Here is a 114,441-nt window from a genome sequence, read left to right as displayed (position 1 = left end):
GCCGGCGCCGGACACCCCGGCGGTCCGGGGAGGTCACGGCGTGGCGTGGCGGAGGATGTCGAGGACTTCGTCGGTGATCGCGGCCTCGTTCCGTTCCAGATCCGGGCCGGTGAGCCGGTCGGCGTGCTCGGGGAGGCCGGTGAGCACGGGGGTGTGGAGGTGGCCGCCGGGCAGCCGCGGGGCGAGTTCCAGCCGCAGTCGGTTGGAGCGGTAGGCCACCTCGTTGGACAGGTACCCGCCGCCCCCGCCCTCGACGGCCCGGGAGCCCGGGGTGGGACCGTCCTCGCGGTCGACCGGCGCGTCGCCCCCGGCGGGGATCTCGGTGACCACGGTGTTCAGCTGGACGGGGTACGGCTGCTGCACGGCGGTCATGGCCGCGGCGGGCAGGGTGGTGGCGATGAACTCGGCACCGGGCCCCATGCCCGGGGCGGTCACCGGGTGCTCCCGGGTGCCGCCGGAGAGCGTGCCGGTGTTGTCCGGGTACGGGTCGGCGGAGCGGGCGCGGCCGGCCCAGGCCTCCACGGTGAACAGCCCGGGGTAGCCCTGGCTGATGGTGGTGATCTGGTCGGCGGACCGCGGGCCGGGCGAGAGGCGCGGACCGAAGGCGCGCTCGACGATGCCGTGGTCGAAGTCGGCGTAGCGGACGGGGAGCAGTACGGCCCGGATCTCGGCCCGGGTGCCGTCCGCCAGGGTGATCCGCAGACCGTTCAGCCGCAGGGCGGCGGCGCCGGAGGGGTTGGCGCGGCGGAGCTCGCCGTCGAGGCCGAAGGGGTCGAAGCCGCTGACGAACACCCGGCGCAGGCCCGGCGTCCCGCTGAACTCGTTGTCCAGCAGCCCGCGGGAGGCGTCCTCGAACCGCGAGCGGAGGTCAGTGGTGTCGACGGGGAAGGCGGGCTGCCACTGGGCGAGCCGGACGGTCATGGCCAGCCGCGTCCAGTAGAGCGGGCGGTCGTCCCGGGCGGGCAGGTCGCCGCCGCGCCGCCGGTCCTGGGCGCGGTCCACCGCCGCCCGCCAGAGCGCCCGGCCCCAGGCGTCCACGAGTTCCCGGGCCTCGGCGGCGTTCCGCGCGGAGCACAGGGCGGCGGGGAACCTCCCGACGAAGTCACCGAGCCCGGCCCGCTCGGTGAAGGCGGCCGCCCTCGGATCCGCCAGCCGTGCCTGTTCGGCGTCGACCGGGGGCGCGGTGGCGGCGCGACAGGCGGGCTGGGTCTGGGCCGCCGCGCTGGTCGGGACCAGGGGGAGGGCGAGGGCGCCGACGAGGCTCGCGGCCAGGAGATAGCGGGTGCATGTCATGAAGTGTGACATTACATCGATCTGCTGACGCTCCGCCAGATCGCCCCGGGGCGGCCTGCCCCGCCGCTGCCGGCGGCGCCGGGCCCCGGCGTGGACGGTTGACACCGTCGTGCCCCGGTCCCTAGCGTGAGGCGCTCCGTCATTACCGGCCGGTAGGGAACGCTCATGGACGCCGAACGCCCGTACGACCTGGTCCTGTTCGGTGCCACCGGCTTCACCGGCGCACTGACGGCCGAGTACCTGGCCCGGAACGCGCCGGCCGGCTGCCGCTGGGCGCTGGCCGGGCGCCACCGGAGCAAGCTGGAGGCGCTGCGCGCGCACCTCGCCACCCTGGAGCCGGGCTGCGCCGACCTCCCGCTGCTCATCGCGGACTCCACCGACCCCGGCTCGCTGCGGGAGGTGGCGGCCGCGGCCCGGGTGGTGGTCTCCACCGTCGGCCCCTACCTCAGCCACGGGGAGCCGCTGGTGGCCGCCTGCGCGGACGCCGGCACCGACTACGTCGACCTCACCGGCGAACCCGAGTTCGTCGACCGGATGTACCTGCTGCACCACCGCCGAGCCGTCGAGACCGGTGCCCGGCTGGTGCACTCCTGCGGCTTCGACTCGGTGCCGCACGACCTGGGAGTGCTCTTCACCCTGGAGCGGATGCGCGAACTCGGCGCCCTGCCCGACGGCGCCGCGGTCTCGGTACGGGGCTTCGTCCGGGCCGGCGGGACGTTCTCCGGCGGCACCTTCGCCTCCGCGCTGACCGTGATGTCCCGCCCCCGCGCGGCCGCCCGGGCCGCGCGGGAGCGCCGCGCCGCCGACCCCCATCCGGCCGGCCGCAGGATCAGCGCCAAGGCCGGCCCGGTCCGGCGGTCGGCCGAGGCCCGCGCCTGGGCGGTGCCGATGCCCACCATCGATCCGCTGGTGGTCGCCCGCTCGGCCGCCGCACGGCCGGACTACGGCCCGGTCTTCCGCTACGGCCACTACGCGGCGGTTCGGCGGCTTCCGGTGCTGCTGGCCGGCGGCGCCGGACTCGCCCTGCTGGCGCTCGCCGCCCAACTGCCGCCGCTGCGAAGGGCGCTGACCGGCCTGCGCAAGCCCGGCGCGGGGCCCACCGCCGAGCAGCGCGCGGCCTCCTGGTTCACCGTCCGCTTCGTCGGCGAGACCGGCCCCGGGCACCGGGTCTTCACCGAGGTGTCCGGGGGCGACCCGGGCTACACGGAGACCGCCAAGATGCTCGCCGAGTCGGCGCTCAGCCTCGCCTACGACGAACTGCCGCCCACCGCCGGCCAGGTCACCCCTGCGGTGGCGATGGGCAGCGCGCTGATCGACCGCCTGACCGCGGCCGGTCTGCGCTTCACCGTCCTGGACGCTCCGCCGGCCACCGCCCCGAGCCGGGGTTAGCGGCGGGCACCACGACGGCAGGGCCCCGACGCCCCGGCCCGCCCCGGCCCGGCCGGGGCGAGGCGTCGGTCAGGACAGGATCTCGATGAACCCGTCGGTCCCGTGCACGCGGATCCGCTGCCCGTCCCGGATCAGCCGGGTGGCCCGCTCGACGCCGACGACGGCCGGCAGGCCGTACTCCCGGGCGATGACCGCGCCGTGGGTCATCAGGCCGCCCACCTCCGTCACCAGCCCCGCGATGCCGACGAACACCGGCGACCAGCTGGGGTCCGTGAAGGCCGTGACCAGGATGTCGCCTGCTTCGAGATCGGCCTTCGCCATGTCGAGGACGACACGGGCCCTTCCCTCGACCGTCCCGGCGGACACCGGTACGCCGACCAGGGCCCCGGCCGGCACGTCGTCGCGCCGGTACGACCCGGTGAGGGCCTCACCGTCCGAGGTGAGCACCCGGGGCGGCGTGAGCGCGTGGTACGAGCGGAACGCGTCCTCGCGCCGCCGGAGGAGCCCGGCGTCCACCCGGTGCGTTCGTACGACGGTGTGGAGTTCCTGGAACGTGAGGTGGAAGGCATCCTCCCGCTCGGTCAGCACACCGGCCTCCACCAGGCGTTCGGCCTCCCGGAGCAGGGCCTGCTTGTAGACGGCGTAGCGGCTGATGATGCCGTACTTGGGGTACTCCCGGTACCCGATGAAGGTGCGGACCCGGTCGATCATCGCCTTGGTCTCGGCGGCCTTGAGGTCCCCCTCCGGCAGGGCCCGCAGGCGGGTGAGCACGTCCTGTTCCTTCTGCTCGGCCTTCCGCCGCCCCTGCTCGAAGCGCCGTGCGGCGGCGCCCGGTTCGAAGTTCCGGACGTGGTCGAGGATCACGGGCACCAGCGTGTCGGGGCGTTCGCGCCACCGCGGCCTGGTGATGTCGATCTCGCCGACGCAGCGCATGCCGTACCGGTCGAGGTAGGCCTCGATGGCGTCCCGCGCCTCGGTCCCGCCCGCGAGCTTCGCCAGGTCGTCCAGGAAGTCCTCGTCCCCGACGCCCCGCAGGAACGCCACCACCTCCGGGTGCGGGCGGATCACGTCCGCGACGTCGAGCAGCGCCAGCCCCATCTCCGACGTGACGTTGCCGGGGGCGGACAGCGTCAGGGTGTCGGCCGCGTTCTTCTCGCCCAGCCACTCCCGCAGCTTGTCGTTGAGCCACCAGGTGGCCTCCATCCCCGCCATGATCGCCTGGAGGCTCAGCGGGTCGCTGAGCACCCGCTTGTGCTCCTCGAAGGCCTCCAGCAGGAAGTCGAACAGCGCCGGTCCGGTCTTCGTCCGGATGTCGCGCTCCAGAGCGGCGACGGACGCCCGGCTGCGTTCGATCAGCCCGGTGACGATCGCCGGATCGGTCGCGATCGGGGTGGGCGCGCCACCGGCCGGCGGGCCGACGGGCGCCGCGTCCGGGACCGTCGGGACGAAGTCACCGCGGTCCAGGACGGTCTCCAGCGCGTCCCTGACCAGCGGATCGCCCCTCCCGATGAGGTCCAGGAGAGCGACCCGGCCGGTGGGCGAGGCGAGGCGCGGGGTGACGTCCACGAACAGCCTGCCGCCGGCCTCGTGCATCGCCACCATGGCCGTCAGCTGCCACATGGAGTACCCCAGCGGCTTCATGGGGTCGGTCATCATCTGACCGTGACCGACGGAGACGTAGACGTGGTTCTCCCGGTCGCCGCGCTCGGGGACGGGGAACAGCGTCGTGACCGGCCGGCTCTGCACGATCCGGAAGCCGTCGTCGACCAGGCACCACTCGATGTCCTGCGGGGTGCCGAAGTGCGCCTCGATCCGCCGCCCGAGCCGGACGAGCCGGAGGACCTGCGCATCCGTCAGCGCGGGCTGCTCGCGGCGCCGCGGCTCGACCGCCACCTCCCGCGTGCCGCCGCCCGGCAGGGCGTACAGGGCGCGCTGCTTGGTGGCGATCGTCCGGGCGACGACCTCGCCGCCGCGCACCTTGAAGACGTCCGGGTTCACCAGCCCGGAGACCAGGGCCTCGCCGAGGCCGAAACCGGCGTCCACGGTGGCGACCGTCCGGTCGCCCGTGACGGGGTCGGCCGTGAACAGGATGCCGGCCGCCTCCGGGAGGACCATCCGCTGCACGACCACGGCCATCCGGACCGTACGGTCGTCGATGCCGTTGCGCCGGCGGTAGACCACCGCCCGCTCGGTGAACAGCGAGGCCCAGCACAGGCTGACGTGCCGGAGGACCGCCGCCGGCCCCACGACGTTCAGATAGGTGTCCTGCTGGCCGGCGAAGGAGGCCGTCGGCAGGTCCTCCGCCGTCGCGCTGGAGCGGACGGCGTAGGCGGCCCGCTCGCCGAACCGGCCGAGTGCGCCGGTGATCTCCGCCGCGAGGTCGTGGGGGAGGGCGATCTCCTCGACAGCCCGGCGAATCCGCGCGCTGAGGGTGCGGACCCCTTCGCGGTCGTCCGGGTCCAGGCGCGAGAGTCGGTCGAGCAGACCGTCGATCGACGGAGCCTGCGCCATGATCCGCCGGAAGGCGTCCGTCGTCACGCAGAAGCCGTCCGGCACGTGGACGCCTTCGATCCGCGAGAGCGCGCCCAGGTGCGCACCCTTGCCGCCGACGATCGCGCTCTGGCTCTCGTCCACCTCATGAAGATCCCGCACGTACTGCTCATTCATTGCCGTACCTCCGGGGCAGCCGTCTTCCCTTGCGCTGCGGCGGCCGGTCGGATCACCGGCGCCCGCGATTTCGTCGAACTTCCTGTCGAGCACGTTCCTCATTCCCGCCGGCCGTTCCGCCGGCGCGTCGGCCGGGGCGTACCCCCACGCATTCGCACCGGGCACCGGCGACTCCACCGCTGGCCCCGCCACTGGTCCTGCCCACTGGTCCTGCCCCTGATTCGACGCCACCGTGCCCGCCGTGCGTCGACAGCGACACACGGCCGGCGCACCCCGATTTCCGCAGGTGGTGGCTTCGGCCGACGATTCTGCACCGTGCCGGGGGCCTTGCGGCAAGCCCCCCGCTGCGCTATATCTTGATAACGGCAAGGAGAGACTTCTCCTTGCCTTCGCCATTTCCGGGCCCATTCCCGTCCGATGGAATGACGAGCTTCTCGCACGTGCGGGCGCACCGCCGTCCGCCGGATCCGGACGTGGAGCGGTGGGGCGGGTGGGGTGGTTCGCCCGGCGTGGTGCGTGAGGTGGGCACGTTCCGGGTCCGCACCAGTGGTGCTGCTGCTGTTTTCGGCCGAGCCGCGTCGGACCCGGGTGGGTTGTGTAGGCGTTTTCACAGGTGGCGGCGCCGGTTCCGGTTTGCGGTGCTCCATGATCCGATGGCTTCCGGCCGAACTTCCCGAGGCCCATTGCCGCAGGTGCCGGGACTGGTGGAGGCTCCCCTTCAGACAGCGAGGGTGCGGCCTCCAGGTGTTCCTCTACGAGATTGGACTACACCATCATGGCGATTCGCAGAGTGGTCTCCTCCGTGGCCCTGGCCGGCGTCCTGGCCGGTGGCGCGCTCCTGGCGGCCCCGGCCGCCCAGGCGACCGGCTTCACCTACATCGGGATGTACCCGAGCGCTGCCGCGTGCGAGACCGCGGGCAAGGCCTACGTGTCGTCGGGCCAGGCGGTCACCTACTTCTGTGACGCGGCCCCGAACACGGCCCGCCTCTCCGTCTGGTTCTACTGACCCGCCGGCTGGATCGACCCGCGGGGCCGGTACCCGGAAGGGCGCCGGCCCCGCGGTCCGCCGAGGGGGCATGCCACCGGTAGGGCCCGGCCGTTGTCGGAACCGCGTGGAACGGGTGGCGCTCACCGCCCCGTTCAGCCCGGCAGGGCCTTCGCGACCTCCCGCGCCAGGTCCACCTGGTCCCCCGAGGGGGAGGTCGGAAGCGGCCCGGTCTGCCGCGACCATGCGTCGTCCATGGCGAACCAGTCGATCGCCGCCGGCGGCGCACCGCTCGTCAGAGCCTCGTCCAGCGACGAGAAGTAGGAGCTCCACCGCCGGGCGTAGAGGCCGGCGACCAGGCCCGCCCACTCCCGGTTCGCGTAGTCGTGCAGCCCGTGGACGTCGCTCGGGACGCGGCCGCTCCAGTTCGCCAGGACCGACCGTGCGTCGTACTCCAGCCGGTCGCGCTCCGCCGCGTCGGCGCCCCACGAGCGGGCGGCGGCGATCCACGGCCCGACCATGGACCGCGCGTCGGTCCCGGACAGGCGGTCGACCAGCGCGAGGTCGGCCTCCCACTCGCGCACCAGCGACCGGAACAGCGTCCGGTTCCGCGCGTGGTAGGCGCTCGCGATCTGCGGCAGCAGCGCTCGTGCCCGGTTGTCCAGCGCCTGCCGGGCGACGTTCACCAGGTCGAACCGGTACGCGTCGCAGGACCGCAACGCCGGTGACACCAGCAGCAGTTCGTCGAGCGCGGCGCGCACCCGTGCCGGGTCGTAGCGCATCGCCGGGGGGCTCCACGTCGCGGCGGTCGCCACGGTCAGGCTCGGGCGCGCCGCGAACAGGCTGTCCTGCGCCTCGCTCCACCGGCCGGACGGCATGCTGTACGGGCCCTGCCGAAGGGCCTCCCACGCCGCCGCCGCATGCGGGTCGGCCGCGCCGTAGCGGCGCGCCGCGTAGGCGGCGAACCACGCGGCCTGATCGATCCCGGCGGGCTCCCAGGCGAGCCGGCCGAACAGCTCGAACGCCGCAGGATCCGTCCCCACCGCCTCCGGCAGGTACGCGATGCCCTGCAGTGCGCTGCCCGGCTTGGTCCGCCGCTGCTGGAACCGCCGCACCCAGACGGCCGAGTTCGCTCCCGGCGAGGTGTGGCCGCCGAAGTTCGGGATCGTCCCGAAGGCGTACGGGGCGCCCTGCCACTGCGGCTCGCGGTCGAGCCCGTCGTAGCGGTCGGCCAGGCCGTCCAGGATCAGCATCCGGTCGCGGTCCACCCCCGACAGCACGGCGCCCGACGGGTTGCTCTCCCAGCCCAGGATCGCCCAGGTGGCCTGCGGGTGCGCCGCCAGCAGGGCCCGCTGCACGGCCCCGGCCGCGGCGCCCACGTCCACCGGCCCCGCGGTGCCGCCCTCGTGCAGCAGGTCCATCTTGTACATCGCGCTGTCGCCGAACGCCTCGCGCTGAGCGCGGTAGTAGGCGGCCGCGAGTCTCGGGAAGGCCGCGCTCGTCGGGTCGAGCCAGTCGGGACGGTCGAGCCCCACCCAGGTGCCCTGCGGTACCACCCTGGCGTCGGCGTTCCTCGCCGCGAAGCCGGGGGGAACGGTGCCGAAGAAGCCGGGCAGCACCGGTGTCATCCCCAGACCGCGGAGGTGGTCCGCGATCCGTCGGCCCAGGGCCGCCCGGGCGGTGAGCAGCCGCTCGGACTCCGGCCCGCCGACCCCGCTCAGGTTCTGCAGCAGCCACCAGCTCTGGTGCGCGGGGGCCGGGATCCACGACCGCAGCTCGGCGGCGCTGTAGCCGAAGCCCTGGAGCGCCTGGTAGTAGGGGAGTTCGGCGCCGGTCTGGACGAACACCTCGTTGAAGCCGTGGAGCGCCAGGACGTCCGCCTCGTGCTGGTACGCGGCGAAGTCCCGGTAGGCGCCCGAGTAGCCGGCGTCGGTGTCGTTGAGCGCGTAGCGGTGCGGGACGACGGCGGTGCGGCCGACCGGGGAGCCGACGCCGGGCAGGACGGCGGGCAGCGCGCCCAGCGAGTCTCCCGGCAGGCCGATGTCCACGTCGGCGACGTTCTCCAGGTACCAGCCGGCTCCGGTCAGCAGACTCGCCGGCGACGTCCCGGACACCGTGACGGCCCCTGCGGTGCCGGACACCGAGAACGAGTCCCCGCCCGCCCCCTTGGCGACCGGGACCAGCGTGAACTGGTCGTGCTGCGCCGGCAGCAGACGCGCCAGAGCGGCGGCCGCCGGACCGGGATCGAACGCCGGCCCGGCGGCCGCGCCGGCGGGAGCCCCGGCGAGCGCCCCGGACACGGCCAGCGCGAGCGCCAGCCCCGACCGCCCTGCGGTGGAAGCCATGGTCACCGGGATCTCCCATCGAGTGCGGGGCGGGTCCAGTCCTTCCTCGAATATGGGGGCCGAGGGGCCGCTGCCGGACGTTCTAGCGGCCGGTTCGGCGGCGGGGGCGCGGCGTTCACCCGTTCGACGCACCCGGGGCCGAAGTCGAGCTGCCCCGGCGCGGGCGTCACGGCAGGCGGCCCCGCCCCCTTCCGCGCGGTCAGGCGTCGGTGCCGGGGTCGGCCCGGTCGAGGGCGGACGCGAGGATGTCGTGCAGCTCCTGAGTGGTCGTCAGGTCCCGGTGCTCGGGGCGGTTGTCGCCGGTGTCGAGGTCCACGTCGTCGAGTTCGGTCTCGCCGCTGCTCCAGACGGTGATCATGACGGCCCGGCGGCCGGCTTCGAGGGTCAGCCAGGCGCTGTTCTTGAGCCGGCCGTCGTCCGGGGAGTGCCCCAGTTGGGTGGCGATCCCGCGTGCGCGGACAGCCGGCTCGTTCGCGGCGAACCAGTCGGCGAGCGCGTGGGTGAGGTCCGGCAGCCGTGGGCTGCCCCCGCCGTGGGGTGGGCGAGCTGGAAGGCGAGCCGTTCGTCGGCCCGGTCGCCGATGCGGGTGAGCACGGTGTCCAGGTCGATGAACTCCTCCCAGGCCGACCTCCCGCTCGCCGCGGCGAGCCTGGCGACGACGAGGTCTTCGAGCCCGGGGACGCGCTTGTTCTTCCAGCTCGTGTCGGCCAGGCTGACCAGGAGGTCCTCCGTCCCGGCCGCCTCGGTGGCCCAGGCGGCGTGCGTCGCGGCGAAGCGTGCCCGGTCGGCATCGACGCCCCGGGCGAGGAGGAGGTCCCGGCCGGCCTCCTCGTGCCGTGCGCCCGGACCGGACAGCTCGGCGGGGTGCAGCGTCTTGCCGATGTCGTGCGTGGCGGCGCCGAACAGGACGGCATCCGGGTCGATCCCCAGATCGAGGCCGCGGGTGGCGAGCCATTCGAGGAGTTGCCCCGCGACGTCGTGGACCACGCGGAGATGGGCGACCAGACGTGGCGGAGCGTCGACATCGTGCAGCAGTTCGGCTGCTTCGATCGGCAGCGGCCGCAGCCGGGGCCGGTCGGTGTCCTGGAGGGCGATCGACAGTACTCGGGAGGTCGTCACCGCGACAGGGTAGCCGGTGGTATCGGACGATTCAGGGGTTTGCCGTAACGCTCCTCCCGGCCTCCCGGCCTCCCGGCCTCCCGGCCTCCCGGCCTCCCGGCCTCCCGGCCTCCCGGCCTCCCGGCCTCCCGGCCTCCCGGCCCCCGGCCCCCAGTCCTCGGTCGAGGTGTCCGGAGGTCCACCATGGAGTCCCTTCGTCGTCCTGCTGTCCTGTCACGGTGCTGACGACCCTTCAACCGGCGTCCGGGAGCCCGTACCGGACCTCGGTCAGCCGCTCGGACAGCTCCCAGAGCCGGCGCCCGGTCTCGGCGTCGGCCGCGGCGGGTGCGAGTGCGACCCGAACCGGGGCGCCGCGCAGTTCGCCGGGGCCGCTCGGGCCGATGAATTCGCCGCTCGCCAGTCCCGGCCGGGTCGCCGCGTAGAGCTGGGGGAGTGCGCCGCGGTCGGGGTGCTGGCCGAGCGGCCGGGCCAGCCGGCCGAAGAGGAAGCGGTACAGGGCGGTCGGTGTGCCGGTGACGATGTCGGTGGCGCTGAAGCCGGGGTGGGCGAGCAGGCTGCGCACCGGGCTCCCGGCGGCGGTCAGCCGCAGGTGCAGTTGCCGGCCGAAGACCGCGTTGGCGAGCTTGGACTGGTTGTAGAAGGCCATCGGCGCGTAGTGCCGCTCACCGGCGAGGTCGTCGAAGCGGATCCGCCCGCGCCGGTGGTTGAGGGAGGTGACGGTGACCACCCGGGGGTCGCGGCCCTCGGCGAGCAGGTCGAGGAGCAGCCCGGTGAGGGCGAAGTGGCCGAGGTGATGGGCGGCGAACTGCAGCTCGTGGCCCTGGGCGCTCAAGGTGCGTGGCGGCGCCATGACGCCGGCGTTGTTGACGAGGACGTCCAGCCGGCCGTGGTCGGCGCGCAGGCCGGCGGCGAAGGCGCGGACCGAGGCGAGGTCGGCGAGGTCGAGCCGGCGCACCTCCAGTCGTGCCCCTGGCTGGTCGGCGCGCAGCTCCGCGACCACCCGCCGGCCCTTCTCCTCGTCGCGCACCGCCAGCACGACGTGGCCACCGCGGTGGGACAGCGCGCGGGCGGTGGCCAGGCCGAGGCCGCTGGTGGCGCCGGTGACGACGAAGAGCCTCCCGGTCTGGTCCGGGATCTGCTCGGCGGTCCACTTCTGATGTTCAGTCATGCGGCACATGCTGACGTTGCTGTCACTCGGTGTCAAGATGCGCCCGAGTGCCGCCCAGGGCATCGCGCTACCATGACCCGGTGACCTCCCGCCCCGCTCCGGACCGCCCCGCTCCGGACCGTTCTGCCCCGGACCGTCCCGAACCGACCCGGCCCGCCGGCCGCCCCGGTCTGACCATGGCCGAGCGCAAACGCCGGCTCGTCGCCGCCGAGTTGGCCGAGGCGGCGCTGCTCCTGCTGGCGGAGAAGGGCTTCGAGGCCGTCACGATCGACGAAATCGCGGTCACCGCCGGGGTGTCCAAGCGGACGTTCTTCCGGTACTTCGCCTCGAAGGAGGACGTGGTCGTCCAGGTGCTGGCCGATCTCGGCCCCGGGATGTGCGCCGAACTCGCCGCCCGTCCCGCCGCGGAACCGCCCTCCGTGGCGCTCCGTCACGCGGTCTGGACCACGCTCGCCGCCTGCGCCGACGGCCCGGACCACGCCGGCCACGGTGACCGCGCCCTGCGCGTGGTGCAGCTGATCGTGCGGACGCCCGCGCTGCTCGGCCGCTTCCTGGAACGGCAGGCGCAGTGGCGCGACGAGCTGGCGGCCGAGCTGGCCGCCCGCCTCGGGCTCGATCCCGCCACCGCGATGTACCCGCCCCTCGCGGCGGGGATGGCACTGTCCGCCTTCGACACGGTGCTCCGCCGATGGAGCGACAGCGACGGCACCGAGGACCCGGCCGCGCTGATCGACCACGCCTTCGCCGTCCTGGCCCCGGCCCTCGACGCGGTCGGGGCTTCGCGGGCGTGACGACGTCCGGACCGCGACACGGTCGCGGTGCCCGGGCGTGCCCACGGGCTTGCGTCCGGCCCGCAGCTGCGGCGGGGATCGCGGGCGTGATCAAGGGTGTCATGTTCGACTTCTCCGGGACGCTCACCCTCGACGGCGCACAGGGCCTGCGCGACCGCCCGCGGTACCCGGCCCCGCAGGTGCCGCTCACGGCCCCGACCGCGCCGGCCCGCCCGGCAGGGCCGCCGCCACGGCGAACGACGGCCAGGCCCAGGAGATGCGGCAGAAGGTGGATGCCGCTGGGAGCGCCGTCGCGCAGGCCGACTCCGATGCGAGGCAGGACAACTGACGTACCCGCACACTGCCGCGGGCGTTCCACCTGGTAGGGCGAAGGGCCTGCGCCTCACTCCGGAGGGGCAGGCCCTTCGCCCTACCCGCGGTCGCCCGTCGAACCCCGGACCGCGGACGGTCGCCCACCCGGGCCGGCGCGCGCCGGTCGACCGCTGCCCGACACGTTCTCAGCCGAAGTCGGGGATGGGGTGGTCGGGGGCGAGTGCGGCGGCGATGCGCTGGGCGATGGTGTGGGCGCTGTGGCCGCCGGGGGCGGTGGGGCCGTCGGTGGTGGAGACGGCGATGGCCAGGTGCTCGCACGGGAGGTAGTTCTGCGAGGCCGAGTAGCCGAAGAACAGCGGGTGCTGGGAGATCCATTCGTTCAGCACGAGCACGCCCATCCCGTAGTGGGTGGCCGGGGTCTGCGCGATGCAGACCGTGGCGGGGCACTTATCGGTCGGCGTGCCCAGGCCCACCGTCCCCGGGTTGAGGAACTCCCGGTAGGAGGACGGGGAGAGCAGTTCGCCCGAGCCGAGGCCGACGGCCGAGCGGGCCAGGTCGCAGATGTCGGTGGTCTCCACCGCGCCGGGTGCGGTGGTCCACGAGGGGTTCCAGAAGGTGGACTCCTCGTAGGTGCCGCGATCGGAGGTGAAGGCGTGCAGGACGGGTGTCGGGATGTCGGGCGTGAAGCTGTTGCTGGTCTCGTGCAGTCCGAGCGGGCCGGTGACCAGCTGCTGGAGCAGGACGTCCAGCCGGGTGCCGGTGATCTTCTCCAGCGCGGCGCCGAGCAGGACGAAGTTGGCGTGCGAGTAGCTCCAGTTGGTCCCCGGCTCGTACCAGAGGTCCTGGCCGGTGGAGATGCCCACCAGTTCCTCGGGGGTCCACTGGCGGAACGGGTCCGCGTAGACCGTCTCGCCGAAGCCGGGGCTGGTGACGTAGTCGACGAGGCCGGTGGTGGAGGCGCCGAGCATCCGCAGGGTCATCCGGTCGCCGTAGGCGTGCGGGAGGTCGGGCAGCCAGCGGCCGATCGGGTCGTCGAGGCGGACCTTGCCGTCGTCGACCAGCCGCAGGAGTGCGGTGCCCAGGTAGCTGATCGCGATGTTGCCGTTGCGGAAGTGCATCGCGGGCTCGGCGGGGACCCCGGTCATCGACTCGCCGAGGGCGGAGGTGAGGAGTTCGCGGCCGTCGACGGTGACCCGCAGGATCACGGACTTGAGGTCCATCTCCGTTCTGGCCTGCTCGGCGATCCGCAGCACGTCGAGCGCGGCGCCCTCGGTGGGGGCGGCGGAGCTGACGCACGGTCGGTGGTGGCCGGCGGTTCCGGCCGCACCACTGGCGGTCGTGACCGGGGCGCCGAGGGCGACGAGCGCGGTGGCTGCGGCGAGGCACAGCAGGGAGGTCCGGCGGGAGGGTCTCATCCCCGCAGTATCGGCACGGGAGCCCCGGTGCCCCGCCCTATCGGCCCCCGACCCGCGCGGGCGTCACCCGTCGGGCCCGTCGCCGGCGTCCTCCCCGCGTACGTGCGGCGCCGCCCGCCGCTACCGCTGCCTTGTCCGTGGCCAATCCGGGTTGTCCGCCGCCCAGCTGCCGGTTGCCGCCTTCCTGTAGATGGACAATCACATCGGGTCGCAGGGTGGGGCCACCACCGGTTCTTCGGACGGGGTGGTGGGTCCCGTGGCGCAGCCGTTCCTGCCGAGGAGCACGGCCGGCACACGTCGCGGCATCCTCGGGCTCCGGCGCTCGGTCGCGAACGGCGCCGCACCCGGGAACTGCTCCGGTCCACGCAGCGCGGGACGGCCGACACCGGCAGCACGAGGTCCCCGGGGCGTGAGCCCGTTCGGCAGGGGGCGCCGGTGGTCCCAGTACCGCCGGGCATCCGAGCACCGCCGGGTGTCCCCAGCACCGCCGGTCGTCCGAGTACCGCGCACGGAGAGCACGGCAAACCGCACGATCCACGAGGAAGAGGAAGCACACATGGTGAAGCACTTCGCCCTGGCCACGGCCGGTGCCGTCCTGATGATCGCCTCCGCGGCCGGCACCGCCGCGGCCCAGGCCCCCGCCGGCGAGACCGGCGCCGCTCCCGCCGTGATCCAGCCGATCGCCGTCGGCGCCGACTCCCTGGCGACGGTGTGGGACAACTGTCTGCACGGCCAGGCGTGCCTGTTCTCGGACACCAACGGCGGCGGCCAGCTCTGGGTGGTGCCCAGCGCCGGGTCCTTCAAGCTCGCCAACTTCGGGATGAACGACAGGACGAGCGCCTTCTGGAACAGGAGCGGCGGCACCCTGAGCCTGTTCGACGGCTCCGGCTACACCGGGTACCTGATCGGCTCCGGGCCCTACGGCGCACCGGTGAACGTCCCGTGGGGGGTCAACGACAAGGCGAGCTCCGTCACGCTCTACTAGAGGTCGCCGCGTACCGGCCGTCCGGGCCGCCCGGGTCCTCGGTGTCCTGACCGCGGCACGGTGGCCGGTCCCCGCGCGATGCGATCACGGGGGGACCGGCCACCGCCGGGCGGGTTCACTCGGCCACGGCCGTCCGGGCCGCGCGGCCGGTGCCGTTCTCGACGGCCGCGGCGGTCCGGCCGCGCAGGCGCGCGATGCCCACGTCCAGAGCGGCCTCCAGGTGGGTGGTCGCGCCCGTGGTGAGGAGGATCAGCACGCCGCCCTGGATGCCGGCCAGCAGGGCGGCGGCCTCGCGGTCGGGGTCCAGGTCGGGGTCGGTCTCGCCGGCGTCCCGCAGGTGGCGGATCCCCGCGGCCAGCTGTTGCTGCCACCGGTCGAGCAGGCCGCCGGCCACGGTCCGCGTGGCGTCGGTGGCCGGGCCCAGCTGGGCGAGGGCGGTGTGCAGCGGACAGTCGGTGCCCTGGGCGCGGTAGCGGGCGACGACCCTGTCGCGCCACCGCTGCCAGGCGGCCCACGAGGTGAGGGAGCCGAGCTCCGGCTGCTGGTCGTCGATCACCCGGGCCGCCTCGTGCCGGGCCACGGCGAGGAGCAGCTCGTCCTTGCCGTCGGGGAAGTAGTGGAACAGCTGGCTCTTGCTGGTCGCCGTGTGGGCCATGACGTCCTCCAGCCGCAGCGCGAACACGCCCTGGACGCGGATCTGCTCGGCGGCGCCCTCGACGATGCGCTGCCTGGTCGCGGCGCCCTTGCGGGTGAGCGGCATGTGTCCTCCCGGTACGAGCTGTCGGCTCCCATCGAAGCGGATCCAGCCCGGCGGTGTCACGGCAGGAGCAGCAGCTTGCCGGTGGTGCGGCGGGATTCGAGGTCGGCGTGGGCGCGGGCCGCGTCGGCGAGCGGGTACCGGCCGCCGACCCGCGGGGTGAGGCGGCCGGCCAGGACCAGGTCGAAGACCTCACCGGTGCGCCGGACGAGCGCCTCGCGGGTGGCGACGTGGTGGTGCACCACGGGATAGGTCAGCAGGATGCTGTTGGGCAGGTCGGTGGGCCGCAGGGTCGGGACGCCCATGAAGGGGCCGTAGTAGGCGTGCACGCCGTGCGGGCGCAGGGCCAGTTGGGAGGAGCGGAAGGTGTCGGCGCCACCGCCGTCGTAGACGACGTCGGCGCCGCGTCCGCCGGTCAGCTCCTTGACCCGGCCCTCGAAGCCGCCGCCGGAGTGGACCAGGGCGTGGTCGGCGCCGGCCTCCTTCGCGGCGGCGGCCTTCTCCTCGCGGGAGACCAGGCCGATCACGTCGCCGCCACGGGCCTTGACCATCTGGGTGAGCAACTGGCCGACGCCGCCCGCCGCGGCGTGCACCACGGCGGTGTCGCCCGGGCCGATCGGGTAGGTCTCGGTGCTGAGGTGGCTGGCGGTCAGGCCCTGCATCATCAGGGCGGCCGCCGTCTCGTCGTCGACGCCGTCGGGTACCTTGACCAGGGAGTCCGCCGGGACGGCGAGCAACTCGGCGTAGCTGCCCGGGTGGTAGAACCAAGCCACCCGGTCACCGACGGCGAGGCCCCGGACCCCGTCGCCGAGCGCGGTGACGTACCCCGTGCCCTCGACGCCGAGGACCGTCGGGGCCGCCCAGCCGGGACCGCCCTGGGTGCGGGCACCGATGTCCATGTAGTTGACCCCGGCGACCCCCAGGCGTACCAGTGCCTCGCCGGGACCGGGGGTGGGGTCGGGCAGCTCGGTCCAGTGCATGACCTCGGGGCCGCCGTGCTTCTCGATCCGGATCGCGTGCATGGTGCCGCCTCTCTGCAGGCTTCTTCGTGAGGGACCGGTCAGCACGTTAGGCGGCTCAAAATGGACCGGCAAGTCCAAAATCCTTGCTTGGAAGGCCGGTTGGCGACTCCGGAGGGCCGTGGGGCCCTCGGGCCGGACCGGGTTCGGGTTCAGGCCAGGGTGACGGTGAGGGCGGAGTCGTCGCGGCTGAGGTGGTCGATCCGGAGCTCGCCGGAGGCGCCGGTGTAGTCGCCCGTCCCGCCGGTGATCGCGAAGGTGTGGGACCACGGCTGGTAGCCCAGCGCCACCTCGGTCACCGCCGGAAGCGGCCGCTCGAAGGCACCGGCGGCGGTGAGCATCCCGTCGGTGAGGCGCAGCGCCACGGTGGCCAGGACGAGGGACCCGGTCGGCCCGACGGTGATCGGCAGGCTGTGCGCGCTCTCGGTGCCGACCGGATTGTCGTCGGTGTCGCGGAGTTCGTAGTGGACGAAGTACGGTGCGCCGGCGGTGAGGACGCCCGGGATGTCGGCCGCCGCTCGCCTGCCCTTCAGGTTCAGGGTCGAGGCCCGCCGGCTCGCCCTGGCGGTCCCGGTCGCGCCGAGGGTCGCACCCATGCCGACTGCTGCCGCGGATGCCACGCGCAGGGCGTGCCTGCGGTCGATGTTCGTCATCACGTTCCCGATGCCTGGTGGGGTGGTGGGCGGACGCACGAGCGGTGCGCCCGTGTCCCGGTGGACACGGCGGCTGCTTTCCCCGTTCCGCGCGGTGCCTACCCCGACCTGCTCCGGATCCCCTCGAACGGGCTATGGAGCGAACCGGAGGGTGCGGGGTGGGGACAACCCCCGTACCTACACGGGCGTCAGCGGGATGGGCAGCCGGTGCGGCGGCCCGGCACGATGAGTCAGGACGAACACGGGCAACGAGGACAGGAGCAACCAATGAAGGTACGTACGGGGGCCGCGGCAGTGTGGGTGGGGATGTGCGTGGTGGCGGCAGCGGGCATCCTCCCGGGGGCCGCGGTCGCGGCGGACCGCCCGGCGGCCCCGCCGGCCGGCCTCAAGGCGGCCCTGGAACAGACGGTCGCGGACGGGTTCCCGGGTGTCGTGGCGTACACCCGGAACGGCGAGCGGGAGTCCCGCGCGGCGGCCGGGCTCGCCGACACCGCGAGCGGCGAGCGGGCCCGGCCCGACCAGCGTTTCCGGATCGCCAGCAACACCAAGTCGTTCGTGTCGACGGTGCTGCTGCAACTGGAGGGCGAGGGGCGGCTCTCCCTCGACGACAGCGTGGAGCGGTGGCTGCCGGGCACGGTCCGGGGGAACGGCAACGACGGCGCGGCCGTGACCGTCCGCCAACTGCTCAACCACACCTCGGGCATCTACGACCCCACGACCGAGCCGGCGTTCTTCGCCCCCTACCTGGAACACCACGACCGGGACTACGTCTACACCCCGCGGGAGGTGGTCGCGCTGGCCGTCCGGCACGCGCCGCTCTTCGCCCCCGGCACCGACTGGGCGTACTCCAACACCAACTACCTGCTCGCCGGGCTGGTCATCGAGGCGGTCACCCATCGCAGCGCGCCCGCCGAGATCCAGCGGCGGATCATCGCGCCGCTCGGCCTCAAGGACACCTCCTTCCCGGTGACCGACCCCGACATCCACGGTCCCCATCTGCACGGCTACGACCTCGCGGGGCACGATGTCACCCGGTTCAGCCCGTCGTACGACTGGACCGCCGGCGCCATGATCTCCACCGTCGACGACCTGTCCCGGTTCCACCGTGCCCTGTTCGCCGGCAGGTTGCTGCGCCCCGCCCAGCAGCGCGAACTCCTGACCACGGTCGACTTCCCCGACAAACCGGCCTACGGACTCGGCGTGCAGCGCCGGGACGTGGAGTGCGGCACCGAGCCGGACACCAGGCAGGTCGGTACCTGGGCGACGGACGGCGGCGGCCCCGGCTACACGAGCGTGTCCCTCACCACCGTCGACGGTGAACGGCAGCTCGTCCTGGCCGTCAACCTCTACGACCTCGGTGCCGACCTCAAGGGCGCGCCGCCCGTCCCGCGGAGTACGGGACTGATGGAGGCGCAGACGGCCGCCCTGTGCGGCTGATGCCCAGACAGCTCGGAGTCGACCTCCCGTCACCCCCGGGGCCGGGCGGTCGGTTACGAGCTCCGCGCCGACGCCCGCCCCCGGCTCGACACCGCCTGCATGACCTGCGATCACCTCGGCGGCAGCGTCGGCTCCTGGCTCGGCGTCCGGGTCTACGGCCTCGCCGGCTGGCCGGCCGTCTGCGCTCTGGTGGCGCTCCTCGCCGCCCTCGCGCTGGCCCGCCACCTGGCGCCGCCGCTCCGCCGTCGCGGGTCGGACCGGGCCCCCGGAGCGGCCGCACCCATCGTGGCGCGCTCCACCGACGAACGCACCGCCCACCTGGCTGGCGGCCGGCGGCTGGCGGCCGGCGAGCGGAGCCGGTGCGGGCGCGGGTACAGGCGCAGGTGCCACAATCGCCCCATGAGTGAGCACGGCACCGACCACGGCTACCTGCTGGACAACAAGCAGGCCGAGGCGGGCGTTCGCTTCGGCGCCCTCGCCGAGCTGTTCGACCAGGTGACGTTCCGGCACGTCGACCGGATCGGCATCGGCCCCGGCATGCGGTGCTGGGAGGTCGGCGCCGGCGGACCCTCCGTCCCCCTCGGTCTGGCCGAACGCGTCGGCCCGACCGGTGCGGTGGTCGCCACCGACCTCGACGTCGGCTGGACCAGGGACATCGCCGGCGGCGCGATCGAGGTGCTGGTCCACGACGTGGCGGCCGATCCACCGCCGCCCGGCGGCTTCGACCTGGTGCACGCCCGGCTGGTCCTGGTGCACGTCGCCGACCGCGCCGAGGCCCTGCGCAGGATGGTCAGCGCGCTGCGCCCCGGTGGCCGGCTGCTCCTGGAGGACGCCGACCCCGCGTTGCAGCCGCTGCTCTGCCCGGACGAGTCCGGCCCCGAACAGCGGCTCGCCAACCGCTTGCGCACGGGGTTTCGCACCCTGATGGCGGCGCGCGGCGCGGACCTCGCCTACGGGCGGACCCTGCCCAGGGTGCTGCGCGAAGCCGGCCTGGAGGACGTGCGGGCCGACGCGTACTTCCCGATCACCTCACCGGCGTGCGCCGTACTGGAGGACGCGACGGTGCGGCAGATCCGCCACCGTCTGGTCGAGCACGGGCTCGCCACCGACGAGGAGATCGACCGGCACCTGGCGAACGTCGCCACCGGGCGGCTCGACCTCGCCACCGCTCCGATGATCTCCGCATGGGGACGCCGCCCGTAGTCCCGCCCGACGGCTGTCGGACCGGTCCAGGGCGGCGCCGGTCGCCGGACCGGGGGCTCCCGGCCGCGACGGTCCCGCTACCGGAAGAGGCGGTCGCCGGCGTTGGCCATCCGATGGGTGCCGCTGTGGCGGTTCACCCAGTCACGGATCAGGTTGACGGCGTTGGCGCACTGCCAGCTGTTGTCGTACTCGCGCACCCCGGTGAAGGCGCCGTAGCCGGCGATGATGCCGTCCACGCGGGCGTCGCCGAGGAGCTTGTCGACGTACCACGGGTCGTTGTACGTGGTCGTCCAGGACAGCGTGGCCGCGAGCCGCCCGGCGGCCCGGTCACCGGCGCCCTTCTTCAGCTCCGCGCAGGTGTTGTAGGTGGGTTCCGTGCAGTTGCCGAACCCCTTGGTGATGTCGGAGTCGCCGTAGTCCATCGCCCGGTGCCCGGCCGGGAATCCGTTGCCGGACCGGTTGAAGGCACCCTGGACCTGGTCGCGGGTCCCGGTCGAGGTGATGCCCTCCAGCGGGCCGAGCCTGCCCGCCAGGCTCTGCCAGCCCCGGCCGCCGACGTCCGGGGTGCTGCCGCCGTGGTACTCGAAGAAGCCGTAGAGCACCTGGATCCCGGCGGCCGTCAGCCGCTGCGCCTTGTCACGCAGCCCGGCGACGCTGCACGTACGGTTCGGCTGCTCCCCGCAGTAGTTCGGGTCCTTGATGTCCAGCCAGACCAGGGCGAGCCGGCGTCCCGCGTTGGCGTTGGAGAGGATACGGTCGATCATGCTGTCGAAGCTGGGGCCCAGTCGGTTCTCACCGGCCGAGGAACAGTCGTGGTAGGCACGCCATTCGTTCGGGTTCCACCACGCGCAGACGTCGATCTCGATCGCGTTGGCGCCGTGGTTGAGCGCGGCGTCCACGCCGTCCAGGGTGTCGACCCGGTGTGCGATGGCGTAGATGGCCTGGCGCTGGTCGGCGGCCGAGGCCGCGGGGGCGGCCGGAGCGGCGGTCGTGGCGGGGGCCGCGAGGGCGGGTGTGGCCAGCGCGAGCAGCGCGGCCAGGGCCGCGGCCGTGGCGCGGAGGGAGCGGCGGACGGACAGCTTCATCGGTAGGTCCTTTCTGTGCGGGATCCGGCCCAATTGTCCCGTGCACGACAATGAAGGGGGAGTGTATTCTCGGCCAACTTCGTGCACGGACTTGCTGTGCGGGTATCGACTGGCTCCGAGGGGGCGGCGGGTCCTCGATCCCCCCAAGGACGCCAGGATCGTCCAGGTGAGGACCACGGTCGTCAACACCGGGGCCACGGACCTCTCGCTCTACGGATCGGGGACGCCCATCGTGAAGGACGCCAAGGGCAATCTCGTCTTCTCGAGCCCACTCGACTGACCCGACGCACCCCGTGACGGGGGCTGCTCCCGTCACGGGCCCTCCGGCGATCCCTCGCGGGCGCCGGTCGAGCGCGAAGAGCGCGATGCGGTGCCGCTCCAGATCCACGTCGAGGATCGTCACAGTGAGGAGGTCGCTCCACCTCGACGACGTCCTCGGGCCGGGCTGCCGGCGGCCCTGCGAGCTGGTTGTCGTGTGTATCAGCCCCTCGATGCCGTCTTGGCGGTCCTCGACGTGGACGAAGGCACCGATCGGCACGATCCCGGTCGGTGGGGTGGCAAGACAGTCCGGGAACGTTGATCATCGCGGTGAAGCCACCGATGTCCACGAACGTGACGCCGAAGTCGGCTGTCCCGGTCACCGTGCTGGGTGACGACCTCCACGGTGCAGGGTCTTCAGGACGGCCCAGTCCCAGTCCCGGTCGCCGGGGGTCGGGTCGGTCCGCCACCGCGCCCGGACGACGCCGTCGCCGGTGCCCTCGCCTGCTTGCGCTACCCGCCGGTGGGCGTGCAGGTGGTGCGCGTCTCGCCCGGGCTGGGTGCGGGCATCCTCGCCTACTCGGTGGTGGCCGTCCGTGGTGTCGCCGCTCGACTGCGAGTGTGCCCGCACGCCAGGGTCGGGAACCGGTGGCCGGGCAACGCTCCGTAGTCGCTGACGCTCAGTCAGTTCTGCTGCATCGCAGCCCCGGTCACTCCCTGTTCCCACGGTCGAGGGGGCCGGCGGTGACCGCCGGCCGGGCGGTCCGGTTTCCCCGTGCGCCCCGCCGGACTGCGGCCTACCGTGGAGATGAGGGGTACGGCCATGGAACGGGGGTCTCCCGTGCAAGAGCCCGTGATCGCCACCGCCCTGCTGATCGCTCTGACCGGCTGGTGTGCGGTCCACTGCGCCCTCGCCGCCGCGGGGCGCGGCTGTCCGGACCGCCGGCTGGAGCCGATCGAGTTCGTGACGGCCCTCGCCATGGTCGCCATGGTGGCACCGGCGGCGGACCCGTTGCCGCGAGTCCTGTGGGCCGCCCTGCTCGCCGCGGTCACGGCCTGGCCGGCGCTCCTGCTGGCGGGGCGGATGGGCCGTCACCACCGCTCGGCCCCGATCGGCGCCCTGCGTCACTATCCGCACCACATCCTCAGCGCGGCGGTGATGGCCGCCTTGGTGCTGCTGATGGCACCGGCGCAGCACCACGCGGGCACCGGCCACACCGGTGGCGGCCACGGGGGCGGCCATGCCGCGGTGCCGGAGTGGGTCCTGCTGGCGCTGGTCGCCTACTTCCTGGTCCACGCGGCCCGCGGCGCGGGCACGCTCCTGCCGCGCCCGGCCGCCGGGGGCCGCCCGCGGGCGGAGCGGCCGGCAGGGCGGCCGGCAGGGCGGCCGGCCCGTGTCCACGGACCGGCCGCCCTGACCTCACCCGACCTGGTCGCCGCGCGGCGCACGGTGATGTCGATCGGCATGGCCTACATGCTGCTCGGCATGAGTTGACGGCGGGCCGTCCGGTGACCGGGTCACGCACCGTCGCGGCGCACCGCCAGGAAGCTCGCGGTCTGCCCGGCGGGGCCACCCGAGTGCGGCTCCTGGACGGGTGAGGCGGATCGAGCACCTCGTTCCAGGGTCCTGCGGGCGCCCCGTGCCGCCTACCGTTGCTCGTCCGGACAGCGGGCCCGGTTCACCTCCTCGAAGGCTTGTGGACGAAGCACCACGGGGCGGCCGCCGCCGCCCCGGGAGTCCGGGCCGCCCGGCCAGGGCACCCGGCCCACCCTAGGAGTGACATGTCGAACGGAACGTTCATACGAAGAGACGCCAGCAAGATGGCCGAGTGGGATCCGGTGCTGTACTGGTACGCCCGCGCCGTCGGAAGGATGCAGCAGCGACCCGCCACCGACCCGACGAGCTGGGTCTTCCAGGGGTGCATCCACGGCATCCCGCCCACCGTCACGCAGACGCACGAAGCCTTCAGCCAGTGTCCGCACGGAGGCTGGTTCTTCCTGCCGTGGCACCGGGGCTACCTCTGGTACTTCGAGCGGATCATCCGGGCGGCCATCAAGGAGATCGCCGCCGAGGAGCACATCACGCCCGACCCCTCCACCACCTGGGCCCTGCCGTACTGGGACTACGCGCTGGACGCGCCCTCCGCCACCCCGCCCTCGACCTTCACCTCGCGCGCGCTCCCGGCGGCGTTCCGCAGCCCGAAGATGCCGGACCGCCCGGGCGGCACCACCCTGACCGTCGACAACCCGCTCTGCCTCCGGGACGACCTGGAACCGACGACCGAGGCGGAGTTCTGGGCCGCCCCGCATCGCGCCAAGGACAAGAACACCGCCCGTCAGGTCCTCCCCTACGTGGACCTCAACCCCTTCAGGGCGATGAGCGAGACGATCTTCGCCGCCACGAAGAGCCGGACGCCGGTCCAGCCGACCTTCGGCAGCGAGGTCAGCTACACCGTCATGCCCCACTTCCAGCCCGGCTTCGGCGAGCTGGAGAACGTCCCGCACAACCAGGTCCACGGTGGCGTCGGCGGCTGGATGGGCCGGGTGGAGGGCTCCGCCCGTGATCCGATCTTCTGGCTGCACCACGCCAACCTCGACCGGCTCTGGTCGGGCTGGCTGGACAAGGGCAACCAGAACCCGGACCACACGTCCTGGCTGGACCACGCGTTCATCTTCTTCGACGGGAACGGACAGGAGGAACGGCCCACCAGCAAGGTGGTCATGGACGACGCGCGCGACTACGCGTACGAGTCGCTGACCGACGGGTCGGGCACCCGGCCGGTGATCCTGCCGCCGGTCCAGGCCCCACGGGCGGGCGAGCGGGTCCTGGCGGCCTCCGTCGCCAACCCCCGGCAGCCGCTCGACGTCCGGGCGGCGACCACGGTGTCCCTGGAACCGAACGGCGTCGAGGGGGCCATGCGCTCGCTCGCCGCCCGCGACGAGCCGCAGACCAACCTCATCCTCACCGTGCACGACGTGTACACCGAGATCCCGCCCGGGACGCCGTTCCACGTCTTCCTCAACGGCCCCGGCGGCGACCTCGACCCGGAGGGCCCCTACTTCGTCGGCTGGATCTCCTTCTTCGGCATGGCCGGCGCCGGCGGGCACGATGCCAGCTACGACGTCACCGAGCAGGTCCAACGCCTCAAGGACCAGGGGCTGATGCTGGACGGTCCGCTCACCGTCTCGATCGTGCCGTCCATCCCGCAGCCGGCGACGAACATCCCGCAGCCCAGCTTCGAGAGCGTCAGCCTCACCAGCATCTGATCGCCCCCGTCCCGGGAGCCCCGCCGAGTCCGCCTCGGCGCGGGGATCGTGCTGACGCGGAAAGCTGCGCGAGTTGCGCGAGCACGTCCCCCGCCTTCGCCCGGCACTTGTCGGCCGCCGCCCGGGCCCGGGCCACGTCGGCGGCGAACGTCTCCTCCGCGTAGGGGGGTTGGAAGGTCCCGCCTCTCGTAGGTCGTTCGTTCGCTCGTCTCTGCGCGGGGGAATCCCGCCCGCGATCTCCGCACTCCGTCTCGGCGGTGGTCAGCGGGATGCGGTGGGTCCCTCGTGCCGGGTGCCGGACAGCGCTGCGTGCACGGCGGCCGCCGCGTGGAGTCGCGCGGTGGGGAAGACCGGGACGGGGCTGTCCTCGGAACCGATGAGGAGCTCGATCTCGGTACAGCCGAGAATGATCCCTTCCGCACCGTCGGCGACCAGGTCCGTGATGACCTTCCGGTAGGCGGCGCGTGACTCCTCCCGCACGACGCCCAGGCAGAGCTCCTGGTAGATGACGTGGTGGACGATCGCGCGCCCGTCGGCGTCCGGGACGCGCACATCGAGTCCGCCGGTTTCGAGCCGGCCCCGGTAGAAGTCCTGCTCCATGGTGAACGCGGTGCCCAGGAGACCGACCCGGCGCAGGCCCGCCGCCCGCACGGCCGTCGCGGTGGCGTCGGCCAGGTGCAGCAGCGGGATGGAGACCGCCGACTCGACCCGGTCCGCGACTTTGTGCATGGTGTTGGTGCAGATCAGCACCATGTCCGCGCCGGCCGCCTCAAGCGCCCGGGCGGCCGCGGCCAGGATCTCGCCGGCCTCCGTCCAACGGCCCTGCACCTGCAACCGCTCGATCTCCGCGAAGTCCACCGAGTAGATCACGCACCGCGCCGAGTGGAGTCCGCCGAGGCGCTCCCGCGTGAACTCGTTCAACAACCGGTAGTACTCCGCCGTCGACTCCCAGCTCATCCCACCGATCAGGCCGATCGTCCGCATCGCCATACCCTCACCTCGACTCGGAGCGGCATCGCGGCCGCCGCGCGGTGCCTAGTCATAAGGAATACAGCATGACAGACGCAGATGTATAAGCTTCCCTTGGCTGTCGTGAAGCCCCCGACGCAAAGGAGGCGGAGGGTATCGTGACGCCTGCCGCTGGAGGGCAGAGTGGGCCGAGCCGGTCTGCCGGCTCTCCGGGGGCGGGACCGGCGGGCCTCGGCCAGGTAACCCGCCCCCGGACCAAGCGTCAGCATCCCGGCGGCGGCGCCGTCGGGTTCCGCTCCGCAGCCGCCACCACGGCAACGGCCCGGGGCGCGAGAACCTCGCACCCCGGGCCGTCCAACTCCGGGCTGTCGGACTCCGGCTCACCGGAGTCCGGTTCAGCCGTAGGTCACCCGTAGATCGTGAAGCTCACGTCGGCCTGGCCCGCATACGCGTTGCTCAGGGTGAAGAGACGGGTGCTCGGACCGAACACGCCGAACGTCGTCCGGCCCTTGCCCAGCCAGTCGCCGACCACGGGGAGGTCGCCCTTGACGCCGTAGGTGGCGGTCGACACGCTGCCGTCGTCGTGACGCAGGATGAACAGGTTCGGGTCGCCCGGGTTCCGACCGGGGCGGAACAGCCCGAACTGGGCGTGGCCCACGCCGTCCCAGTCGCCCACCACGGGGAGGTCCCCGGCGTCGCCGAAGGGCATCGTGGTCACCGAGCCGTCGTCGTGCCGGACGGCCAGCGTGCCGATGCTCGGGCGGTAGATGCCCAGCTGGTCGTGCCCGTTTCGGTCCCACGCGCCGACGGCCGGGATGTCGCCGGGGTCACCGAACTGCACGGCGGAGACCGAGCCGTCGTTGTGCTTCAGGGCGAAGGTGCCGGTGCTCGGGCGGTAGATGCCCAGCCGGCACTGGCAGGCGTTGTCCCACGCGCCGACCACGGGGACGTCGCCCGGGCTGCCGAACATCCAGATCGTGCCGGCCGGGGCCGACGACTTCTGGGTGGACAGCGCCCAGCGCCCGTTGTCGAAGAGGCCGAGGTGGGTGCTGGGGCCGGCGAAGCTGCCGGTGAACGGCACGCCCGCCAGGGGACCGTGGACGTACTGCTGCACCGACGCGCCGGCGGAGCGGCCGTGGTCGTCGGTGACGGTCTCGGTCACCGTGTAGGTGCCGGAGACGGCGTAGTCGTGCGTCAGGCCGTTCGGCGGGGCCGAGCCGTCGGTCGCCACGGGGGCGGATCCGTCGCCGAAGTCCACCGTGTAGCGGCTCACCGGCCAGGGGCCGTCGCTCTTGTCCGTGACCTTGATCCGGGCGACGGTGTTGTCGTCCTGGGCGACCGACAGGCGGGCCGAGATGGGGCCGGCCGGAGCGATGTTCACCCTGCTGACCGAGGTGCGGGTCAGGCCGGTCTCACTGGTGGCGGTGAGCGTCACCGTGTAGGGACCGGCGGTCGGGTAGTCGTGGTCGATCTCGATGGTTCCGGGGTTCGCCCACACCGGCTGGCTGCCGTCGCCGAAGTCCAGGCGAGCGCCGGCCGGGGCCCAGCCCCCCGTGTAGGCGTAGCCGATCCGGGCCTGCAGCGGGTGCCCGGCGCGGGGGTAAGGCGTCGTCCAGACCGAGGCGGACATGGTGTCCTGGAGCTCGACCGCGCCACGGTCGACGAAGCCGGTTCCGGTTCCGGTGTCGGCGATCTTCGGGTGGTCGGCCCGCGGGCGGCCATAGACATCGCTGTCCAGCATGCCGGGCGCGGACTCGTCGGCCGCGTCCGTCACGCCCTGGGCGGCGACCGGCGCGTACTGCACGACGCCGAAACCACTGGCGCGGTACCCGAGCTGGGGGTCGGCGCCGTAGTCGTGCGCGCCCTGGCCGGTGGCCTTGAACGCGTACGGGTTCGCGTAGGTCGCGCCGCCCCAGGAATACCCGGACCCGCCGATGGCGGGCGCCACGACGTTGTAGTCGGCCTTGGTGCCGGCGGTCGAACCCGCCGACACCGTCAGGTTGGCGTACGGCGACTGCAGGCCGTTCGCACAGGAGAAGGCCGGGAGCTTGGAGATGATGTTGTTCTCGACCGTCGCGCCCGAGGAGTTCCCGGCCAGCGACAGGTCGCTCCCGCAGTTCTGCGCGAAGGTGTTACTCACCACCACCGTGCCCGGGGCATCGGTGACCAGCACGCCCTCCGCCGGGTTGTTGGTCACCTGGTTGGTGGTGATGACCGTCCCGGTGACGCCGGCGTCGACGGCCACACCGACCGTGCCCACGTCACTGATGACGTTGCGGCTCAGCGTGACGGCCGTGCTCCGGCCGACGATGCGCACACCCGGGGCCGCGTTCGGGTACGCGCGGACGCCGTTGGAGACGGGGTTGCCGGCGGCCACGCTGTTGCGGTCCAGCACGATCCGCTCGGAGTCCTGGACGAGCACGCCCTCCTGCGGGCCTCCGATCCCCAGGCCGGTCACCGTGACGTCGTGCACACCGGCGAGGACGAAGCCGTGCGGAGCGGGCTGCGTACCGGCGCTCCAGGACCGCACGCCGACCGGGACGGTCCCTGACAGGTAGACCAGCTCACCGCTGAACGTGATCGGCTTACCGGGCAGCCCGGACCGCCTGACTGTGACCTGTTCCTCGTAGCTGCCGCGGCCCGGCGCGATCCGGACGGTCTGACCCGGCTGCGCCGCGTCGGCGGCGGCCTGGATGGTGCAGTACGGCTGTGCGCTCGTGCCCGCGCCGGTGTCCGAGCAGTTGGCGTGGGAGGCGTTGTCGACGTAGAGCACGGCGGAGTCGGCGTGGGCGAGCGGCGGCAGTACGGCGCCGGCGACCGCGGAACTCGCGACGGCGACGGCCAGGCCGACGCGGCGTCGGATGGGCACAGTGGGTCTCCTTGGGAGTGATGTCTCGTTTCGCGTCGGTTTCGATGGAGAGTGTGCTCGATCCGTGCCGACGACGAGGTGATCATTATCCAAGAGGTCTGTGACAACACCGCACGGGGGTGCCTCGACAGCGGAGCCGCCGGGTCGCCCGCCGTCACCCGGCCGCGCCGGCTGCGCCGCAGGTCAGACGGGGGAGCGACGCGGTGACGCTAGCGCAGCGGCCCGCACTCGTCGACGAGGACGGGCGGTGCCGACAGGAACACGCCGCCTCGCCGCCCCGGGATGCCTTCGTCCATGACGTCCTGATCCACTGCACCGTGATCGCCAAACCACCCTCCTCTTCCCGCTGGAGGAGAGGGGACGATCGGACGGCCCGAATCGTCGGCCGATTCCGGGCCCCCGGCCCCCCGGGCGTCGGCCGGCACATCCAGCTCGTGAGGGCGCTTCGATCTGGTCGAGGACATCGCCGCCCGTTGCGTTCGGGTCCGCGCGGCCGCTTTCATGGGGGCATGATCACCATTCATCTGAAGTACGAGATCGACGCCGACAAGCTGGCGGACTTCGAGGAGTACGGCCGCCGCTGGGTCGGGCTCGTCAACCGGTTCGGCGGGACGCACCACGGCTACTTCCTGCCGAGCGAGGGAGACAGCGACATCGCCTACGCCCTCTTCTCCTTTCCCGGCTTCGCCGCGTACGAGCGGTACCGCACGGACAGCATGACCGACCCGGAGTGCCAGGCGGCCTTCGAACTGGCCCGGAGCACCGGCTGCATCAAGCGGTACGAGCGCCGTTTCCTGCGCCCGCTGGACGTCACCTCCTAGGCCGGGGCAGGGGTTTGAACCGGCTGCCCCGGACGCCAGGGCGATCGGGGCAGACCGGCGGACCGACTTCACGTCCGGCACGTTGACGAGCGCGGTGTGCCCCGCCCGGCCCGGGTCGGCCCGGGTCGGCTTCGGTGCAGGGCGGCGTCGTCGCGCAGGCGCTCTGCACCGCCCCAAGGGTGGGGCGCGGGCCCGGTGGGCGGCGGCTCGGTGGTCGTGAGGGCGAGCGGCCCGGTGGTGGTGCGCCGACGTGTCCGGAGCGACGACCCGCGACGTACGGACCGGGCTAGGGAGCGCTCGTCCCCGGGCGGGCCTTGCTCATCTTCGTCGCCCTGGCCTGCGCCCAGCGCAGGAGCAGGACGGCGACCACCACCGCCATCAGGGCGGCCTTGCCGACCGGGACGGCCGTCCCGCCGCGCAGGGCGGTGGAGAACATCGGTGTCAGCACCGCCACCGCCACGGCAGGCCCGGCCGCGTACCAGGCGGCGAACAGCAGCGGGCCCGTCCCGCCGCCCGCGCCCTGGGCCGGGGACAGCATCAGGTCCTTGCGCAGCACCCCGCGGCAGGCGTTCACCAGCCCCGCGGCGACCAGTGCCGGTGCGGCGGCCGGGGCGAGCCAGGCGGCCGGGCCGCTGCCCGCGGCCAGCAGCGCCCCGGCGCAGGCCAGCCCCAGCAGGAGCCCGGCCACGGTCGGGACGATCGCGTGGCGCAGCATCAGGGCGGCGAACGGATAGGGCGACCAGGAGGCCCGCCGGACGTCGTCCGTCTCGATCCGGGCCGGCTCCAGCAGCTGTGCCACGGCCAGGTAGCCGAACACCAGGGCGGCGGCGGTGGTCAGCCAGGACAGCCCACCGGTGGCGCCGTGCGCGAGGACGGCGCAGAGCAGCGCGGGCACCGCCAGCACCACCGCGCGACCCAGCCGGGCGGGCGAGCGCAGCAGGGCGAGGGTGTCCCGCCACGGCACGACCTGCCACGCCCGCCGGGGCGCCGGCAGCCGGAGCCTGCGCTGCCGGTCGCTGCCGTTGGCGCTGTTCACGGCCAGTCGTGCGCTGCGCAGCTCGACCGTGCGGAGCGCGGCCAGCACCCCGGCGGCCGTCCTGGCCCGCTCCCGCAGCCGGGCCAGTGGCACCGTCGCGGCGGCCCGGTCGGCGAGCGCCAGGGCGGCGACGGTCGACAGCAACAGCAGTGCGGCGGCCACCCAGCCGCCCGCCACGGCGGCCGGCGTCGGCGCCAGGGCGGCGATCGCGGCCCAGCCCCACGGCCCCGACCACAGTTCGACCAGCTCCAGCCAGTGCACCGGGTGTCCGGCGACGGCCAGCGCGCTCTGGCCGGCCAGCGCGATGATCAGCACGGTCAGGTACGGAGTGAGTCGGCGCACCCAGCGGGCGGCGCGGTCGCTGCGCTCCACGACCAGCGCGGCGCAGGTGGCCAGCAGCGGTACGCAGAGCCCCCCGAGCAGGCACCAGCCGAGCGCGGCCGGCAGGCCGACCCGAACGGTCAGCCCGAGCGCGACCATGCCGCCGACCGTCGCCACCAGGCCGGGGAAGGCGGCCACGGCGCAGGACAGCCAGAACCACGGTCGGAGCACCGGGCGGGGCCGGACGGGGTGGATCAGCAGCCAGTCGGTCGCCGCCCGGGGCGGCACCACCGGGCCGCGCCACAGGCCGTCCCGGACCAGCAGGACGAAGGTGAGCAGCCCGATCGCGGTGATCCCGGCGGGCATGGCGGCGAGCAGATCACCGCCGTGGCCGGTGTAGTCGGCGCCCATGGAGGCCTGGAGGAACAGGCCGAGGCTGGGCACGCCGCCCCAGATGATCAGGATGAGGACCACGCAGTAGACGGCGAAGCCGACCGACTTGGCACGGTTGCGCCGGTGGGGGGCCCGCAGGGCGCGGAGCAGGGCGAGCGTCTCGTCGGTCCAGTCGTCGTCGTCCGTCCAGGCCTCGACGGCGAGGTCGCGGTCGGCCTCCGGGTGGGTCGTGGTCACCGGGCACCCGCCGAACCGGCGGCGGTGCGGGCCGCGAGATCCGCTGCCAGGACCTTGCGGGTCGCGCCCTGCTTCAGGATCTTGCCGTCCTCCAGCACCACCACCCGGTCGGCCACGTCGAGGGCGAGGTCGGTGTGGTGGGTGACCAGGAGCACCGCGACGCCGTCGGCCAGCTCCGCCCTGAGCAGGTCGGCGAGGTGTCGGCGGGCGTCCGGGTCGAGCCGCTGCTCGGGCTCGTCCAGCAGCAGCAGGTCGCGCGGGCGCACCAGCGCGCACGCCAGCAGCAGGGCCTGCATCTGTCCGGAGGAGAGGGCCGAGGGCAGCGCGTCGGCCCGTGCCGTGAGCATCCGGTCGGTCAGTACCTGGGAGACCCAGTCGGGCGCGTCGGCGACCCCGTGCGCGACCGCGACCAGGAGCAGGTGCTCGCGGACGGTCAGGTCTGGGTAGCAGGCGACGGTGTCGCCGACCACCGCCACCCGGGCCCGGACCCGGGGGTCGTTCTCGTCCATCGGGATGCCGTCGAAGACCACGGTGCCCTTGCTGGGGGCGTCGCGTCCGGCCGCGACCCTGAGCAGGGTCGACTTGCCCGATCCGTTGTGGCCGAGCAGTGCCACGCACTCTCCGGCGGCCAGCGACAGGCTCACGGGGTGCAGCACCTCCCGCTCGCCGTACGAGCGGCTGACGCCGGTCAGCTGCAGCAGGGGCTTGCGAGCCGCGGCACGTGGTTCGGCGGCGTTCTTGGCCATGGGGAGGGCGCCTCTCGACGGGGTGTCCGGCCACAGTACCGATCCACCGGCGGCCACCCGGGTGAGGGTGGTGCCGGCCTGGAGCCGGTGCGGACGTCGCGCCGGGTTCGGCCCGCGGTGGGCGTGGAGCGCACCGGGGGCCACCCGCCCGCCCGCGGTGCGCCCACGCGCCGGTCAGGCGGGGTCGATGACCACGATCGGGATCTCGCGGTCGGTCTTGGCCTGGTACTCGTCGTACGCGGGCCAGTGGCCCACCATGACCGGCCAGAAGGCGGCCCGCTCCGCGGCGGTGGCGGTGCGCGCGGTGCCCTGGACGATCGTCGGGCCGACCTGGACGCGGACCCGGGGGTCGGCCGTCAGGTTCCGGTACCACAGGGGCGCGTCGTCGGCCCCGCCCTTGGAGGCGACGACGAGGTAGCGGCCGCCGTCCTCGCCGTAGATGAGCGGAGTGCGGACGGCCTGCCCGGAGACCCGGCCGACGGTGGTCAGCAGGAGGGTCTGGGTGCCCTTCCAGTGCTGCCCCTCGGCGCCGTTCGAGCCCACGTACTGCTTGACGTGGTCCAGCTGCCAGGTGCCCGGCGCGGGGTCCTTGGGGTGGTCCCAGTCGATGTCGGTCACGGTGTCCGCCTGCCTTCGTGTGGAATGGGTCGACAGTTTCGACAACGACTGCCGACGCCTCCGGGCACGGCCGCCCCGGGCCACTGGTCCGGGAGAACCTGCGGGGGCACAGCGACGGGGCGCAGAGACGGGGCGCAGAGACGGGGCGACCCAGGGGTGCCGCGGGGGACCGGGGAACCTGCCCTGCCCTGCCCCGCCCCGCCCCGCACGGTGCGGCGCGAGCTCGCGCCGCGCCATCAGCCTCGGAACGGGACCGGCCGCGGTGCTGCGGGGAGGCAACGGTGGCGCCCGGTCGGGTGCCGCGGCGGTGGGGCCTCCCGACGACTCGAAGGGAGGCCCCACCGCTTCTCTCCTACGCTCCCGCCGACGGCGACAGCTGCCGCGCCGTGTCGAGCGATCCGAGAGGGTGCGGAGCAGTGCGCGCGCCGGTCGGCGCAGCGGTGCCGAGGAGCGTCGCGGGCTTCGCCACGTCGACGGAGCCGGGACGCTGGATCGTGAGTTCGAAGTCCCGGTGCGCCTTGGCGCCCAGGGCCGGCGGCAGGTGGATGCGCCCGTCCCCGAGCATGCGCCGGATCCGCGCGCGGCTCAGCCCGAGCCCGAGCGCGAGGAGCCGCTCGACGCGGACCGGCGCGGGCAGCTCGAAGGTGACCAGCACCCTGAGCGGGGTCGGGTCGTCGAGCGCGTAGAGGGGCGTGCGGGTCTCCAGGCCCCAGGTGCCGGTCCAGTCGAGGCGGTATCCGGTCTTCGCGGCGAGTGCCGCACTGATCGTCAACTCCCGCACCACGGCGGGGTCATTCGTCTCGTACGCCACCCGGCGGGCGGGCTCCAGCGACGAGACGTGGACGCGCTCGTGGACGGGCACCTTGGACGTCCGGTCGCACCCCGCGCAACTCAGGAGGAGCCAGACGTCGAGGAGCTTGCCGTTCGCGTTGACGCGGATCTTGCCCGAGGGACGGTGACGCGTGCTGTAGCAGTCCGGGCACGGGCGCACGATGGTGGGCAGGGCGGACTGGCGCACGGCCCACAGGGCCTTGCGGTCGGTATGCATGGAGGTGATTGCTTTCAGGACTCGGCAGGAGCTCTCGCAGGCGGTGCTGCGGCTCCTGGATCTGACGGATGCACACGCGGGCGCGACTGATCGCCTCGGGGCCGAGCCATCAGGCTCCGAGATCGATCGCGCGACAGGGTGGTTCTCGCTACGTGGCAGCCGTTACAGGTCCATGCGGCCGATCCTGATCGAGGTCACCGCTCGAAGGCAAGCCGTTTTCCGTCGGCCTGGGCCTGGGCCTGGGCCTCGGCCTGGGCCTGGGCCTGGGCCTCGGCCTGGGCCTCGGCCTGGGCCTGGGTCGGAAACAGGTGCGGGTGCGGGTGCGGCGTCAGGTCGTCGGCAGCGCACAGGGCTTCGGGCGCCGCGGCAGTCCGGGCGGCGGGCCGTGGAACCGGGGAGGAGGTAGCGGCGGCTCAGTCGAACCGGATGTGCTGCACACCCGTCCACATCCGCCGAAGGCGTCCGCGGAGCGCGCTGTCGGTGTTCGGGGCGAGCGTCAGTCCGGAGGCGGCGGCGATGTGCTCGGCGACCTGCGCGACGGTGAGGCGGTCGGTCCACAGGTGCTCGGCGAACTCGTCCTGGCGCAGGCGCTCCAGGCACACGTCGAGTTTCGACAGGGCGAAGCTCTCCCGGCGCGGAGCGGTGTCCTTCCCGGCGACGAACTGCACGACGTGCCCGAAGCCGCGCTCGCGCAGCCGTCGCAGCACCGTCGCCCGCTCCGCCAGCAACGCGAAGTGCCGAACGTCGTGGCCGCGCTCCCGCAGCCGACCGACGGTCTCGCGGAGGTACGCCGGTTCCACGACCGTCATCGGCGCGAGCACCACGCCGTCGTGCTCGGTCAGAGCACGGTCCAGCACCTCGAACACTCCCTGCCGCCAGGCGGGAAGGTCCTGGAAGTCCCCGCGCAGCGAGGGCGGCATCATCCGGTGCAGGCCGAAACCCACGTGCTCGGGGTCGCAGATGACGCTGCCCGCCAGCCGCCGCCGGATCTCGTGCGCGGTCTGCGTCTTGCCCCCGCCGAAGGGGCCGTTGATCCACAGGAGCATGCGCCGACCCTATTGCGCCCGACGCGGCAGCGGGGAGCGCGGCGGTCAGGGAACGGGCACCGCCCGCCCCCGCTCCGGTCGGGGCGTCGGGAGCGGCGGCGGGCGGTGGTCCGGGGCGGGGTCGGTCAGTCGATGGACCAGTGCTGCAGGGCAGAGCCGGTGTCGGGCTGCTGGGTCACCTTGGCGCCGTTGGCGGCCGAGGCGGCGGTGACGAGCAGGCCGGTGGCGGCGGAGGCGATGGTGTACTGGTCGTTGTCGCCTGGGGTGATCTTCCAGCGCTGACCGGTCTGGTTGTCGCAGGTCCGCTGGACGACGGCGCCGCCGGCGCCGCCGGCGGCGCCGGTCGCCTCGGCGCACTTGCCGGACGACTTGTTGGTCATGGTGTAGGAGCCGTCGGGCTGGGGGGCGAAGGTCCAGGTCTGGTTGGGGCCGCGGTTCGGCGACCACAGCACCGGTGCGGTGCCGTCGGTGGTGGAGCCGCCGGGGTTGTCGAGCGCCTTGCCCCCGGTCTCGACGCTGTGCGCGCCCGGCACCGTCTTCACGACGTCGGGCCAGGGGATGCCGTGGGCGGCGTAGTAGCCGATCCCGGCGGCGGTCCAGCGGGGGCCCTGCTGGGCCAGGCGCTGGCGGAAGCTGTTCCAGTCATGGGCGGACCGGGGGCTCCAGCCGACCTCCGCGAGCGCGGGGAGGCGGGGGAAGCTCATGTAGTCGGCGTAGTCCTGCGGTGCGGGCCAGTGGGTGTCCGGGGTCGGCAGGCCGTTACTGCCCTCGTAGGCACGGTCGGCCCAGAGGGCGGCCTCGACGCCGGCGATCCTCTCGGCCGGGACGACCGAGCCGGTGCCGTCGGGCTTGGCGGTGCTGGTCGTCGGGTCCCACTCGTAGGCGCGCTGCACCGACACGTAGCCGGACCAGCTCAGGCCGTACGGGGTGGCGACCTCGTACTTCATGTCCAGGTAGGCGTGGTCGGACGGGGACATCACGAACTTGGCGCCCTGCGCGACCCCCTGGCGGACCTCGCGGATGCTCTTGGTCTCCTCGGTGGTGCCGATGCTCTCCCGGTCCTCGTCCTCACCCCAGTACTGCAGGAGGCTGTTGGCGGGGACGCCGGACTGGCCGAGCTGGTGCCAGCCCATCACGGTCTTGTCGCGGCCGGTGGTGGCCGAGGTGGCCGCCTTGACGTAGGCGGCGTACTCCTCCGGGGACGCGTCCGGGGTCTCGTCGCCGCCGAGGTGGATGTAGGGGCCGGGGGTGAGCTTGGCGACCTCCTTGATGACCTTCGCCAGGAAGCGCCTGGTGTTTCCGATGTGGGCCGCGTCCTCCAGACAGTAGAGGCTGATGCCGACGTCGAAGCCCGAGTAGGGGGCCTTCGCCTTGTCATCGCAGTTCAGGCCCGGTACCGACGCGAGGGCGGCTTCCGTGTGGCCGGGTCCGTCGATCTCGGGCACCACGGTCATGAAGCGGGACGTGGCGTAGGAGACGATCTCCTTGTAGTCCGCTGCCGAGTAGTACCAGTCGCTGCCGCCGGTGAAGCCGCTCTGCGTACTGGCGCCGATCGAGGTCAGCTCCGGCATGCCGTCGATGGCGATGCGCCACCCCTGGTCGTCCGTCAGGTGCAGGTGGAGGGTGTTGATCTTGTACGCGGCCGCCTCGTCGATGTAGCGCTTGACCTGGGCGACGGGGTAGAAGCGGCGGGCGACGTCCAGCATCACGCCGCGGTACTCGTAGCGGGGCGAGTCGGAGATCTTCGCGGGCGACACCGTCCACGCACGGGACTGCCTGGTGGGGGACTCGACCGCGGCGGGGAGCAGCTGCCGGAGCGTCTGCACGCCGCGGAACAGGCCCTGGGCGCCGTGCGCCCTGACGACGACACCGCGCTCGTCGGAGGTGAGGGTGTAGCCCTCGTCCCCGAGGCTCTTGGGGCCGTCGGGATCGAGCACGATCGCGTTCTTCGGCGCCCGATCGTCCTTGTCCACCGCGAGGGTGTAGCCCGTGGCGGGGGCCAGCAGCTGGGCGAGGTAGGTGCCGACGCCCACCGCCGCCGAGTCCCGGGAGAGGACGGCGATGCGGGTCCGCGGGGTGAGGGTGAACCCGGCGCCCGCCACTGCCTGCTGCGAGACCGGCTGCGGTACCAGGGCGTAGGGGGCGGGGTTGGGGGCGGGAGGAGCGGCGGCGGCCTGGGAGAGCGTGGCCGTGAGCGGGAGGGTGACGACGGCTGTGGCGAGTGCGACGAGGCGTCTGCCTCGTCGGTGCGACCTGCGCATGTTGACTCCTCGGGCAAGAAGGCACGGGACCGAACACCGGGTGGACGGTCGGGGAGGCGCGTGGTGGGTGTCGGCGGGGATGGTGACTCGGGGTCTCGGCAGCTGGTGTCGGGCCCCGAGGCATCCCCCCGGCGGTGCGCCGGTGAGCGGAGCGCCGGATCTCCTGGCGTGCCGGGTGCCGCGCGGTGGGGCGGCGGCATTGGGCACGTGACGCAAGAGCGCGCCGAATCTGCTTATAAATGATTGAATCGAGCGCCTTGTGAGCAGCTTTAGCCATGAAGGTGTCAGGGAGGTCAAAAGGTGTCAAGACCTACGCGGCCGTAGCTTGTCGTTCGTGGGCGACGCTGCCGCGCGGGCCGTCGGAGCTTCCGGAGCACCCTCGGAAGCACGGCCGATCGGTACCGGCCCGCCGGTTCGGCGAGCTGCGCCAATCGGGCGCGTCATCACCGTGGCTTGTCGGATGTACGGTACGCCTCCGCGTTCCGCCGGCGTCGAAACCGTGCGGATCCCTGCCGCCCCGGTGACGGATCATGCGCTCAATATCGATAGATGGATCAGACGGCATCAGGCCGGTGTGAGCAGACGCGTCTCGGCGGCGGGCAGGCCCTTGGCCCACCAGTGGTCGTAGCGCCGGTAGACCCGCGGGTCGCGGTCGGCGAGGAAGGCGAACAGCGCACCGGCCTCCGCGGCCAGCGCCTCCCAGACCTCCTCCGGGAGGGGGTGGAAGGCGGTGGCCTCGATCCCCGCGTCGACGCTCCGCCAGACGCCGGCGACGTGGCCGTCGACCAGCAGGGTCGGCAGCACGTCCCCGTTCACCCGGATCACCAGCTTGCGGTAGGCGGCCGGGAGGACCCGGCTGCGGTCGGCGTAGACCAGCAGGGTGCTGTCCCACATCGGCAGGAGCCTGGGCGGCGCCGGGGTGTCCTCGTCCGGCCGGGGCGCGCCGGGGAGGTCGAACAGCACCGTGCCGTCGGGGCCCTCCAGCTCTTCGAGTTCGTCGCGGAGTGCCTGCACGGCCTTTCTGGCGCGGGCCCGTTGGATCATGGCGAACTGCGCCATGTCCGCCACCGAGGCCGGGCCGAAGCCCTCCAGGTAGCGGCGGATCAGCGGCCCCGTGCTGTCGAGGACGGCGTCCGGGTCGGTCAGCACCGGCCGCGTGGCGGCGGCGACGTACGACGGCCGGGGGGCGAACGACCAGGGCCCGCCGGCGGGCACGTGCCACAGCGGCGCGTACTGCCGCAGCATCCGCCACGCCGGGAGCTCGACCGGTGTGCCGCGGCGTTCGCCGAGCCAGGCCTGGGCCTCGGCGCCGGTCCGCGGCCGGTCGGCGAAGTCCAGCAGCCCGGGAAGCAGGGCGTCGGCGTCGGCGGCGGTCAGCCCGGACGCCGTGAAGCGCGCGTCGCCGAGCCTGGAGGCGCGCAGGGTCGGCTCCACGGCCTCGCGGAAGGCCCGGTAGTCCTCGCTGTGGACCAGGTGCAGCGTGATCCGCATCAGCGTCGACCGCACCACCCGCAGCCCGGCCACGGCGCTGTCGAGTCCGGCCGGGTCGAATCCGCTGATCCGGTTCCACAGTGCCAGGTAGGGCGAGGCGGGCTCCTGCGCCTGGAGGGCGACCACCCGCCGCACCGCGTCGGCGGCGTCGATCGGCTCCCGCGCCAGCAGCAACTGCCGGGCGAGGGTCGAGCGGTTGAGGGCGCGCGCCGTGATCACCATGCCCGCATTCTCCCGGCTCGCCGCTCCCCGGGAAACCCGCGGGCCGGGGCAGCCGACGAGGGGTGCCGGTACCGCCTCCCGCCCGGAGCGGCTGGTGGGCTCCCGGGAACGGTGAACGGGGCGGCGCCCGTCGGGGAGAATCGCGGCATGCGGATTCTGATCATCACCGCCGGGTCGCGCGGCGACGTCGCACCGTTCACCGGCCTGGGGCGACGCCTGCTGGACGCCGGACACGAGGTCGCCGTGGCGGCCCATCCGGCCTTCGCCGCACTCGTCGGCGGGTGCGGCCTCGGGTACCGGCCGCTGCCGGGGGACCCGGAGGAGCTGATCCGCGGCTGGTCCCAAGCGGCGTCGCGGGAGGAGGCCCGGGCGCTGACGAGGGCGTACGTGGACGGGCTCGCCGACGGTGTGGAGCGGGCCGTGGCGGACGGTACCGACCTGGTGCTCACCGCCTTCGCCCCGGCTCCGCTGAGCGAGACGGCCGGGGAGGCGCTCGGCGTGCCCGTCCTCGAAACCCACCTCGTACCGGCGTTCGCCACCCGGGAGTTCGCGCTGCCCGGTGCGACGGACGCCGACGGCCTGGGACCGGAGGGCAACCTGGCCGCGGGCCACGACGTGGTGCGCCGCCGGGACCAGCTCTTCGCGGGCGCCGCCACCCGGCTGCGGTCCCGCCTCGGGCTGCCCGAAGCGGCACCGGCACCGTCGGCGGCCGACCGCCGCCCGGTCTTCGCCGGCTTCAGCCCCTCCGTGCTGCCGCGGCCGGCGGACTGGCCGACCCGGGTCGAGGTCCCGGGCTACTGGTGGCCGGCCCGGCCGGACGGCTGGCGGCCCCCGGCCGAGCTGGTCGACTTCCTCCAGGCCGGGCCGCCACCGGTGTTCATCGGGTTCGGCAGCATGGCCCCGGGTCACGGGGAACGGCTCAGTGACCTGGTGGCCGCGGCGGTGAAGCGGGCGGGGGTGCGTGCGGTGGTCCAGGCGGGCTGGGCCGACCTCGGCGGCGGTGGCGACGACGTCCTCGCCATCGGCGACGTACCGCACGACTGGCTCTTCCCCCGCACGGCCGCCGTCGTCCACCACGCCGGAGCGGGTACCACCGGGGCCGGGCTGCGCGCCGGGGTACCGGCCGTACCGGTCCCCGTCATGGCCGACCAGCCCTTCTGGGCGGACCGGCTGCACCGGCTGGGCGTCGCCCCGCTGGTGCTGCCGTTCGAGGAGCTGAGCGCCGAAGCCCTCGGGGCCGCGATCACGGCCTGTACGACCGAGCCGGTCCACCGGAGCCGCGCGGCCGAACTCGCCCTGCGGATCGCCACGGAGGACGGCGCCGCCCCGGTGCTCGCCCACATCGACACGGCGTACGGCCGGTGAGACCGGGGCTCGCCCGGGCCTCCTCGCGGCCGGGCGGAGCGTCCGCCGTCGCCGCGCGCTACGGGGCGGCGTAGCAGTGGACGGCGACCAGCTGCTCCGGGCTCCAGCGCTGTTCGACGGTGGCCAGCAGCCGCCAGCCGAGGCGTTCGTAGAGCGCGGCCGCGGCGGTGTCGGACACCACCACGTCGAGCACCGGGTGCAGAGCGCGGGCCCGGGCCTCCTCGGCCGCCCGCGCCATCAGCAGCGCGCCGATCCCGCGGCCACGGGCGGACGGGGCGACGAACAGTCGGCTGACCACCGCCATCCCGTCGACGCCCACCCCCGCCCGAGCGCTCCAGAGCCCCGGCGCCGCGTCGCCCGCGCCGCTGCGGGACAGGACGACATGGCCGGCGATCCGGCCGTCCAGCTCCGCCACCCACGAGCCGATGAGCGCGGGCGGCGTGAGCCATGACGTCGGCGCCTCGGGCCAGTTCACCGGGTAGCCGTCCCGCGCATGGACCTCCGCCAGGACCCGCACGCACGCGGCGAGGTCACGGTCGTCACGACACCGCACCCCCGGGGCGGTGCCCGGGCCGGACACGCTCTCACTCCTCATCGCGGCATGGAACCACAGTCCGGCGCCCGTGACCAGCCGCTTTCTGCCGGTGCCGGGAGGGGGCGGCCGGCACACGCGTGCGCTCGCGCCGCCTCACTCGGGACCGGGACCGTGCAGCTCCAGCCGCCACAGCGCCTCACTGAGCAGGTCCAGCCCCTGCCGCAGATGGCGCCGGTAGGTGCCGTAGGGGAGGCCCAGCCGGCGGGCGGCGGCCTCCTGGGTGGGCGCACCGGAGAAGTAGCCCGCGGTCACGGCGTCGCGGGCGCGGACACCGCGCGGATCGCGGGCGAGGTCGTCGACGCTCCCGCGCAGCAGGGCGCGCAACTCCTCGACGGGCTCGCCGAAGTCGGCCGCCAGGCGGGTGCGGAGCAGCGCGCAGGCGGCGAAGGCGCCCGCGTCGCGCCAGTGCGTCAGGGCATCGCGGACGGCCTGGTCGAACGCGGCGCGCGAGACGCCTGACGGCCCGGCCCGGGTGGGCACGGCGGTGGCCGCTATGAAGTGGCGGAGCCAGGTCTCGACGGGCACCTGGCGCCAGTCGACCGCGAACAGGCCGTAGGTGTGTTCGCCGACCCGCGGCCGGGCGCCGGTGTCGGCGAGGCTGCCCTTGACGCGCGCCGACCACGTCTCGGCGTCCCGCCAGACGGCGAAGCCGTAGGCGCGGCCGCGGGCGCGGGCGGACTCCGCCTGGGCACGGGAGCTGCTGAGGTCGATGACGCGCGAGGGCACCTGGTACCGCTCGGGGTAGACCGAGAAGCGGCTGACGCCGATGTGCTCGCCGGGCCGGACCGGCCCGGCGGCCTCGGCGTACTCCCAGGCGGCCGCCACGACCGGGTCGGCGGCCAGGTCCTCCGGGTCGGCGGGGGCGGGCAGGGCGAGGCGGGCCGTGAAGGCCACGATGCGGCCCGTGCTCACCAGGCGGTAGACGCTGAAGGCCTGCGGCTGGCGCCGCGCCCAGTAGCGGACGAGCTCCGCCGAGGCCGGGCCCTCGGTCTGCTCGGCCATCCGCAGCACCGTGTCGAGGTCGTCCGGGTGGAGGGGCCGGTCGTGCACCTCGTCCTCGCGGGAGAAGGTGCGCAGACGGGCGACCATCTCCCCCTCGCGGAAGAGGTAGAACAGCTCGTCGGTGACGGTCCAGACCCGCTCCTCCGGCGCCTCCCGCAGGATGCGCAGGTACTCCTCGGCCAGCCGCCGGCGCATCGTCACGAAGGCGTTGGGGGCCCGCCAGCGGAGGTCGGCGGCCAACGTCTCGCGGGCGGCGTCGTGCGGGTGGAGCCCGCGGTGGGAGGACTCCATGAACGGCAGGTCGCGCAGCCAGGTGAAGAGCGGGTGGGCGTCCTCCTCGGGCAGGACGGCGGCGAGCAGCTCCTCGGAGGTCGAGTAGGCCTGGGCGGCCAGCTCCAGCGCGCGGCGGTGGGCCGCCGTCGGCACCTCGCCGATCAGGCCCGACAGCAGGGTGCGCAGGACATCCGCCGAGGGCGCCCAGACCTCCTCCCTCGTCCAGTCCGCCATGCCGGACGCGGCCGCCAGGGAGAGCGCCAGCGGGTTGCCGCCGGCGAAGCGGAGCACCCGCTCCCGCAGTTCGGGCAGGACCTGCGCGGTGGTGAGCAGGCTCCGGGCCTGTTCCTCGGTGAACTGCCCCAGTTCACTGACGTGGAGGAGTCCGGCCCAGGCGGGATCGGCCGCCCACTGCGGCTGGGGCGCGAGGCGGCCCGCCAGCACCACCAGGGTGTCGGCGGCGGCGCGGGGCAGGAAGCGCTGCCACAGCCAGCTCTCCAGCCACTGGCAGTGCTCGAACGAGTCGAGGAACAGCACCGTGCCGGGGACGGTCAGGAAGGAGGCGGCGACGCGCTCGAAGTCGGCCGGGTCCCGGCTGACGAAGCGGCCGTCCAGCTCCAGCAGGGGCCGTCCCGCCGCGCGGGCGTGGTCCGTGAGGCGGCGCAGCAGCGTCGACTTGCCGATGCCGCCCGGACCGGACAGGTAGAACGCGAACGGCGCCTGCGGGTCCCCGGCCAGGGCGCGGGCGAAGTGGGCGAGCTCCTCGTCGCGGCCGATGAAGGCCCGGACCCGGGCGCTGCTCAGCCGCTCTCCGACGGTTGCCATGGCGGCTCCTCTTTCCTCGTGCCGGCGGTGGTCCGTGGTGTGCGTACCGTCCGCGGTGGTGACGGGGGCGTGCTCGGCGGCGCGGTCCCCGGACAGGATGCTGAAGCGGGGGTCGACCATGACGGGGCGGACCTCTCGGAGAGCGCGGGCGCACGAGGAGCGCCGGGTGACGGTGACGTAAGGGGTGAGCGGCCGACTTCGCTCTCAGACGGGGGCCGAGCGGCGGCGGGGTCTCCGGCGACCGGGGCCGCGGGCCGCGGCGAGGGACCGAGGAGCCCCGCCCGCGAGTGGGCGGCGGAGGCGGCGGAACGCGGATCCGTGCATCGTGTCCGGGCGGGTGAGTTCGACTCTCCGCGCCGTGACCGGGACGGCAACTCGCGTTCTGGGCAACGTCGTATCGGTTCCTGCTTCGGGACGGCGGAGGTGATCCGACGTCAGGGCGGCCCCGCAGAGGCCTGCCCGTACATTTTGACGTGCGCACTATAACCTGACGATCGAATGATCAGAGCTGCTCGGATCCGAGCACCGGGCCGTTCGTCCCGGGAGAATCGCGGGCCCCGGCCGGTGGCCAGAGCGAGGTCCATCGAGGCCGCCTCGCCGAGGGGGTCGGCGCAGCCCGAGCACGGACGGCGCCTCGGTGATCGCCAGTTCCCGCACGCCGGCCCAGCTTCGTCGACGGGGTCACACCGCATACTCCCGCGGACCGGACTGCGGACACCGGACAAGGCCGACGGCGTGTCAGGCGATCGATGCCGGCCGGACCGGAGGTGCCCTCCCCCCCGGCCCGACGCCGCCGCGCCGCCTACGGTTCGAGGGCCGCCCTGGCCCCGCTGTCGTGCGTGACGGGGGCGCGCGCCGTGCCGCCGACCGCCACCACCGCGTACCCGCCCGGCGCGGCACGGCCCCCCGTGGGTTCGGCGCCGAGCGCCTGCCGCTCCCAGCCGCCCAGGAGGGCAATGACGGCGGGCGGGGTGCGGGGGTGCCACGGCAGGTCGGCCCGTGCCCAGCAGGCGGCCACGCGTGCGGCGCGGCCCGGGTTGTGGGTGCCCGCGGTGCGGTGGCCGAGCACGAGCACGCTGCCGGCGGGCAGTTCCTGGTGCGACGCAGGGAGCAGGGACCGGGCCTGCGGGTCGCTCAGCTCGTGCAGGACGTCGCCGAGCACGGCCGCCACGGGGCGTTCCCAGTCCAGGCCCACCTGCTCCCGCAGAGTCGCGAGCACCGCGCCGGGTGCGGCGAGGTCGGCCCGCAGGTGTCGGATCCGGGCCGGTGCCGGGGCGTCGAGCAGCGCCCGGGCGTGCGCCATGACGACCGGGTCGTGGTCCAGGTAGACGACCCGAGCGCCCGGCTGCGCGGCCAGGACCGAGCTGTGGATCGGGGCGAGCGCGGTGCCGGGCGCGCCGGTCGTCAGACCGCAGCCCAGGTCCAGGAACTGCTCCAGGCCGTGCTCGGCGAGGAGCCCGACGGCGTGGTGGAGGAACTCCCTGCCACGCCGGACCGGGTCCAAGCAGCCCGCGTCCTCGGACAGCAGGAGGTCGACGGCTCGTCCCGCAGGTGCTGGGTCGAGGGTGGGGTACAGGCTCACCACGCGTGCGGGTGACGCGCGGCCGCTTCCAGCGGAGACAGGCCGTCGACCGAGACCAGCTCGTCCAGCCGCTCGACACCGTTGTTGCCGAGGCCGGACGCCACCGATCACTCCGCGCCGACACCCGCCCGACGGGCAGGTCGCGTCCGGAGCCAGTAGGAGCGGGCCGCGACGGTCAGCGCGAGGCCGTAGACGGCGAAGGCGACCAGCCCGATCCAGCCGACCAGCAGCGCGTCGCCCGAGGAGGGGAAGTCACCGGGCCGGATCGTCACCACGTCGGCCGCGGCCAGGGCCAGGTATCCGACTCCCACCACGCCGTACGGGGCGAGCGTGGCGGCGCCGAGCAGAGCCGGGGCGAGCGGGAGCCAGCGCGGCACGCGCCGGCCGCGGAGGAACGGCAGCGGGCGGGGGAAGACCTGTCCCCACGGGCGGACCAGGCCCCAGAGGAGGAGGACGCCGAGCGCGGCCAGGAGTGCGGTGGGGTCCAGGCCGCAGGACTCCAGGGTGAGGAAGACGCCCGAGGCGCCGTTCCGCTCCGAGATCGCCAGCATCTCCGCACCGGTGACTCCCGCGAACGTCCCGCCGGACGCCCAGACCAGCTTCATCGCCGCGTACGGGAGAAAGGCCAGTGTCCCGGCCCAGGCGGCTAGTTGGACGGCCCGCGGCGCAGCGGTCGGCGCCCGCACAGCGGTACCGCCGGTACTGCCGATTCCGGTGGTACCGGTGGCTTCGCCGGCCCCCTCGGAGCGGGCCGTGGCCGCGAGCAGGCCCGCTCCGACCGCTGCCAGGGCCTTGTTCGCCGCGGCGGCCGGGTAGTCCACGCCCTGACCGAACAGCAGCGTGATCACGTCCATCAGCAGGCTGAACGCGGTGATTCCCGCCAGCCCGCAGGTCACCAGGAGCAGGACCCGTAGCGCGGGCCGCAGTCCGTACCGCACCACCGCCCCGCTCGCCGTCGTCGCCAGCGCCCCTGTCGCCACGACCGCCCAACTCAGCGCGGCGGCGGCCGAGTCACCGCCGCGAGGGAGCAGGGAGGTCCCGCTCAGCGCACACGCCAGGCCGAAGGCGGCGTACAGCGCCCCCCACAGCAGGGTGGCCCGGGCCACCCAACCCGGCCACCGTTGCCACCGGGCGCTCGGGAGCGCCCTCATCGTCCGTTCGGCACTCGTCATGTTCCCCACGGTGCACCGTCCGTGGCGGTGCGCCGTCAGCCGCCGGAACGATCTCCCTCCCCCTGCCGGGTGAGTGCCCCCGGGGTCCCGGGTGCGCATGGTGGCCGCCCGTCCGGCACCGGCGAAGTGCACCGCGGAGGTCGAGGCCCGCATCAGCGATCCGTTGCCCGCCGCCCGCAGGTTCACCTGGAAGTGGATCGCGGCGGCCATGTCCCACAGGCCATGCCTTTGGTCAGGACGTCTTCGGTCTGCAGGCCGATGTCCTCGGGATCGGACGCCGCCCACCGCTGGAAGCGGCCGAAGATGTCCGGCAGGTCCAGTCCACCGCGCTGCAGCAGCGACTCCGCCACCAGCACGGCCAGCTGGGTGTCGTCGGTCGCCTCACCCGGATCCCAGCCGCCACCTCCGCACATCTCGCCGGCGCCACCGGCGCTGACACCGTCACCGGATACGGGGAACCGCGTGGAGAAGGCGCCGCGGGGCCGCACTCGAACGGGGCTCCGAGCGCGTCGCCCACCGCCGAGCCGACGACCGTGCCGGTGACCCGCTGAATCCGTTTCATCCCGTTCCCTGGCTGCTGAGGATCTCGGTACCCCCGGTTCACAGCCAGGCCACCAGGTGCGGCAAGCCGTTCTCGGGGTCGTCCGTGGCGGGGGCGGTCGGGGGCAGGTCGGCCAGCTTGACCGGGACGGCGTCCGGCACCAGGTCGACCCGGTGGATGGACTCGGTCCCGTCGGCGGCGGACAGATAGGCGAGCGCCTTGCCGTCGGGGGAGAGCACCGCTCCCCAGACGAAGCGCTTCTCGGGCGGGAGCAGTGCGTCCACGCCCTCGACCCGGCTGAAGTCGGCTGCGAACCCGACGCGGTAGAGGTTGTCGCGTGTCCCGCAGAGCAGATGGCCGCCGTCGAGCCAGAGCCTGGGAACGCAGCCGCTGGGTACGCCCGCCGAACCCGGCACGACCTGGTGGCCCGGTTCGGCGGGCGTCCCGAGCAGCAGCGGTTCGACGACGCCAAGGGTGCTTCCGGTGACCTGGTCGTCGCGCCACAGCACCGCGTTCTGCTGGGTGTACCCGGCCGCTACCGTGCCGCCGGGGGCGACCGAGACTCCCTCGGGCTTGGTGCCGAACGGGCGTGCCGGCCACGGGCGGTCGCCGTCCAGGGCGAAATCCTCGCCGGGGGCCGTGCCCCGGGACGCGGGCTCGGCGCCGCGTACGGCGAGGTCACGGCTGGTCAGCTTCCGGCCTGCGGTCTCGTACCAGAGGACGGAGGTGCCCTCCTGGAACAGCGGTCGGCGATCCTCGCCCGGCCCGTCGGCCGGCGCGGTGGAGGCTGCCCGTCCGCCGGGCAGGGTGAAGGCGGCCGCCCGCTTCATCGCCCCCGAGTGCGGTGCCACGGTGCCGGCGATCAGCGAGAAGTCGGCGTTGAACGCCTGCCGGTCGGCGGTCGCCGAGACGGCTGTGGTCAGGGTCGGGTCGCAGAGCGTGGCACTGGTGGCCAGGTCCGGCAGGGTGGCGACCCGGCGGGCTTCCTCCCTGCCGTCGGTGGCCGCGTGGGCGGTGACGGTCACCACGTGCACCTTGCCGTCCGCCGTGGTCGGCGACGGCGCGGCCCACCGCTCGCAGCGGGCGACCACCAGCCGGCCGGGCCCCGCGAGCGGCGGCCCGGCCGGCGTCGGCGCCGCCTCCGGCCCGCTGCCTCCGCCGGGACTCGTACAGCCGCTCAACGCCAGGAAGGTCGCGGCGAGCAGGGCCGCCGCCCGGCCGCGGCCGAGGGCGGGTGGGCGCAGGGTCACGGTTCTCCTCGATGGCACGGCCGGTACGCTCGCCGACCGGGCCCGGGCGCCGACCGGTACGGACTGCCGATCGGTGCGGACCGCTCGAACCGGTGCGATCACCGGACGATACTCCATCCGAGCGGGTGACCTGACGGCCCATCCGCTCGCCCGGGGACCCAGGTCCGTGCGGTCCGACAGCCGGGAGTGTCGGTGCTGGGGGCTAGGTTCGGGGGGTGAGCGACTACTACGACCTGTTCCTGGCTGTGGATCTTCCGTCGGACCTCCCGGCGTCGGTCGTACAGGAGGTGAGATGGCTCCTGGGTCAGGCCGACCGGGCACCGGCGACGCATGCTGCCGTCGACTGGGAGGACTCCGGCCACGAGCCGTGGCCGGTCTTCGACGGCGGATCGGCGAGCCACTCGTTCGCCGGTGCGGACACCGCGTTGCTGGTCCGTGCCGTCGATCGGGCGGATCCCGAGGGGCGCGCCCCCTGGGCGCTCACCCTTCGCACCGGTGTTCACGAGGACGAGTTCGGGGTGGTGATGGAGGCGGTGGAGTGGCTCCTCCGGAAGGCGACCGGCGTCGGATGGGTGGGGTTCGTCCGCAGTTCGGTGCCGGAGGGCATCCGTCATGTGATCCGCCGGCAGGACGGGTTCGATCTGGTGGATGTCCGTTCGGCCGGTACGCGGGCCCAGGTCTCCTGGTCCTAGGGCGACGGCCTGTCCGGACACTCCCGCGGCCGTGTCACGGTCGGCCCGCTCACCCCGTCACGGGCAGGCACTCGGCGAGCAGGCCGACGATGTCGCGCCAGGCCCGCCGCGCGTGCCGCGGGTGGTGGCCGACGCCGGGGACCACGCTCTGGTCGACCGGCGGGTGGTGAAAGGCGTGCAGGGCCCCGCCGTAGACCACCAGACGCCAGTCGACGCCGGCGGCCTGCATCTCGGCGGCGAAGGCGTCCCGTTGCCCGGCGGCCATGATCGGGTCCTCCGAGCCGACCCCGGCCCACACGGGGCAACGGATCCGCGCGGCCTCGCCCGGGCGGCCCGTGGTCAGTGCGTTGACCGTTCCGATCGCCCGCAGGTCGACACCGTCGCGTCCGAGTTCCAGCGCGATCGCGCCGCCGGTTCCGTAGCCGATGGCGGCGATCCGGTCGGGGTCGGTCCGCGGTTCGGCGCGCAGTACATCGAGGGCCGCGTGGCCGATGCCCCGCATCCGGCTGGGGTCGGCGAGCAGTGGCATCACGCGGGCCAGCATCTCCTGCGGGTCGGTGAACCAGTGTCCGCCGCCGTGGAGGTCGAAGGCGAGTGCCACGTAGCCCAGTTGGGCGAGGGCGTCGGCCCGGCGGCGCTGGAAGTCGTTCAGGCCCGGCCCCTCGGGGCCGATCAGGACGGCGGGCCGGCGGTCGACCCCGGCGGGAAGCGCGAGGTGCCCGGCCATCGTCAGGCCGTCGGCGGGATAGGTGACCGTGCGTGTGGTGACCATCGTCATGAGATCGGACTGTACGGATCGTCGCTCCGGACCGGGGCGGACTTTCCCCACAGCGAAACGGAGCAGGTGCGGGCTCCGCCGCCCCCGTCCACCCTGCGGTGAGAATCCTCTCCGGCCCCCGATGGCCGAAACTACACTTCACCGCATGCCATATGACAATGTGACACTGCGCCCCGTGGCCGAGAGCGAGCTGGGCACGCTGGAGGAACTGGTCCAGAACCCGGAGGCGGTCGGGACGTTCCAGTGGTTCGGCTGGACCGACCCCGGGTCCTGGCGGCGGCGGTGGGCCGAGAACCGGCTGCTGGGCGACGACCGCGGACAGCTGGCCGTCGCTGCCGGCGGCGAGTTCCACGGGTTCGTCGGCTGGCGGCGGGTGGACGTCGTGCCGCGCTCGTACTACTGGAGCATGGGTATCCAGCTGCTCCCCGGATCGCGAGGGCGGGGCATCGGGACTCGGGCCCAGATCCTGCTGGTGGACTACCTGTTCGCGTACTCGCCGGTCGCCCGGGTGGAGGCCGACACCGAGACGGAGAACTTCGCCGAGCAACGCGCGCTGGAGAAGGCCGGGTTCACCCAGGAGGGCGTGCTGCGCAACGTGGTGTTCCGCGACGGGCAGTGGCGCGACAGCATTCGCTACAGCGTGCTGCGGGACGAGGCGGCCGCCCGCCGGACCTCCGCCGAATCGTAGGCGGCGGGCGGGTGGCCAGGTGGGTGGCCAACTGACGGAACGCCCGGCCCCGGGGCCCACTCCCGGGGCCGGGGTGCCCGATGTGTGGAATACCGGTCGAAGCCGTTCACGGTTGCGGCACAATGTGCGCCTACCACCTGTGATCTTGACCCGGGGAATCCGCGTGAATTCGACCCATGTCCACACCCCCGCGCCCGCCGCGGCGCCCCTGCCCCCGCGCACCAAGGGGCAGATTGCCCTGCGGGTGCTCGCCCTCTGGCTGCTCCCGCCGCTCGGCGCACTGTGGGCGTGGCGCTCCAAGCGGCTCACCAAGGGCGCGAAGCTCGCCGTCACCGTGCTGGCCGCCGTCTGGCTGCTGATCCTGATCGGCGCCTCCGGCGACTCCAAGGCCGAGCAGAACAGCAAGCCCCCGAGCCCGGTGAGCTCCGCCCCGGCCGAGCCGGCCGCGCCCACCACCCCGCCCGCCGGGACCACCCCGCCGGCGCCCACCACCCCGCCCGCCCCGGCCGCGCCCGAACCCGCCGCCACCGAGCCGCCCGCCGCACCCAGCCCGGTGCCGACCACCGCGCCCCCGGTGCCCGCGCCCGTCCCGGTCGCGCCCAGCACCCCCGCCGCCGCCGCCCCGGCTCCGCCGAAGCCGCCGGTCCCGGAGACCAAGCCGCCGGTGACCACCCCGAAGCCCCCCACCAGCGAGCCGGAACCCACCACCCAGGCCCCGGCGGCGGCCTACTACAAGAACTGCGCCGCCGCGAAGGCCGCCGGCGCCGCACCGCTGCACCGGGGCGACCCGGGCTACCGCGCCGGGCTCGACGCCGACGGCGACGGCGTCGCCTGCGAGCGCTGAGCCCCGGAGGAGGAGGGGCGGCGCCACGGCCGGTCCGACCCGACGGTGATCCGGACCGCAGGGGCGCCAGGAGCGCGCTCGGCCGGGAGCCGTACGGCGGTGGGTGCGGGGACGGACGTGAGGCGGGCGGTGCTCCCAGGAGGAGTGGCTCCGCCCGTCTCCTTCCCCGCCCCTCAATGAACCGGCATGCCCGAACGTCCTGGGGAGGGTTCGCTCCACGCGCTACTGCGGCTGGTCCCGCCGGGTGGGCGGGACCAGCCGCCATGAGCCGAACGCTCAGTAGTCCTGACCGCTCAGGAGAAGATCACGGAGCGCAGCTTCAATCGGTCGCCGAACTTCTTGCCCGGGTGCATGACGAAGTAGGTGTCTGCAGAAACGGATCTGCGAAGGCGGCCAGTCGAGCGATTCACGACGGAAAGCCGTGACCGGACATCTCCCGATGGACCCGACCGACCCGCCCGCGTCGGACCCGCCGGACCCGCCGGACCCGCCGGACCCGTCCGACGCGTCACGGTGCCGCTGCCCGGACCGGTCCTTCCGTCACACCTTCGACCACGGCGACGCCGAGCACCGGACGATCCCCCGCCGGAGCACGGTGGCCCCGAAAACCGTGGAAGAAAGTTCGCGAAGGGATGTCGAGAACCCGCGCCCGGCTCCGTCCCAGGGGTGAAGACGGCCACAATGGGCCGTACCTCACCAAGGAGAACGTCATGGCCAAGTACCTGCTGCTCAAGCACTACCGGGGCGCGCCGACGGCGGTCAACGACGTGCCGATGGACCAGTGGGAGCCGGAGGAGGTGACGGCCCACGTGCAGTACATGCGTGACTTCGCCGCCCGGCTGGAGGGCACCGGCGAGTTCGTCGACAGCCAGGCGCTCTCCCCGGAGGGCACGTTCGTCCGCTACGACGGCGAGGGGCGGCCCCCGGTCACCGACGGTCCGTTCGCGGAGACCAAGGACCTGATCGCCGGCTGGATGGTGATCGACGTGGAGACCTACGAGCGCGCGGTCGAGCTGGCCGGCGAGCTGTCGGCGGCCCCGGGCGCGGGGGGCGAGCCCATCCACGAGTGGCTTGAGGTGCGCCCGTTCTACGGCGAGAAGTGCACGGCCACCGAGTGAACGAAGCACTGCTCCGGGCCCTGGTGCCCGCGGTGATCGGTGTCCTCGTCCGTCGCGGAGCGGACTTCGCGGCGGCCGAGGACGCCGTACAGGAGGCCCTGGTCGAGGCCGTGCGCAGGTGGCCGGACGACCCGCCGCGCGACCCGAAGGGCTGGCTGGTCACGGCGGCCTGGCGCAAGTACCTCGACGCCGTCCGGGCCGACACCTCCCGGCGGCGGCGCGAGGACCTGGTCGAGGCCGAGCCCGTGCCCGACCGGGGCGAGGCGGTGGACGACACGCTCCAGCTGTACTTCCTGTGCGCGCACCCGTCCCTGACGCCGGGCTCCGCCGTCGCGCTCACTCTGCGCGCGGTCGGCGGCCTGACCACGCGGCAGATCGCGCAGGCCTACCTCGTGCCGGAGGCGACCATGGCCCAGCGGATCAGCCGGGCCAAGCGGACCGTCTCCGGCGTCCGCTTCGACCGGCCCGGTGACGTCGCCACCGTGCTGCGGGTGCTCTACCTGGTCTTCAACGAGGGGTACTCCGGGGACGTCGACCTCGCGGCCGAGGCGATCCGGCTGACCCGCCAACTGGCGGCCGGCACCGACCACGTGGAGGTCGCGGGCCTGTTGGCGCTGATGCTGCTCCACCACGCCCGGCGCCCGGCCCGGACGAGCCCGGACGGCAGGCTCGTGCCGCTCGCCGAGCAGGACCGCGGCCTGTGGGACACCCGGCTGATCACCGAGGGCGTCGACGTGCTCCAGGCCGCCCTCGCCCGCGACCGCCTGGGCGAGTTCCAGGCCCAGGCGGCCGTCGCCGCGCTCCACGCCGACGCCCGGACCGCCGAGGAGACCGACTGGGTGCAGATCGTCGAGTGGTACGACGAGCTGGTACGGCTCACCGACAGCCCGGTGGCACGCCTCAACCGGGCCGTCGCGGTGGGCGAGGCCGACGGCGCCCGGGCGGGGCTGGCCGCCCTGGCGGAGCTCGACCCCGCCCTGCCGCGGTACACCGCCGTCGCGGCGTACCTCCACGAGCGCGACGGTGATCCGGCGACCGCGGCACGGCTCTACGCCCAGGCCGCCCGGTCGGCGCCCACCCTCCCCGAACGCGACCACCTCACCCGGCAGGCCGCCCGGCTCAACGCGCAGCTGCGCCGGTGACGCGGCGGACCCGGCGCTCGGAGCGGTCCTCCGTCGGCAGCCGTTCGACGACCTCGACGTCGAACGGCTGCCGGGTGTCGCGTCCGTGCCGGCCGTCCGGGCTGTGCACGGAGACCTCCCCGCCGAACAGCGGGCCCGTCCGCACGGCGGGGGAGATCCGGACGGGAGTGATCACGGTCGCGCCGCTTTTCCGGTAGCCCGGGCCCGAAGGCGCGGCCCCGACCGTCCGGTAGCCCGGGCCCGAAGGCGCGGCGCAGGCGGCGCTTGTCCAGGGACACCTTGCACGTCCGGGGGGGAAGAACGGTGGGCACGGCGTCCTCACCCACCTCGGCGTCGACACCATCCAGCGCAAGTGGTCACGCTTCCTGCCACCAGCCGTGCGTTGTCAGCCTTCCTGGCGCCCGTCACCGCCGCACAGCCGGTGCAGGGCTACGCGGCTCTCGTCGTCCGCTCCGCGGTAGACCAGAAGCCGGAGCTCCGGGTCCTCCAGCGGGAGCAGGACCTCGAAGTCGACGGCGATCGTCCCGACGGCCGGGTGCCGCAGCAGCTTACGACCGCGGCCGTTGACGCGGACCTCCCGCTCTGCCCAGAGCCGGGCGAAGTCCTCGTCCTGCGCGGTGAATTCGGCGATCAGCCCGGCCAGTGCCCGGTCCTGCGGGTGGGCGGCCCAGGCCGCGCGCAGATGGGCGACGCCGTCCCGCAGCACCCTCTCGCGGTCGGCGTAGAAGCCGCGCATCGGCGGGTGCAGCAGGCAGAGCCACATCGCGTTCCGCCGCTCCGGCGGAACGGCGTCGAACTCCGGTAGCAGCCGGGCCATTTCGGGGTTCCAGGCCAGCAGGTCGTAGCGGTGGTCCAGCAGTGCGGCGGGCAGCGGGGAGAGGTCGTCGACCAGGTGGGCCAGCGACGGCGCCGGACCAGCGGCCGGCCCGCCGGTGGTGCCGGGGCGGCGCCGTCCGGCCAGGTCGAAGAGGTAGTCGCGTTCGCCGGGTGCCAGCCGCAGGGCCCGGGCCAGCGCCGCCAGCACCTCCGCGGAGGGCCGAAGCCCCCGGCCCTGCTCCAGCCGGACCACGTAGTCGGTGCTGACGCCGGCCAGCTCGGCGACCTCCTCGCGGCGCAGTCCGGGCGTTCGCCGGGTCCGCCGGTGCGCGGGCAGGCCCAGCCGGTCCGGGTCCAGCCGTTCGCGCCTGCTGCGCAGGAAGGCGGCCAGTTCCTCGGTGGTGTCCATGGTGCGGGTCGTCATGACCGGTCCAACCGCCAGGGTGGGACCGGTCTTCCCAGGAAAGTCCCTCCCTTATCCGGGACCCGCCGTCGCTGCAGACTCGGTCCCGGCAAGGGAACACGAACACACGCGAACACTGGAGAACCCGATGGCACTGGCCCTCGACGACTACCGGCTGCTGGGCCGCTCGGGACTGCGGGTCTCACCGCTGGCCCTGGGCACCGCGACCTTCGGCACCGAATGGGGATGGGGCGCGGAACGGGCCGAGGCCCGCAAGCTGTTCGACCGCTACGTCGGGCTCGGCGGCAACCTCCTCGACACCGCCGACACCTACACCGACGGCAGCTCCGAGCGCCTGCTGGGTGAGTTCGCCCACGAGGAGCGCGAACGCCTGGTGCTGGCGACCAAGTACTCGACCCTGCGCCGCCCCGGCGACCCGAACTCCGGGGGCGGGCACCGCAAGGCGCTGTTCGGCTCGGTGGAGGGCAGCCTGCGGCGGCTCGGCACCGACTACCTCGACCTGCTGTACCTGCACGTCTGGGACTTCCGGACCTCGGCGGAGGAGGTGCTGCGCGGCCTGGACGACCTGGTCCGGCAGGGCAAGGTGCTGTACGTGGCGATCTCCAACACCCCGGCCTGGCAGGTGTCCCGGATGCAGGCGATCGCGGACCTGCGCGGCTGGTCGCCGCTGGTCGCGCTGCAGCTCGAGTACAGCCTGATCGAACGCACCGCGGAGCGCGACCTGATCCCGATGGCCCGGGAGCTGGGCCTGGGCGTGGTCCCGTACTCGCCGCTCGGCGGCGGGGTGCTCAGCGGCAAGTACGGCCGGGACGACGTGGGCGCGACGGGCGCCGGCCCCGACGGGAGCACCCGCCGGAGCCACAACCTCGCCCTGGGAACCCTCACCGAACGCAGCCTCGGCGTGGCCGGGGTGGTCCGGGAGGTGGCCGACGAGCTGGGGCACACTCCGGCCCAGGTGGCGCTGGCCTGGACGCTGCGGAAGCCGGGCGTGACGAGCACGCTGCTCGGCGCCCGCACCTGCGCCCAGTTGGAGGACAACCTGGGCGCCCTGGCGGTCGAGCTGACGGACGCCCAGCTGGCCCGGCTCGACGCGGCGGGCGCGATCGCCCTCGGCCAGCCGCACGAGCTGCTGGTGAGCGAGCCGATCCGCCGGGTGACCACGGGCGGCCTGCGGATCGAGAGCCGCCGCTGACCCGGCCGCCGGCGGCGGGAGCCGGAGTCCGGAGCCGGGGTCGATCACCGTCCGGGCGAGCCACGTCCGGATCGCTTCCGCGTCGGCGACGGTCGGACCGGTTCCCACTCTCGTGACCAGGTTCCAACCAGCGCGTCACGACTCAGGAATCATGGATCGGCTGTGTGGATCTTGGTGACCACCAGTTCGCGCACGGGACGGATATCGCGCGCCGGCACAGGGCCCCCGTCCGGCGGCCCGTGCAGCTGACGTTTGATCACTCGAACAAACAATCGAATAATGGGTTCATGACCTCGGCCGTTCCGTTCTCCCGCCCCGTCCGCCCGCCCGAGCGGCCCGGCGATGCCGAGCGGGCGCCGCGCGAGCTGATGACCCTGCCCGGAGCATCCCGGGACGTGCGGCGGTGGCGGCTGGTGGAGATCCGGCTCGGCGGGGAGTGGCGCCCGGGGATGCTCACCGTGTGGCGGCGCCCGCCCGGCGCCGCCTGCTGGGTGGTCCATGTGCGCTGGGCGCCCGACACGGACAGCCCACAGCCCTGGGGGTGGTTCATCTATTCCCTGTTGGATGAGCGTGTTGAAGCTGATCCACGGGAGTTGCGTTGGCCGAGTGGCGGGTCTTCTGGGTGCCGCGTGCAGGTGCTCATCCTGGCGTAAGAGGTGCCCTTCTGGAGGACTGGAAAGACCTGGAAGAACGCCAGAGATCAGTAGGAGTCAAACCTGGTGATCCGATCTTCCTGGCTCCGGACCATCGGGTGGACGGGCTGCTGGGTTTGTACGTGCAGTGCGGGTCGTTCCGGCGGCACACGCCGGAGACGAAGCGCAACTACGCGACGGACATCTGTCTGTTCCTCACCTTTTTGTGGGGGCGCGGTGTCGTCTGGGAGCAGGCAGTCGAGCGGGATCTGGAGGACTTCGAGCACTGGCGGCGGTTCGCGCCGGAGAATCCGCGGCTCATCGGCGGGTCGAAGTGGAATCGCGAGCTGGCCGCGCTGACGGGCATGTACGCGTGGGCCGCCGGGACCGGCCGCATTCAACGTAGTCCGGTCGCGACCCGGCAGGTGGCCGGGCCATACGGCTCGGTGGTGGCGCCGGTGGCGAGGGCGAAGAACGCCCGGGGCAGCAATGTGCACTGGCTGACGCCGAGGGCGTTCCGGCGGTGGGCCGAGGTCGGGTTGCGTGGACATGGCCGGGACGGCGTCGTGCTGCCGGGGTGGTCTGGCCGGCTGGAGGACCGCAACGTCGCCTTCGTCGACCTGTTGTACTCGTCGGGGATGCGGCGGAGCGAGGCCGGATCGCTTCTGGTGTTCGAGGTGCCGCAGCGCCGGTTGGAGGGCGGGCGGTACTGCGTGGGGCGGATCGCGGCGGCGGTGACCCGCTCGAAGAAGCCGCGGACGTTCTACGTCGCGTCCGGTGTCGTCGGGGAGATCGAGACGTACGTCGACTCCTCACGGGCCCTGGCGGTGCGCCGGGCCCAGCAGGCCGGCCGCTACGAGGGCCTCGGGGAGGTGCGGATCGTCACGGACGTCCTGGGCGGGGTGCGGCCGACGGTGCGGTGGCGGGACCGAAGCGGCGCCGGGGGCGAGCGCCGGCTGACGGACCTCGCGGTCGCGGACCGGATGACGCTGTACACGGAGGGCCAGCACGGTCTGGAGCCGTTGTGGCTGTGGTTGAACGAGCGCGGGCTGCCGTTGTGGGTGGACTCGTGGGAGGGCGTCTTCCGCACGGCCAACGACCGCTGCCGGGAGGTGCTCACCCCACCGGAGAGCCGCTTCCGGGATCCGCACCGGGTGTACGCGCCGTACGCGACGCCGCACGCGTGCCGTAACAGCTTCGCGCTGTACATGCTGGTCGTGCTGAACCACCTGATGGACCGAAGGTTCGGCCTCACCCCCGAGGAGCGGAGGGACTTCCGGCTGCTGTACGGCGACCCGTGGCGGATGGTGCAGGACCTGCTCGGGCACGCCAGCAGGGAGACGACCTGCAGCATCTATCTCGCGCCGGTGGCTGACCTGCAGCTGCGGGCCCTGCTGGCGGTGGCGGACGACGCCGATGTGCCGGGGCCGGGGTCGCTGGACGGGGTGTTCGCCCGCCTGGCGCGCGAGAGCGAGGGCATCCAGGACCTCGACGACCTGATGCTCCCGGCCCTGGGCGGGTCGGCGTGAGCGGCCGGGGCCGCGGGGCGGCCCTTCCCCAGGTGGGCCACCGGCGGCCCGAGGTGCTGGAGGACGGCTCGCTGGTCGTGCACCACTTCAACACGGCCGGCCGGATCGTGAGTTATGACTTTTCGATGCTGCCGGTGGGGGAGGCGATGCAGCGGTCGCTGGCCGCTGTGTTCGCTACGTTCTGCACGCCCCACGCGTGGGCCTCGCACTCCACCGGGAGGACCGCCTGGCGGTACGTGAGGCGGTTCGCCGCCTTCCTGGCGTCCCTGGAGCGCCCGCCGGCGGACCTGGAGGGGGTGACGGCCGGGGTGTGGAACGCGTGGGTGGTGAGCCGGCCGGCCACGGAGGCGGGGCGCCTGGACGTGGTCCACGTGGCCAGGCTGCTGCGGCGGGACGTCCGGCTGCAGAGCGGCGCCGCCGCCGAGGCGCTCGCCCGTCGAAGCCACAGGCCCCCGACCTCGGCGGGGTCCTACACCCCGGCGGAGTTCGACCGGGTCGCGAGAACTGCCCGGCGGACGTTTCGGACGGCTCTGCTGCGGATCGCCGGCAACGCCCGGCATCTGGAGCGGTGGCAGCAGGACGAGTTCCCGCAGGGCGGCGACGACTGGCTGCTGGGCGAGGCGCTGGATTGCCTCGCCCGCACCGGTGACGTACCGCGCTACACCCGCGAGGGGAGCACGGCCCGCGGGGTTGTGCACCGGTACGTCCGCGTGCTCGGTGGGCAGGGCGGGGACCGGACGTGGCAGCGGCTGTTCCTGTCCCGGCACGAGGCGACCGCGCTCGGGGTGCTGCTGCTGGCGGAGTTCGGCTGGAACATGTCGGTGATCAGCGCCCTGGAGACGCCGCGGGCCTTGCCGGACGCGGGCGAGGACGGAAGGCCGACCTACCGGATCGTGCTGGAGAAACGGCGCCGGGCGGCGGGCCGCCACTTCGAGACGCGCAACGTGACCGACGACGGGGCGGGCTCGAAGGGCCGCCTGATCACACAGGCGCTGGAGGCCACCCGGTTCGCCCGCGCCGCGGTCCAGGAGATGGCGCCCGGCAACAACCTGCTCCTGGTCTGGAGAACGAGCGTCGCCGTCCGGGCGCTGGCCGATACGGACCGCGAGCCCCCGGTGGGTCCGTTCTGCTTCGGCACCGAGACGAAGGCCGCGCTCGCCTGGGCCCGCTGGGAGGGCCTGGACGGCTCTCCGTTCCAGCGCGGCCGGCGGACGGTCAACGCGCTGCACCGCAGAGAACCGGGCCAGAACAGCCAGGCCACCCACGACGCCACCTACGTCCTGACCGACCCCCAGGTCGCGGCCGGCGCCGTACCGGTCATCGCGGCCGGCGCCGAGGAAGCCGCCGAGCGCGCCCGCCGGTCCGTGCTCGTGGCCGAAATGCGCGACGAGGCGGAGGCCGGCGACCTTGAGACCGCGACCGCCGACTGCCGCGACCCTGCCGCAAGCCCCTACCCGGCCGCCGGCGGTGGCTGCGCGGCGTCGTTCCTGATGTGCCTGGGCTGCACCAACGCCCGCGTTCACCCCGGACACCACCCCCGGCTCGCCCACCTGCACCAGGCACTCGGGAACCTGCACACGGCCCTTGACCCCGCCGTGTGGCAGGGCGACTGGGCCGAGACCTTCGCCCGCCTGGACGACCTCAAGTCCAAGGTCGGCACCGGCACCTGGACTCTGGCCCTCGCGCGCGTGACGGACACGGACCGCGAGATCATCGCCCACCTGCTCACCGGAGAACTCGACACATGACCACCGCGGCCACCGATCCCGGCCTGTTCCTGCCCTCCCCGCGCACGCCGGTCGTCCTCCCACGGCGCGCCGTCGCGGTCCCCACGCAGCTGAACTCCCGCTTCGAGGACGGCACCTGGTCCCTGGCGCCGCTGATCGCGAACCCGAGCGCGTCGGCGTCCTCGATCCGCTGGCACAACTGCCCGAAACCGTTCCAGCAGGAGCTGAGGCTCCTGGCGTGGACGCTGATCAACGACGAGCTCCGCCCGACCTTCCTGCGCGAACGCGCCCACACCCTGCGCTCGCGCACCAGCGTCGACAGCACCACCACGACCGTCCGCGCGTGGATGCACCTGGCCAGGTGGCTGACCGACCGCGGCCTCGACACCCTCGCCCACTGCGACCGCGAGGTGCTCGACGCATACGCCACACACCTGCGCGAGCGCGGTGCCAGCCGCAGCTCCATCACCCGGGCGCTGCTCGCCCTGACCCGGCTGTGGGCCTTCGACGGGCTCAGCGCCCGCCCGGTCGGGATCGCGCGGCCGCCGTGGGACGAGCGCGGCGCCGACGACTACCTGCCCGCCGCGGCCTCGGCCGGCGGGGAGAACAGCACCGAAGCCGTCGCCGAGGCGACGATGGGCCCGCTGCTGGTGTGGGCGATGCGCACGGTCGACGACCTTGCCGACGACATCCTCGCCGCCTGGGCCGAACACCAGAACATGCCCGTCACCGCCAAGGCCGCCGAACCGACCGAGGCCGGCCGCGCCGCGCTCACCGCCTACCTGCAACGCCTGGAGGACACCGGCGCGCCGCTGCCCGTGATCCGCTACCGGGGCCGCACCGTCCTCGCCCGCCAGTACATCGCCGCACTCACCGGGGCCTCCATGGACCAGGTGAACGCCCGCGCCAAACGAGGCCTGGCACACCAGGCCCGAAACAGGCCTGGGCCGTGCCCTCTGCCCACCCCGATCAGGGCAACCGTGCACGGACGCCCGTGGCGCGAAGCGGTGAACCTGGACGAGGCTCCCATCCTGATGCGCCACCTCGGCACCGCCTGCTTCATCGTCATCGCCTACCTCACCGGCATGCGCCCCGGCGAGGCGCTCGGCCTGCGCACCGGCTGCTGCCCCACCCCACAACCGGACGCCGACGGCACCCCGGGCCGCCACCTCATCCGCAGCCGCGTGTTCAAGACCGCCCGCGACGAGGACGGCAACCACCTCTCCCGAGGCACCGAGCGCGCCCTGCCCTGGGTCGCCATCACCCCCGTCGTCAACGCCATCCGCGTCCTGGAGCGCATGGTCCCCGACGGCCACCTCCTCTTCGACAGCCACACCCACGACTTCACCTCCGCCCGGCCGGCCACCGGAGCCCTCTGCCCCTCCACCATGGTCGGCCGGATCGAGGACTTCACCGCCTGGGCCAACACCGAAGCCACCCGCCTCGGTCTCGACCACGAGACCATCCCGCCCGACCACCACGGCAGGATCAGCACCGCCCGCCTACGCCGCACCCTGGCCTGGCACATCGCCCGCCGCCCCGGCGGCCTCGTCGCCCTCGCCATCCAGTACGGACACCTGCGCACCACCATCTCCGCCGGCTACGCCTCCCGCAGCCGCGACGGCATCCACACCCTCCTCGACATCGAGACCGTCCGTGCGGTCGGCGACACCGTCACCGGCCTCCACCAGCACCTCGAACACGGCGGCGGCATCTCCGGCCCGGCAGCACGCCGCGCCATCCAGGCCGCCGCCCGCGCCCCCGAGTTCGCCGGCACCACGATCACCGCCACCACCGCCCGCCGCTACCTCGCCAACGACGACCTGATGATCTACGACAACCCGAACACCCTGCTCATGTGCGTCTACAAACGCGACCAGGCCCTCTGCCACGGCGGCACCGGCAGCCCAGCCCTCGACCGCTGCGTCCCCGCCTGCGCCAACATCGCCCGCACCGACCACCATGCCCACCTGCTGCACGAGCGCACCCGCACCCTCCTCCAGCAGGCCGCGCACCTCCCCGGCCCGCTCGCCGCCCGCCTCACCGCAACCGCCAGGCGGCTCACCGCCCTCGCCGAACGCCACGACGCCGAACGACGCACCCTCCCGGAGACACCATGACGCCCGCCCCCGACGAACGGGCCCGCATCCGCGCCGCCATCGACCGCATCCTGGCTGGCGCCCCCGAGAACTCCAACGGCGCCCTCACCGTCGTCGCCCTCGCCCAGGAAGCCGGCGTCCCCCGCAACGCCCTCACCCAGCGCCACCCCGACCTGCGAGAAGACTTCTACGCCCGCGTCCGCACCCTCGGCCGGATCCCCGACAGCGAAGCCCGCCTGCGCAAGCAGATCGTCAAACTCAAGGAAATGCGCGCCGCTGACGCCCGGGAGCTGCGGCAGCTGCGCGCGGACCGGCAGGCCTTGGTCCAGGTAGCCAACCAGCTCACCCTGGAGAACCGTCGGCTGCACGAAGCCCTCGCCCGGCTCCCAGGCCGCATCGTCGCTGTGCCCGCAAGACCCCAGCTTCCTCTGCACGACGAGTCGTGGAAAGCCGAAGCACCCGCCACCGGCGCCCCGCCCGCCACCGGCGGCAGATGACCGTTGCCAGGAGGCGGCGAACAGCAGTCACGAGAACCCCTCTCGGACACACGCAGCTTGAAGGCGAACTGACGAACCGTTACGTTCCCTTGCAGTCTCGATCACCAACTATGAAAATCGGATCGGCTCCGTTCGGCGTCAGCGGTCGTTAGCCGGGTTTGTGGGCCATGTTGTAGACGTCACCGACGTCGGTGACGTGGGGGCCGCCAGCGGGGCAAACGCTGCCGGGGTTCCCGTCGGACACACCGCGGCATTTAGGGCAGAAGCGCCAGCCGCGCTGGACCCGGGGGCCATCAGGGAGGTCGTGGGGAACGCAGTAGTTCCAGCCGACGTCGGTGACGTGGGGGCCGCCAGCGGGGCAAACGCTGCCAGGGTTCCCGTCGGACAGAGCAAGGCATCTGGGGCAGAAGCGCCAGCCCGCCTGCAGAGTCGGGTGCGCGGGTACGTCGTGAAGCAGGAAGTAGTTCCAGCCGACGGGGTCGTGGGGGCCGCCGGCGGGGCAAACGCTGCCAGGGCCCTCGTTGAACAGAGCGTGGCATTTGGGGCAGAAGCGCCAGCTCTCTTGGTAGGGCTGGCCGACGGCGCAGCGGAACTGCGCGTTCTTGTTACCGTCTCTTGCGACGGTCTCCAGTTGGAACTCGCCGCTCCGTCTTCCCTCGGGCCGCACGTCGAGATCGTTGTCGCCGAGGAACGGGTTGGAATAGTTCAGTACTAGGTCCACATCAAAGGACCGAATGCGCAGTTCGCCGACTGCGCCCTGCGCGATTGCGCTGGAGACAGCCGTTATGAGCACGTGGTCGAATGGCGCGAGCCGGGTGGTCACAGGCTCCTGAAAGGTTCCCGAGCTGCTTCCATGGTGCACGAGCTCCCAGGTGTCGGCCGTCAGATTGTCGATCTCGATGATGCAGGAACGCTCGGCCCAGTCTGAGAGCGTCTCAGCCAACTTGATTGCTTCATTGGTGGCTCCAACGAGATCTTTGATATCGGAGCTGAACGACATGCCGAACACCCTTCTCGAATAGGACACGGGTCGTTCGATGGGCGGCACCCATGATGCCAACATCCCCCGCGGTTTGACGCCGAGGCACGCTGTTTCCCCTAGTCAGGAATGGGGACTAGGGGAACCCGAGCTAAGGGTCTGCCGGAAATTGACCTGTGGGTTTTGCGACCTGATACCCGAGGCGTGACTGAAGTGCGATGACGTCATGGCTTGCTCGGTGGTGAACGCTCCCTCGCTCGCCCGGTTCCCAACTTCCAGCCTCCCCCTTTGAGTAGCGATGTCAAGTGGCTCACGCTGCGTCATTGTTGATCTTCTTGATTGCCTGAAAATTACCCACCGACCCCTTGCTGTTTCTAATCTGCAGCTCGTGCGCCGAGGTACTCGGCCCAGTCCCGTCGGGCGTAGGCGACCTAGCGGAGTGCGGTGTGTCGGTGCATCCCGGTCACGTCGGCGAGGATCGGGCTGGGGAGATCGGCAGCGAGGGCGGCCAGCGCCGCGTTGCGGGCTGTGCGAACCGGGATGCCGTGTCGGTTGAGCTTCTGGGTCATGCCGTGCGTCGAGACCGGCTTGCCGGGGACCATGCCGGGGAAGAGCCATCGAGGTCCTGGGTGGGATCGCGAGAAGTGTGGCTGTGGCTGTTCGGCGAGGCGTCGCAGGGCCTCGGCGAGTCGCGGGGGCAGCAGCACGGGGTGACGGCCCAGGATCAGGTGGGTGTGCTTGTCACCGATCTTGAGGTGTTCGGGGGCCAGGTGACAGAGGCGTTCGGTGGACGGGCCGAACAGCAGGGTGATCGCACCGGCTGCCCGGACGTCCGTGGGCAGGGCGTCGTCGGTTACTGAGGTTTTCAGGGTGGGGTCGGTGGGGTGGTTGGCAGTCTGGTGCCGGTGAGCCAGTCGTGCTCGGCCGCGTACCGATGCCGACGGCCAGGTGCGTGTTCAGGTTGTCCCAGACCAGGACAATCGGCCCGCTGAGCTGGAGGTGTGCTCGGACGGCGAGGTCACGGTCGGTCCAGGCGAAGCTCTTGCGGGCACCCTTGAGCGGCATGTGGAAGCGGGGCCGGTAGATCATCCTGCTCCGCTCGCCGGGCTTGTAGCAGGCACAGGGCGGCCACCGAGATCCGCCGACGGGAGCGTCCCCGGACCCGGACCACCGGAGTGTGCCCGCGCCGGCCCCAGGTGCGCGCGTGCGGCGGCGTCATCGCGAACCCGGCCTCGTCCTCGAAGACGAGCCAGGCCAGGAGCGCCGCCGCGGTGCTTTTACCTGCGGCCACACCTCCTGCTTCCACAGCTCGACCGCGCCCTCGTCCCGCTCCAGCGCCCGACGGGCCGGGGCCTGCCATGACCAGCCGTGCGCCTTCAGAAGCCGCCACACCGCCGTCACCGACAGCGGCACCCGAAACCGGCGGCCTATCACCACCTGGACCCGTGCGAGAGTCCACCGCTGGTCCTCGAACCCGTGAGCGGCCGTCCCCCTGCCCAACTCGCGTTCCAGCACGGCGAACTGGTCGTCCGACAGCTTCGGGGCACTCGCCGGACCCGCTGACCGCAAGGCGTCCTCGCCGCCCTCCCGCCAGGCCCGACGCCAACGCTCCACCGACCGCTCGCTGACCCGAAGGTCACGGGCGATCACCGAAGTTGTCTCACCGGCCCCGAATCGGGCACTGGCCTCAAACCGCACCTGCTCACGAAACACCCGCCGCTCAGCGGTCAGGCCCCCACCCCGCGCATACCGCATACCGCATACCGCATACCGCATACCGCATACCAACGGCATACCCCAGGGATCACAACCTGTCACCACCGACAACACAACGAAAACCTCAGTAGTCGGGCCCGACACCTCATGGTGCCGGGCCCGACTCACAACACGCTGACTTGACAGGGAACCTGTACACGGAGGAGACCGTCCGGCCGCTGCCCGAGCCGCAGGACGCGCCTCCACCGGCCGCGCCGTTCCTCGGTCGGTGGCGGGACGCGGTTGCGGTGCCCGCCGAGCTGGCCGGCACGCCCGCCGAGGACGGCGCCGACCGGTGCTGGCGCCTGGCCTGGGCGCGGGTCGGCGGCCACTGGCGCTCCTGCCTGGTCACCGCGCGTCGCCGCCCGGGCCCGGAACTGCCCTGGATCGCGAACGTACGGTGGGGCGAGGACAACGACACCGCCTGGCTGATCGCCGACCCCACCACCCTGCGGCCCGTCCCGCCGGGCCGATCACCTGCGGAGGAAGCGCCGGCAGAGTCGGCCCCGGAGGGCAACCCCTACGGGCCGGGCGTGCCCAGGGGGGTGCCTCGAAGCCTGGCACAGCCCGAAGGGGCTTCCTAGGATCTGGAACCGCACCGGAAGACCCTCTCCCGGCACCGTCCTGAAACCCAAGGCTCTCCCATGGCACGCCCCCTCACCCTGTTGCGAGCGGCGAAAGGGCTCTCCCAGCCGGAGTACGCCCTCCTCGTGGCGCAGTGGCCTCACGCCTCGAAGCCGCCCTGATCGGCATCCGCCAGCACGACCGGATCTGTCGCCGCGAGGCCCGGACCTGACCCGCACCCCGGAGGCACCCGGGTGGGGGCACGGCCGGGGGCGCCCCGGCTGCGGCCGTACCCCCGCCGGTCACCGTCCGGCCGGGCCCGCCGGACGGCCTCGGACCTCAGCCGTTGCGTGCCTCGGCCTCCTGCTGCAGCAGGCCCGCGATCCGGGCCAGGTCGTTGATCTCGTCGAGGATGCCGTCGATGTCGGGCGTGGACGCGCCGTTCACGGCCAGGTAGAAGGTGTTCAGCCGGCCGTGGCCGGCGTCGAGGTAGCCGCCCAGGGTCTGGGCGCCGACGGCGAGCCGCTGGTTGAGCCCGTCCTCGCCGACCACGCTGCCGGGCTTGGCCCAGACCTTGCCCTTGCCGGGGCAGGTGGGGCAGCCGGCGCACGCGCCGGCCAGCGAGCCGTCCACGCCGAGGATCGGCAGCGCGTCGCGGAAGCGGGCGGCCTCCGGGGTGTTCTGCCAGTAGTTCACGATGTCGGTCTCGATCCTCGGGGTGACCCGGTCGACCGGGTTTCCGCCGCGGCCGTCGAGAAGTTGGGCCTGGGTCGGGTCGATCCCGGCCCCGCGCAGGAACGCGTTGAGGACGGGGAAGCCGTCCTCGCACTGGTGGCTGCCCGCGGTCACGGCCATCAGGCAGATGGCCAGGTTGGCGCCGAGGTTGTGGCTGACCTTGAGGATCAGCTTGGCGTACTTCGCGTAGACCGGGGAGACGTAGGCGGCCACCCGTCGGGTGCCGTCGTAGGAGTCCGGCACCTTGTCGGTCGGGTTCGGCCCGGTCGGCGCGGCGGCGACCGTGACGCCCGCGCGGCCGAGGGCCTCGATCAGGGCGGTGCGCCCGAACGCGGCCGGGTCCTGGACCGGGGAGATCCGCAGGGTGGGCGGGGCGTCGGCCGCGATCGTGCCGGAGACGGTGATCCGGGTGCCGTCGGGGGAGGCGGAGACCGTCAGGTCGGTCGGACTGCCCGCCGCGACCGTCCGCACCGTCGACTCGACCTGGTACGGCGCGACCTGGGGACGCCAGGTCAGCTGCGCGCTCTGGCCCGGGGCGGTCGGGGTGGTCAGCAGGTCGATGACGTTGTCGTTGACGATCAGCGGGGTGGGAGTCGGGTCCAGGCCAGGGAAGGAGCTGAAGAGCCGGGTGTCGACGGCGACGTCGCCGTCGATCCGGGTGAGTCCGGCATCACGCACCTGCCGGGCGATCAGGTCGAGCCCGGCCAGCGGGTCCTCGGGGGTGAGGGTCGCGCCGGGCACGTCGTTGGCGTAGGTGTGGTCGATCGGGGTGTAGGAGACCGAGCCGTCCGGCGCGGTGCGGCCACCCATGGTGAGGTCGCCCTGGCCGATCAGGACCAGGTTGCCGTCCAGAGCCGAACCGTTCTGCTGCCCGACGGCCTGCACGGGGGTGGTGAACTCGTGGTCACCGCCCAGCGCGTGCCAGGCGCCCGAGACGCTGAGCAGCTTGGCCGTCGAGCCGGGGAGGAAGAACTGGTCGGGGAACTGGGAGTGGATGACCTCGCCGGTGGTGCCGTCCCGCTCCAGCAGTCCCCACTGGGCGTGCTCGTAGCCGGGCTTGGCCATGATGGCCCGGATCTCGGCGCTCAGCTCGTCACCGTGCGCGGCGGCCGGCGCGGCGGTGCCGAGCGTCAGCGCGGGGACGAGCACGGTCGCGAGGCTGGTGAGGAGGGCCGCGGCCCGGACGCGACGACTTCTGGGGGTCGAACTCATGGATCCACCTGTTCTGGGCCGGGTACCGGCGCCGTCCTGACGGTCGGACATTCCGCGAGACATACCCGGGCGGTGGCCCCGGCCGCTGGGGCCGGAGCGCGGTTCACCCTCCCGCCACACGTCCTGCCGTCACTCCGGGGTCCGGCCGTCGGGTGGCGCCTTTCGGTGAATGCCGGCGGCTCCTTGACGGGCCAAGTCATTAGCTGCCATATTATCTACATGACGAGGGACGGTGGCGACGGTGAGCAGCCCACGCTGGAGCAGGCCGGATGGCAGCTGCGGCACTACGGGCTGGAGGTCGATCCGCAGGCGGTGCTGGTCGCCGTGCGACTGATCTCCGCGGGCGCGAGAGTCGGCCGGGCGGCCGAGGCGCACTTCGCCCGGTTCGGACTCTCGACGGGCCGCTACCGCCTGCTCTCCGACCTCGAAGGTCACGGGGGAGAGAAGTCCCCCTCGCAGCTGGCGGCCGATCTCGACGTCTCCAGGGCCACGGTCACCGGCCTGCTCGACGGACTCGAACGCGAGGGCCTGGTCGCCAGGCGCCCGTCCACCGAGGACGGGCGCGGCACGGTGGCGGTCCTGACCGCGCGCGGTGCGCAGCGCCTTCGCGACATGGCGCCCGAGCACTTCGGGCGACTGGAGGCGATGGTGGGCGGGCTCACCGTCGAGGAGCGCACGGTGTTCCTGGACCTGCTCTCCCGCGTCGTGCGCGGCAGTTCGGCGCTGACCGCCGACTGACCGCCGACTGACCCCGGCCCATTCGGCCGACCCCGGCCGTAGGCCGGCCCGGGCTCCCGTCCCGTGGATGGGAGCCCTTTTCACGGAGTAGTAATTAGCCAACTAATTACCTGACCGGGGTGGGCCCGTCCGGCCGCCCGGTCGAACCCTTTCGCCTTTCGGAACCCGAACGAGAAGAAGAGGCCGACATGCCCGCAACGAAGGACCGGACCGCCCCGAGCCGGGCGGCCGCCCGGCCGTTCGTCCTGTGGCGCGAGGTGCTGACCGCCTACGCCGCTCCCGCGTTGATGGCCGGTACCGCGGGGGTGGTCACCGGTCAGGCGGACCTCACGGTGGCGGCCGGCACCTCCATCGCCGGCACCTCCGCCGTGGTGGCGTTCCTGGTCGGCGCCTGGCTGCGGCACGGCGGGCGGCCACGGCGCTGGACCCTCGTCCTGCCGCGGCCCGTGCTGACCGTGCTGCTCGTCGTCGCGACCGCCGGCGTGGCGGCGGGGCTGGGGTGGTTCGTCGCCGCATGGCTGCCGGCGCACACCGCGCTTCCCGCCGCCCCCTGGCTGCGGCGGCTGCGCATCGACCTGCCCGTCTCCGCCGTGCTCGCCACCACCATCGTCACCCTGCGCTGGCGCGGCACCGTCGCGAAGCCCCGGCCGTAGCCGTAATCCGGCCGCGGCCCCGGCCTCGGCCGGCACCGAACCAGGCGGCACCCGCCGCCGCGGAATACACCAGGTATGTGAGGACACCCGATGATCGTTGTCATGGGAGCGACCGGAACCACCGGAACCGCCCTGCTCCACAGCCTCCGCGCACTCGACGTACCCGTGCGCGCCCTCACCCGCACCCCGCAGCGGCCGCTCCCCGGCACCGCCGGCCCGCGGCACGACCGGCTCGTCGAGGTCCGGTACGCCGACGCCGGCGACCCCGACTCGCTGCGCGCCGCCTTCGAGGGCGCCGACCAGCTCTTCCTCGCCATGGCCAACAGCCCCGCGCAGGTCGCGCTCGAAACCCGCGTCATCGACATCGCCGTGGTCAGCGGCATCGGACACGTCGTCAAGGTCTCCGCCCCGGCCGCCGAGCCGGACTCGCCCGTCGCGATATCCCGCGGACACCACGCCGTCGAGGCACACCTGCGCGCCTCCGGACTCACCGGCACCGTCCTGCGGCCCTACGCGTTCATGCAGAACCTTCTGCGCCTGGCGCCCGCCGTGGCCGAGGGGGTCATCCTCGGCGCGATGGGGGAGGCGCCCTGCAACTACGTCGACAGCCGCGACATCGGCGACGTCGCGGCCGCCGTGCTCACCCGCCGTCACCTCGCGGGCGGCACCTACACCCTGACCGGACCGGAGGCCGTCTCCCATCCCGACCTCGCCGCCCGGCTGACCGCGGTGACCGGCCGCCTGATCCGGTACGTCGACCTCGCCCCGGACGAGATGCGCGACAACCTCGTCCACCGGGCCGGCATGCCCGACTGGCTCGCCGACCACGTCGTGGAGATCCAGCGACTGGCCGTCGCCCGACCCGAGACACCCACCAGCACCGTCGCCGACGTCCTCGGCCGCTCGCCCCGCACCCTCGACGCCTTCCTGGCCGAACACCGGCACCACTTCGACCGGTAGCCGACCGCCGACTCCCGCCCCGGCTCCGGCGCGGGAGCCGAGCCCCGGGGGCCCGACCGCAGCGGTCGGGCCCCCGGGCCTGCGTGCCACGAGATCCGCTGCGCGGTCCGCCCGGCGGCGCGCCGGGCGGCCGGGCGTCAGGTCCGCCCCAGCCGCAGGGCCAGCACGGGCTCGCCGGTCGGCCGCACCGACCCGCCGGCGGGCTCCACCGTCAGGCCGACGGCCCGGGCACCGTCCAGGGGCGCGGTGAGCAGGAGGGCGCCGTCGCCGTCCGGCAGCAGACCGGCCGGGAGGTAGGTGCCCGCGTGGTCGAGCCAGAGTTCGTAGACGCGGCCGGGCCCGGGATCGGGAAGGCCGGTGGCGAGGAACCCGGCCCGGTTGCGGTCGGCCGACCAGACCACGGTGCCGGCACCCGAACCGGCGGTGACGGTGCTCACCCGGGCGTCCGGGGCGGTCAGCAACTCGCCGAAGGCCGCCTGCCGGGCACGCAACTGCCCGGCGTCGGAACGCGCCCGCCGGGCCTGCTCGTGCTGCTGCACGGCGAGGACACCGAGCGCGGTGGTCGCGGCCAGCGAGGCGGCCAGGGCGAACCGCGGCCAGCGGGCCCGCCGGCGGACGCCGGGCGGCGCGACCCGGGGCGCGGCCGCGCCGGTGTGCCGGGGGAGCGGCGGCAACTGGTGTTCCCGCTCCAGCCGGGCCAGCAGTGCCGCCCGCAGCCGCGGCGGTGGCTCGACCGCCTGGGCCGTACCGAGCCGGCTCAGGGCCGCGGCGAAGCCCGCCACCTCCTCCCCGCAGCTCTCGCACCCGCCGAGATGGGCCTCGAAGGCGTCACGTTCGTCCGCGTCGAGGGAGTGCAGCGCGTACGCGCCGGTGAGCAGGTGGAGATCGCTGTCGGCGGGGGCGGTCATGATCCGGCTCCCAGGCAGTCGCGCAGGCGGATGAGACCGTCGCGCATCCGGGTCTTGACGGTGCCCAACGGGGTGCTCAGCCGTTCGGCGACCTCCCGGTGGGTCAGGCCCTGGTAGAACGCCAGCAGGACGGACTCGCGCTGCAGATCGGTCAGGCGCCGCAGGCAGTGCCGGACCTGTTGTCGCTCCATCCGGGTACCGGCTCCTTCGGCGGCCTCGTCGAAGGGCGTCTCCCGGCTGCCGGCGGCCACCGTCCGGTCGCGGTCGGCCGCCGCCTCGCAGTGCCGGACCCGGTCCACGGCACGGTGGTGGGCGATGGTCATCACCCAGGGCAGTACCTCCCCGCGTAGCGGGTCGTAGCGGGCCGCGCCGCGCCACACCTCCAGCATCACGTCCTGCGTCACCTCCTCCGACTGGGCCTCGTCCCGAAGGATCCGGCGAACCAGGCCGAACACCGGGCCGGCCACCGCGTCGTACAGCCGGGCGAACGCCTCGTGATCACCGGCGGCGACGAGCGCCATCACCGCCTTGAGGTCGCCCGGCGGCTCGGAGCGGCCGGGCAGGAAGGCGACGGCGGTCACCTGCCACGCCCCCGCGATCCGCAACTCCGGTGACCGGCCGGGCGGACGCACCGGCGAGGCGTGCCGGTCGGACGGTCGCGTGCGGCAGGCACGGCGACCGCCCGGGCCTGGTTCGGGGTTTCAGGAATGTCGTTCATCGGTCGCACGGTATTCGCCTCCGGCAGGCCGGCGGATTGCCTTCGGACGGATCCGGTCGCCCCCCTCACCCGATCGAGTGAACCCGGGCGACGGACCCATCCGCGGCGCCGAGCCGACCGAATGGGGAGTGTGAGCAACGATGTGACCACCCGACGCGCCGGGCGCCGCGACCGTGCCGGAGCGCTGCCGGCCCTGATGGCGTTCGGCGCGGCCGCCGCCTGCGCGGCCCTCGCCGTCGGTGAGACGGCGGCGGCCCTCCTGCGCCCGCAGGCGGCCCCGGTGATCGCGATCGGCTCGGCCGCGATCGACCTCGCGCCCACCGCGGTCAAGGAGTGGGCGGTGCGCTCCTTCGGCACCTCCGACAAGACCGTGCTCCTCACCGGGATCTACACCGTCATGGCACTGCTCGCCGTCGGCCTGGGGCCCGTGGCGGCCCACCGCCGGGCCGCGGCCGTCGTCCTGCCGGCCGCCTTCGGTGCGCTCGGCGTCTGGGCGGCACTCGCCCGCCCGGGCGCACGGCCCGTCGACGCCCTGCCCTCGGCGGCGGCCGCGCTGGCCGCCGCCGCCGTCCTGCTCGTCCTGCTGCCCCGCCGGACCGCCGGACGGCGGCCCCCCGTCCCGGGCAGTCCGGGACGCCGGGAGGTCCTGACCGCGGGCGCCGTCGTCGCGCTCTCGGCCGGTCTCGGCCCGGGCGCCCGGTACCTGTCCGACCGACGGACCGACGTCGGCGCCGCCCGCGCGGCCGTCGTCCTCCCGCCACCGGCCCGCCCCCTGCCGGCGCTGCCGCCCGCCGCCGGGCCACGGATCCCCGGACTCCCACCGCTGCGCACGCCGACCGCCGACTTCTACCGCGTCGACACGGCCCTGACCCTGCCCCGGATCGACCCGCGCGACTGGACACTGCGGATCCACGGCCTGGTCGACCGGCCCCTGGAACTGTCCTTCGACGAGCTGCTCGCGCTGCCGATGGAGGAACTCGACCACACCCTGACCTGCGTCTCCAACGAGGTCGGCGGCCCGTACGCGGGCACCACCCGCTGGCTCGGGGTCTCGCTGCCGGGCCTGCTGCGCCGGGCCGGTCTGCGGACCGGTGCGGAGCAGCTGCTCGGCCGCTCCGAGGACGGCATGACCATCGGCACACCCGTGGCGTCGGTCCTGGACGGCCGCGCCGCCCTGCTGGCGATCGGCATGGACGGCGCGCCGCTGCCCGTCGAACACGGCTTCCCCTGCCGCACCGTCGTCCCGGGCCTCTACGGCTACACCTCCGCCACCAAGTGGCTGGTCGACCTGGAGGTCACCACCTTCGCCGCCCGCGACCCGTACTGGGTGCAGCGCGGCTGGGACCGCACCGGCGAGGTGCGCACCGCCTCCCGCATCGACGTTCCCGCCGCCTTCGCACGGGTGCCGGGCGGGGACGTCACCGTCGCCGGCACGGCCTGGGCGACCCACCGCGGCGTCGCCGCCGTCGAGGTCCGCGTCGACGGCGGGCCCTGGCAGGAGGCGGTGCTCGCCGCGGACGCCGGGCCCGACGTCTGGCGGCAGTGGCACCACACCTGGCGCTCGGCCGCGCCCGGTACGCACCGCCTGGAGGTCCGCGCCACCGACGCGACCGGGGCCGTCCAGGAGGAGACCCGCAGACCGCCCTTCCCGGCCGGTGCGACGGGCTGGCACAGCACCGTCGTCACCGTCCTGTGAACCGCCCGACCCCCGCTCCGAGCGGGACGGCACCATCCATCCGAAAGAGAAAGAAACCGATGACCACCATCCTGCGCCGCAAGCCCGTCACCGCCCTGCTCGTCGGCGGCGTCCTCGCCGCCACGCTCACCGCCTGCGGGGGCGACGACAGCTCCACGGCGGCCGGCCCGGCGCCGACCGCGGCGGCCGCGACCACCGGGGCCGCGAACCCGGTACCCGTGCCGGACTCCCCGGCCGCCCAGAGCACGGCCGGGGCGAGCACGGCCGGACAGGCGATGACCGGGCAGCCGTTCGGCGTCGCCTGCACCGCCGTCCCCAAGGACGGCGCCGGCTCCTTCACGGGCATGGCCGCCGACCCGGTCGCCACCGCCGCCTCCAACAACCCGCTGCTCTCCACCCTCGTCACCGCGGTCAAGAAGGCCGGTCTCGTCGACACCCTCAACTCCGCGAAGAACATCACCGTCTTCGCCCCCACCAACGACGCCTTCGCCAAGCTGCCCAAGGCCGACCTCGACGCCGTCCTCGCCGACAAGGACAAGCTCACCAAGATCCTCACCTACCACGTCGTCCCGCAGCGCCTGGCCCCGACGGCCCTGACCGGCGCGCACAAGACCCTGGAGGCCGACGAGGTCACCGTCACGGGTGCCACGCCCGAGTTCGCCGTCAACGGGTCCGCCAAGGTCCTCTGCGGGAACGTGCAGACCGCCAACGCCACCGTCTACATCGTCGACACCGTGCTGATGCCCGCCTCCTGACCCTTCGGCGCCCCACCGACCGCGGTCCCCGGCCCCATGCCCCAGGGCCGGGGGCCGCGTCCACCGGGCGAACGGCCCCTCACTCGTGCGGCCCGGCCTCCAGCGCGGCCCGCAACGATCCGGGTCCCGGTGCGGAGGCCGGTGAACGCCGGGGGCGGCGGCCCTCCGTGAGACCGCCCGGCAGCCGAAACGACGAACTCCCCGCCGGACACCGGGCGGGGAGATCGTCGCCAGGGCACGGCCGGCGGCGCGATGGCACGACGACGCGGCTCGGCCACGGCCCTGCCGCGGCTCGCCGCCGACGTCGACGCGCGCACGCTCGCATGCCCGACGGGCCGGGAGAGTCGGGGTGCTAGGCGATCCGGGCCCAGGCCGTCCAGCTGCCGTTCGCGGCGTGGCCCCGGGCCCAGAGGCCGCCGTCCGTGCCCCTCGCGCCGACCTCGAACTGGCCCCCGCCCGTGTCCGAGGCGATGATGCCGACGCCACCGATCAGGTAGCCGCCCAGGGACGTCCAAGCGGTCTTCTTGCCGGCCGCGCTGCTCGAACGCGTCCACACGGCGTGGTCGGTGCCGATGACGAACACCTGTCGGCGACCGTCCCGGTAGCCGTACTCGGCCATGCCGGGCTGGCCGAACTCGCCGCCGCAGAGGTACTCGCCGCCCCAGGCCGGGCTGGTGCAGTGCATCGGCTCCGCCACCGCGCTGGCGGGCGCGGCCATCGACGCGACACCGGCGAGAACGGCGGCGGCCACCGCCGTCTTGATCTTCTTCACGGGTACTCCTCAGTAGCGCGGACCGGAGCCGCCCGTCCGGCGGACGGCTTCCTCTGTCGAGGTGACGGCTGCTCAGGTCCGAGGGGTTCACCGGGCCTTCGCGGGGTGCGCGTTCGCGCAACCGCACGGTGCCGCCGGGGCAGGCCGTGGCTCGCCTCCCCGCCGCCCGCCCGCCCGTCGCCCGTCCCGGGTCGGCGAACCCCGAGCGCGTCCCGTTGAGAGTGAGTGGCGTGCGTCACATACTGCGGCATGACGGATGAGTGCAGGCGGCAGATGGAGTCCACCTCGACATGACACGAATCATCGCGGACATCTCGGTCTCCCTCGACGGCTTCGTCACCGGACCGGACCCGGGCCCGGACAGCGGGCTGGGCACCGGTGGCGAGGCGCTGCACACCTGGGCGTTCTCCGACGACCCCGACGACCGTCGGCTCCTGCGCGAGGCGACCGGCCGTTCGGGCGCCGTCCTCCTCGGCCGCCGGCTCTTCGACCTGGTCGACGGGCCGCACGGCTGGGACGACGAGACCGGCTACGGCGCCGCGGAGGTCGGCAAACCCGCGTTCGTCGTCGTGACGAGCTCGCGGCCGGAGTCCGTCCGACTCGGCGCCCTCGACTGGACGTTCGTCACCACCGGTCTGCCCGATGCCGTCACCGCCGCGCGCCGGCACGCCGAGGCGGCTTCCGCGAACAGCGGCCGGGACCTCGACGTCGTCCTGATGGGCGGGGGCGCCCTGATCCGCTCGGCGCTGGACGCCGGCCTGGTCGACCTGCTGTCGCTGCACCTGGCCCCCGTCCTGCTGGGCGCCGGCACACCCCTGTTCACCGGCGCGGTGCCGCGCACCCTGGTACAGCGGAGCGTCCTCGCGACATCGACCGCGACGCACGTGACCTACGACGTCCACTGACGGCGCGTTCCCCAGGCGCCCGGCCGGCCGCGGGAGGGACCGGAGTACCGGTCCCTCCCGCGCCCCGACGTCGCCAGCCGCTCGTCGGCCCGCTTTCAGCCCCCGGCGAACCGGCCCTGGACCCCCCGGTCGGCCCGTGGCCGGGGCGTCACTCGAAGCGCGCGGGGTCGCCGGCGCCGCGCCGGACGATCTCCGCCTCGCCGCTTGAGAAGTCGACGACCGTCGTCGGTTCCGTGCCGCAGTCGCCGGAGTCCACCACGGCGTCCAGCACGTGGTCGAGGCGCTCCTTGATCTCCCACCCCTGGGTCAGGGGCTCGTCCTCGCCGGGGAGGAGCAGGGTGCTGGAGAGAAGGGGCTCGCCGAGTTCGGCGAGGAGTGCCTGCGTGACGACGTGGTCGGGGATCCTGACCCCCACCGTCTTCTTCTTCGGGTGCATCAGCCGGCGCGGGACCTCCTTGGTGGCGGGGAGGATGAAGGTGTAGCTGCCCGGCGTCGCCGCCTTGATGGCGCGGAAGACGGCGTTGTCGATGTGGACGAACTGGCCCAGCTGGGCGAAGTTCTCGCACATCAGGGTGAAGTGGTGGCGGTCGTCGAGCCGCCGGATCGTCCGGATCCGTTCGAGGCCCTCGGTGTTGCCCATGCGGCAGCCGAGGGCGAAACAGGAGTCGGTCGGGTACGCGATCAGGGACCCGGAACGGAGGCTCTCGGCCACCGTGCCGATGGTGCGGGCCTGCGGGGTCTGCGGGTGAACGTCGAAGTACTTCGCCATTGGCCGACCCTACGGGATCCACGGCCCGCCCCGCGCCCGGCCCGCGCCGGAGGCCGGAGTCTTCCCCCGGCAGCCGGCGCGGGCCGGGCGCACGTGCGCTCCTTCCGGAGGGCGGCCCGGGGCCCCGGCGGGACACGGTCGCGGCGGCGGTGGTCCACCGGTTCGGTGGACCGCCGCCGCTGGTCGTCGCGACCGATCGGCCGGACACCCTCCCCGCGTTCGGTTACAGGGCGATCCACTCGGTGGAGGTGGTGACCTCCTTCAGGAGGTCGGGCAGGGGTTCGACGCCGAGGCCGGGGCCGGTGGGGACGGCGAGGTGGCCGTCGGCGAGGACGAACGGCTCGGTGATGTCGGTGGCGAAGTAGCGGTGGGAGCCGGAGGTGTCGCCGGGCAGGGTGAAGCCGGGGAGGGCGGCGAGGGCGACGTTGGCGGCCCGGCCGATGCCGGTCTCCAGCATGCCGCCGCACCAGACGGGTATGCCGTGGGCGCGCGCCAGGTCGTGGATGCGGCGGGCCTCCAGATAGCCGCCGACCCGGGCCGGCTTGATGTTGATGACGGAGCACGAGCCGAGCGAGATGGCGGCCGCGGCGTCCGCGGCCGATTCGATGGATTCGTCCAGGCAGATCGGGGTCCTCAGCAGACCGGCCAGCCGGGCGTGCTGCACGAGGTCGTCGTTGGCGAGCGGCTGCTCGATCAGGAGCAGGTCGAACGCGTCGAGTTCGGCGAGCTGCCGGGCGTCGACGAGGGTGTAGGCGGCGTTGGCGTCGACCTGCAGGAGGAGGTCGTCGCCGAAGCGCTCGCGGACCGCGCGGACCGGCTCGACGTCCCAGCCGGGTTCGATCTTCAGCTTGATCCGGGCGTAGCCCTCGGCGACGTAGCCGTCGACGGCGTCCAGGAGTTCGGGGATCGAGTCCATGATGCCGACCGAGACCCCGCAGGGGACCTTGTCGCGGGAGGCGCCGAGGTACTGGGCGAAGGACTCGCCCGATGCCCGGAGCTGCGCGTCCAGGACGGCGGTCTCCAGGGCCGACTTGGCCATCCGGTGGCCGGTGAAGGGCTCCAGCACCCGGCCGACGGTGTGGGCGTCGATGCCGTCCTTGGGCAGCGCGGGGACGAGGAACCGGCGCAGGACGTCCTGGACGCCGTCGACGTACTCGGAGCAGTAGCGCGGCTCGGACATCGCGGCGCACTCGGCCCAGCCCTCGCCGTCGGCGGTCTCGACGCGGACCAGCAGGACGTCGCGGCCGGTCTCGGTGCCGAAGGAGGTGCGGAACGGAGAAACGAGCGGCAGCTGGATCCGGCGGAGTTCGATCCCGGAGATCTTCATGACTGGTGGCTCCTGGCGAGGGTCGAGGTGGGGGTCGTGGTCAGGGTCGTCCGCGGGACGGTGGCGCCGGTGCGTCGGACGAGGTACGAGCGCCGGTCGTGGAGGCCGGTGACCCGGGCACCGTCGGCGAGCAGCTCGCCCAGGGTGTGGCGAACGGCCAGCCGCCAGGCCCGGGCCGCGCCGGGGTCGGTGCGGCGCAGCGCCTCGATGTCCTCGGGGAGGTCGATGAGGACGCACTCGGCGTCGATCGGGCCGGTCTCGGGCCGGCCGTCGCGGTCGCGGACGGCGTGAGCGGTGCCGGGCGGCGCGGTGACGGGCGGGCAGGTGCCGGCGACGGTCGCGGTGACCGGCGGGGCGCTCAGGTCCCAGGTCGCCAGGACGCGGTCGGAGTCGTCGCCGCCGTTGATGGCGTCGTCCATGCGGCCGTAGAAGGACTCCAGGTACTCGGTGGGCCGGGCGCCGAGTTTGACGAGGTTGAAGTAGGCGTTGCGGCGGATCAGCGGGTCGTAGGTCCAGGTGATGCGCCGCAGTCCGCGCTCGAGTGCCCACCGGCGCTGGTGGAGCTTCAGCGCCAGGCCGATGCCGCGGCCGGGGGCGGCGCCGGTGATGTGGGAGTGCAGGGTGGTGCCGGGCGGGGTGGCGAGGAAGGCGATCGACGCCCCGACCAGGTGGCCGTCCCGGTACGCGCCGGCCACGTAGTTGCCGGCGTGTGCGAGGGCGCGCATCACCTCGACCGGGACGGGTGTGCCGCCGCTGTCGGTGCGCCAGATGTCGGCGTAGAGGCGCTTCACGTCCTCGAAGTCCTTGAGGTCGTGGAGTTCGCGTACCTGGAACGCGGTCATTGCAGGGCTCCGGTGAGGTGGGCCAGGAGGCGGGCGCGGTGCGGCATCTCGGCGGTGCGGACGTGTTCGTGGTCGGCGTGGGCGCCGTCGCCGACGGCTCCGAGGCCGTCGAGGGTGGGGCATCCGACGCCGGCGGTGTAGTTGCCGTCGGAGGCCCCGCCGACGGCGGCCTGCCGCAGGGGAGGGAGCCCGAGCGCGGTGGCCTGCTCGGCCGCCAGCGTGAACAGCGCGGCCGAGGCGGTGGCGTCCAGGGGCGGGCGGTTGGGGCCGCCCCGGAGGTCGAGGCGCGCGCCGGGCAGGTGGGGCCGGAGCGTGTGCACGAGGTGGTCGACCGTCTCCTGCGCCGCGGTGCTGGGGACCCGGACGTCGATGTTGAGGTCGGCCCGGGCCGGGACGGTGTTGTTCGTGGTGCCCGCGGACAGGAGGGTCGGGGTGACGGTGGTGCCGGGCCCGGTCCGCCCGACCACGGTGTCGGCGATGTCCTGCAGCGCGAGGACCTGGTGGGCGAGTTCGACGGCCGCGTTGACGCCCTTCTGCGGTTCGAGTCCGGAGTGCGCGGCGCGGCCGTGCACGGTGAGGTCGTAGATCGACACGCCCTTGCGGGCGGTCTTCAGCGCTCCGCCGTCGGCGGAGGGCTCGGCGACGAGGGCCGCGGAGCAGCGGCGGGCGGTCTCCTCGACGAGGGCGCGCGAGGTGGCGGAGCCGACCTCCTCGTCGCCGGTGACGAGCACGCAGATCCCGTCGAGCGTGGGGAGGGAGGCGAGGGCGTGGAACATCTGGACCAGGCCGGCCTTCATGTCGAAGACGCCGGGTCCGCGCGCGATGCCGTCCGCCACGGACCACGGATGGGTCCTGAGCGAGCCGACCGGCCAGACGGTGTCGTGGTGGCCGAGCAGGAGGACGCGGGGCGTTCCGAAGGTCCACTGGACGTGGGTGACGCCGCCGTTCACCAGCAGCCGGGCGGGGGCGCCGAGCAGGCGGGCCCCCTGGGCGGCGACGACCCGGGCGCTGCGGGCCACCGCCTGGTGGTCGGCGGAGTACGACTCGCAGGTCACGAGCTCTTCCAGGTCGGCGAGCATCGCGTCGAGCTCCGGCGCGAGGTATGCGGGCGGGGGCGCGGGCAGGGGCGGGGTTCCGAGGTCGGCCGGCACGGGAGGGTCCTCCTGGGGTGGGGTGACACCCACGCTAGGCAACGCCGACGGCCGCGCGTTCGTCGTCCCGTCACAACGTGGACGGCCCGTTCGTACGCGGGACCCAAGAGCCCGGACGCCGCGGTGCGCCGGACAGGGCGCCGGAGGCGGCAGCGCCCGGGCACCCGGGCGGTCAGCCGGAGCCGGTGGCGCCCGCTCCTGAGGCGGGGTCCGCACCACCGCGCTGCGAGGGCATCAGGCGCAGTTGCAGCATCGCCGCGAACCGGGCGGCCGGGTCCTGTAGGTCCAGGCGCCCCACCTCGGCCACCCGGCGGATCCGGTAGCGGAAGGTGTTGGGGTGGACGTACACGCTCGCCGAGGCGGCGATCACGTCGCCGAAGGCGTCCAGCCACGCCCGCAGCGTCTCGACGAGGTGGGCGTTGTGCTTGGCGTCGTAGGCCACCAACCGGGCCAGTGGCGCGGACAGTTCGTCGCCGTGGGTGGCGGCGAGGTCGCGCAGCTCCAGCAGCAGCGCGTCGGTGTTGACGTCCGTGATCGACGCGACCCCCGCGCCCGACCGCCGCTCGAACAGCACCCGCAGCGCGCGGTCGGCGTTCGTCCTGGACCGCGCCAGGGCGGTGGACTCCTCCGCCACCGACCCGATGCCGATGACCGCGCCCGTCCGGTTCCCGGTCCGCTCCAGGAAGTCCGAGGCCACCTGTACGGCACGCTCGCGCCGATGGGCCGCCTCGCCCCGTACCGGGAACAGCGCGTAGGTCACGTCGCCCAGGAGGGCCACCGCCGAACGCGGCTGGACGGCGGTGAGGTGGATGGTCAGCGCGCCGGCCAGGCGCTGCCGCTCCGCCGTGACGTGGGCGTGGTCCTCACCCGGGCGGTGCGCCAGCCCCAGGGCCATGACGAGGGTCGGCTCGTTCGCCAGTCCCAGCCGGCCGAGCGCGTCGGGCGCGCCGGCCCCGCCCTCCAGCACGGTGGTGACCAGGTCGGTGCGCAGCCGGTTCTCGGCGTCGGCCCCGGCGCGGTGGCGCAGCATGTGCAGGGCGACGAGCTTCGCGGCGTCCTTGAACGCGGCCTCCCTGGCGGGGGTGAGCGGTTCGCGGACCGCGGCCCACACCGAGCCGAGCACCTCGTCGCCCGCCCGTACCGCGATCGCCACGCGCGGCAGTGCCGTCTCGCCCTCGCCGACCGCCGCCGGTGCGATCCGCACCGGGTCCTCGCTGCGGTAGATCTCCCGGAAGACGCCGCGGCTCTCCATGAGCCGCACGTACCGGTCGGGTACCTGGCGGGCCAGGATGGTGGCCACCCGGGCGGGGTCCGCTTCGTCCTGGCGGCCGGAGAAGGCCAGGATGCGCTGGCAGCGGTCCTCGATGGTGATAGGCGCGTCCAGCAGGGTGGCGACGGCGTTCGCCAGGGCGAACAGGTCGCCCGAGGGCACCCCTCCCAGGGTCTGCCCGCCGCTGTCCCCGATGTCGCCCTCGGCCAGCAGGGTGCGCAGCATCGCCGCCAACTGGGCCCAGGAGGCGCCGCGGGTCAGGGCGAGCAGGGGTATCCCGGTCTCGGACACCGCCCGCGCGAGTGCCTCGCCGTCCTCGACCGGCCCGGCCCCGACGGGCTCGCTCCTGGCCGGCTCGCTCCCGACCGGCCCTCCCCCGACCGGCCCCCGTACGACCAGGGCCGCGACGCGGTGGGTCGCCAGTTCGTGCAGCAGCCGGACGATCTCCTCGGAGCCCCGGACGCCGGCCCCGAGCACGATGGCCCGCGGCGGGTACTGCTGCTCGTCGTACGGGTCGTGGATCCCCACGCCGCCGATCTCCGGGGCCAGGCCGACGTCGCCGTGCAGCAGGTCGAGCAGCGTGGGGCCGAGGTCCCGCAGTACCCGGCCCAGGCCGCCGGCGGAGTGCGTCGCCATGTGCCTGATCATCTCCGCAGGTTAGGGGCCTGACCGCGCCCCCGGCTCGGTACCCGCGGACAAGGCTAAGCCCCCGTGTTCGTCGCCCGGGACGAACGCGGGGGAGGGCTGTTCGACGGGTCCGGTGCCGGCACCGGCCCGACCGACGGTGTCAGCCCTTGCCGCCGGCCTTCAGGACCTCGGCCGCGGCCACGCCGGCCGCGCTGTTGCCGTGGCCGCCGCCCTCCACCTCGGCCGCCACCGCGAGGTCGTCGCGGTAGGCGATGAACCAGCTGTTGGTGCCCTTGCCGGCACCGGCCTCGACGGTGCCGGTCTTGGCGCCGATCCGCCCGGACAGTCCGGACATCGGGGCCCGGGCGGTGCCCTGGGTCGCGGTCTTCGCCATCATCGCCCGCAGGTCCCGCGCGACGCCCTCGGGAAGCCTGCCGGGGGCCGTCACCCGCTTCGCGTCCGGCACCAGGACGGGCTGGCGGAACGTTCCGCTCTGTACGGTGGCCGCGACCGAGGCCATCAGCAGCGAGTTCACCTGGATCTGGCCCTGGCCGATGAAGGTGGCGGCCGCCTCGTCCTTGCTCTTCGGCACCGGGATGGTGGCGTCCCTGCTCGGGATGCCGATGTGCCACTCCAGGCCGAGGCCGAACTGGTTGCGGGCGACTTCGGGCACCGTCCCGAGCTGCAGCTTCTCCAGGCCCTTGTCGATGAACCCGGTGTTGCAGGAGCGGGTGAAGTCGTCGGTCAGGGTGTAGCCGGGGAAGTCGCCGGGCTCGTCGTTGTGCCAGGCGCGCGGGGAGTTGGTGGTCTCCTTGCAGGGCACCACGGTGTCCGGCCCGACCCCGGCCTGGAGCAGGGCGGCGGAGGTGATCACCTTCATCGTGGACCCCGGCGGCTGCCCGCCGCCGACCGCGCGGTTGAACCCGTCCGGCGAGGAGTATGCGAGGGCGAGGATGTGGCCGGTGCTCGGCTGGACGGCGACCAGCGAGGCCGGCTTCCCGCCCGCGGCCTGCTTCCTCACCGCCTCCTCGGCCACCTGCTGGAGGCCGGCGTCCAGGGTGAGCCTGATCTCCGGCGCGTTCGCCGGGGTGAGCACGAACAGCTGCTCCGGTGCCTTCGCGCCGCCGTCGGAGATCACCACGGCCTGCCCGTCGACGCTGGACCCGCCCTGGGCCGGGGTGATCTGGGGAAGCACGCTCCTGAGCGACGGGAACGCGTCGAGCGGCTTGCCGTTCCGGTCGACCGGCTTCGCCACCGGATCGGGCAGCAGCTTGATGCCGATCGTCTCGCCCGCGTCGAGATGTGGGTGGATCACGTGCGGTGACCAGCGCACGGCGACCCGCCCGTCGGCCGCTCGCAGCACCGTCAGCGCGCTGTCGTACTCCCAGGCCTCCGCGGTGCCCTCGAACTCCGCCTTCGCCCGGAAGCCGACCGTGGGCTCGCTCGGCGTCGCGGACGCCACCGGGCCGGTCCCGGCCAAGGTCAACGAGCGCGGCTTCACCGCGTCGCGGAACGCCGCCAGGGCGGTCCGCGCGGTCTCCTGGCGGTCGGTGAGCGCCGCCGCGGCCGTGACGTCCCCACGGCCCCAGGCCGCCAGGAAGTCCTTCGCCACCGCGTCGGCCTCCGCGGCGGTCGGCGCCGGCTGCGCGGACGCGGCCGCGGCCGGGGACTCCGGGTGGTCACCGGCCGCCGGGCCGTTGCCCGTCACGGCGTTCACCACGTTGTAGGCCCCGTACCCGCCGGCGGCCAGCAGCCCCACGACGGCTGCCGCCAGCGCGCCCTGCCAGACCCGGCGTCCGGCGGAGCGGCGCGGCGGTTCCTCGTCCTCGATGTCCTCGGTGTCGTCCGGGTGCTCGGTGTGGCCGGGCGGGCTCCCGATGGACTCGGGGTCCGACCGGTGGTCGTCGGCGTACGCGCCGGATTCCTCGTGTTCTGCTGGCACTGCGTTCCCCCCGTTGGTCCCCGGTCATGGGTCCGTTCCCCCGTCGTTCCGCTCCGCCTGGCCGCCGTGGCGGCCGGACGGCTCGGGCGGCGTCCAGCATAGGCGGGCCGGGCTCGCCGACCGGCGGCTGGGAGGCCTCCCTTCGTATGCGCAAGGGCTTCATCGGTGTCGCCGGGGGCCCCTCGGGGTGTCGCGGCCGATCGGCGGCGAGGCCTTTCCCTGGGTGGCGTAGCGGGGCCCGTACGGCAACGGTCGCCGACCGGCGGGTATCCCAGAAGGCTGGGATATCGGCCTTGGCGGCGTACGGACAAACTGGCGAGTGGCCGGCCACTGCGAAGGAGGCGTTCCGCGCAGGATCCGGCTTTCCCCGTACCGACGGCTTCCGGAGGCACTCTTGCTCGTATCCCTCAGGCGTACCCTGCTCGCGATCCTGCTCGCCCTCACCGGGCTGCTCCTGCTGCCGGGCGGCGCGTCCGCCGACACCCCGGCGTCGGTCCTGTTCAACCAGTACTCCCAGCGCTGCCCCGACGCGAGGTCGGGGATCCAGGACATGCACCCCTGCGCGCCGTCCGACAACCCCGGTATGTGGGTGATCAAGCGCGTCGCGGGCTACCCCGAGCGGTTCACCGTCACCACCAGCAGCCCGGACGGCGTCCTCTGTCTGACGGCCGACGACCTGCCGATGACCACCGGCTGCGTGGCGGGCCACACCAAGCAGCAGTGGGAGATCACCCCGTTCGAGGCCGAGCCGGCCCTGTACGACCTGGTCGGCCTGCGGCTGAAGAACGTGGGCACGTCGGACTGCCTGGACAACTCGCGCAAGACCTTCGGCGGCTGGAAGCTGGTCCTGAGGGGCTGTGACGGCGGCAGTCACCAGCAGTGGGACGTCTACCGCAGCACCTACGACGCGGTCTTCCACGCTCCTCCGGGCCAGCACAAGGGCATGACCTGGGGCACCCTGGAGCAGCGCGCCGACAACGTGGTGCACGTCGGCTTCGACAACCTGACCAACAGCGACCCGTACAACGGTGACACCGCGGCGAACGCCGTGCTGCCGGTGCTCTGCATCAGGCAGGACGGCCGCCCCGCTCCGGCGGGCGTCCCCACCAGCGGCTTCCACAGCTGGGCCGGCGGCGAGGTGAAGGTCACCCCGGCGCTGCCCGGCTACGAGCTGACCAGCCGCGCCGTCGCCGACCAGAAGTGCGCGACCGCCTTCGGCGCCGGCTTTCGGATGGCCGAGTTCCACGACGGCACCGGCTGGGGTCTGTGGGCCAACGGCACCCTGCCCGCCAACACCCGCTTCTGGACCGCCATCAGCGGCCAGTCGGCCAACCCCTGGGACTGACCCACCGGCCCCCGAGGGCGGGCGCCGACGACGGCGCCCGCCCTCCGGGGCGCCGCCGTTCCCGGCCCGCCGGGGAGATGTTCATGTCGGTGCCCGAAGAGGGACCCCGAGGCGATCTGGATCACTCTCGCCAAGAAGGAGATCTACGACACCGTCACCTGGTAGCACACCCGCCCCCCGGCAGGTCGTCACGCCGGAAGCTGCCGAGCACCTCGGCGAGGCAGGCCCCACTCCGCTCGGGCCGCCACTGCCGGGCGGCCGGATCGCGCGGACAAGCCGTGCGCCGACGGCGCGGCGCGTGCCAGGATCTCGGCATGTCTGGTCGTGCGTTGAGTTTCGGGGCAGTGGCGCAAGCCTACGAACGGTTCCGCCCGGGGTACCCCGAGGAACTCCTCGACCTGGTGGCGGCCTACGCGGGCCGGCCGGTGCGGACCGCCCTGGAGATCGGCGCCGGGACGGGCAAGGCAACCCGCCTCTTCGCCCGGCCGGGCGTGACGGTCACCGCCACGGAGCCCGACGAGGGCATGCTCGCCGAGCTGCGCAAGCACGTGCCGGCCGGTGTCCGGACGGTGCGGGCCGCGTTCGAGGACGTGCGGCCGGGGGAGCGCTACGGACTGGTCTACGCCGCGGCGGCGCTGCACTGGACGAGGCCGGAGGGCCGGTGGTCGCACATGGCCGCGCTGCTGGAGCCGGGCGGCGTGTTCGCCTCGTTCGGCGGGCCCACCGAGCTCGTCGACCCGGCGGTGGAGGAAGCCGTGCGCGCCGCGCGGGCGCCGTTCCTGGACCGCGACGACGTACCGCCCCCGGACGAGGAGCCGGACATGCGGTGGCCGGGTACGGAGCTGCGGCGGTCCGCATGGTTCACCGACGTCCGACAGTCGGTGATCGAACGGCGCCTGAGCATGAGCGCGGGCGACTACGTGGGCCTGCTGTCGACGATCTCGGCGTACCTCGTGCTGGCGCCGGGGGACCGGGAGCTGTTGTTCGGCCGGCTGCTGCGGGTGCTGCCCGGGACGGTCGAGATCGCCGCCGACATCACCGTCCATCTCGCACGCCGGTGCCACGAGCAGTGATTCCGGGGGCATGATCACCCGCGGGTGGGGGCCGTGGGCGCGTGGGCACCCCGCCTTCTCGGAGAAACAGCCGCTCTCGCTAGCCTTGCCCACCGGGTGCCGGCGCGACGAGCCGGCCGCCCGGCTCCGCCCGTCTCCCAGGAGGACCCCCATGTTCAAGGTCAACGAGTACTTCGACGGCACGGTCAAGTCGATCGCCTTCACCACGGAGGACGGTCCCGCGACCATCGGCGTCATGGCCCCCGGGGAGTACGAGTTCGGCACCGCCGCCCGCGAGGTCATGCACGTGGTCAACGGCGCGCTGACCGTCAGGCTGCCCGGCGCCGAGGGCTGGGAGACCTTCCGGACCGGCGAGCGCTTCGACGTCCCGGCGGACAGCAAGTTCCAGCTCAAGGTCGAAGCCGACACGGCCTACCTCTGCGAGTACCGCGACTGACACCGCCCCGGACCACCCGTTCCGGCGTAGCGGCAACGGCGGCGCCTCCCCCCGGGGCGCCGCCGTTGCCGCACGATTTCCTCGCGACGGCGAATAAGACGGCCACGCGCCGATTTCTGTGGCTGGCGTAAAGATTGTCATCCTATTGGCCAATTCGGGTTACCGGCGCCATGGCGGTCGCAGATCGGTGACTATGATCCACTTCTTGTGACGAACAGTCAGAGCGACGTAACAGCAGTGCAGTCGGCCGATGTCGTGATCCTCGGGGCGGGCCCGGCCGGTCTCCTGCTGGCCAACCTGCTCCAGCGCGGCGGGATCGACTGCGTGGTCCTGGAACGCACCGACCGCACCCGCGTACAGACCCGGGCGCGCGCGGGCTTCCTCGCACCCAACACCCTGCGGATCCTGGACCGCCACGGCCTGGCCGAAGGCCTGCACCGCAATGGCAAGCAGCACGGCGCCTGCGAATTCCGCACCGCCGAAGGCCGCTTCCGCCTGGACTACGGCAACCTCGGCCGACGCGAACCGCACACCGTCTACCCCCAGCAGTACCTGGTCACCGACCTGCTGACGTCCTTCCTGGAGGCAGGCGGGCGGGTGCACTTCGAGACCGAGGCGCTCGCCGTGCACGACACGGGCACCACCCGCCCCACCGTCGCCGTACGGGAGGCGGACGGCCGTCTCGCCCGGTGGCAGGCCAGGTACGTGGCCGGCTGCGACGGCCGGCACGGCGCGGCCCGGCGCTCCCTGCCGCCCGGCACCGTACGCCACCACCGGGACCACGGGATCTCCTGGCTCGGCCTGCTCGCCGAGGCGCCGCCGAGCCTGGACGCTGTGGGCTACGCCGTCCACGACCACGGCTTCGCCGGGCACATGGCCCGCACCCCGGAGGTCACCCGCTACTACCTGCAGTGCGAGCGCGGCACCGCGACCGGAGACTGGTCCGACGGGCGGATTTGGGACGAACTCGAAACGCGGATGTACGCCGCCGAGCACGGACCGTTGCACCGCGGCCGGATCCTCGGACGCGGGGTCGTCGACTTCGAGTCCGACGTCATCGAACCGCTGCGCCACGGATCGCTCCTGCTGGCCGGGGACGCCGCGAGCCTGATCAGCCCGTCCGCCGCCAAGGGCGCCAACCTGGCCGTCCTGGAAGCGGAACTCCTTGCCCGGGCCCTGATCGCCGACCTCGCGCACGGCGACTCCCAGGCGCTGGACCGGTACTCGCGGCAGGCCCTGGAGCACATCTGGCGGGCGCAGGAGTTCTCGCTCTGGATGATCCGGCTGCTCCACCGCGAGCCCGCCGCTCCCATAGGCGAATCGTTCTTCCACGAATCCTTGCGCCGCTCGCGCCTCGAATCCCTGCGCACCTCGCGCTCCCACCAGGACTGGTTCGCCGAGAGCTACACCGGCGTCTGAGCCCTCCCGCTCCACCCCGCGCCGCCCGGCCCCGCGCCGGCCGACCCCGCTCCGCCCGACCTCGTTGTGCCCGGGCCCGCCGCGCCCGCCCCGCTCCGCCCGGCCCCGAGCCGGCCGGAGGCTGTCGGCTGCCCGCCGGACTCCCGAACACCCGGACAAGGAACCGCACCATGCCGACCACGATGACGCCCCCGGACACCGACGATGTCACCCGCCTCCTCGCGGCGGCCGCCTTCGTCCGGGAACACGACAGCACCACGCTGCTCCGCCTCCTGCTGCCCGGCCTCTCCGGCCCGCGGCTGCGGGCACTGGCGGACCACTGCCGCTTCGCCCACGCCGCGGTCCTGGTCTTCCCGTCCGACCGGGACGCCCTGCACGATCAACTGGCCGCCTGCGACCTGGCCGTGGACGTACCGTCGACGCCCAGCACGGTGGTCCGCGAGCGGCTGGCGCTGCGGCACGGCCACGACCCGGCGGGCCTGGACGTGGCCATCCTGCGGCCGCCGCTGCGCGGCCCGCTCGGTGAGCGCCGGGTGGTCGAGGTGTTCGCGCTGACCGTCCCGCCGGGCTCCGGCCTGGCCGCGCTCGCCGCGCACGAGCGGGTCGCCCAGCACGAGGCGCACCTCGCCTTCGAGGTCGAGTCCGCGGACCCGCTGGTGCTGGACGGCCTGTGCGCGCTGCTCGCCCGGCACGGCGCGAGCCCCGACGGCGGCGGGTACAACCCGCACGAGGACGGCACCGTCCTGTACTTCACCGCCCCGGCCGGGTCGCGGACCGGGTACCGGCGGCTGGAACTCCACGTGGCGGGCGCCCACCCGGACACCCTGGCCGCGCACCTGGGCCGGTACCCCGCCGGGCCGGGCGAGGACCGGGGGCAGGACCGCCCGGACGGGCCCGCCGATCCGCACCGGGAAGCGGAAGCGCTGCTGCACCTGCTCACCGGGGCCTGGACGACCCAGGCCCTCGCGGTGTTCGCCCGGCTGGGGCTGCCCGACGCCCTGGACACCCGCACGGGAGCGGGCGCCGAGGCACTGGCGGACCGGATCGGCGCTCACCCGCAGAGCCTCGCGACCCTCCTGCGCTACCTGGTGATGCTGGACGTGGTCGCGCAGCACCCGGACGGCTTCCGGCTCACCGGCACCGGGGCGCTCCTGAGGGCGGACGCCCCGGGGTCGATGCGGCCGCTGGCACTGATGTACGGCGGCCCGTTCTACCACTCCTTCGCGGAACTGGAGCACACCGTGCGGACCGGCGAGGCCGCCTTCGACCACCTCTTCGGCGAGAACCACTTCGACCACTTCGCCCGCGACCCCGAACTCGCCGAGCAGTTCGACCGCTCGATGGTCGCGAGTACCCGGATGTTCGAGCCGGTCCCCGCACATCCGGCGATCCTGGCCGCAGGCCGGGCCTCCGTTCCCGGCACCGTCGTCGACATCGCCGGCGGGACGGGCGAGCTGCTCGGACGCGTCCTGGCCGCCAACCCCCGACTGCGCGGCGTCCTGCTGGAACGCCCGCACGTCGTCGCCGCCGCCCGCGGGCAGCTGGACGCGGCGGGCTGCGGCGAGCGGTGCACGTACGTCACGGGTGACTTCGCGGACGTGCCGCCGGGCGCGGACGTGTACCTGCTCTCCCGGGTCCTGCACGACTGGAACGACGAGCGCTGCCGGGACATCCTGCGCCACGTGTCCCGGGCCATGCCCGCCCACGCCGGCCTGCTCATCGTCGAGCGGGTCCTGCCGGCCGACGGTTCGACCTCGCTGGCCACCGCGTGGGACCTCCACATGATGTGCAACACCGGCGGCCGCGAACGCCGTGCCGACCACTTCGCCCGGCTGCTGGCCGACGCGGGCCTCGAACTCGTCGACGACTCGCCGCTGCCGCTCGGTGGCACCCTGCTGCACGCGCGCAAGGCCGGGGTGCCGGCCCCGCGCGGTCTGACGGCCGGGTGACGGTCGCGGCGGGGTGATGGTCGCGGCGGGGTGATGGCGATCGGTGATCGGGCCCTGCTGACGGTCCTGGGTGACGAGGGCCTCGACCTCGCCACCCTGCGTCTGACGTCGCCCGTCACGCTCCGCCGGCTGGGCGAGCTGCTCGGACTGGTGCCCGCGGTCCGAAGCACGTCCGAGGGTGCTGGAACACGGCCGTTCCCGCAGGCGGCAGTGTTCGGGCCGTGTTCCGGCACCCCGGAGGCCGGACCTCCCGTACCGACTGCCGGTCCGGCCGGCGTGGACGCCGCGACCGGTCCGGCCGGGACGGCGGCCTGTTCGCGGCCTACGCCCCGCTGATGGAGAACCCCGGGCGGTGCGGCGTGCGGGGGCTCAGTGCGCTTCGCGGGGGTGCCCGGCGACGCGGCGGGCACCGGCGGTGATCCTCTTGAGGAGCAGGCTCGGGATGGGCGTGCTCAGGGGCCGGTACGCGGCCGGTGAACCGGTGGCGACGGGGCGAAGCGTCGAGGGGACGGCGGGGACGGACCGCGTGGCGGCGGGGCCGGCGCCGGTGAGTGCCTGCCGGTTGCGCACGTGCTGCTCCAGGTGGCATTGAGGCGATGGTGATGTCGGCGGCCGCGGGCGTCGACGTCGAGGGTCGGCGTCGAGCCGTACGGCCTGCGGATGCTCGGTACCGCGCAGTGCGGAAGCAGGTGGGTGAGCGTCGCCCCGACGCGGTCTGCGCTGTCTCCGCGGACGGCGGCGAAATGCTCCCTGCGCGTTTTCTACCCGCTCCGCATGCGCGGCGTCCAGGGGTTGCCCGGAGTTCCGTGTGTTCGTCCGAACGCTCGTACCGGCTCCGTGGCGGGTGCTCCACGGAGGGCCACCGCTGGGACTCCGCCGGACCGTGTGTGCCGCCCCGCGGCCTCAGCCGGCCGGGCCGAGGAAGGACGCCCGGCCCGCCGGCCGGGGCCCGGCCGACACCGAGCGTGGGGAGCTTGCGGAGGGTGGAGCGGTCCTGGACCTCCAGCGTCCGCCGAACCGTCCGCCGGGTCGACCGGACTTCCGGCCGCGCCGGGGGTCGACGCGCTCGGGTGAAGGTCCGGTGGCGAGGCCTGGAGGCCTCGCCACCGGTGCCGTGCCCGGGAGCGCTCCGAGCCGATGTCCCTCCCGCCCGGACCTGCTGACGCCACGTCAGTTCCCGTCGGTCCCAGGACCAAGGTCCTGGCCGGGACCGCTCGCCCGGAGCCTGCTCCCACCTGCGGTTCGTCCTGGCTGCGGACGAACTCCGCTGTCCCTGAATGGTCTTCTTGAGCAAGCCGGGAACCACCGGTGCCATCGATCAGGAGAGGTCCTTCCATGAACGAGTACGTCCCGCAGAGCCGGAGCCGCCACGGTCGGCGCTGGGTGGCGACCACGGTGGCCGCGGGTGTGGTGGCGGCCGGGGTGCTGGCGCCGACCGTGGCGTTCGCGGGCGGCCGGCCCGACAGCGTCCAGTCGAGCCTGAACGCCCTGGTGAAGGATGACGGAGTACCCGCCGCGCTGGCCGCCGTGAAGGGCCGCGACGGCCGCACCCGCAACTACACCGCGGGGGTCGGCGACCTCGCCACCGGGGCCAAGGTCCCCGTGGACGGCCAGGTACGGATCGGCAGCAACACCAAGACCTTCACCGCCGTGGTCGTCCTCCAGCTCGTCGCGGAGGGGAAGGTCGGCCTGGACTCCCCGGTGGAGAGCTACCTGCCGGGCCTGGTGCGCGGGGACGGCATCGACGGGCGTCACATCACCGTTCGCCAGCTGCTCCAGCACACCAGCGGCCTGCCCGAGTACGTGGACAAGGACGCCATCCTCACCGACCCGACGCGGTACTACGAGCCGCGTGAACTCCTCGACGCGGCGCTGGGCCAGAAGGCCCACTTCGCCCCGGGGACGAGCTGGGAGTACAACAACACCAACTACCTGCTGGCCGGTCTGATCATCCAGAAGGTCACCGGGCGGCCGCTCGGTGAGGAGATCGGGCGGCGCATCGTCGACCGGATCGGCCTGCGGCACACCTACGTCCCCGCTCCGGGGGACATGGGCATCCGCGAGGCCCACCCCAAGGGCTACCACCGCGGTGCGGACGGCTCGCTCCGCGACTACACCGAGCTGGACCCGTCCTGGGGCTGGGCGGCGGGCGCCGCCGTCTCCACCCCGAGCGACGTCACCCGCTTCTTCACCGCGCTCCTCGGCGGCCGCCTGCTGCCCCCGGCGCAGCTCGCCCAGATGCGGACCACGGTGGCCGCCGACGCGGTCGCTCCGGGCGCCCGCTACGGACTGGGCCTGGTGAGCCGGCCGCTGTCGTGCGGCGGCGTGGCCTGGGGCCATGGCGGGACCATCCCGGGCTACGACACCGCCGGAGGAGCCACCGACGACGGCCGGGCCGTCAGCCTCGCGGTGACCATGATCCCGGGCGGCGAGACCGGGCAGCACGTGGAAGCCGCGGTGGACGCGGCGCTGTGCCGCTGACCCTCCCCGGCCGGACCGGAGCGTCCGTACCGGCATGTCCGGCATGTCCGGCATGACCGGCGGGTGCCGCGCGCCACGGCGTGCGGCACCCGCGCCCCGTCGGCCACCTGATCGGTCCCCCATCAGTTCCCCCAGCATTCCCAGCAGAGGAGTTCCATCGTGAGCGAGTACGTCCCGCAGAGCCGGACCCGCCGCGGCCGGCACCGGGCGGTGGCGGTCGTGATCGCCCTGGCCGCGGGTGCCGTGGTGGCCGGAGCGCTGGCGCCGACCGTGGCGTTCGCGGGCGGCCGGCCCGACAGTGTCCAGTCGAGTCTGACCGCCCTGGTGAAGGAGGACGGGCTGCCGGCCGCGCTGGCCGCCGTGAAGGGTCGCGACGGCCGTACCCGCGACTACACCGCGGGGGTCGGCGACCTCGCCACCGGGGCCAAGGTCCCCGTGGACGGCCAGATCCGGGCCGGCAGCAACACCAAGACCTTCACCGCCGTGGTCGTCCTCCAGCTCGTCGCGGAGGGGAAGGTGGGCCTCGACGCGTCCGTCGACACCTACCTTCCGGGCCTGCTGCGCGGCGACGGCATCGACGGGCGCGCCATCACCGTCCGCCAGCTGCTCCAGCACACCAGCGGCCTGCCCGACTACATGGACGCGCCCGCCCTCGCGGACTTCACCACCGTGCAGTACCGCTACTTCGAGCCCCGCGAGCTGCTCGACGGCGCCCTCGTCCAGAAGGCCCGCTTCCCCGCCGGCAGCAGCTGGGAGTACAGCAACACCAACTACCTGGTCGCCGGGCTCCTCGTCCAGAAGGTCACCGGACGGCCCGTCGGCGAGGTGATCACCAAGCGCGTCATCGACCGCGTCGGCCTGCGGCACACCTACTTCCCCGCCCCGGGCGACACCGCCGTCCACGAGGCCCACCCGCACGGCTACTTCCGCGGCTCGCCGGACGCGCCGCTGGTCGACTACACCGAGATGGACGCCTCGATGGCGTGGGCGGCCGGGGGGATCGTCTCCACCAACACCGACCTCAACGCGTTCTTCGCCGCGCTGCTCGGCGGCCGTCTCCTGCCGCCGGCCCAGCTCGCCGAGATGCGGACCACCGTGCCCGCCGAACTGCTGGGCCCGGGGGTCCGTTACGGACTGGGGCTGCAGAGCAAGCCGCTCTCCTGCGGCGGCCTCGCCTGGGGCCACGGCGGCACCTCTCCCGGCTACCGGACCAGGGGCGGGGTGACCGACGACGGGCGGGCCGCCACCATCACCGTCACCGCCGTCCCGGGCGCGACCGGCGCGCAGCACATGGCGGAGGCCCTGGACGCGGCCCTCTGCCGCTGACCCGCCCCGCTGACGGCCCCGCGGCCCCTGGCTCAGGGGCCGGGGCCGTCAGTCGAGCTCCTCCGCTCCGCCGCCGACCGCCGCGACCGGCAGGGTGGCCAGCACCCGGAAGCCACCCCCGTCGACGCTGCCCGCCACCATGCTGCCGCCCTGCAGCGCGGCGCGTTCGCGCATGCCGATCAGTCCGTACCCGGTGCGGCCCGCCTGCGGCCCGGGCCCGGCGGCCCCCGTTCCTGCCCCCGCTCCTGTCCCCGCTCCGGCACCCTCCAGGGCGTCCGCCGGTGCGGTGGCGGCGCCGTCGTCGGTCACCTCGACGGTGATCCGGTCCGGGTGGTACGTCAGTTCCACGCTCGCCCGGGCCCGGCCGGCGTGCTTGCGCGTGTTGGTGAGGGCCTCCTGGACGATCCGGAACACCGCCAGGCCGGTGCTCGGCGGCAGCGGGCGCTCCTCGCCCCGGACGGTGAACCCGGTGGGCAGACCCGCCCTGCGGGACTCCTCGACGAGCCCGCCGAGGTGCCCGATCCCGGGCTGCGGCGCGGTCGGGCCCCCGTCGTCCGGCTCGTCGCCGGCCCGGAGCACGTCGAGCAGGTGGCGCATCTCGCGCAGCGCCATCCGGCCGGAGCCCTCCAGGGTGACCAGGGCGTCGCGCACCACCTCGGTGTCGCGGTCGAGGTGGGCGCGGGCACCGCCGGCCATCAGCTGCATGGTGGTGATGTGGTGCGCGACGATGTCGTGCAGCTCCCGGGCGATGCGGCGCCGCTCCTGCGCCACCGCGCGGTCGGCCAGCAGCCGGCGCCTGACCTCCATCTCGTGCTGCCAGCGCCTCAGCATCTCGGCGGCGGCGACGACCAGGGCCGCGGCGAGCAGGTTGACCGCCACTCCGGAGACCGGCGGGGGCCACGGGTGCCCCCGCCCGAGGAGCGGCACCGCAGCCGCCACGAGGCCGGCCGGCGCCGCCACCGCGATGCCCCGGGACCGGGCCACGGCGAACAGCGCGACGCAGAGCGCGCAGTTGAAGTGCTGCGGCACCGCGACGCTCAGGTTCAGCGCCAGGCCGAGGACCAGCACGCCGGACAGCGACGCCAGCGGGTAGCGGCGCCTGGTGAGCAGCGGTACCGCTCCCAGGACGAGCAGGACCACGGCGGTCAGGGCGATCGGCCGGCTTCCGTCCGGCCCGCCCATCGAGTAACCGAGGAGGTCCAGGACCGCCGCCGCGACGGCCACCAGCGCGTCACTGGCCGTCCAGGGCAGGCCGTCGGTTCCCGGTGAGGGCGGCGGGGGCCGGTGGTGCGTCGACATGCTGGTGGTGGTCCTTTCCGTGGCCGGGCGGACCGGCCCTCGCGGGTCCGCCGCAGCCGTCGTCCGTGCGCCGTCCCCTGCGGTGACCTGCGGTGACCTGCGGTGACCTGCGGTGACGTGCGGTTCCGGGGGCGTCGGTGGTCCCATTGTCGCAGCGGCTCCCGGCCCCGAACCGGTACCGGGGGCCGATCCCGGACCGGGCCCCTGGTCCTGGTCGGGGCCGTGCGGCGGCCCCCGGGCCCCCGCGCGACCCCGCCGCTAGGGGGTAAGGGACGGGGTGTGCCGACCGCGCCGCGTCGAGCAGAACGCACGCGTCGACATCGGGGCGGGGATGCACGGCCGGAGAACGAGATGTCCGAGTACGTCATGGTGTCGGCGGCGATGACCATCGCGAGGCCACGCCTGCCGGCCTCCCTGCGGGCACCGGTCGCCCCCGCGTCCTCCCGGAAGGAGAACGGCCGTCCGCGCTGCCCGGTGGGGGCCGGGCAGCGGGAACGGCCGTCGGCGGACTACGGGGTGGGCGTCCAGCGCTGGGCGCCGGTGCCGTTGCAGGTGGCGAGTTCGAGCTTGGTGCCCGAGGCGGTGGCCGCGCCGACGGGGGCGAGGCAGCGGCCGCCGTTGGTCACGGTGCCGGCGCCGCCGAGCTGCCACTGCTGGCCGCTCGACCCGTTGCAGGCCTGGACGGCGGCGACGGCCGCGCCGCCGTCCAGGCAGCTGCCACCGAGGCCGGTGAGGGTGCCGTTCGGCTGGAAGGTCCACCGCTGGTTGGGTCCGCCGTGGCAGCCGTAGAGGGCGGGCTGGGTGCCCGGGGTGCTCGCGCTGCCCGGTAGGTCGACGCAACTGGAGGAGGCGGCGTTGACCAGCTCCGCGTTGCTCGGCAGCGGGGTGGGCCGGCCGGTGGCGGTGATCTCCGCCGCACTGGTCCAGGGGCCGCGGCCGCCCGCCTCGGTGAGGGCCCGCAGCCGCAGGTAGCGGCCGGTCGTCGGGCTGAAGGTGACGGTCTTCGCCCCGGCGGAGTCGGCGAAGGTCCCGGTGGCGACGGGCGTCCCCCAGGTGTCGGCACTGTCGGAGACGTACACCTCGTACGACCCGATCCGGCCGTTGCTGCCGCCGTCCTGGCGCGGCAGGTAGGTCATGCCGTCGACGTTGTAGCGGGCGCCGAGGTCGATCCGGACCTCGTGCGGCAGCGGGGCGTTCCCGGCGGACCAGGCGGTGTGCCAGAGGGTCGCGGGGTCGCCGTCGAAGGCGTTGGCGGCCGCGCCGTCCTCGGCCGCGGTCTCCTGGCTGTCGGCGGAGACGAGCTTCCAGCCGGCCTGCGGGATCGGCGTGGCGGAGGTCGGGATCGCGCCCCCGGCCGCGACCGTCACACCGGACGCGGTCACGGTGAACGCGCCGGACCTGTCGCCGGCCTTGATCCACAGCACGCCAGAGCGGTCGGCCGCGTCGAAGTACCAGCCGGTGGCGGCGCTGTCGTAGGCGCTCTTCGAGCCGTACGCAGCCAGCCGGGTGCCGCCGACCGAGACCGCGCTGGGGGCCGAGGCCGCGTGCACGCTGAACTCGTAGCCCCGGGAGGCCGGCTTGCCGGTGTAGGACCCGGTGCTGGCGCCGACGTCGATGGTGACGGTGCCGGTGCCGGCGGTCGGCGCGGTGACGTTCACCGGCTGGGTGGCGGAGGCGCCGCCCTGGTAGGCACGGGTGATCCCGTCGTCCTCGTAGAGGCTGAAGGAGGAGTTGCCGCGCGGGTAGACGTCGTACGTCAGGGTGGAGACCGGCTTCTCCCCGGTGTAGTTCATCTGGGGCCACATCGGGACGATGCCGCCGCCCTTGACGAACAGCGGCAGGGTGTCCAGCGGCGCCGCGTAGCCGTTGAGCCAGCCCGGACCGTTGTAGGCCTTGCCGGTCCAGTAGTCGGTCCAGGTGCCGGCCGGCAGGTAGATGCCGTCGCGGGTGGTGGTGTCGGTGACCACCGGGGCCACCAGCAGGGAGTCACCGGCCATGAACTGACCACTGGTCAGATTGCCCCGGGCGACCGGATCGTCGGGGTACTCCAGCACCATCGCCCGGGTGGAGGGCACACCGGTCTGCGCGGCGGTGTGGCTCATCGTGTACAGGTACGGCATCATGCGCATCTTGAGCTGGAGGTACTTGCGGTTGATGGACAGGTACGGCTCCGAGAAGCGCCAGGGCTCCTTGTCGTTGTACCCGGCCGAGGGAGCGGTCGGGCCCCAGCCGGACATGGTCATGAACGCCGGGGTGAACGCCTTCCACTGGAGGTCCCGGACGTAGGTCTGCGGGCTGCCGCCGAAGATGCCGTCGACGTCGCCGGACGCGTAGTTGAGGCCCGAGAGCCCGGCTCCGGTGATGGCCGGCACGTGCCAGCGCATCGCGTCCCAGGTGCCGGAGGTGTCGCCGGTCCAGACGACCGCGTTGCGCTGGGTCCCGGCCCAGCCGTCCACCGTCCACACGTAGCGTCGGGCGTCGGAGTTGTCCTCGATGCCCTTGACGGCCTGCTGGACGCCGTCGAACGCGTACTTGTAGCCGCCGCCGATCCACGCGACGTCGGTCTTGACGCCCCGGCTGCCGGCGGTCCTGACCTCGTCAACGATGTTGGACAGACCGGTCGACGTCCACAGGCCGGTCTGGAACCCCTTGGCCTTCAAGCCGCCGACGGCGCCGGGCAGATCGGTGTAGCCGCAGCCGTAGCCGTCGTTGGGCAGGAACCAGCCCGACGGCATGTCGGCGTTGCGGGCGTCCGTCGCGTAGCCGACCACGTCGGGCGTCGTCTGGTGCCGGACGCGGTCGTGGTCGCCCTGGTAGGTGGGGTTCGAGGCGTTGAAGCAGTCGGCGTTGCCCAGTTCGAAGCCCCACATCGGGGCCAGGAAGGGCTTCCCGGAGACGTCGGTGTAGGAGTTCAGCACGCCCTTGAGCGAGTCCCCGACCACGTACCAGGCGTCGAACCGCTTCTCGTTGTGCGTGAACGAGCCCGGTGCGCCGAAGCTGTAGCTGCCGGGGGCCCAGGTGTTGCGCATGACGCCGTAGCCGTTGGTCGACATGTAGAACGGCGCCGGGCTGGCGTTGTCGTTCTCCCGCCAGGTGTTGCTCACCGAGATCGGCACCGTCTTGCCGCGCAGCGCCCACTCACCCAGCCGCAGGCCGGTCCCGTAGAACTGCTCGTCGGCGCCCTGGGTGAGGTACTGGGTGGTCTGGGAGGCCGTCCAGCTGGTGGGCTGGGCCTCCTGCCAGATCGGCGTGGTGTTGTCCGACCGGTAGAGGGCGAACCGCAGCGGCGACTTGTAGACCCTGATGGTCATCGCGTCGGTGTTGATCCGGTAGTAGGCGCCGGCGTCGGAGTGACTCGTCACCACCGGGCCGAAGTCGGTCTTCACGGCCAGCGCGGAGCCGGCCGGGTCGTCGGTGAAGGCGCCGGTGGGGGAGAGCCAGATCCGGAAGATGTCCGCCCGGGCGATCGCCACCCGGGCCTTCGCCCCGCTGGACGTGCTCACCGTGTAGGTGCTCCCGGACTGCGTGAGCCCGGTGGCGTTCCCGGCGGTCGAGGCCGCGGCGGCCGAGGCCGGACCGGTGACGGAGAGCACCGCCCCGACCAGTACGGCGACGAGCCCGGCCGCTAACGGCCGCCCCCCGCCCCATCGTTGCCACCAGCGGGTTGTGTTGCGAGGCATGCGACGTCCTTCACGGGAGAAGGTCCGAACCCGTCGGCGAACGCGACGGGCGACTGGCCGAGTGGGCAGCGTAGGCATGACACCACTCACCAAAAGTGCAGTCAAGAGAACGAACATGAGCGCAACTGCTTCTTTTGACTCAGATAACTGCAACTAGGCCCTGGTCGGGACCGCTCGCGCGGGGGGCGCTCCGGCTGCTGAGCCGTTGTCATGGCCGAGTTGATGCAGGCGCGAGAGGTCGATGGGCGATTTGTCCAGAAGTAGCGGCGCGATGGTGCAGAAATCTGCAGGGAGATGCGGGGAAAACCGCACTTGTGATCAGGCGTGCGAGGTATCGGACTCCGAGGCGCCGGTTCGGGCGAGGGCGTCCCGGAGGGCGGCCCAACCCCGAGGCGCTGGCGGTCGTGGGCCCCGCCGACCGCACCCGGCGCCGCGACCCGGTCCGCCGGGTGGCCGCCGCCCCGGTGGAGTGACCCGCGCTGTGCGGGGGCGGCTGTCCGGCGGGGCCCCCGTCGCTGTGAGGCGCGTCACTGACCGGGCGCGCCGGGGCCGCCCTGCGTGATCATGACCGGATGGACACTCGTTTCCTCGGCATCGCCGAGTTGGCCGAAGCCCCGTCCGTGGCCGTCGTAGTCGACGTCATGCGCGCCTTCACCGTGGCGCCCTGGGCCTTCGCCCGAGGGGCGGAGAAGATCGTTCTCGCCGAGTCGCTGGACGATGCCCTGGCACTCAAGGCACGCCACCCGGAGTGGCTGGCGCTCAAGGACGGTCCGCCCGCGCCCGGCTTCGACCTCGTCAACTCGCCCGGCCTGCTGCGCACCGCCGATCTCGGCGGGCGCACCGTGGTGCAGAAGACCACCGCCGGGACGGTCGGCGCGCTCGCCGTCAGGGACGCGGCACTGGTGCTGTGCGCGGGCTTCGTGGTGGCGGAGGCGACCGCCCGGCTGCTGCGGGCGCGCGCGTGCGACAGCGTGACCTTCGTGGTCACCGGCGAGGACGGGCACGCGGAGGAGGACCGGGCCTGCGCCCGGTACATCGCCGGGCGGGCCACCGGCGCCGGGACGGACGCCGCCGAGTACCTGCGCCGCGCCGGCGGGTCACGCGCCGCCGCCGAACTCACCGAGGGGGTGCGGCAGGGAGCCCACCCCGACGACGTCGCGCTCTGCCTCGAACTCGACCGGTTCCCGTTCGCCGTGGTGGCGACCTGGGAGGACTCGCTGATGGTCCTGCGGCCCCATCCGGTGCCCGCGCCGGCCGACGGGGCTTCGGTCCGGGCGCTCCCGGGCGGGTAGCGGGGCACCGGTGGGGGCCGGCCCCGGGGTGCCCGACAGGTCGTCAGTCGCACGCGTGGGCGGATGAGCCGGCCGGCTCCCGGCCGGTCAGGCCGCGGCTCCGCATCTCGTCCGCGCGGGAGTTGCCGAGCGCGCCCAGCAGGTCCGCGGCCCGGAGCCAGCTGGCCCGGGCCGCATCCGCGTCCCCGAGGGCCTGCTGGGTCCCGGCCAGGTGGTCGAGCACCTCGGCCTGGTTGTACCCGTCGAGCAGCTCCTCGTAGAGCCCCAGCGAGGTCCGGAAGTGGTGGACGGCCTCCTCCAGTTCGCCCAGGTGGTGGAGCGCGTAGCCGATGCTGTCCCAGGTGGCGGCCTCGCTGAAGCGGTTGCCGGTCTCCTGGAGCAGCGGCAGCGCCTCGCGGCAGGTGGCGATGGCCTCGCGGTGCCGGCCCAGCAGGGTCAGGTACCAGCCCACGGCGTTGAGTTCACGCGCGATGAGGTTGTCGTCCGCCAGGGTCCGGTAGATCGCCAGTGCGGTGCGGGCGTGCCCGAGGGCCTCGCCGTGCCGCCGCTGCCGGCCGCGGACCCAGCCGAGACTGCGCTGCGCGTCGGCCTGGGCGAGCGGCGGCAGCAGGTGGAGCCGGCGTTCGACGTGGCCGACCGCCCGGTCCGCCTCCTCGCTGCGGCCGGTCTCGGCGAGGGCGCGGGCCAGGGCGGCCGCGGTGCGGCAGATGCCCTCCGGATCGTCGAGCAGGAGGGCCGCCTCCAGTGCCAGCCGCTGCATGGCGATCTCGTCGGCCCACTGCCCCCGGGCGGAGAAGTGCGGGATGCAGTCGTGGGCGAGGCCCATCCGGTAGTGGAGCAGCCGGGGGTCGTCGCCCGTCCGCAGGGCGGCCAGGATGGTGCGCTCCTCCCGCTGGAACCAGGCCCGGCCCTGTTCGCGGCCGTCGAAGGGCAGCAGCACCGTCCCGGGCGCCGGTGCGTGGTCCAGCTCGTGGATGGGGCGGGTCTCCGACGCCCGGACGGCGGCCCGGGCGTTGTGGCGGAGGTAGTCGAGCAGCCGGATCTCGGCGGCGTAGCGGTCGTCGCGCTCCTGGTCGAGCAGGTCCCCGGCGTGCTCCCGGACCAGGTCGTGCAGGACGAAGCAGCCGTCCGCGTCACGGCTGAGCAGACTGGCGGCGACCAGGGAGCGCAGCAGGCGGCGGGCCGTCGCCATCGGCTCGCCCGCGGCGGAGGCCGCCGCCTCGGCGGAGAACACCGGGCCCGGCAGCACGGTCAGGTGGCGGAAGAGCCGGGCGGCCGCCGGGTCGAGCGCCCGGTAGGACCAGGAGAAGACGGCCCGGACGTCGGAGTGCGGGTCGTCGGTGGTGAGGGCGTCCAACCGGGAGCGGGCCCCGGTCAGTTCACCGGCGGCGACCCGCAGCGCCAGGGCGGGCTCCGCGGCCAGCTGGGCGGCGACGATCGCGACGGCCAGCGGGAGGCGCCCGCACAGCTCCACCAGCTCGGCCGCCCCGGCGGGCTCGGCGGCCACGCGCTCGGGGCCGATCCGTGCGGCCAGCGCGTCCAGGCTCTCCTCGGCCGTCCACAGGCCGAGGTCGACCAGCCGGACCTCGTCGGTGGTGGCGAGTCCGGTCAGGTGGTTGCGGGAAGTGATGACCGTGAGGCAGTCCCGAGACCTCGGCAGCAGCGGCCGTACCTGCTGCGAGTCGCGCGCGTTGTCGAGGAGCACGATCATCCGGCGGTCGGCCAGCAGCTCCCGGAACACGGCGGCGCGCTCCTCGGCGCCGTCGGGGATCGACGCTCCCGGCACCCCGAGCGCGCGGAGGAAGCCGCCGAGCGCCTCGGCGGGGTCCAGCCCGGTGCCCGAGGGGTCGAAGCCGCGCAGGTTCACGTAGAGCTGGCCGTCGGGGAACCGGTCCGCGACCATGTGGGCCCAGTGGACGGCCAGGCTGGTCTTGCCCACTCCGGCCATGCCGCCCACGGCGACGACCGGCGGGTGCTCGGCCCGGTCGCCGGGGCCGCCGCCGAGGTGCCGGACGCGGGCCAGGACGTCGTCCCGCCCGCGGAAGGTCCGGAGGGCGGGCGGCAGTTGGCGGGGAACCGGCGGAGTCGTGGCGGCGGTCGCCGCCGCCGGCGCCGTCGTCGCCGGAGCCGGGTCGGCGGTGCGCCGGGCGGCGGCCGTCAGCGTGCGCCGTTCGTCCTCGTCCAGGGCCAGGGCGTCCATCAGCTCGTCCAGCGTGCCGTGCCGGGGGACGCTGCGGCCGCGCTCCATGTCGCCGATCGCCCGCACGCTGACGCCGGACGCGCCGGCCAGCCCGTCGAGCGTCAACCGGGCACGCCCGCGTGCCGCCCGCAGCAGCGCGCCGAAGGTCGCCTGCTCCATCGCCCCACACCCCCCGACCTGCTCCCTCGACGGAGATCATCTCATCCGGGCGGGTCGGTTGTCGCACCCGTCCACCGGGAGGCGGCGGGCGAAACCGCCTGCCAACCGCCGGTCAACTGCCTGGCCCCCGGGCACCGGAGGAGGAGAGAGTGGGCGCGGGGCCACAACCGGCCCGCCGGGCGGAAGGAGCAGCACACGGTGGAGTCCCTCGCCACGCCCATGGTCGGCCGGGAGGCCGAGCGGGCCGTCCTCGCCTCGTTCCTGGCCGCGCCGCAGGGCCAGGCCCTGGTGCTCAAGGGCGAGACCGGTGTCGGCAAGAGCGCCCTGCTGGAGCACGTCGCGCAGTACGCGGGCGGCGTCGGCTACCGGGTGGTCCGGGCGGTCGGCGTCGAGGCGGAGTCGCACCTGCCCTTCGCCGGTCTGCACCAGCTGCTCCACCCCTTGCTCCCGTACGCCGAGCGCCTGGACGACGTCCACCGGGTCGCCTTCGACGTGGTCTTCGGACGCAGCCAGGAACGGGCCCCGTCCGTCATGGCCCTGGGGATCGCGGTGCTCGACCTGGTCGCGGTCGCGGCCGCGCAGGAACGCCTCCTGCTGGTGCTGGACGACGGCCAGTGGCTCGACGCGGCCAGCGTCGAGGTCTGCGGGTTCGTCGGCCGCCGCCTCGCCGGCAACACCGTGAAGCTGCTGGTCGCCCTGCGGCCCGAGAGCTCCGCCGGGTTCGACGCGGCCGCGCTGCCCGCGCTGCCGGTGCCGCCGCTGGACGGGCCCGCCGCCGAGCGACTGCTCGACGAGCGCCACCCGCACGTGGACCCGCGGGTCCGCCGCCGGGTGCTCGACCAGGCCCAGGGCAACCCCCTCGCCCTCCTGGAGCTCCCGTCGTACCTGGGCGGGAGCTCCGCACGGCCCGCGCCCGGGGAGCCGGACGGCCATGAAGTCGTCCCGCTTCCCGACCGGTTCCGCCAGGTCTTCGGCGCGCGCATCGCGGCGCTGGGACCGGCCGCCCGCGCGGAGCTGCTGCGCGGCGCCCTGGACGGCGTCAACGCGGGGGCACCGGCGGGTCCGACCGCGGGTGCGCGCTACCGCATGCGGGACGTCGACGAGGCGGCGGCCGTCGGTCTGCTGGACCAGGACCACTTCAGCGGCGAGTTCGTGTTCCGGCACCCGCTGGTGCGCTCGACCGTGGTCCGGGCGGCCACCCCGAACGAGCGGCGCGCCGCCCACGCGGCGCTGGCCGAGGTGCACCGGGACGACATCGAGCGCCGGGCCACCCACCTGGCCGCCGCCGCGGTCGATCCGGACGACGAGGTGGCCGCCGCCCTGGAGCAGGCGGCCGCGTCGGCGACCCGCCGGGGTGGCGCGGCCGCGGCGGTGACCTGGCTGACCCGGGCCGCGGAGCTGAGCCGGACCCCGGAGGACCGCTCCCGCCGGCTCGGGGACGCGGCGTTCGTCGCGGGGCACGCCGGACTGCTCGACCAGGCCCAGCGCCTGGTCGGCGCGGACGGCGCGCCCGGGCGGGCCGGGACGACGGCCTCCGCCCTGGCCTTCGCCTACGCCGTCCTCTACGAGGACGGGGACGTGCGGTCCGCCCACCGCCAGGTGGCGGCGGCCGTCGAGCGGATCGTCGACGGCGCGGCCGGGCAGCCGGTCGGCGGCGTCCCGGCACGGACCGTCGGGGGTGCGGCCGGGCGGACCGTCGGTGATGCCCCCGCGCCGAGCGAGGAACTCACCCGGCTGGTGAACCTCCTGCTGGCCGTCAGCCAGTACGCCGGCGACAGCGCGTCCTGGCAGCGGACCCACCGCCTGCTGGACTCCCTGGGCAGCCTGGTCCCCCCGAACTCGCGCGTCTACCAGGACGCCTGGTGCGACGTGGTGCGCCGCGGCGCCGGGGTCGGCGAACGCGTCGCCGCGGCGTTCGCCGCCTACCCGGACCTGGACCCGTGGGACATCACCCGGCTGGGCGTGGCCGCCTACCACGTCGACGCCCTGAGCCACTACCGGACGTACCTGCGGCGGAGCGTGCAGCGCGAACTGCGGGCCGGCGCGGTGGGCACCGGCATGACCATGCTGCACCTGATCATGCTGGACCAGACCGCCTCGGGTGACTGGGAGGCGGCCGAGCGGACCGGACAGCAGGTCCTGGAACTGACCCTGGCCCACGGCCATGTCCTCTTCGCCCAGCAGAGCCGGGCCTACCTGGCCGTGCTCGCGGCGCTGCGCGGCGACCTCGACCGCGCACGGGACTTGCAGGCCGTGGTCGACCGGTGGGCCCGGCCGCGGCGGATCGGCTTCCTCACCCAGATCGCGGACACGGTGGGGACGACGGCCGCCCTCAGCGAAGGGGACTACGAGGCCGCCTACCTGTGCGCGATCGGCATCACCGCCCCCGGCGTCCTCGAACCCTGCTCGCACCAGGCCTCGCGCACCGTGCTCGACCTGGTGGAGGCCGCCCTGCACACGGGCCGTGCCGAGCAGGCCCGCCGGCACGCCCTGGCGGCCCGGGACGCGGGCCTGCCCGCGGTCTCGCCCCGGCTGGCCGTGATCACCTTCGGAGCCCTCGCCATGACGGCCGAGGACGGCGCCGAGGCGGCCGAGATGTACCGCCGGGCCGAGGAGCACCCGGCCGCCGGTGACTTCCCGTTCGAACTGGCACGCATCCGGCTGGCGCACGGCATCCGGCTGCGCCAGCACCTGGGGCCGCGGGCCGCCCGCCCGGTGCTCGGCGGGGCCGTCGAGACCTTCGAGCGGCTCGGCGCCCGGGGCTGGGCCGAGCGGGCCCGGGCCGAGCTGCGGCTCTGCGGCGCCCCGGCGCATTCCGCCGCGGCGCACCCGGCGGCGCTGACCTGGCAGGAGCGCCGAATCGCCGACCTCGCCGCCGGTGGCCTGACCAACAAGGAGATCGGCGAGCGGACGCACCTCTCGCCGCGCACCGTCAGCTCCCACCTGTACCGGGTGTTCCCCAAGCTGGGCGTGACCTCCCGCGCGGCCCTGCGGGACGCCCTGGCCGCCCTCCCGGACCAGCCGGGGGAGCAGCCTGAGCGGTAGGGGATTCCTGCTGCGCGTGCGACCCGGATCGTCAGACGGGCGGAGGGCCCGGACCGCCCCCGGCTCAGAGCAGGGTGCCGCACCACACGTTCCGGGCCAGCCAGTCGTCCTGGCTGAACGAGCCCCGTGCGGGGCCGGCCGGTGAGGCCGGCAGTGAGGTGGACGTCTGTTCCGGGCGGATCCGTTCGGGCAGCGTGCGGAAGCGGGCCCGGCCGGCCTCGGCCGCGTCGTCGGTGCCGTGTTCGCGGGACTTCACAGGGACCTCCGGCTGGCAGGTGGCGGATGTGTCGTACCCGGGGAACGTGGCAGCGGTCCGGTGGATTCCCGCGCCGGGGCGGGAGTTCCCACGACCCCGGGAGCCGACCCCGGGAGCCGGCCCTGGGAGGGCGGCCCTGGTGGCCGAGTCCCTCCCCGCAGTCGGTCCGGGCCCCGTGCCGGACCGGTTTGACGATGCGTGAGGGGGCGCCGCAGCCGCGTCCGGCCGGTACGACTGCGCCGACGGCGCTGCCCGACCGGCAGTCGGATGACTGATGTGGTGGTGGCCGCCCGCGGCACACAGTTGACCGGCGAGCCCCGGTGGCGGGCCCGACCCCGGTACCCACGAATTCGCCGGGAGTCGTGGTCCGCCCCCGACCGGCGGCCGCCGCCCCGCCCGACCGAACAACGCCGTTCCCGTCGGGCACCACACCACACCACACCACCCCTGGGAAGGGACCTCCATGAACCGACGCTTCCTGGCCGCCCTCGCCGCCGCCGTGCCCCTCGCCGCCGCGGTGTACGCACCCGGCGCCTCGGCCGCCGCGCCCGGCTCCGCCGCCGCGCCCGGCTGTACCAGCCCCGCGGTGCACGCCCCGGCGGGCACCGCGGTGGAGCGGGTCGCCGCGGTCGCCCACGCCGCCGGCACCTTCGACGTACCCGCGGTGTTCCCGCAGCCGGCGGCCCAGGTCCCGGACGTCCCGGCGTTCTGCGACGTGACGATCACCCTCACCCACCCCGGCCAGGGGGACTACGCCACGGTGCGGGTCTGGCTGCCGCAGCAGAACTGGAACGGCCGGCTGCAGACGGTGGGCGGCAGCGCGTACGCCGCCGGCGACTACGGAGCGGGCCTGGCCGGCGCGGTCAAGGGCGGCTACGCCGCCGCCACCACCGACGCGGGCGTCGGCACCTACCTCGACACCACGTGGGCGCTGAAGGCCGACGGCCGGGCCGACCGGGCGCTGCTGGAGAACTTCGCCTCCCGCTCCGAGCACGAGGCCGCGGTGGTCGCCAAGGAGGTCGTCGCCGCCCACTACGACCGGGCCGCGTCCTACTCCTACTTCAACGGCTGCTCGACCGGCGGGCGCCAGGGCTACGCGGAGGCCCAGAAGTACCCGGCCGACTACGACGGCATCCTCGCCAACGCGCCCGCCGTCAACTGGGACGAGTTCGAGGTGGCCACGCTGTGGCCGCAGGTGGTGATGAACGAGGCCGGGACCTTCCCGACCGCGTGCGAGTTCAAGGCCTTCACCGACGCCGCCGTCCAGGCCTGCGACCGGCTCGACGGCGCCGCGGACGGGCTGCTGACCGACCCCGACGCGTGCGGCTACGACCCGCGCCGGCTGATCGGCACCACCGTCGAGTGCGACGGCGGGCGGCTGACGATCACCGCCGCCGACGCGGAGGTGGTGCGCCGGATCTGGGACGGCCCGCGCACCGCCTCGGGCACGAAGCTGTGGTCGGGCGTGCCGATCGGCGCCGACCTGGCCGGCCTCGCCGGCAGCAAGGTCGACGAGACCACCGGCGAGCGGGTCGGCACGCCGTTCCCGGTACCGGCCGCCTGGGTGTCGACCTGGCTGAAGAAGCAGCCGGCCTTCGACCTCACGACCCTCACCACCGGCCGGTTCGCCCAGCTGTTCCGGCAGTCCGAGGCCGAGTACGACCGGATCATCGGCACCGACGACCCGGATCTGTCCGGCTTCCGGAAGGCCGGCGGCAAGCTCCTCACCTGGCACGGATCCGCTGACCAGTTCATCCCCGCCGCCGGCACGGTGCAGTACCGCGAGCGGGTCGAGCAGCGGATGGGCGGTGCGAAGAAGGTCGACGACTTCTACCGCGTCTTCCTCGCCCCGGGGGCGTCGCACTGCGGACTCCTCGGCCAGGGCGCCGACCTCGCCGCACTGACCGCCTGGGTCGAGCACGGCGAGGCCCCGCGGACGCTGCCCGCGACCCTGCCGACGGCCGACGGCCGGACCGTCACCCGCGACCTGTGCGCCTACCCGCTGGTCCCGCGCTACCAGGGCCACGGCGACACCGCCGACGCCGCCGACTTCCGCTGCGGGCCCGCCACCCGGCGCTGACCCCGTCCCCAGGCCGTCCCGGTCCGTACCCCTCTCCCCGGGGTGCGGGCCGGGACGTTTCGGTGGGGGCGGCCGCTGCGCCGCCCCGGTGCCGCGCCGTGCGCGCCCGGTGGTGTCGCCCGTTGGTGTCGCCCGTTGGTGGGTGTCGTCCGTTCCTGTCGGTACCCCGTGGCCTCAGTCATTCGACTGATCCCCTGGGCGACGCCCGGACGGATGCTGGAACGGTCGCCGCACGCCGGTGCAGGCCGACATCCCGCTCGGAGGGCCCGTTGTGATCCGTACTCCCGTCGTGTTCATCCATGGCGCGTGGCTGCACGCGCTGTCCTGGGAGTGCTGGGTCGAGCGCTTCACCGGCCACGGCTACCTCGCCCACGCCCCGGGGTGGCCCGGCGAGGCCGCCACCGCGCGGGAGGCCCGCGAACACCCGGACCGGGTGCCCGACCTCGGCCTGGACGGCCTCACCGGCCACTACGCCGGGATCGTGCGCTCCTTCGAGGTCCCGCCGGTGATCATCGGGCACTCGGTCGGCGGGTTGGTCGCCCAGCACCTGGTCGGCGTCGGCCTGGGCCGGGCCGCGGTGGCCCTCGCCCCGGCGCCCGTCAACGACGTCGCGCTGCGCTGCCCGGACTGCGCCTGCGCGTCCGCGCGCCTCGCCGTCCCGCTCACCCCCGAGCGCTTCCGCGACCTCCTCGGCACCACGGTCGGCGGCGCGGAGAGCGAGCGGCTGTACGACCGCTACGTCGTGCCCGCCCCGCGCCGCCTGCTGGCGGACCTCGGCTGCGGCGGCGGCCCCCGGCACCCGAGCACCTCGGCGGACACCCGGAACGCGGCCCGCGGGCCGCTGCTGCTGGTGTCGGGGCAGGAGGACCTGCTGGTGCCCGACTGCGTGACCCGCGCCGTCTACAAGGCGTACGGCGACTCCACCGCGACCACGGACCTCAAGCAGTTCGCCGACCGGGGCCACTCCCTGGTCATCGACAGCGGCTGGCGGTCCGTCGCCGACTACGTCCTCGACTGGCTCGACGAGCGGGGCGTCCGCCCCACCGCCCCGGGCCGCTGACCGGCCGGGAGCCCGACCGGGGGCCGCGCGCCTGTGCCGGCCCCCGTACTCCCGGCCGGTCCGGTCGGGAACACGACACGACCGAGGGCCCCGCCGTGGCGGGGCCCTCGGTGCGTGCGCGTGATTCGCTCTGTGCGCTGTGCGCGTCAGAACGTGTTCACCGCCGCCGCGGGTGACTCGGGCCGCGTCAGCCGGCCACCGCGCTCGCGCGGACGGTGACCGGGATGTTGCCCCGGGTCGCCTTGGAGTAGGGGCACAGCCGGTGCGCGGCGGCTCCCAGCTCCTCGGCCATCGCCTGGTCCACGCCGCCGAGTTCGAGGTCGAGCACCGCGCTGAGGCCGAACTCCCCGTCGTCGCCGTGGGTCAGCGTGGCCTCGACCGTGACGGCGGTGCTGGTCAGCCGGACCTTGCGCTCGGCGGCGGCACGCCGCACCGCGCCCAGGAAGCACGCCCCCCAGCCGGCCGCGAACAGCTGCTCCGGGTTGGTGGCGCCGCCCGCGCCGCCCAGCGCCTTCGGGATGGCCAGTGCGGTGCTGAGCAGGCCGTCGCTGGCGGTGACCTGCCCGCCGTTGCGCCCCTCGCCGGTCACCGTGACCACACCGGTGTAACTGACTGCCATGTCCTTCTCCTCGTACGTGTCGGTCCGGCGATCCGCGTCCACGGTCACCGGTTCGGGTGCTGACTCCTGCTGATGGAGCGACAGATATGCGGTGCTGCCGCCGGGGCGGGCCGGCCGCCGGGCCCCGGGAGCCGCCGCTCCGGTCCGCCTCAGCGGGTGGTCCGGGCGGCTTCCTCGATCACCTGCGCCACGGTCCCCGGATGCGACACGGCGACCGAGTGCGAGGCCGGAACGAGGGTGACGCGGGCGTGGGCGCGGCGGGCCATGAAGAGCTGGGCGGCCTCGGGGATGTTCAGGTCCTGGGTCGTGACGACGTCCCAGCTCGGCTTCTCCGTCCAGGCGGCGACGGTGGCCGGCTCCTGGAGCGCGCTCTGGGCGATCGGGCGCTGGGTGGCGGCCATGAGCGCCGCCTGGGCGGCGGGGACGTCGGCGGCGAACTGGTGGCGGAACGCGTCCGCCCGGATGAACAGGTCCGTGGTGGCCGTGCCGTCGGCCAGCGGGTAGGTGACCGGGTCCAGCGCGTCCCCGAGGGTGGACCCGGGGAACCTGCCGGACAGCTCCAGCGCCGTCTCCCCGGGCGCGGGCAGGAACGCCGCCACGTACACCAGGGCCCTGACCTGCGGGTCGTTCGCGCCGGCCGCGCTGATGACCGAGCCGCCGTAGGAGTGGCCCACCAGGATCTTCGGCCCCGGTATGTGCTGGAGCACGCCGCGCAGTGCGACCGCGTCGGAGGCGGGGCCGCGGAGCGGGACGGCGGGGGCCACCACCGGGTACCCGTCCGCCTGGAGCCGCTTGATCACGCCGTTCCAGCTGGACGCGTCGGCGAACGCGCCGTGTTCCAGGACGATCGTCGGCCTGACGCCGACCGCGACCGGCGCGCTCGCGTTCGCGGTGCCCCCGGCCACGGCCGTGCCCAGTACGACGCTCGCGGCCGCGGCCCAGACCGCCGCCGTCGCCAGCCGGCGCTTCCGGGTGCTCTTTCCTGCTGCCATGGGACAGTCCTTCCGTTCGGTACGGGTACGGGTACGGGTACCGGTACGCGGGTCAGTGGGCCGACGCGGCGCCCGGAACCCGTCCGAGCGGACGGCGGGCGCCTCGGTGGTTCCACCCTCGCGGCACGGGCGGCGCCGCGGATCCGTCGAATGACGGTCGGTCCCGGCCCCCGCCGACGGCCCGGCCGGGGGGAACGAGCGAGTCGCCGACTGCCCGTCACCGCCCCGCCCCGCCTCACGCGGCCGGCGAAACCCCCACCCGGCGCGGGTACTTCGTACCCGGCGGTCGACGTAGTGCCATGACGCGGGCCCTGTCCTCGGTCAACTGACGGATGCCGTAACCGCGTCCGCGCACCAGGGTGGGTGCGACCGGGCCCAGCCCGCCCCGCACCACCTCCGGAGGACCTCGTGACCGTCGTCAACTTCCAGCTGATCTCCTCGCTCGACCCGGACGCCGTGCTGGCCGTCCTCACCGACTTCGGCCCGGCCCGCGCCCAGGCGTGGCCCACCATCGACGCGGCGCACTTCGCGGTGCACGGCGCGGGGGAGGGCTGGGCCGAGGTGACCGAGGGCACCGCCGCCGCCTGGGAGCGCGCCCGCTACGACTGGAAGCCCGGGGGCGACGAGGTCACCATCACCACCCTCGACTCCAAGCTCTTCGGGCCCGGCGGCGGCTGGGTCTTCCGGCTGACCCCGGAGGGCGACGGCACCCGGGTGGACGTCCGACTGACCAGGACCCCGGACACCCTGAAGGGCAAGCTGCTGGCCTCGCTGCTCCCCGTCGTCGCCCCGTCCTCCCTGCGCAAGTCCTTCGCCGGCCCGCTGCGGGCCCGCTGACCCCACCCGGCGAGGCCGACCGGGGCCGTCCCGCGCCCGGGGCGGCCCCGACGCCGGTCAGCCGGCTGTCGCTCCGCGCACTCCGCGCCCGCCCCGGCGACGGAGTGCGCGGAGTTCGAGCGCGCTGAGAAGCACGACGACGGCCGGGCCCGCGTACGCGAGCGGATCCCCGAGGTGCTCGGGCACGGCGACGACACCGTCGGCGGACCTGCCGGGCACGGCCTTCGTCGCCTGGGTCATGACCGCGACCGAGCGGTACGGGAACGGCCTGGTCCGCGCATCGTCGGACCGGGTGGACCGTCGTGGACCGTCGCGGAGCGGGTGGACCGTCGCGGACAGGGGTGGACAGTCCCCGCCCCGCACGGACCTGGGAAGTGGACACCGTCCGGCGCCAGTCCGTGCGTCATGAACCCTGCACACAGCTGGAAGGGCCGAACGGCCCGCAGTCGCCTCGGCGGTGGCGGCCCGGCCCGCGGCCCGGCCCGCCGCCGCGTCGGGGGCCTTCTTCGCCGCCCCGGCAGGGCCGGCGCGGCGCCCCGGCTCCGGCCGCCGGTCGCGTCAGTCCGTCGCCGCCGCCAGCGTCCTGACGACCAGGGAGTCGAGGTACGCCTCGTCGATCCCCCCGATCCGGAAGAGGACCCGCAGGTAGAGCGGTGCGACGATCCCGTCCAGGACGTCCATCATGTGCAGCTGCGGCTCCCCGCGTGCCACGGCCCGGTCGAGCATGTCCTGCAGGTCCCTGCCGCGCGGTGCGAGCACGGTCCTGGGGTCGAGGCCGGGGTCGGCGTTCCCGGCGGGCAGGGCGACGAGCGCCTGTAGCAGTGCCAGGCCGTCCGGCCCCTCGATCGACGCTGCCGCCCCGTGGGCGTAGGCGACGAGGTCCCCGCGCAGTGTCCCGGTGTCGGGGATCACGGACGTGGCGGAGAGGCGCTCCACCGCGAGCTCCAGCACGATCGCGTCGGTCGACCGCCAACGCCGGTAGATCGAGGTCTGGTGGACGCCGGAGCGTTCGGCGATCTGGGCGATGGAGATCCGTGCGTGGCCGTGCTCGGCGATCAGCTCGGCCGTCGCGCCGAGCACCGCCTCCCGTACGCGGGCGCTTCGGCCGCCGGTCCTGCGCCGTACCTGGTCTTCGTTCACAGCCAAAGACTAACGCAAGAGAACTTGCGTCTATGGCTTCGGCTCACTACCGTAATAAACGCAACCAATCTTGCATTAGGAGAACGCCATGAAGCCCCTGCTCTTCGAGAACGACCCGCAGTTCTGGTACGAGACCCTCCGGGCGATCGGTCACGCGGCCTACGGCGGCTCCGACTTCGGCGAGGTGATCGCCACGGCCCAGAGGATCACCGCCGGTGACTACGACGGCTGGTACGAGGAGTGGTCCGCCACCGCCGAGCGCACCGCCGCCGAGGCCGCCACCGCCCTGGCCGGCGGCCACCGGATCAGCGCCCGGGACGCCTACCTGCGGGCGAGCAACTACTTCCGCTCCGCCGAGTTCTTCCTGCACGGCAACCCGAAGGACCCCCGCATCGCGGCCTCCTACGAGCGCGCGGTGGACACCTTCCGCTCGGCGGCCGCCCTCTTCGAGCCCCGCATCGAACCCGTCGAGATCCCCTTCGAGGGCACCGTGCTCCACGGTTACTTCTACCGGGCCCCCGGCGACGCCCCCGCGCCCACGATCGTCATGCACAACGGCTTCGACGGGTCCGCCGAGGAGATGCACTTCTTCGGCGGAGCGGCCGGCCAGGAGCGCGGCTACCACGTGCTCACCTTCGACGGCCCGGGCCAGCCGGCCGCCCGCTTCCGTGACGGGCTGCCGTTCCGCCCGAACTGGGAGAGCGTCGTCACCCCGGTGGTCGACTGGCTGATCGCCGAGCGCCCCGAGGTCGACCCCGAGCGCATCGCCCTGCTCGGCCTCAGCATGGGCGGCCTGCTCGCGCCCAGGGCGGCCGCCTTCGAACACCGACTGGCCGCCGTGATCGCCGTCGACGGTGTGTACGACCTCGGCGAAGTCAGCGTGAAGAACCTGCCGATGCCGCGCCCCGAGGCCGAGGCCCTGCTGCGCGCCGAGCACGCCCCCGAGATCGACGCCTCCATCGAGGCGCTGATGAAGACCAACCCGACCGTGCGCTGGGCCATCACGCACGGCTCCTACGTCATGGACGTGGCGACCCCGCGCGCGTTCCTCGCCTCCTACCTCGACTACACGCTCGCCGACGGCATCGCCGAGCGGATCACCTGCCCCACCCTCGTCTGCGACGCCGAGGAGGACCTCTTCTTCGACGGCCAGGCCCAGCAGCTCTACGACCGCCTCACCTGCCCCAAGACCCTCGCCCGCTTCACCGTCGCCGAGGGTGCGGGCGCCCACTGCCACACCGGCGCCCAGCGTCTCGCCATGGGCCGGATCCTCGACTGGCTCGACACCGTCCTGCGGTGACGGCGGCGGTGGCCCCCGGCCCGGTGCGGAGCCGGACCGGGGCCGGCCGCCGAACCGACGGTTCCGGGCTGGCGGCTTCGCCCGCCCCGCCCGGCTTCGCCCCGCCCCGGGGAACGCCGGGCCGCGTCCCTGCGGCCCCGCCGCGGTTCGATCCGGAGCCCGCCCCCCCCGAGACGGTCGAGCCGCCGCGGGGTCATCGGCGGTGCGGTCGCGGCATCGGGGCGGCGAACGCGTCCCTGAGTGGCGAACGCGTCCCTGGGCGGCCGCCTCCGGCACGGGCTGCCGGCCCGCGCCGGCGGGACTCGTGGCGCTACGCCACGACCGATTGCGGGGGCAGCTCCCTGCCGCGGAGCGCGAGGGCCAGGCCGATCAGGCAGCCCGCCACCAGTCCGGCACCGTGGTTGTTCTCCAGCAGACACAGGAACGTGCCGGCCGCGGGGATGAGCAGTACGGGCCAGATGTCCTTGGCGGTCACGCCCAGCGTGCTCCTGCCCAGCAGACAGGTGACGGCCAGTGCGCCCAGCAGTCCGCAGATGGCCACGGAGTCGCCGCCCCCGTTCGGCGCCCAGCCGGCCAGGCTGACCACATGGGCCAGGACACCGCTGGCCAGGAAGACGCCCAGGGTCCGCCACCGTCCGAGGACCGCTTCGGTGACGGCGCCGATCACGAGCAGCGCCGACAGGTTGAACGCGATCTGCGTGATCCCCGAGGACTGCACCAGCAGCGCGGTCCCGGCCCGCCACCACTGACCGTCCGACAGCGCACCCGGCCGGCGCATCAGGTCCTCGACCACGCCGGGCACCGCGTACTGGACCACCGCCATCGTCGCCATCACCGCGAACAGCGCGAGGGTGACCCTGGGGCGCCGCGCCAAGGCGGTACGGACAACCGCCAACACCTCACCCGGCCCGGAGTCGCCGCTCGCCGAACCGCCGTGTCCGGAGCCGCCCGTGAGGCCGGCCAGGACCAAAGTCCGCAGCCCCGCACCGACCACCACCGCCGCACTCGCGTACAACCCGATCTCATGCGGCGACATCGCCGACCCCCCGTTCGACCGCTCGGGGCACCTCGCCCCGTCCATGTCACCCATCATCGCAACCGGGCGGAACGCCGCACCAGCCGGGTGATCATTCACGGGCCGTGACAGTCGTCATAGCCGCGGGCCGGCCCGCGGCCGTCCGTCCGGTGCCCGGCCGGGCTGTCGGGGCTGCTCCCGCGCCCCGGCTGGTGGGGCTGTCGTGGTCGCCGGCGGCGCGGTCAGTGGCCGGACGGTTCCGAGGGCGCCGTGACCCAGCCGGGGAGGGTGGGCATGACGGCCTCGGCGACCCGGTACAGGAGTGCGTCGTCGACGGGACGGCCGTCGTGGCGGAAGACGGCGACCTCGAAGGCCCGGCCGCCCGGGGCGCCGGGGCCCTGCGCGACGACGAGGTTCCGGACAGGGGAGCCGACGCCGGTGGTGGCCTTCCCGTCCGTGCCGAAGCCGAGGCTCATGGCGTCGGTGTAGTACGTCATGGCGGGATGGCCGAGCACGGTGGCGGGCCGGGGGAGGAACCGCGGCATGTCGGCGATGTCCTCGACCGTGGTGGAGCTGTCCGTCAGGGCGACGGCACTCACCCCCAGCCGGACCTCCACCATGGCGTCCTTGCCCAGGCCGAAGGGTGCCGGACCGGCCGTGGAGACCCGGTCCTGCGGCGTGCCCAGCAGGGCCGGCAGGTCGGGGCGGTTGAGGGCGGCGCAGAGCGCGGCGTAGCCGGCCGGGTCCGTGGGCCGGGGTGCGGCACACGCGGCCGGGGGTTCGGCCCGCTCGGTGCGGGGGGCGACCAGCGCCCACGCGCCGCCGCCGATTCCGACGGCGGCGAGTGCCACCGCCGTCACCGTGGCCGCGGTGTTCCTGCCGGGCTTGACTGTCGCCACCGATCGGGCTCCTTCTTCGTCGACGCGGCTCGTCCGCCGTGTCTCGGGGACCCGATGAGCAGGGATGATCATAGGACAGAGCGCTGCGCGGGTGTCGCGGCCGTCCCCTCGGGCCCGCCGCACCGGTGCCCGCGTGCACCGGCCTCGTCCCCTCGTGCCGATGCCCTCACCCCCCGCCGGTCGGGGGGGGGGGGGGGGGCGCGGCCCGCGCCGCGCAGCCGACGCACAAACAAAAGAACCTAGTAAACACAA

Annotated in this window: 90 protein-coding genes and 3 pseudogenes; 41 read left to right on the top strand and 52 right to left on the bottom strand. The window is 73.9% G+C overall.

Annotation, left to right across the window (positions count from 1 at the left end):
• Positions 1 to 33 precede the first annotated feature (33 nt).
• On the bottom strand, positions 34 to 1,293 hold the full coding sequence (locus tag ABZ495_RS15265) for a pyroglutamyl peptidase (protein ID WP_359836178.1): 1,260 nt from the start codon (positions 1,291 to 1,293) through the stop codon (positions 34 to 36).
• 165 nt (positions 1,294 to 1,458) lie between these two features.
• On the opposite strand from ABZ495_RS15265, the gene ABZ495_RS15260 reads away from it, so the two are divergent.
• A complete protein-coding gene (locus ABZ495_RS15260; protein WP_359836176.1) occupies positions 1,459 to 2,682 on the top strand; it encodes a saccharopine dehydrogenase NADP-binding domain-containing protein in 1,224 nt (407 codons plus the stop codon).
• Positions 2,683 to 2,751: 69 nt separating this feature from the next.
• Here ABZ495_RS15260 and rph read toward each other — a convergent pair whose 3' ends face one another.
• Positions 2,752 to 5,349, bottom strand: a complete 2,598-nt coding sequence (rph, locus tag ABZ495_RS15255) for a rifamycin-inactivating phosphotransferase (RefSeq protein ID WP_359836174.1) — start codon at positions 5,347 to 5,349, stop codon at positions 2,752 to 2,754.
• 775 nt (positions 5,350 to 6,124) lie between these two features.
• Between rph and ABZ495_RS15250 the strand changes: the two genes are divergently transcribed.
• Positions 6,125 to 6,355, top strand: coding sequence for a hypothetical protein (locus tag ABZ495_RS15250; RefSeq protein WP_329485413.1), 231 nt, complete (start codon positions 6,125 to 6,127; stop codon positions 6,353 to 6,355).
• Positions 6,356 to 6,489: 134 nt separating this feature from the next.
• Here ABZ495_RS15250 and ABZ495_RS15245 read toward each other — a convergent pair whose 3' ends face one another.
• The 4 genes and pseudogenes from ABZ495_RS15245 to ABZ495_RS15230 form a co-directional block, all read right to left on the bottom strand.
• Positions 6,490 to 8,679: an alpha-N-acetylglucosaminidase gene (locus ABZ495_RS15245; protein WP_359836172.1), complete on the bottom strand. Its 2,190-nt coding sequence runs from the start codon at positions 8,677 to 8,679 to the stop codon at positions 6,490 to 6,492.
• A gap of 199 nt (positions 8,680 to 8,878) precedes the next feature.
• The gene (locus ABZ495_RS15240; protein WP_359836170.1) at positions 8,879 to 9,037 is read right to left on the bottom strand and encodes a hypothetical protein; all 159 of its coding nucleotides are present in this window, start codon (positions 9,035 to 9,037) and stop codon (positions 8,879 to 8,881) included.
• A gap of 176 nt (positions 9,038 to 9,213) precedes the next feature.
• Positions 9,214 to 9,774 (bottom strand): annotated as a pseudogene (locus ABZ495_RS15235) (HD domain-containing protein); the annotation flags it as partial.
• Between the two features lie 256 nt (positions 9,775 to 10,030).
• The gene (locus ABZ495_RS15230) at positions 10,031 to 10,966 is read right to left on the bottom strand and encodes an oxidoreductase (protein ID WP_359836168.1); all 936 of its coding nucleotides are present in this window, start codon (positions 10,964 to 10,966) and stop codon (positions 10,031 to 10,033) included.
• Between the two features lie 176 nt (positions 10,967 to 11,142).
• Between ABZ495_RS15230 and ABZ495_RS15225 the strand changes: the two genes are divergently transcribed.
• Positions 11,143 to 11,757, top strand: coding sequence for a TetR family transcriptional regulator (locus ABZ495_RS15225; protein WP_359808940.1), 615 nt, complete (start codon positions 11,143 to 11,145; stop codon positions 11,755 to 11,757).
• A 497-nt stretch (positions 11,758 to 12,254) separates the two neighbouring features.
• Here ABZ495_RS15225 and ABZ495_RS15220 read toward each other — a convergent pair whose 3' ends face one another.
• Positions 12,255 to 13,484, bottom strand: a complete 1,230-nt coding sequence (locus ABZ495_RS15220; RefSeq protein WP_359836166.1) for a serine hydrolase domain-containing protein — start codon at positions 13,482 to 13,484, stop codon at positions 12,255 to 12,257.
• 556 nt (positions 13,485 to 14,040) lie between these two features.
• On the opposite strand from ABZ495_RS15220, the gene ABZ495_RS15215 reads away from it, so the two are divergent.
• A complete protein-coding gene (locus ABZ495_RS15215; RefSeq protein ID WP_359836164.1) occupies positions 14,041 to 14,469 on the top strand; it encodes a peptidase inhibitor family I36 protein in 429 nt (142 codons plus the stop codon).
• A gap of 115 nt (positions 14,470 to 14,584) precedes the next feature.
• On the opposite strand, the gene ABZ495_RS15210 is transcribed toward ABZ495_RS15215, so the two are convergent.
• From ABZ495_RS15210 to ABZ495_RS15200, 3 genes are all read right to left on the bottom strand, one after another.
• Entirely contained in the window at positions 14,585 to 15,229 is a 645-nt protein-coding gene (locus ABZ495_RS15210; protein WP_359836162.1) for a TetR/AcrR family transcriptional regulator, read from the bottom strand.
• A 56-nt stretch (positions 15,230 to 15,285) separates the two neighbouring features.
• Positions 15,286 to 16,248 (bottom strand): quinone oxidoreductase, encoded by a 963-nt coding sequence (locus ABZ495_RS15205; RefSeq protein ID WP_359836160.1) that lies wholly within the window; start codon positions 16,246 to 16,248, stop codon positions 15,286 to 15,288.
• Positions 16,249 to 16,397: 149 nt separating this feature from the next.
• On the bottom strand, positions 16,398 to 16,898 hold the full coding sequence (locus tag ABZ495_RS15200) for a hypothetical protein (protein WP_359808933.1): 501 nt from the start codon (positions 16,896 to 16,898) through the stop codon (positions 16,398 to 16,400).
• 267 nt (positions 16,899 to 17,165) lie between these two features.
• Between ABZ495_RS15200 and ABZ495_RS15195 the strand changes: the two genes are divergently transcribed.
• A complete protein-coding gene (locus ABZ495_RS15195; RefSeq protein ID WP_359836158.1) occupies positions 17,166 to 18,335 on the top strand; it encodes a serine hydrolase domain-containing protein in 1,170 nt (389 codons plus the stop codon).
• Positions 18,336 to 18,734: 399 nt separating this feature from the next.
• The gene (locus tag ABZ495_RS15190) at positions 18,735 to 19,538 is read left to right on the top strand and encodes a methyltransferase domain-containing protein (protein WP_359808944.1); all 804 of its coding nucleotides are present in this window, start codon (positions 18,735 to 18,737) and stop codon (positions 19,536 to 19,538) included.
• 77 nt (positions 19,539 to 19,615) lie between these two features.
• Here ABZ495_RS15190 and ABZ495_RS15185 read toward each other — a convergent pair whose 3' ends face one another.
• The gene (locus tag ABZ495_RS15185) at positions 19,616 to 20,623 is read right to left on the bottom strand and encodes a phospholipase (protein WP_359836156.1); all 1,008 of its coding nucleotides are present in this window, start codon (positions 20,621 to 20,623) and stop codon (positions 19,616 to 19,618) included.
• A 1,099-nt stretch (positions 20,624 to 21,722) separates the two neighbouring features.
• On the opposite strand from ABZ495_RS15185, the gene ABZ495_RS15180 reads away from it, so the two are divergent.
• Together ABZ495_RS15180 and ABZ495_RS15175 are read left to right on the top strand one after the other, a co-directional pair.
• The gene (locus tag ABZ495_RS15180; protein WP_359836154.1) at positions 21,723 to 22,376 is read left to right on the top strand and encodes a DUF5134 domain-containing protein; all 654 of its coding nucleotides are present in this window, start codon (positions 21,723 to 21,725) and stop codon (positions 22,374 to 22,376) included.
• A 287-nt stretch (positions 22,377 to 22,663) separates the two neighbouring features.
• A complete protein-coding gene (locus ABZ495_RS15175) occupies positions 22,664 to 24,148 on the top strand; it encodes a tyrosinase family protein (protein WP_359836152.1) in 1,485 nt (494 codons plus the stop codon).
• Positions 24,149 to 24,409: 261 nt separating this feature from the next.
• Here the strand turns inward: ABZ495_RS15175 and ABZ495_RS15170 are convergent, their stop codons facing one another.
• Positions 24,410 to 25,132: an aspartate/glutamate racemase family protein gene (locus ABZ495_RS15170; protein WP_359836199.1), complete on the bottom strand. Its 723-nt coding sequence runs from the start codon at positions 25,130 to 25,132 to the stop codon at positions 24,410 to 24,412.
• Positions 25,133 to 25,523: 391 nt separating this feature from the next.
• Positions 25,524 to 27,986, bottom strand: a complete 2,463-nt coding sequence (locus tag ABZ495_RS15165; RefSeq protein ID WP_359836150.1) for a PKD domain-containing protein — start codon at positions 27,984 to 27,986, stop codon at positions 25,524 to 25,526.
• Between the two features lie 509 nt (positions 27,987 to 28,495).
• Here ABZ495_RS15165 and ABZ495_RS15160 point away from each other — a divergent pair.
• Entirely contained in the window at positions 28,496 to 28,807 is a 312-nt protein-coding gene (locus ABZ495_RS15160) for an NIPSNAP family protein (protein WP_329485390.1), read from the top strand.
• A 286-nt stretch (positions 28,808 to 29,093) separates the two neighbouring features.
• Here ABZ495_RS15160 and ABZ495_RS15155 read toward each other — a convergent pair whose 3' ends face one another.
• The 7 genes from ABZ495_RS15155 to ABZ495_RS15125 all read right to left on the bottom strand — a co-directional run bounded on the left by ABZ495_RS15155 (position 29,094) and on the right by ABZ495_RS15125 (position 38,226).
• Complete coding sequence (locus ABZ495_RS15155; RefSeq protein WP_359836148.1) at positions 29,094 to 30,794, bottom strand: hypothetical protein; 1,701 nt, start codon at positions 30,792 to 30,794, stop codon at positions 29,094 to 29,096.
• On the bottom strand, positions 30,791 to 31,540 hold the full coding sequence (locus ABZ495_RS15150; RefSeq protein WP_329485388.1) for an ABC transporter ATP-binding protein: 750 nt from the start codon (positions 31,538 to 31,540) through the stop codon (positions 30,791 to 30,793). The genes ABZ495_RS15155 and ABZ495_RS15150 overlap by 4 nt, the downstream gene beginning before the upstream one ends.
• Before the next feature lie 174 nt (positions 31,541 to 31,714).
• Positions 31,715 to 32,158 (bottom strand): nitroreductase family deazaflavin-dependent oxidoreductase, encoded by a 444-nt coding sequence (locus ABZ495_RS15145; RefSeq protein WP_352286738.1) that lies wholly within the window; start codon positions 32,156 to 32,158, stop codon positions 31,715 to 31,717.
• 352 nt (positions 32,159 to 32,510) lie between these two features.
• Entirely contained in the window at positions 32,511 to 33,206 is a 696-nt protein-coding gene (locus ABZ495_RS15140) for a DUF1062 domain-containing protein (protein WP_359836146.1), read from the bottom strand.
• A 413-nt stretch (positions 33,207 to 33,619) separates the two neighbouring features.
• The gene (locus ABZ495_RS15135; RefSeq protein ID WP_359836144.1) at positions 33,620 to 34,252 is read right to left on the bottom strand and encodes an AAA family ATPase; all 633 of its coding nucleotides are present in this window, start codon (positions 34,250 to 34,252) and stop codon (positions 33,620 to 33,622) included.
• A 125-nt stretch (positions 34,253 to 34,377) separates the two neighbouring features.
• Complete coding sequence (locus tag ABZ495_RS15130) at positions 34,378 to 36,513, bottom strand: family 20 glycosylhydrolase (protein WP_359836143.1); 2,136 nt, start codon at positions 36,511 to 36,513, stop codon at positions 34,378 to 34,380.
• 564 nt (positions 36,514 to 37,077) lie between these two features.
• Positions 37,078 to 38,226, bottom strand: coding sequence for a winged helix DNA-binding domain-containing protein (locus ABZ495_RS15125; RefSeq protein ID WP_359836141.1), 1,149 nt, complete (start codon positions 38,224 to 38,226; stop codon positions 37,078 to 37,080).
• 147 nt (positions 38,227 to 38,373) lie between these two features.
• Here ABZ495_RS15125 and ABZ495_RS15120 point away from each other — a divergent pair, with 147 nt between their 5' ends.
• A complete protein-coding gene (locus ABZ495_RS15120; RefSeq protein WP_359836139.1) occupies positions 38,374 to 39,591 on the top strand; it encodes a glycosyltransferase in 1,218 nt (405 codons plus the stop codon).
• A 58-nt stretch (positions 39,592 to 39,649) separates the two neighbouring features.
• On the opposite strand, the gene ABZ495_RS15115 is transcribed toward ABZ495_RS15120, so the two are convergent.
• From ABZ495_RS15115 to ABZ495_RS15090, 6 genes and pseudogenes are all read right to left on the bottom strand, one after another.
• Positions 39,650 to 40,186 carry a GNAT family N-acetyltransferase gene (locus tag ABZ495_RS15115; RefSeq protein WP_359836137.1) on the bottom strand — a complete coding sequence of 179 codons (537 nt, stop codon included), beginning with the start codon at positions 40,184 to 40,186 and terminating at the stop codon, positions 39,650 to 39,652.
• 93 nt (positions 40,187 to 40,279) lie between these two features.
• Positions 40,280 to 42,286, bottom strand: coding sequence for an ATP-binding protein (locus ABZ495_RS15110; RefSeq protein WP_359836135.1), 2,007 nt, complete (start codon positions 42,284 to 42,286; stop codon positions 40,280 to 40,282).
• Positions 42,287 to 43,088: 802 nt separating this feature from the next.
• Positions 43,089 to 43,868, bottom strand: coding sequence for an SAM-dependent methyltransferase (locus ABZ495_RS15105; RefSeq protein ID WP_359836134.1), 780 nt, complete (start codon positions 43,866 to 43,868; stop codon positions 43,089 to 43,091).
• 107 nt (positions 43,869 to 43,975) lie between these two features.
• Positions 43,976 to 45,040: a hypothetical protein gene (locus tag ABZ495_RS15100; protein ID WP_359836198.1), complete on the bottom strand. Its 1,065-nt coding sequence runs from the start codon at positions 45,038 to 45,040 to the stop codon at positions 43,976 to 43,978.
• Between the two features lie 96 nt (positions 45,041 to 45,136).
• Positions 45,137 to 45,602, bottom strand: a pseudogene (locus tag ABZ495_RS15095) (ADP-ribosylglycohydrolase family protein); the annotation flags it as partial.
• A gap of 38 nt (positions 45,603 to 45,640) precedes the next feature.
• Positions 45,641 to 46,831, bottom strand: coding sequence for a hypothetical protein (locus ABZ495_RS15090; protein WP_359836131.1), 1,191 nt, complete (start codon positions 46,829 to 46,831; stop codon positions 45,641 to 45,643).
• Between the two features lie 215 nt (positions 46,832 to 47,046).
• On the opposite strand from ABZ495_RS15090, the gene ABZ495_RS15085 reads away from it, so the two are divergent.
• Entirely contained in the window at positions 47,047 to 47,523 is a 477-nt protein-coding gene (locus tag ABZ495_RS15085; protein ID WP_359836129.1) for a hypothetical protein, read from the top strand.
• Between the two features lie 49 nt (positions 47,524 to 47,572).
• Here the strand turns inward: ABZ495_RS15085 and ABZ495_RS15080 are convergent, their stop codons facing one another.
• Positions 47,573 to 48,301, bottom strand: a complete 729-nt coding sequence (locus tag ABZ495_RS15080; RefSeq protein WP_359836127.1) for a dienelactone hydrolase family protein — start codon at positions 48,299 to 48,301, stop codon at positions 47,573 to 47,575.
• A 145-nt stretch (positions 48,302 to 48,446) separates the two neighbouring features.
• Here ABZ495_RS15080 and ABZ495_RS15075 point away from each other — a divergent pair, with 145 nt between their 5' ends.
• The 4 genes from ABZ495_RS15075 (at position 48,447) to ABZ495_RS15060 (ending at position 52,093) form a co-directional block, all read left to right on the top strand.
• Positions 48,447 to 48,989: a GNAT family protein gene (locus ABZ495_RS15075; protein WP_329485372.1), complete on the top strand. Its 543-nt coding sequence runs from the start codon at positions 48,447 to 48,449 to the stop codon at positions 48,987 to 48,989.
• 163 nt (positions 48,990 to 49,152) lie between these two features.
• Positions 49,153 to 49,833: an excalibur calcium-binding domain-containing protein gene (locus tag ABZ495_RS15070; RefSeq protein WP_359836125.1), complete on the top strand. Its 681-nt coding sequence runs from the start codon at positions 49,153 to 49,155 to the stop codon at positions 49,831 to 49,833.
• A gap of 710 nt (positions 49,834 to 50,543) precedes the next feature.
• The gene (locus ABZ495_RS15065; protein WP_359836123.1) at positions 50,544 to 50,951 is read left to right on the top strand and encodes a YciI family protein; all 408 of its coding nucleotides are present in this window, start codon (positions 50,544 to 50,546) and stop codon (positions 50,949 to 50,951) included.
• Positions 50,948 to 52,093 (top strand): DUF6596 domain-containing protein, encoded by a 1,146-nt coding sequence (locus tag ABZ495_RS15060; RefSeq protein ID WP_359836121.1) that lies wholly within the window; start codon positions 50,948 to 50,950, stop codon positions 52,091 to 52,093. Before ABZ495_RS15065 ends, ABZ495_RS15060 begins: the two co-directional genes overlap by 4 nt.
• Here ABZ495_RS15060 and ABZ495_RS15055 read toward each other — a convergent pair.
• Positions 52,071 to 52,268 carry a hypothetical protein gene (locus ABZ495_RS15055; RefSeq protein WP_359836119.1) on the bottom strand — a complete coding sequence of 66 codons (198 nt, stop codon included), beginning with the start codon at positions 52,266 to 52,268 and terminating at the stop codon, positions 52,071 to 52,073. The genes ABZ495_RS15060 and ABZ495_RS15055 overlap by 23 nt on opposite strands.
• 210 nt (positions 52,269 to 52,478) lie before the next feature.
• Positions 52,479 to 53,333: a helix-turn-helix transcriptional regulator gene (locus tag ABZ495_RS15050; protein WP_359836117.1), complete on the bottom strand. Its 855-nt coding sequence runs from the start codon at positions 53,331 to 53,333 to the stop codon at positions 52,479 to 52,481.
• A gap of 127 nt (positions 53,334 to 53,460) precedes the next feature.
• Here ABZ495_RS15050 and ABZ495_RS15045 point away from each other — a divergent pair, with 127 nt between their 5' ends.
• The 5 genes from ABZ495_RS15045 to ABZ495_RS15025 all read left to right on the top strand — a co-directional run bounded on the left by ABZ495_RS15045 (position 53,461) and on the right by ABZ495_RS15025 (position 61,009).
• Complete coding sequence (locus ABZ495_RS15045) at positions 53,461 to 54,525, top strand: aldo/keto reductase (protein WP_359836115.1); 1,065 nt, start codon at positions 53,461 to 53,463, stop codon at positions 54,523 to 54,525.
• A gap of 598 nt (positions 54,526 to 55,123) precedes the next feature.
• Positions 55,124 to 56,686, top strand: a complete 1,563-nt coding sequence (locus ABZ495_RS15040; RefSeq protein WP_359836113.1) for an integrase — start codon at positions 55,124 to 55,126, stop codon at positions 56,684 to 56,686.
• Positions 56,687 to 56,718: 32 nt separating this feature from the next.
• Complete coding sequence (locus tag ABZ495_RS15035) at positions 56,719 to 58,434, top strand: hypothetical protein (RefSeq protein WP_359836111.1); 1,716 nt, start codon at positions 56,719 to 56,721, stop codon at positions 58,432 to 58,434.
• Positions 58,431 to 60,533 carry an integrase gene (locus tag ABZ495_RS15030; protein ID WP_359836109.1) on the top strand — a complete coding sequence of 701 codons (2,103 nt, stop codon included), beginning with the start codon at positions 58,431 to 58,433 and terminating at the stop codon, positions 60,531 to 60,533. The genes ABZ495_RS15035 and ABZ495_RS15030 overlap by 4 nt, the downstream gene beginning before the upstream one ends.
• Complete coding sequence (locus ABZ495_RS15025; RefSeq protein WP_359836107.1) at positions 60,530 to 61,009, top strand: hypothetical protein; 480 nt, start codon at positions 60,530 to 60,532, stop codon at positions 61,007 to 61,009. The genes ABZ495_RS15030 and ABZ495_RS15025 overlap by 4 nt, the downstream gene beginning before the upstream one ends.
• Before the next feature lie 148 nt (positions 61,010 to 61,157).
• Here the strand turns inward: ABZ495_RS15025 and ABZ495_RS15020 are convergent, their stop codons facing one another.
• A complete protein-coding gene (locus tag ABZ495_RS15020) occupies positions 61,158 to 62,009 on the bottom strand; it encodes a hypothetical protein (protein WP_359836105.1) in 852 nt (283 codons plus the stop codon).
• 425 nt (positions 62,010 to 62,434) lie between these two features.
• Here ABZ495_RS15020 and ABZ495_RS15015 point away from each other — a divergent pair, with 425 nt between their 5' ends.
• Positions 62,435 to 62,848, top strand: a complete 414-nt coding sequence (locus tag ABZ495_RS15015; protein WP_359836103.1) for a hypothetical protein — start codon at positions 62,435 to 62,437, stop codon at positions 62,846 to 62,848.
• A 44-nt stretch (positions 62,849 to 62,892) separates the two neighbouring features.
• Here ABZ495_RS15015 and ABZ495_RS15010 read toward each other — a convergent pair.
• Positions 62,893 to 63,207, bottom strand: a pseudogene (locus ABZ495_RS15010) (DDE endonuclease); the annotation flags it as partial.
• Complete coding sequence (locus ABZ495_RS15005) at positions 63,204 to 63,743, bottom strand: winged helix-turn-helix domain-containing protein (RefSeq protein ID WP_359836100.1); 540 nt, start codon at positions 63,741 to 63,743, stop codon at positions 63,204 to 63,206. The gene ABZ495_RS15005 and the pseudogene ABZ495_RS15010, both read right to left, overlap by 4 nt.
• 140 nt (positions 63,744 to 63,883) lie before the next feature.
• On the opposite strand from ABZ495_RS15005, the gene ABZ495_RS15000 reads away from it, so the two are divergent.
• Complete coding sequence (locus ABZ495_RS15000; RefSeq protein WP_359836098.1) at positions 63,884 to 64,327, top strand: hypothetical protein; 444 nt, start codon at positions 63,884 to 63,886, stop codon at positions 64,325 to 64,327.
• 319 nt (positions 64,328 to 64,646) lie between these two features.
• Here ABZ495_RS15000 and dacB read toward each other — a convergent pair whose 3' ends face one another.
• The gene (gene dacB, locus ABZ495_RS14995; protein WP_359808886.1) at positions 64,647 to 66,254 is read right to left on the bottom strand and encodes a D-alanyl-D-alanine carboxypeptidase/D-alanyl-D-alanine-endopeptidase; all 1,608 of its coding nucleotides are present in this window, start codon (positions 66,252 to 66,254) and stop codon (positions 64,647 to 64,649) included.
• A 219-nt stretch (positions 66,255 to 66,473) separates the two neighbouring features.
• Between dacB and ABZ495_RS14990 the strand changes: the two genes are divergently transcribed.
• The 3 genes from ABZ495_RS14990 (at position 66,474) to ABZ495_RS14980 (ending at position 68,605) form a co-directional block, all read left to right on the top strand.
• Entirely contained in the window at positions 66,474 to 66,992 is a 519-nt protein-coding gene (locus ABZ495_RS14990; protein WP_352286799.1) for a MarR family transcriptional regulator, read from the top strand.
• A 188-nt stretch (positions 66,993 to 67,180) separates the two neighbouring features.
• Positions 67,181 to 67,645, top strand: a complete 465-nt coding sequence (locus ABZ495_RS14985; protein ID WP_359836096.1) for a hypothetical protein — start codon at positions 67,181 to 67,183, stop codon at positions 67,643 to 67,645.
• A gap of 102 nt (positions 67,646 to 67,747) precedes the next feature.
• Complete coding sequence (locus ABZ495_RS14980; RefSeq protein ID WP_359808880.1) at positions 67,748 to 68,605, top strand: SDR family oxidoreductase; 858 nt, start codon at positions 67,748 to 67,750, stop codon at positions 68,603 to 68,605.
• A gap of 137 nt (positions 68,606 to 68,742) precedes the next feature.
• On the opposite strand, the gene ABZ495_RS14975 is transcribed toward ABZ495_RS14980, so the two are convergent.
• Positions 68,743 to 69,513, bottom strand: a complete 771-nt coding sequence (locus ABZ495_RS14975) for an anti-sigma factor (RefSeq protein ID WP_359836094.1) — start codon at positions 69,511 to 69,513, stop codon at positions 68,743 to 68,745.
• On the bottom strand, positions 69,510 to 70,094 hold the full coding sequence (gene sigK, locus ABZ495_RS14970) for an ECF RNA polymerase sigma factor SigK (RefSeq protein WP_359836093.1): 585 nt from the start codon (positions 70,092 to 70,094) through the stop codon (positions 69,510 to 69,512). The genes ABZ495_RS14975 and sigK overlap by 4 nt, the downstream gene beginning before the upstream one ends.
• A 258-nt stretch (positions 70,095 to 70,352) precedes the next feature.
• Here sigK and ABZ495_RS14965 point away from each other — a divergent pair, with 258 nt between their 5' ends.
• Both ABZ495_RS14965 and ABZ495_RS14960 read left to right on the top strand, forming a co-directional pair.
• Entirely contained in the window at positions 70,353 to 71,927 is a 1,575-nt protein-coding gene (locus ABZ495_RS14965) for a molybdopterin-dependent oxidoreductase (protein ID WP_359836091.1), read from the top strand.
• Positions 71,928 to 71,986: 59 nt separating this feature from the next.
• On the top strand, positions 71,987 to 72,682 hold the full coding sequence (locus ABZ495_RS14960) for a fasciclin domain-containing protein (protein ID WP_352286814.1): 696 nt from the start codon (positions 71,987 to 71,989) through the stop codon (positions 72,680 to 72,682).
• 352 nt (positions 72,683 to 73,034) lie between these two features.
• Here the strand turns inward: ABZ495_RS14960 and ABZ495_RS14955 are convergent, their stop codons facing one another.
• The gene (locus ABZ495_RS14955; RefSeq protein WP_359836089.1) at positions 73,035 to 73,454 is read right to left on the bottom strand and encodes a hypothetical protein; all 420 of its coding nucleotides are present in this window, start codon (positions 73,452 to 73,454) and stop codon (positions 73,035 to 73,037) included.
• 290 nt (positions 73,455 to 73,744) lie between these two features.
• Between ABZ495_RS14955 and ABZ495_RS14950 the strand changes: the two genes are divergently transcribed.
• Entirely contained in the window at positions 73,745 to 74,359 is a 615-nt protein-coding gene (locus ABZ495_RS14950) for a dihydrofolate reductase family protein (protein WP_359836087.1), read from the top strand.
• A 148-nt stretch (positions 74,360 to 74,507) separates the two neighbouring features.
• Here the strand turns inward: ABZ495_RS14950 and ABZ495_RS14945 are convergent, their stop codons facing one another.
• The 6 genes from ABZ495_RS14945 to ABZ495_RS14920 all read right to left on the bottom strand — a co-directional run bounded on the left by ABZ495_RS14945 (position 74,508) and on the right by ABZ495_RS14920 (position 82,287).
• Positions 74,508 to 75,128: an L-threonylcarbamoyladenylate synthase gene (locus tag ABZ495_RS14945; RefSeq protein ID WP_352286824.1), complete on the bottom strand. Its 621-nt coding sequence runs from the start codon at positions 75,126 to 75,128 to the stop codon at positions 74,508 to 74,510.
• 223 nt (positions 75,129 to 75,351) lie between these two features.
• Positions 75,352 to 76,455 carry an o-succinylbenzoate synthase gene (menC, locus tag ABZ495_RS14940; RefSeq protein ID WP_359810495.1) on the bottom strand — a complete coding sequence of 368 codons (1,104 nt, stop codon included), beginning with the start codon at positions 76,453 to 76,455 and terminating at the stop codon, positions 75,352 to 75,354.
• Positions 76,452 to 77,297, bottom strand: a complete 846-nt coding sequence (locus ABZ495_RS14935) for a GNAT family N-acetyltransferase (protein WP_359836085.1) — start codon at positions 77,295 to 77,297, stop codon at positions 76,452 to 76,454. The genes menC and ABZ495_RS14935 overlap by 4 nt, the downstream gene beginning before the upstream one ends.
• On the bottom strand, positions 77,294 to 78,376 hold the full coding sequence (locus tag ABZ495_RS14930; RefSeq protein WP_359810558.1) for a M20 family metallopeptidase: 1,083 nt from the start codon (positions 78,374 to 78,376) through the stop codon (positions 77,294 to 77,296). Before ABZ495_RS14930 ends, ABZ495_RS14935 begins: the two co-directional genes overlap by 4 nt.
• Before the next feature lie 244 nt (positions 78,377 to 78,620).
• Entirely contained in the window at positions 78,621 to 80,354 is a 1,734-nt protein-coding gene (locus tag ABZ495_RS14925) for a helix-turn-helix domain-containing protein (RefSeq protein WP_359836084.1), read from the bottom strand.
• A 151-nt stretch (positions 80,355 to 80,505) separates the two neighbouring features.
• The gene (locus tag ABZ495_RS14920; RefSeq protein ID WP_359836082.1) at positions 80,506 to 82,287 is read right to left on the bottom strand and encodes a penicillin-binding transpeptidase domain-containing protein; all 1,782 of its coding nucleotides are present in this window, start codon (positions 82,285 to 82,287) and stop codon (positions 80,506 to 80,508) included.
• 394 nt (positions 82,288 to 82,681) lie between these two features.
• On the opposite strand from ABZ495_RS14920, the gene ABZ495_RS14915 reads away from it, so the two are divergent.
• The 7 genes from ABZ495_RS14915 to ABZ495_RS14885 all read left to right on the top strand — a co-directional run bounded on the left by ABZ495_RS14915 (position 82,682) and on the right by ABZ495_RS14885 (position 92,316).
• Positions 82,682 to 83,632 carry an RICIN domain-containing protein gene (locus tag ABZ495_RS14915; RefSeq protein WP_359836080.1) on the top strand — a complete coding sequence of 317 codons (951 nt, stop codon included), beginning with the start codon at positions 82,682 to 82,684 and terminating at the stop codon, positions 83,630 to 83,632.
• Positions 83,633 to 83,976: 344 nt separating this feature from the next.
• Positions 83,977 to 84,705: a class I SAM-dependent methyltransferase gene (locus tag ABZ495_RS14910; RefSeq protein WP_359810510.1), complete on the top strand. Its 729-nt coding sequence runs from the start codon at positions 83,977 to 83,979 to the stop codon at positions 84,703 to 84,705.
• A 151-nt stretch (positions 84,706 to 84,856) separates the two neighbouring features.
• Positions 84,857 to 85,141: a pyrimidine/purine nucleoside phosphorylase gene (locus ABZ495_RS14905; protein WP_359810513.1), complete on the top strand. Its 285-nt coding sequence runs from the start codon at positions 84,857 to 84,859 to the stop codon at positions 85,139 to 85,141.
• A 207-nt stretch (positions 85,142 to 85,348) separates the two neighbouring features.
• Complete coding sequence (locus tag ABZ495_RS14900) at positions 85,349 to 86,560, top strand: 4-hydroxybenzoate 3-monooxygenase (protein ID WP_359836079.1); 1,212 nt, start codon at positions 85,349 to 85,351, stop codon at positions 86,558 to 86,560.
• Between the two features lie 170 nt (positions 86,561 to 86,730).
• On the top strand, positions 86,731 to 88,509 hold the full coding sequence (locus ABZ495_RS14895; protein ID WP_359836077.1) for a methyltransferase: 1,779 nt from the start codon (positions 86,731 to 86,733) through the stop codon (positions 88,507 to 88,509).
• 1,335 nt (positions 88,510 to 89,844) lie between these two features.
• Positions 89,845 to 90,990, top strand: coding sequence for a serine hydrolase domain-containing protein (locus ABZ495_RS14890; protein ID WP_359810523.1), 1,146 nt, complete (start codon positions 89,845 to 89,847; stop codon positions 90,988 to 90,990).
• A gap of 210 nt (positions 90,991 to 91,200) precedes the next feature.
• Positions 91,201 to 92,316 carry a serine hydrolase domain-containing protein gene (locus ABZ495_RS14885; RefSeq protein ID WP_359810561.1) on the top strand — a complete coding sequence of 372 codons (1,116 nt, stop codon included), beginning with the start codon at positions 91,201 to 91,203 and terminating at the stop codon, positions 92,314 to 92,316.
• 48 nt (positions 92,317 to 92,364) lie between these two features.
• Here the strand turns inward: ABZ495_RS14885 and ABZ495_RS14880 are convergent, their stop codons facing one another.
• Positions 92,365 to 93,615, bottom strand: a complete 1,251-nt coding sequence (locus ABZ495_RS14880) for a histidine kinase (protein WP_359836075.1) — start codon at positions 93,613 to 93,615, stop codon at positions 92,365 to 92,367.
• A gap of 509 nt (positions 93,616 to 94,124) precedes the next feature.
• On the bottom strand, positions 94,125 to 97,295 hold the full coding sequence (locus ABZ495_RS14875; RefSeq protein WP_359810528.1) for a TIM-barrel domain-containing protein: 3,171 nt from the start codon (positions 97,293 to 97,295) through the stop codon (positions 94,125 to 94,127).
• A gap of 572 nt (positions 97,296 to 97,867) precedes the next feature.
• Here ABZ495_RS14875 and ABZ495_RS14870 point away from each other — a divergent pair.
• Positions 97,868 to 98,587: a 2-phosphosulfolactate phosphatase gene (locus tag ABZ495_RS14870; RefSeq protein WP_359810531.1), complete on the top strand. Its 720-nt coding sequence runs from the start codon at positions 97,868 to 97,870 to the stop codon at positions 98,585 to 98,587.
• A 43-nt stretch (positions 98,588 to 98,630) separates the two neighbouring features.
• Here the strand turns inward: ABZ495_RS14870 and ABZ495_RS14865 are convergent, their stop codons facing one another.
• Positions 98,631 to 100,946 carry a helix-turn-helix domain-containing protein gene (locus ABZ495_RS14865; protein WP_359836073.1) on the bottom strand — a complete coding sequence of 772 codons (2,316 nt, stop codon included), beginning with the start codon at positions 100,944 to 100,946 and terminating at the stop codon, positions 98,631 to 98,633.
• 219 nt (positions 100,947 to 101,165) lie between these two features.
• On the opposite strand from ABZ495_RS14865, the gene ABZ495_RS14860 reads away from it, so the two are divergent.
• Positions 101,166 to 103,991 carry an AAA family ATPase gene (locus ABZ495_RS14860; protein WP_359836196.1) on the top strand — a complete coding sequence of 942 codons (2,826 nt, stop codon included), beginning with the start codon at positions 101,166 to 101,168 and terminating at the stop codon, positions 103,989 to 103,991.
• A 64-nt stretch (positions 103,992 to 104,055) separates the two neighbouring features.
• Here ABZ495_RS14860 and ABZ495_RS14855 read toward each other — a convergent pair whose 3' ends face one another.
• Positions 104,056 to 104,247 carry a hypothetical protein gene (locus ABZ495_RS14855; protein WP_359836071.1) on the bottom strand — a complete coding sequence of 64 codons (192 nt, stop codon included), beginning with the start codon at positions 104,245 to 104,247 and terminating at the stop codon, positions 104,056 to 104,058.
• Between the two features lie 463 nt (positions 104,248 to 104,710).
• Between ABZ495_RS14855 and ABZ495_RS14850 the strand changes: the two genes are divergently transcribed.
• Positions 104,711 to 106,327, top strand: coding sequence for a tannase/feruloyl esterase family alpha/beta hydrolase (locus tag ABZ495_RS14850; protein ID WP_359836069.1), 1,617 nt, complete (start codon positions 104,711 to 104,713; stop codon positions 106,325 to 106,327).
• Between the two features lie 289 nt (positions 106,328 to 106,616).
• Positions 106,617 to 107,387, top strand: a complete 771-nt coding sequence (locus ABZ495_RS14845; RefSeq protein ID WP_359836067.1) for an alpha/beta fold hydrolase — start codon at positions 106,617 to 106,619, stop codon at positions 107,385 to 107,387.
• 187 nt (positions 107,388 to 107,574) lie between these two features.
• Here ABZ495_RS14845 and ABZ495_RS14840 read toward each other — a convergent pair whose 3' ends face one another.
• Together ABZ495_RS14840 and ABZ495_RS14835 are read right to left on the bottom strand one after the other, a co-directional pair.
• A complete protein-coding gene (locus ABZ495_RS14840; RefSeq protein ID WP_359836065.1) occupies positions 107,575 to 108,006 on the bottom strand; it encodes an Ohr family peroxiredoxin in 432 nt (143 codons plus the stop codon).
• A 149-nt stretch (positions 108,007 to 108,155) separates the two neighbouring features.
• A complete protein-coding gene (locus tag ABZ495_RS14835; protein ID WP_359836064.1) occupies positions 108,156 to 108,998 on the bottom strand; it encodes an alpha/beta hydrolase in 843 nt (280 codons plus the stop codon).
• A gap of 408 nt (positions 108,999 to 109,406) precedes the next feature.
• Here ABZ495_RS14835 and ABZ495_RS14830 point away from each other — a divergent pair, with 408 nt between their 5' ends.
• Entirely contained in the window at positions 109,407 to 109,835 is a 429-nt protein-coding gene (locus ABZ495_RS14830) for a hypothetical protein (RefSeq protein WP_329485327.1), read from the top strand.
• Positions 109,836 to 109,892: 57 nt separating this feature from the next.
• On the opposite strand, the gene ABZ495_RS14825 is transcribed toward ABZ495_RS14830, so the two are convergent.
• Both ABZ495_RS14825 and ABZ495_RS14820 read right to left on the bottom strand, forming a co-directional pair.
• Entirely contained in the window at positions 109,893 to 110,075 is a 183-nt protein-coding gene (locus ABZ495_RS14825; protein WP_359836062.1) for a hypothetical protein, read from the bottom strand.
• Positions 110,076 to 110,393: 318 nt separating this feature from the next.
• Positions 110,394 to 110,975, bottom strand: coding sequence for a TetR/AcrR family transcriptional regulator (locus ABZ495_RS14820; protein WP_359810549.1), 582 nt, complete (start codon positions 110,973 to 110,975; stop codon positions 110,394 to 110,396).
• A gap of 88 nt (positions 110,976 to 111,063) precedes the next feature.
• Here ABZ495_RS14820 and ABZ495_RS14815 point away from each other — a divergent pair, with 88 nt between their 5' ends.
• A complete protein-coding gene (locus ABZ495_RS14815; RefSeq protein ID WP_329485325.1) occupies positions 111,064 to 112,275 on the top strand; it encodes an alpha/beta fold hydrolase in 1,212 nt (403 codons plus the stop codon).
• A 310-nt stretch (positions 112,276 to 112,585) separates the two neighbouring features.
• Here the strand turns inward: ABZ495_RS14815 and ABZ495_RS14810 are convergent, their stop codons facing one another.
• Positions 112,586 to 113,311 (bottom strand): rhomboid family intramembrane serine protease, encoded by a 726-nt coding sequence (locus ABZ495_RS14810; RefSeq protein ID WP_359836061.1) that lies wholly within the window; start codon positions 113,309 to 113,311, stop codon positions 112,586 to 112,588.
• A 221-nt stretch (positions 113,312 to 113,532) separates the two neighbouring features.
• The gene (locus tag ABZ495_RS14805; RefSeq protein ID WP_359836059.1) at positions 113,533 to 114,189 is read right to left on the bottom strand and encodes a DUF6215 domain-containing protein; all 657 of its coding nucleotides are present in this window, start codon (positions 114,187 to 114,189) and stop codon (positions 113,533 to 113,535) included.
• Positions 114,190 to 114,441: the final 252 nt, after the last annotated feature.

Origin of the sequence: Kitasatospora sp. NPDC005748 (assembly GCF_040630735.1) — a bacterium.
Lineage (GTDB): Bacteria > Actinomycetota > Actinomycetes > Streptomycetales > Streptomycetaceae > Kitasatospora.
The sequence above is the reverse complement of the archived record's forward strand: the minus strand, read 5'-3'. Positions and strand labels throughout refer to the sequence as shown.

Excerpts from the sequence above, each read along its gene's own strand:
- ABZ495_RS15265 (WP_359836178.1), bottom strand. The coding sequence starts at position 1,293 with ATGACATGCACCCGCTATCTCCTGGCCGCGAGCCTCGTCGGCGCCCTC.
- ABZ495_RS15260 (WP_359836176.1), top strand. The coding sequence starts at position 1,459 with ATGGACGCCGAACGCCCGTACGACCTGGTCCTGTTCGGTGCCACCGGC.
- rph (WP_359836174.1), bottom strand. The coding sequence starts at position 5,349 with ATGAATGAGCAGTACGTGCGGGATCTTCATGAGGTGGACGAGAGCCAG.
- ABZ495_RS15250 (WP_329485413.1), top strand. The coding sequence starts at position 6,125 with ATGGCGATTCGCAGAGTGGTCTCCTCCGTGGCCCTGGCCGGCGTCCTG.
- ABZ495_RS15245 (WP_359836172.1), bottom strand. The coding sequence starts at position 8,679 with ATGGCTTCCACCGCAGGGCGGTCGGGGCTGGCGCTCGCGCTGGCCGTG.
- ABZ495_RS15240 (WP_359836170.1), bottom strand. The coding sequence starts at position 9,037 with ATGATCACCGTCTGGAGCAGCGGCGAGACCGAACTCGACGACGTGGAC.
- ABZ495_RS15230 (WP_359836168.1), bottom strand. The coding sequence starts at position 10,966 with ATGACTGAACATCAGAAGTGGACCGCCGAGCAGATCCCGGACCAGACC.
- ABZ495_RS15225 (WP_359808940.1), top strand. The coding sequence starts at position 11,143 with ATGGCCGAGCGCAAACGCCGGCTCGTCGCCGCCGAGTTGGCCGAGGCG.
- ABZ495_RS15220 (WP_359836166.1), bottom strand. The coding sequence starts at position 13,484 with ATGAGACCCTCCCGCCGGACCTCCCTGCTGTGCCTCGCCGCAGCCACC.
- ABZ495_RS15215 (WP_359836164.1), top strand. The coding sequence starts at position 14,041 with ATGGTGAAGCACTTCGCCCTGGCCACGGCCGGTGCCGTCCTGATGATC.
- ABZ495_RS15210 (WP_359836162.1), bottom strand. The coding sequence starts at position 15,229 with ATGCCGCTCACCCGCAAGGGCGCCGCGACCAGGCAGCGCATCGTCGAG.
- ABZ495_RS15205 (WP_359836160.1), bottom strand. The coding sequence starts at position 16,248 with ATGCACGCGATCCGGATCGAGAAGCACGGCGGCCCCGAGGTCATGCAC.
- ABZ495_RS15200 (WP_359808933.1), bottom strand. The coding sequence starts at position 16,898 with ATGACGAACATCGACCGCAGGCACGCCCTGCGCGTGGCATCCGCGGCA.
- ABZ495_RS15195 (WP_359836158.1), top strand. The coding sequence starts at position 17,166 with ATGAAGGTACGTACGGGGGCCGCGGCAGTGTGGGTGGGGATGTGCGTG.
- ABZ495_RS15190 (WP_359808944.1), top strand. The coding sequence starts at position 18,735 with ATGAGTGAGCACGGCACCGACCACGGCTACCTGCTGGACAACAAGCAG.
- ABZ495_RS15185 (WP_359836156.1), bottom strand. The coding sequence starts at position 20,623 with ATGAAGCTGTCCGTCCGCCGCTCCCTCCGCGCCACGGCCGCGGCCCTG.
- ABZ495_RS15175 (WP_359836152.1), top strand. The coding sequence starts at position 22,664 with ATGTCGAACGGAACGTTCATACGAAGAGACGCCAGCAAGATGGCCGAG.
- ABZ495_RS15170 (WP_359836199.1), bottom strand. The coding sequence starts at position 25,132 with ATGCGGACGATCGGCCTGATCGGTGGGATGAGCTGGGAGTCGACGGCG.
- ABZ495_RS15160 (WP_329485390.1), top strand. The coding sequence starts at position 28,496 with ATGATCACCATTCATCTGAAGTACGAGATCGACGCCGACAAGCTGGCG.
- ABZ495_RS15150 (WP_329485388.1), bottom strand. The coding sequence starts at position 31,540 with ATGGCCAAGAACGCCGCCGAACCACGTGCCGCGGCTCGCAAGCCCCTG.
- ABZ495_RS15140 (WP_359836146.1), bottom strand. The coding sequence starts at position 33,206 with ATGCATACCGACCGCAAGGCCCTGTGGGCCGTGCGCCAGTCCGCCCTG.
- ABZ495_RS15135 (WP_359836144.1), bottom strand. The coding sequence starts at position 34,252 with ATGCTCCTGTGGATCAACGGCCCCTTCGGCGGGGGCAAGACGCAGACC.
- ABZ495_RS15130 (WP_359836143.1), bottom strand. The coding sequence starts at position 36,513 with ATGCGCAGGTCGCACCGACGAGGCAGACGCCTCGTCGCACTCGCCACA.
- ABZ495_RS15125 (WP_359836141.1), bottom strand. The coding sequence starts at position 38,226 with ATGGTGATCACGGCGCGCGCCCTCAACCGCTCGACCCTCGCCCGGCAG.
- ABZ495_RS15120 (WP_359836139.1), top strand. The coding sequence starts at position 38,374 with ATGCGGATTCTGATCATCACCGCCGGGTCGCGCGGCGACGTCGCACCG.
- ABZ495_RS15115 (WP_359836137.1), bottom strand. The coding sequence starts at position 40,186 with ATGAGGAGTGAGAGCGTGTCCGGCCCGGGCACCGCCCCGGGGGTGCGG.
- ABZ495_RS15110 (WP_359836135.1), bottom strand. The coding sequence starts at position 42,286 with ATGGCAACCGTCGGAGAGCGGCTGAGCAGCGCCCGGGTCCGGGCCTTC.
- ABZ495_RS15100 (WP_359836198.1), bottom strand. The coding sequence starts at position 45,040 with ATGACGAGTGCCGAACGGACGATGAGGGCGCTCCCGAGCGCCCGGTGG.
- ABZ495_RS15080 (WP_359836127.1), bottom strand. The coding sequence starts at position 48,301 with ATGACGATGGTCACCACACGCACGGTCACCTATCCCGCCGACGGCCTG.
- ABZ495_RS15075 (WP_329485372.1), top strand. The coding sequence starts at position 48,447 with ATGCCATATGACAATGTGACACTGCGCCCCGTGGCCGAGAGCGAGCTG.
- ABZ495_RS15065 (WP_359836123.1), top strand. The coding sequence starts at position 50,544 with ATGGCCAAGTACCTGCTGCTCAAGCACTACCGGGGCGCGCCGACGGCG.
- ABZ495_RS15050 (WP_359836117.1), bottom strand. The coding sequence starts at position 53,333 with ATGACGACCCGCACCATGGACACCACCGAGGAACTGGCCGCCTTCCTG.
- ABZ495_RS15045 (WP_359836115.1), top strand. The coding sequence starts at position 53,461 with ATGGCACTGGCCCTCGACGACTACCGGCTGCTGGGCCGCTCGGGACTG.
- ABZ495_RS15030 (WP_359836109.1), top strand. The coding sequence starts at position 58,431 with ATGACCACCGCGGCCACCGATCCCGGCCTGTTCCTGCCCTCCCCGCGC.
- ABZ495_RS15025 (WP_359836107.1), top strand. The coding sequence starts at position 60,530 with ATGACGCCCGCCCCCGACGAACGGGCCCGCATCCGCGCCGCCATCGAC.
- ABZ495_RS15020 (WP_359836105.1), bottom strand. The coding sequence starts at position 62,009 with ATGTCGTTCAGCTCCGATATCAAAGATCTCGTTGGAGCCACCAATGAA.
- ABZ495_RS15005 (WP_359836100.1), bottom strand. The coding sequence starts at position 63,743 with ATGCGGTATGCGCGGGGTGGGGGCCTGACCGCTGAGCGGCGGGTGTTT.
- dacB (WP_359808886.1), bottom strand. The coding sequence starts at position 66,254 with ATGAGTTCGACCCCCAGAAGTCGTCGCGTCCGGGCCGCGGCCCTCCTC.
- ABZ495_RS14990 (WP_352286799.1), top strand. The coding sequence starts at position 66,474 with ATGACGAGGGACGGTGGCGACGGTGAGCAGCCCACGCTGGAGCAGGCC.
- ABZ495_RS14985 (WP_359836096.1), top strand. The coding sequence starts at position 67,181 with ATGCCCGCAACGAAGGACCGGACCGCCCCGAGCCGGGCGGCCGCCCGG.
- ABZ495_RS14980 (WP_359808880.1), top strand. The coding sequence starts at position 67,748 with ATGGGAGCGACCGGAACCACCGGAACCGCCCTGCTCCACAGCCTCCGC.
- ABZ495_RS14975 (WP_359836094.1), bottom strand. The coding sequence starts at position 69,513 with ATGACCGCCCCCGCCGACAGCGATCTCCACCTGCTCACCGGCGCGTAC.
- ABZ495_RS14965 (WP_359836091.1), top strand. The coding sequence starts at position 70,353 with ATGGGGAGTGTGAGCAACGATGTGACCACCCGACGCGCCGGGCGCCGC.
- ABZ495_RS14960 (WP_352286814.1), top strand. The coding sequence starts at position 71,987 with ATGACCACCATCCTGCGCCGCAAGCCCGTCACCGCCCTGCTCGTCGGC.
- ABZ495_RS14950 (WP_359836087.1), top strand. The coding sequence starts at position 73,745 with ATGACACGAATCATCGCGGACATCTCGGTCTCCCTCGACGGCTTCGTC.
- ABZ495_RS14945 (WP_352286824.1), bottom strand. The coding sequence starts at position 75,128 with ATGGCGAAGTACTTCGACGTTCACCCGCAGACCCCGCAGGCCCGCACC.
- menC (WP_359810495.1), bottom strand. The coding sequence starts at position 76,455 with ATGAAGATCTCCGGGATCGAACTCCGCCGGATCCAGCTGCCGCTCGTT.
- ABZ495_RS14935 (WP_359836085.1), bottom strand. The coding sequence starts at position 77,297 with ATGACCGCGTTCCAGGTACGCGAACTCCACGACCTCAAGGACTTCGAG.
- ABZ495_RS14930 (WP_359810558.1), bottom strand. The coding sequence starts at position 78,376 with ATGCTCGCCGACCTGGAAGAGCTCGTGACCTGCGAGTCGTACTCCGCC.
- ABZ495_RS14925 (WP_359836084.1), bottom strand. The coding sequence starts at position 80,354 with ATGGCGACGCACTCCGCCGGCGGCCTGGGCCGGGTACTGCGGGACCTC.
- ABZ495_RS14905 (WP_359810513.1), top strand. The coding sequence starts at position 84,857 with ATGTTCAAGGTCAACGAGTACTTCGACGGCACGGTCAAGTCGATCGCC.
- ABZ495_RS14895 (WP_359836077.1), top strand. The coding sequence starts at position 86,731 with ATGCCGACCACGATGACGCCCCCGGACACCGACGATGTCACCCGCCTC.
- ABZ495_RS14890 (WP_359810523.1), top strand. The coding sequence starts at position 89,845 with ATGAACGAGTACGTCCCGCAGAGCCGGAGCCGCCACGGTCGGCGCTGG.
- ABZ495_RS14880 (WP_359836075.1), bottom strand. The coding sequence starts at position 93,615 with ATGTCGACGCACCACCGGCCCCCGCCGCCCTCACCGGGAACCGACGGC.
- ABZ495_RS14875 (WP_359810528.1), bottom strand. The coding sequence starts at position 97,295 with ATGCCTCGCAACACAACCCGCTGGTGGCAACGATGGGGCGGGGGGCGG.
- ABZ495_RS14870 (WP_359810531.1), top strand. The coding sequence starts at position 97,868 with ATGGACACTCGTTTCCTCGGCATCGCCGAGTTGGCCGAAGCCCCGTCC.
- ABZ495_RS14865 (WP_359836073.1), bottom strand. The coding sequence starts at position 100,946 with ATGGAGCAGGCGACCTTCGGCGCGCTGCTGCGGGCGGCACGCGGGCGT.
- ABZ495_RS14860 (WP_359836196.1), top strand. The coding sequence starts at position 101,166 with ATGGTCGGCCGGGAGGCCGAGCGGGCCGTCCTCGCCTCGTTCCTGGCC.
- ABZ495_RS14850 (WP_359836069.1), top strand. The coding sequence starts at position 104,711 with ATGAACCGACGCTTCCTGGCCGCCCTCGCCGCCGCCGTGCCCCTCGCC.
- ABZ495_RS14840 (WP_359836065.1), bottom strand. The coding sequence starts at position 108,006 with ATGGCAGTCAGTTACACCGGTGTGGTCACGGTGACCGGCGAGGGGCGC.
- ABZ495_RS14835 (WP_359836064.1), bottom strand. The coding sequence starts at position 108,998 with ATGGCAGCAGGAAAGAGCACCCGGAAGCGCCGGCTGGCGACGGCGGCG.
- ABZ495_RS14825 (WP_359836062.1), bottom strand. The coding sequence starts at position 110,075 with ATGACCCAGGCGACGAAGGCCGTGCCCGGCAGGTCCGCCGACGGTGTC.
- ABZ495_RS14815 (WP_329485325.1), top strand. The coding sequence starts at position 111,064 with ATGAAGCCCCTGCTCTTCGAGAACGACCCGCAGTTCTGGTACGAGACC.
- ABZ495_RS14810 (WP_359836061.1), bottom strand. The coding sequence starts at position 113,311 with ATGTCGCCGCATGAGATCGGGTTGTACGCGAGTGCGGCGGTGGTGGTC.